This window comes from Variovorax sp. PDC80, from assembly GCF_900115375.1.
GTDB lineage: Bacteria > Pseudomonadota > Gammaproteobacteria > Burkholderiales > Burkholderiaceae_C > Variovorax.
In genome coordinates, this window is sequence record NZ_FOWG01000001.1 from 448,214 (window position 1) to 563,556 (window position 115,343).

Annotated in this window: 74 protein-coding genes and 4 tRNA genes (2 of these 78 running past the window's edge); 30 read left to right on the forward strand and 48 right to left on the reverse strand. The window is 69.2% G+C overall.

Translation table 11 applies throughout. From position 1 onward, the window contains the following. The 3 genes from BM109_RS02105 to BM109_RS02115 form a co-directional block, all read left to right on the forward strand. On the forward strand, nucleotides 1-55 hold the end of the coding sequence (locus tag BM109_RS02105; protein ID WP_093340163.1) for a cytochrome P450/oxidoreductase. The gene continues 2,303 nt to the left of window position 1, outside the view; 55 of the gene's 2,358 nt are visible here — the last part of the coding sequence; the start codon falls outside the window, past its left edge; it ends in the stop codon at nucleotides 53-55. A 129-nt stretch (nucleotides 56-184) separates the two neighbouring features. After that, nucleotides 185-1,000, forward strand: coding sequence for a tetratricopeptide repeat protein (locus BM109_RS02110; RefSeq protein ID WP_093340165.1), 816 nt, complete (start codon nucleotides 185-187; stop codon nucleotides 998-1,000). Continuing rightward, nucleotides 997-1,590, forward strand: a complete 594-nt coding sequence (locus BM109_RS02115) for an esterase/lipase family protein (protein ID WP_093340166.1) — start codon at nucleotides 997-999, stop codon at nucleotides 1,588-1,590. Before BM109_RS02110 ends, BM109_RS02115 begins: the two co-directional genes overlap by 4 nt. 10 nt (nucleotides 1,591-1,600) lie before the next feature. Here the strand turns inward: BM109_RS02115 and BM109_RS02120 are convergent, their stop codons facing one another. From BM109_RS02120 to BM109_RS02145, 6 genes are all read right to left on the reverse strand, one after another. Next, nucleotides 1,601-4,084, reverse strand: a complete 2,484-nt coding sequence (locus BM109_RS02120; RefSeq protein WP_256222274.1) for a penicillin acylase family protein — start codon at nucleotides 4,082-4,084, stop codon at nucleotides 1,601-1,603. Nucleotides 4,085-4,183: 99 nt separating this feature from the next. Continuing rightward, nucleotides 4,184-5,662: an efflux transporter outer membrane subunit gene (locus BM109_RS02125; RefSeq protein ID WP_093340168.1), complete on the reverse strand. Its 1,479-nt coding sequence runs from the start codon at nucleotides 5,660-5,662 to the stop codon at nucleotides 4,184-4,186. Between the two features lie 38 nt (nucleotides 5,663-5,700). Beyond that, nucleotides 5,701-7,686, reverse strand: a complete 1,986-nt coding sequence (locus tag BM109_RS02130; protein ID WP_093340170.1) for a MacB family efflux pump subunit — start codon at nucleotides 7,684-7,686, stop codon at nucleotides 5,701-5,703. Nucleotides 7,687-7,747: 61 nt separating this feature from the next. Continuing rightward, nucleotides 7,748-8,905: an efflux RND transporter periplasmic adaptor subunit gene (locus BM109_RS02135; protein ID WP_093340172.1), complete on the reverse strand. Its 1,158-nt coding sequence runs from the start codon at nucleotides 8,903-8,905 to the stop codon at nucleotides 7,748-7,750. 165 nt (nucleotides 8,906-9,070) lie between these two features. Then, nucleotides 9,071-10,750, reverse strand: a complete 1,680-nt coding sequence (locus BM109_RS02140) for a cyclic peptide export ABC transporter (RefSeq protein ID WP_093340173.1) — start codon at nucleotides 10,748-10,750, stop codon at nucleotides 9,071-9,073. Between the two features lie 37 nt (nucleotides 10,751-10,787). Further along, the gene (locus tag BM109_RS02145) at nucleotides 10,788-11,027 is read right to left on the reverse strand and encodes a hypothetical protein (protein WP_093340174.1); all 240 of its coding nucleotides are present in this window, start codon (nucleotides 11,025-11,027) and stop codon (nucleotides 10,788-10,790) included. 178 nt (nucleotides 11,028-11,205) lie between these two features. Between BM109_RS02145 and fhuF the strand changes: the two genes are divergently transcribed. From fhuF to BM109_RS02175, 6 genes are all read left to right on the forward strand, one after another. After that, nucleotides 11,206-11,958: a siderophore-iron reductase FhuF gene (fhuF, locus tag BM109_RS02150; RefSeq protein ID WP_093340176.1), complete on the forward strand. Its 753-nt coding sequence runs from the start codon at nucleotides 11,206-11,208 to the stop codon at nucleotides 11,956-11,958. A gap of 80 nt (nucleotides 11,959-12,038) precedes the next feature. Next, nucleotides 12,039-14,123: a GNAT family N-acetyltransferase gene (locus BM109_RS41555; protein ID WP_256222275.1), complete on the forward strand. Its 2,085-nt coding sequence runs from the start codon at nucleotides 12,039-12,041 to the stop codon at nucleotides 14,121-14,123. After that, a complete protein-coding gene (locus BM109_RS02160; RefSeq protein WP_093340178.1) occupies nucleotides 14,105-15,415 on the forward strand; it encodes a lysine N(6)-hydroxylase/L-ornithine N(5)-oxygenase family protein in 1,311 nt (436 codons plus the stop codon). Before BM109_RS41555 ends, BM109_RS02160 begins: the two co-directional genes overlap by 19 nt. A 184-nt stretch (nucleotides 15,416-15,599) precedes the next feature. Beyond that, entirely contained in the window at nucleotides 15,600-16,196 is a 597-nt protein-coding gene (locus BM109_RS02165) for an RNA polymerase sigma factor (protein ID WP_093340179.1), read from the forward strand. Nucleotides 16,197-16,201: 5 nt separating this feature from the next. After that, complete coding sequence (locus BM109_RS02170) at nucleotides 16,202-17,239, forward strand: FecR family protein (protein WP_093341218.1); 1,038 nt, start codon at nucleotides 16,202-16,204, stop codon at nucleotides 17,237-17,239. 167 nt (nucleotides 17,240-17,406) lie between these two features. After that, nucleotides 17,407-19,794 carry a TonB-dependent receptor gene (locus BM109_RS02175; RefSeq protein ID WP_093340181.1) on the forward strand — a complete coding sequence of 796 codons (2,388 nt, stop codon included), beginning with the start codon at nucleotides 17,407-17,409 and terminating at the stop codon, nucleotides 19,792-19,794. A gap of 111 nt (nucleotides 19,795-19,905) precedes the next feature. On the opposite strand, the gene BM109_RS02180 is transcribed toward BM109_RS02175, so the two are convergent. From BM109_RS02180 to BM109_RS02230, 11 genes are all read right to left on the reverse strand, one after another. Next, entirely contained in the window at nucleotides 19,906-38,412 is an 18,507-nt protein-coding gene (locus BM109_RS02180) for a non-ribosomal peptide synthetase (RefSeq protein WP_093340182.1), read from the reverse strand. After that, nucleotides 38,412-41,732 (reverse strand): non-ribosomal peptide synthetase, encoded by a 3,321-nt coding sequence (locus BM109_RS02185; protein ID WP_093340183.1) that lies wholly within the window; start codon nucleotides 41,730-41,732, stop codon nucleotides 38,412-38,414. The genes BM109_RS02180 and BM109_RS02185 overlap by 1 nt, the downstream gene beginning before the upstream one ends. An 84-nt stretch (nucleotides 41,733-41,816) precedes the next feature. Further along, nucleotides 41,817-46,430 carry a type I polyketide synthase gene (locus BM109_RS02190; protein ID WP_093340185.1) on the reverse strand — a complete coding sequence of 1,538 codons (4,614 nt, stop codon included), beginning with the start codon at nucleotides 46,428-46,430 and terminating at the stop codon, nucleotides 41,817-41,819. Then, nucleotides 46,430-49,684: a non-ribosomal peptide synthetase gene (locus BM109_RS02195; protein ID WP_093340187.1), complete on the reverse strand. Its 3,255-nt coding sequence runs from the start codon at nucleotides 49,682-49,684 to the stop codon at nucleotides 46,430-46,432. The genes BM109_RS02190 and BM109_RS02195 overlap by 1 nt, the downstream gene beginning before the upstream one ends. Further along, nucleotides 49,681-52,785, reverse strand: coding sequence for a non-ribosomal peptide synthetase (locus BM109_RS02200; RefSeq protein ID WP_093340190.1), 3,105 nt, complete (start codon nucleotides 52,783-52,785; stop codon nucleotides 49,681-49,683). Before BM109_RS02200 ends, BM109_RS02195 begins: the two co-directional genes overlap by 4 nt. Then, nucleotides 52,782-59,867 carry a type I polyketide synthase gene (locus tag BM109_RS41560; RefSeq protein ID WP_093340191.1) on the reverse strand — a complete coding sequence of 2,362 codons (7,086 nt, stop codon included), beginning with the start codon at nucleotides 59,865-59,867 and terminating at the stop codon, nucleotides 52,782-52,784. Before BM109_RS41560 ends, BM109_RS02200 begins: the two co-directional genes overlap by 4 nt. Continuing rightward, a complete protein-coding gene (locus tag BM109_RS02210) occupies nucleotides 59,867-65,149 on the reverse strand; it encodes a non-ribosomal peptide synthetase (RefSeq protein ID WP_256222277.1) in 5,283 nt (1,760 codons plus the stop codon). The genes BM109_RS41560 and BM109_RS02210 overlap by 1 nt, the downstream gene beginning before the upstream one ends. A 54-nt stretch (nucleotides 65,150-65,203) precedes the next feature. Continuing rightward, nucleotides 65,204-65,944, reverse strand: a complete 741-nt coding sequence (locus BM109_RS02215) for a thioesterase II family protein (protein ID WP_093340195.1) — start codon at nucleotides 65,942-65,944, stop codon at nucleotides 65,204-65,206. 4 nt (nucleotides 65,945-65,948) lie between these two features. After that, on the reverse strand, nucleotides 65,949-66,188 hold the full coding sequence (locus tag BM109_RS02220) for an MbtH family protein (protein ID WP_093340196.1): 240 nt from the start codon (nucleotides 66,186-66,188) through the stop codon (nucleotides 65,949-65,951). Nucleotides 66,189-66,376: 188 nt separating this feature from the next. Further along, nucleotides 66,377-66,610, reverse strand: a complete 234-nt coding sequence (locus tag BM109_RS02225; protein WP_093340198.1) for a FecR/PupR family sigma factor regulator — start codon at nucleotides 66,608-66,610, stop codon at nucleotides 66,377-66,379. A gap of 34 nt (nucleotides 66,611-66,644) precedes the next feature. Then, entirely contained in the window at nucleotides 66,645-67,169 is a 525-nt protein-coding gene (locus BM109_RS02230; protein WP_093340199.1) for a sigma-70 family RNA polymerase sigma factor, read from the reverse strand. 218 nt (nucleotides 67,170-67,387) lie between these two features. Between BM109_RS02230 and BM109_RS02235 the strand changes: the two genes are divergently transcribed. Continuing rightward, a complete protein-coding gene (locus tag BM109_RS02235) occupies nucleotides 67,388-68,224 on the forward strand; it encodes a plasmid replication/partition related protein (RefSeq protein WP_093340201.1) in 837 nt (278 codons plus the stop codon). A 22-nt stretch (nucleotides 68,225-68,246) separates the two neighbouring features. Here the strand turns inward: BM109_RS02235 and BM109_RS02240 are convergent, their stop codons facing one another. After that, nucleotides 68,247-68,831: a BPSL1445 family SYLF domain-containing lipoprotein gene (locus BM109_RS02240; protein WP_093340203.1), complete on the reverse strand. Its 585-nt coding sequence runs from the start codon at nucleotides 68,829-68,831 to the stop codon at nucleotides 68,247-68,249. Between the two features lie 116 nt (nucleotides 68,832-68,947). Next, nucleotides 68,948-69,709: an SDR family oxidoreductase gene (locus BM109_RS02245; protein ID WP_093340204.1), complete on the reverse strand. Its 762-nt coding sequence runs from the start codon at nucleotides 69,707-69,709 to the stop codon at nucleotides 68,948-68,950. 99 nt (nucleotides 69,710-69,808) lie between these two features. On the opposite strand from BM109_RS02245, the gene BM109_RS02250 reads away from it, so the two are divergent. Beyond that, the gene (locus tag BM109_RS02250) at nucleotides 69,809-70,705 is read left to right on the forward strand and encodes an AraC family transcriptional regulator (RefSeq protein WP_177239220.1); all 897 of its coding nucleotides are present in this window, start codon (nucleotides 69,809-69,811) and stop codon (nucleotides 70,703-70,705) included. Between the two features lie 904 nt (nucleotides 70,706-71,609). Here BM109_RS02250 and BM109_RS02255 read toward each other — a convergent pair. The 9 genes from BM109_RS02255 to folC form a co-directional block, all read right to left on the reverse strand. Beyond that, nucleotides 71,610-71,686 (reverse strand) — tRNA-Asp (locus tag BM109_RS02255). Nucleotides 71,687-71,755: 69 nt separating this feature from the next. Beyond that, nucleotides 71,756-71,831, reverse strand: a tRNA-Glu gene (locus BM109_RS02260). 55 nt (nucleotides 71,832-71,886) lie between these two features. After that, nucleotides 71,887-71,962, reverse strand: a tRNA-Ala gene (locus BM109_RS02265). Between the two features lie 72 nt (nucleotides 71,963-72,034). Continuing rightward, the gene (gene gltX, locus BM109_RS02270) at nucleotides 72,035-73,426 is read right to left on the reverse strand and encodes a glutamate--tRNA ligase (RefSeq protein WP_093340208.1); all 1,392 of its coding nucleotides are present in this window, start codon (nucleotides 73,424-73,426) and stop codon (nucleotides 72,035-72,037) included. A gap of 11 nt (nucleotides 73,427-73,437) precedes the next feature. After that, the gene (locus BM109_RS02275; protein ID WP_093340209.1) at nucleotides 73,438-74,655 is read right to left on the reverse strand and encodes an O-succinylhomoserine sulfhydrylase; all 1,218 of its coding nucleotides are present in this window, start codon (nucleotides 74,653-74,655) and stop codon (nucleotides 73,438-73,440) included. Between the two features lie 44 nt (nucleotides 74,656-74,699). Continuing rightward, nucleotides 74,700-76,199 carry an amidophosphoribosyltransferase gene (gene purF / locus BM109_RS02280; RefSeq protein ID WP_093340211.1) on the reverse strand — a complete coding sequence of 500 codons (1,500 nt, stop codon included), beginning with the start codon at nucleotides 76,197-76,199 and terminating at the stop codon, nucleotides 74,700-74,702. A 12-nt stretch (nucleotides 76,200-76,211) separates the two neighbouring features. Next, nucleotides 76,212-76,697, reverse strand: a complete 486-nt coding sequence (locus BM109_RS02285; protein ID WP_093340212.1) for a CvpA family protein — start codon at nucleotides 76,695-76,697, stop codon at nucleotides 76,212-76,214. 22 nt (nucleotides 76,698-76,719) lie between these two features. Further along, entirely contained in the window at nucleotides 76,720-77,622 is a 903-nt protein-coding gene (locus tag BM109_RS02290) for an SPOR domain-containing protein (protein ID WP_093340214.1), read from the reverse strand. 93 nt (nucleotides 77,623-77,715) lie between these two features. After that, the gene (gene folC / locus BM109_RS02295; RefSeq protein WP_093340215.1) at nucleotides 77,716-79,014 is read right to left on the reverse strand and encodes a bifunctional tetrahydrofolate synthase/dihydrofolate synthase; all 1,299 of its coding nucleotides are present in this window, start codon (nucleotides 79,012-79,014) and stop codon (nucleotides 77,716-77,718) included. Nucleotides 79,015-79,049: 35 nt separating this feature from the next. Here folC and BM109_RS02300 point away from each other — a divergent pair, with 35 nt between their 5' ends. The 4 genes from BM109_RS02300 to argG all read left to right on the forward strand — a co-directional run bounded on the left by BM109_RS02300 (nucleotide 79,050) and on the right by argG (nucleotide 82,022). Next, complete coding sequence (locus BM109_RS02300) at nucleotides 79,050-79,421, forward strand: ArsC family reductase (RefSeq protein WP_177239221.1); 372 nt, start codon at nucleotides 79,050-79,052, stop codon at nucleotides 79,419-79,421. A gap of 133 nt (nucleotides 79,422-79,554) precedes the next feature. Further along, nucleotides 79,555-80,202 carry a hypothetical protein gene (locus tag BM109_RS02305; protein ID WP_093340217.1) on the forward strand — a complete coding sequence of 216 codons (648 nt, stop codon included), beginning with the start codon at nucleotides 79,555-79,557 and terminating at the stop codon, nucleotides 80,200-80,202. Between the two features lie 129 nt (nucleotides 80,203-80,331). Next, nucleotides 80,332-80,655: a pyrimidine/purine nucleoside phosphorylase gene (locus tag BM109_RS02310; RefSeq protein ID WP_093340218.1), complete on the forward strand. Its 324-nt coding sequence runs from the start codon at nucleotides 80,332-80,334 to the stop codon at nucleotides 80,653-80,655. A gap of 20 nt (nucleotides 80,656-80,675) precedes the next feature. Then, nucleotides 80,676-82,022: an argininosuccinate synthase gene (gene argG / locus BM109_RS02315; protein ID WP_093340219.1), complete on the forward strand. Its 1,347-nt coding sequence runs from the start codon at nucleotides 80,676-80,678 to the stop codon at nucleotides 82,020-82,022. Between the two features lie 73 nt (nucleotides 82,023-82,095). Here the strand turns inward: argG and BM109_RS41120 are convergent, their stop codons facing one another. Beyond that, nucleotides 82,096-82,929, reverse strand: coding sequence for a glycine-rich domain-containing protein (locus BM109_RS41120; protein WP_093340221.1), 834 nt, complete (start codon nucleotides 82,927-82,929; stop codon nucleotides 82,096-82,098). 19 nt (nucleotides 82,930-82,948) lie between these two features. Next, nucleotides 82,949-84,007 (reverse strand): UDP-N-acetylmuramate dehydrogenase, encoded by a 1,059-nt coding sequence (murB, locus tag BM109_RS02325; RefSeq protein ID WP_093340223.1) that lies wholly within the window; start codon nucleotides 84,005-84,007, stop codon nucleotides 82,949-82,951. Nucleotides 84,008-84,052: 45 nt separating this feature from the next. Between murB and BM109_RS02330 the strand changes: the two genes are divergently transcribed. Both BM109_RS02330 and BM109_RS02335 read left to right on the forward strand, forming a co-directional pair. Next, the gene (locus BM109_RS02330) at nucleotides 84,053-84,538 is read left to right on the forward strand and encodes a YajQ family cyclic di-GMP-binding protein (RefSeq protein ID WP_093340224.1); all 486 of its coding nucleotides are present in this window, start codon (nucleotides 84,053-84,055) and stop codon (nucleotides 84,536-84,538) included. A gap of 10 nt (nucleotides 84,539-84,548) precedes the next feature. Further along, nucleotides 84,549-85,199 (forward strand): retropepsin-like aspartic protease family protein, encoded by a 651-nt coding sequence (locus BM109_RS02335; RefSeq protein ID WP_093340226.1) that lies wholly within the window; start codon nucleotides 84,549-84,551, stop codon nucleotides 85,197-85,199. Between the two features lie 13 nt (nucleotides 85,200-85,212). Here the strand turns inward: BM109_RS02335 and BM109_RS02340 are convergent, their stop codons facing one another. The 3 genes from BM109_RS02340 to BM109_RS02350 form a co-directional block, all read right to left on the reverse strand. After that, complete coding sequence (locus tag BM109_RS02340) at nucleotides 85,213-85,566, reverse strand: RidA family protein (protein ID WP_093340227.1); 354 nt, start codon at nucleotides 85,564-85,566, stop codon at nucleotides 85,213-85,215. Between the two features lie 9 nt (nucleotides 85,567-85,575). Next, nucleotides 85,576-86,214: a glycerol-3-phosphate 1-O-acyltransferase PlsY gene (gene plsY, locus BM109_RS02345; protein ID WP_093340229.1), complete on the reverse strand. Its 639-nt coding sequence runs from the start codon at nucleotides 86,212-86,214 to the stop codon at nucleotides 85,576-85,578. Between the two features lie 103 nt (nucleotides 86,215-86,317). Further along, nucleotides 86,318-86,812 carry an aminoacyl-tRNA deacylase gene (locus tag BM109_RS02350; protein ID WP_093340231.1) on the reverse strand — a complete coding sequence of 165 codons (495 nt, stop codon included), beginning with the start codon at nucleotides 86,810-86,812 and terminating at the stop codon, nucleotides 86,318-86,320. A gap of 98 nt (nucleotides 86,813-86,910) precedes the next feature. Here BM109_RS02350 and BM109_RS02355 point away from each other — a divergent pair, with 98 nt between their 5' ends. The 3 genes from BM109_RS02355 to BM109_RS02365 are packed head-to-tail and all read left to right on the forward strand — an operon-like array spanning nucleotide 86,911 to nucleotide 88,253. Continuing rightward, nucleotides 86,911-87,465 (forward strand): DUF2975 domain-containing protein, encoded by a 555-nt coding sequence (locus BM109_RS02355; RefSeq protein ID WP_093340232.1) that lies wholly within the window; start codon nucleotides 86,911-86,913, stop codon nucleotides 87,463-87,465. A gap of 3 nt (nucleotides 87,466-87,468) precedes the next feature. Beyond that, the gene (locus BM109_RS02360) at nucleotides 87,469-87,684 is read left to right on the forward strand and encodes a helix-turn-helix domain-containing protein (protein ID WP_093340234.1); all 216 of its coding nucleotides are present in this window, start codon (nucleotides 87,469-87,471) and stop codon (nucleotides 87,682-87,684) included. After that, complete coding sequence (locus tag BM109_RS02365) at nucleotides 87,684-88,253, forward strand: hypothetical protein (RefSeq protein WP_093340235.1); 570 nt, start codon at nucleotides 87,684-87,686, stop codon at nucleotides 88,251-88,253. The genes BM109_RS02360 and BM109_RS02365 overlap by 1 nt, the downstream gene beginning before the upstream one ends. Nucleotides 88,254-88,262: 9 nt before the next feature. Here the strand turns inward: BM109_RS02365 and BM109_RS02370 are convergent, their stop codons facing one another. Next, nucleotides 88,263-89,324 carry an aldo/keto reductase gene (locus BM109_RS02370; RefSeq protein WP_093340237.1) on the reverse strand — a complete coding sequence of 354 codons (1,062 nt, stop codon included), beginning with the start codon at nucleotides 89,322-89,324 and terminating at the stop codon, nucleotides 88,263-88,265. A gap of 126 nt (nucleotides 89,325-89,450) precedes the next feature. Between BM109_RS02370 and BM109_RS02375 the strand changes: the two genes are divergently transcribed. After that, a complete protein-coding gene (locus BM109_RS02375) occupies nucleotides 89,451-90,377 on the forward strand; it encodes an alpha/beta fold hydrolase (protein WP_093340238.1) in 927 nt (308 codons plus the stop codon). A gap of 16 nt (nucleotides 90,378-90,393) precedes the next feature. Here BM109_RS02375 and BM109_RS02380 read toward each other — a convergent pair whose 3' ends face one another. Continuing rightward, nucleotides 90,394-91,092, reverse strand: coding sequence for an aspartate/glutamate racemase family protein (locus BM109_RS02380; protein ID WP_093340240.1), 699 nt, complete (start codon nucleotides 91,090-91,092; stop codon nucleotides 90,394-90,396). Between the two features lie 117 nt (nucleotides 91,093-91,209). Between BM109_RS02380 and BM109_RS02385 the strand changes: the two genes are divergently transcribed. Both BM109_RS02385 and BM109_RS02390 read left to right on the forward strand, forming a co-directional pair. After that, nucleotides 91,210-92,028 carry a MetQ/NlpA family ABC transporter substrate-binding protein gene (locus BM109_RS02385; protein WP_093340241.1) on the forward strand — a complete coding sequence of 273 codons (819 nt, stop codon included), beginning with the start codon at nucleotides 91,210-91,212 and terminating at the stop codon, nucleotides 92,026-92,028. A 7-nt stretch (nucleotides 92,029-92,035) separates the two neighbouring features. Continuing rightward, a complete protein-coding gene (locus tag BM109_RS02390) occupies nucleotides 92,036-93,394 on the forward strand; it encodes an LLM class flavin-dependent oxidoreductase (protein WP_093340243.1) in 1,359 nt (452 codons plus the stop codon). A gap of 46 nt (nucleotides 93,395-93,440) precedes the next feature. Here the strand turns inward: BM109_RS02390 and BM109_RS02395 are convergent, their stop codons facing one another. From BM109_RS02395 to BM109_RS02410, 4 genes are read right to left on the reverse strand one after another with little or no spacing between them, the layout of a single operon-like run. Continuing rightward, the gene (locus tag BM109_RS02395) at nucleotides 93,441-93,812 is read right to left on the reverse strand and encodes a hypothetical protein (RefSeq protein WP_093340244.1); all 372 of its coding nucleotides are present in this window, start codon (nucleotides 93,810-93,812) and stop codon (nucleotides 93,441-93,443) included. Nucleotides 93,813-93,842: 30 nt separating this feature from the next. Further along, nucleotides 93,843-94,667 carry a MetQ/NlpA family ABC transporter substrate-binding protein gene (locus BM109_RS02400; RefSeq protein ID WP_093340246.1) on the reverse strand — a complete coding sequence of 275 codons (825 nt, stop codon included), beginning with the start codon at nucleotides 94,665-94,667 and terminating at the stop codon, nucleotides 93,843-93,845. A 53-nt stretch (nucleotides 94,668-94,720) separates the two neighbouring features. Next, on the reverse strand, nucleotides 94,721-95,383 hold the full coding sequence (locus BM109_RS02405) for a methionine ABC transporter permease (protein ID WP_093340247.1): 663 nt from the start codon (nucleotides 95,381-95,383) through the stop codon (nucleotides 94,721-94,723). Continuing rightward, nucleotides 95,376-96,269 carry a methionine ABC transporter ATP-binding protein gene (locus BM109_RS02410; RefSeq protein ID WP_093340249.1) on the reverse strand — a complete coding sequence of 298 codons (894 nt, stop codon included), beginning with the start codon at nucleotides 96,267-96,269 and terminating at the stop codon, nucleotides 95,376-95,378. The genes BM109_RS02405 and BM109_RS02410 overlap by 8 nt, the downstream gene beginning before the upstream one ends. Before the next feature lie 286 nt (nucleotides 96,270-96,555). Between BM109_RS02410 and BM109_RS02415 the strand changes: the two genes are divergently transcribed. The 6 genes from BM109_RS02415 (at nucleotide 96,556) to BM109_RS02440 (ending at nucleotide 103,256) form a co-directional block, all read left to right on the forward strand. After that, complete coding sequence (locus tag BM109_RS02415; protein ID WP_093340251.1) at nucleotides 96,556-97,377, forward strand: MetQ/NlpA family ABC transporter substrate-binding protein; 822 nt, start codon at nucleotides 96,556-96,558, stop codon at nucleotides 97,375-97,377. A gap of 179 nt (nucleotides 97,378-97,556) precedes the next feature. Next, a protein-coding gene (prfB, locus tag BM109_RS02420) for a peptide chain release factor 2 (protein WP_143129059.1) occupies nucleotides 97,557-98,661 on the forward strand; the annotation gives its coding sequence in 2 pieces (ribosomal slippage) (nucleotides 97,557-97,637 and nucleotides 97,639-98,661; 1,104 coding nt in all). Between the two features lie 49 nt (nucleotides 98,662-98,710). Then, nucleotides 98,711-99,397 (forward strand): HAD family hydrolase, encoded by a 687-nt coding sequence (locus BM109_RS02425; protein ID WP_093340252.1) that lies wholly within the window; start codon nucleotides 98,711-98,713, stop codon nucleotides 99,395-99,397. Next, nucleotides 99,381-102,098 (forward strand): aminopeptidase N, encoded by a 2,718-nt coding sequence (gene pepN / locus BM109_RS02430; protein ID WP_093340254.1) that lies wholly within the window; start codon nucleotides 99,381-99,383, stop codon nucleotides 102,096-102,098. Before BM109_RS02425 ends, pepN begins: the two co-directional genes overlap by 17 nt. A gap of 43 nt (nucleotides 102,099-102,141) precedes the next feature. Further along, entirely contained in the window at nucleotides 102,142-103,155 is a 1,014-nt protein-coding gene (locus BM109_RS02435; protein ID WP_093340257.1) for a class 1 fructose-bisphosphatase, read from the forward strand. A 25-nt stretch (nucleotides 103,156-103,180) separates the two neighbouring features. Beyond that, nucleotides 103,181-103,256 (forward strand) — tRNA-Thr (locus BM109_RS02440). Nucleotides 103,257-103,328: 72 nt separating this feature from the next. Here BM109_RS02440 and BM109_RS40605 read toward each other — a convergent pair. After that, a complete protein-coding gene (locus BM109_RS40605; protein ID WP_143129061.1) occupies nucleotides 103,329-103,982 on the reverse strand; it encodes an MAE_28990/MAE_18760 family HEPN-like nuclease in 654 nt (217 codons plus the stop codon). Then, the gene (locus BM109_RS02445; protein ID WP_093340259.1) at nucleotides 103,979-105,091 is read right to left on the reverse strand and encodes a DUF262 domain-containing protein; all 1,113 of its coding nucleotides are present in this window, start codon (nucleotides 105,089-105,091) and stop codon (nucleotides 103,979-103,981) included. Before BM109_RS02445 ends, BM109_RS40605 begins: the two co-directional genes overlap by 4 nt. A 397-nt stretch (nucleotides 105,092-105,488) precedes the next feature. Here BM109_RS02445 and BM109_RS41125 point away from each other — a divergent pair, with 397 nt between their 5' ends. After that, nucleotides 105,489-105,821, forward strand: a complete 333-nt coding sequence (locus tag BM109_RS41125; RefSeq protein WP_177239222.1) for a hypothetical protein — start codon at nucleotides 105,489-105,491, stop codon at nucleotides 105,819-105,821. On the opposite strand, the gene BM109_RS02455 is transcribed toward BM109_RS41125, so the two are convergent. The 7 genes from BM109_RS02455 to BM109_RS02480 form a co-directional block, all read right to left on the reverse strand. Further along, nucleotides 105,799-106,086: a hypothetical protein gene (locus BM109_RS02455; protein WP_256222279.1), complete on the reverse strand. Its 288-nt coding sequence runs from the start codon at nucleotides 106,084-106,086 to the stop codon at nucleotides 105,799-105,801. The two genes, BM109_RS41125 and BM109_RS02455, sit on opposite strands and share 23 nt — an antisense overlap. A gap of 229 nt (nucleotides 106,087-106,315) precedes the next feature. Then, a complete protein-coding gene (locus BM109_RS02460) occupies nucleotides 106,316-106,684 on the reverse strand; it encodes a hypothetical protein (protein ID WP_093340262.1) in 369 nt (122 codons plus the stop codon). A gap of 26 nt (nucleotides 106,685-106,710) precedes the next feature. Next, on the reverse strand, nucleotides 106,711-107,205 hold the full coding sequence (locus BM109_RS02465) for a hypothetical protein (protein WP_143129062.1): 495 nt from the start codon (nucleotides 107,203-107,205) through the stop codon (nucleotides 106,711-106,713). A 26-nt stretch (nucleotides 107,206-107,231) separates the two neighbouring features. Then, a complete protein-coding gene (locus tag BM109_RS02470) occupies nucleotides 107,232-111,770 on the reverse strand; it encodes an RHS repeat-associated core domain-containing protein (RefSeq protein WP_093340265.1) in 4,539 nt (1,512 codons plus the stop codon). A gap of 34 nt (nucleotides 111,771-111,804) precedes the next feature. Beyond that, entirely contained in the window at nucleotides 111,805-112,239 is a 435-nt protein-coding gene (locus BM109_RS41130; protein ID WP_177239223.1) for a DcrB-related protein, read from the reverse strand. A 16-nt stretch (nucleotides 112,240-112,255) separates the two neighbouring features. Further along, nucleotides 112,256-112,582, reverse strand: coding sequence for a hypothetical protein (locus BM109_RS41135; RefSeq protein ID WP_177239224.1), 327 nt, complete (start codon nucleotides 112,580-112,582; stop codon nucleotides 112,256-112,258). A 29-nt stretch (nucleotides 112,583-112,611) separates the two neighbouring features. Next, nucleotides 112,612-115,343, reverse strand: the 3' portion of a protein-coding gene (locus BM109_RS02480; protein ID WP_256222281.1) for a type VI secretion system Vgr family protein. Its footprint extends 496 nt past the window's final position; the window shows 2,732 of its 3,228 coding nt (coding positions 497-3,228); its start codon lies off the right edge, out of view; it ends in the stop codon at nucleotides 112,612-112,614.

A 115,343-nucleotide genomic window follows, 5' to 3' on the forward strand; every position in this document is an offset into this window, starting at 1 on the left:
GATGACTTGCTGCTCGCGGGCTTGCGCGGGGGAACGGTTGGTGTTGGAGCTCTGAGCCCGAACCGAACGCGAAGCATCCGCCGCGAACGCCCGAACTTCTGTCATCGAACTGTCGTTGCAGTTCGGCCCGCCTTCCGCTACCGTGCCCGGCACGCGAATATGCAGGGAACGAGGAATGGGAGACATGACAAGGTTCGAGGCCCGCGGCAAGGCTTGCGCGGCACTGCTTCTGTCGCTGCTGCTGGCCGCCTGCGCGACACAGCCCGAAGGAAAGATCGAGCCGGCCGCGCAGGCCACGGCTTCGGCCAAGCCTGCGCCCGCCACATCCGATGAAGACAACGACGCCAACGCGCAACGGGTGCTGCGCGCACTGTCGTTGATCCAGGCGAAGAAGCCGGCCGAGGCCCTGCCGCTGGCGCAACAGGCCGTCGTCGAGTACGAGAAGCGCTATCGCGAGATCGGCGTCGTCTCGTTCTCGTCGCGGTCCCTGGTCGAAACCCTCGCCTACCTGGGCCAGGCCGCCAACGCGAACACGCCGGCCAAGGTTCATGGCCCCTGGTTCGGCCTCGCCTACTTCACGCAGGGCTTCGCGCTGGTCGACCTGCACCGGATTCCGGAGGCCAAACAGGCCTTCGATGCCGCCATCCTGCTGTCGCCGCAGAACTCCAAGTACCTGTCGGAGCGCGGCAACATCGATGCGCTCGAGAAGAACTGGCGCGCATCCTTCGACCGGTTCAAGCAGGCACTGGACGCGGCCCAGCTCAGCCCGGAACAGGTGAAGACCTCGGAGACCACGCGCGCACTGCGCGGCATGGCCTTTGCCGAGGTCGAGCTCGGCGATCTTGATGCCGCCAAGGCCTTGCACGAACGCGTGCTCGCGCTCGACCCCACCAACGCGATGTCGCGCAGCGAACTGCGCTACATCGAGCGCCTGAAGCAGCGCGTACCCAAGGTGCGCGCCCCCGACGAAGAAGCGAGGCCGAAGGAACGCACGGCATGAACGTGGTGCTGGTGCACGGCATCTTCGACGACGGCGCGATCTTCCGGCGCCTCGAGCGCAGCCTGCGCGACGCCGGCCATCGCTGCTGGGTGCCCGCGCTCAAGCCCGCGGATGGACGCCGCGGCATCCATGACCTTGCCTGCAAGCTGAAGGCGCATGTCGACGAGCAGCTCGGCCCGACCGAGCCGATCGCCATCGTGGGCTTCAGCATGGGCTGCATCGTCTCGCGCCACTACCTGCAGCTGCTCGACGGGCATGCGCGCTGCGAGGCCCTGTTCGCGGTCTCGGCGCCGCACCAGGGAACGCTGCTGGCCTACCTCTATCCGGGAAAGGGTGCCCGCGACATGCGGCCCGGCAGCCCGGTGCTCGAGGAGCTCCGGCGCACCGAGCATCGGCTGGCGCGGATGGCGGTGTTCGGCTACTGGACGTCTTTCGACGTGACGGTGTTCCCGGCCCAAAGCTCCCACTGGCCGCGTGCATCGAGCAGCCTCGATGCGCGGGCCCTGCTGCATCGGTTCATGCCGGGCAATGCACGCGTGTGCGCGGACATCGTCGAGCGGATGAATACGCTGGACGCGTCGCGCGCCTGAAGCGCGCCGCTCAGGGCCGCAGCGTCTCGCGCACCAGCTTCGGATCGCGCGCGATCTCTTCCTCGCGGAACGGGAAGCGCAGCCAGTCCTTGCGCGCATAACGCAACACGGGTGCGGCGCCCGCGCCGTTCGTCACCGCGGTCTCGCGCTCGCCGTGCGCGAGCAGCGTGCGGGCCTGTACGCCGCGTGCGTCGAAGTGGACGATCTGCAGGTAGGTGTTGCCGTGCGAGTCGGGTCCCATGCGGTAGCTGCCTTCGGCATCGGCGCAGGCGACCGTGAAGTAGCCCTCCGCATCGCAGCCGCCGAACAAGGGCACGCTGTTCCCGCCGCTGCGCACGAAGCGTTGGACGCCCAGCGGTGCGTCCAGCGGCAAGCCCTTCTTCCTCATGTCCTCGACGGCGCCGGCAAGGGCTTGCGCGATGCGCGGATCGCCTGCACGGATGCCGGACGGCGTGGAAAGCGGGGCCTGCGCCGAAAACGGCGTAGCATGGAGTTCGTCCACCGGTATCGCGCTCAGCCGCGTCCAGAAGAAGTCCCACAGCAACGCGCCGCGCGCATCCGCATCCGCGCGGTTCGACCAGCGGCGCAGCACCTGGCAGGCAGGGCCGGTCGCCACCGAACGCGCCGCGCCGCCGGCATCGGCCGGGATCTCGACCGATGCGGATCCGCAAGCGCTCCGCAGCAACGGCACCTTGAACAGATCGGCGCTGTAGGCGCGCGATTCGAGCACCTTGCGCGACAACCGGTCGGCCAGGCGGCTCGCGGAAGTCTCGCGGGCCTGCAGCAGTTCTCCGGCGATCCGGTGGCCCTCGCGGCCGCGCAGCGACAAGGGCTCGGGCTCCGCACCGAGCACGCTGGCGAAGCCCACGAGCGGCTGCGCCGGATTGCCGAGCCAATGGCTGTCGTTCATGTTGGCCACGTAGTCCTCGCGCAGCAGCGCGGGCATGCGAGCGGCCGGCATCGCCGAAGCCTGCACGGCGGCCGGATCGCGCCGCCAGTCGCAGGCCGATCGGCTGCCGTCGAGCATGGGCGTCTCGGCATCGAGGGCCGCGAAGGCTTTCGACAGCGGTGTGGCACAGGCGGCGCGCAGGTCGTCGGGCACATCGGGCACCGCGCCGATCTCCGAATACCAGGCGCGGTTGTCGCCGCGCCCGATCGCCACCGTATTGACCCAGGGCATGGCGGCCTCTTCGCGCTGGGTCGCGATGAACTCGTCGAGCGAGCGCGCGCGGTTCCAGCGCAGGAAGTTGCGGAAGATGCGCGGGTTGTCGGCATTGATGTCGCGGATCGCGAGGGCCTTGCCCGCACGCCAGCCGAGCGCCGGATTGCGCGCGCCGAGATCGATGACGGGACCGAAGCGCGTGCGCCAGAGCGTGCGCCGCACGGTCTCGACGCTGCCGTCGGCACGGCGCACCTCGACCGCGAGCGGCTGCGCCTGCATCGGCTGCGAGACACCGTCGACCATGTAGCGCGCGGCGTCCGCGGGATCGAGCGTGAGGTCGAACAGGCCGAAGCGCCGGGCCGCCGACACGGTGTGGCTCCAGGCGATGTCGTTGTTGAAGCCGATCATGACGACCGGAATGCCGAGGAAGGCGATGCCCGCCACGTCGATGGCGCCCGGCAGCGTGAGATGCGCCTGATAGAAGCGGTCGGGCCCACCCCAGTACCAGTGCGGATTGCCGAACAGCACGCCGCCCTGCCCGCCCGTGGCGGCGCCGCCGAAGCCGAGCACGTTGCTGCCGATGCCGCGCGCGTCGCCCACCGGGATGCGCAGCCGCGACGAGAGCGAGAGCCGGTCCGCCGAGGCCGGCGGCGCCGCGGCCGCGGGCTGCGCCTGCGCGATCTCGGCGACGAAGCGCGTATACCCGCCCGCGAGAGCGGCCGCGATCATGCGGCGGTGCACGTCGTCGGGACCGATGGGCTGGACCCATGCCGCATCCGCGCAGGCGGGCCGGGCGTCGACGGCGGCCTTTCGTGGTGCTGGCTGGTGGAGCGTGCCCACATAGCGGTTGTACCCCTCGGCATAGCCCTCGATGAGCTGTTCGAGCTCGGGGGGATTCGCCTGCCGCAGGCTTTTGATGGCCGGTGCGCCGGCGAATGCCTTGAAGAAGAAGTCGAGGTCGAGGTTGGCCGGCGTGCCGAACGTGGAGCGCGTGGCCGGTTTCGCGTCCGGTCCGAAGTGCAAGGAGCGCTCGCCGCGGTAGGTGACGAAGGCATCGGCGAGCGTGCACAGGGCGTCCTGCGCCTGCGCATAGCCCTGGCCGAAGCCCAGGCCGCGCCAGTCGGCGGCGCGGATGTGGGGAATGCCGTCGGTGGTGCGGCGGATGTCGATGGCCGCTTGGGCCTCGGCCTGCGGTGTTGGGCGCCGAGCCTGCACGCCCGAGCCGAAACCGAGTCCCAGCATCAGCGCCGCCACGGCCAGCGCCAGGCTGCTCGATCGGCGCGCGCGCCGGCTTGCGGGCCGCGAGGCTGCCGCTGTCGAAGAATGAGTCACGCGAATTCCAGGAAGGTACGGCCAGAACGATCCGGAAGAAATTCCTGCGCGACCGCTGCTCCGCTGCAAGAAGTACAGACGCGCGAGCGCCTGCTTTGTTTAGCGCAGCGGGCTGCTGCGCTCCTGCGCCAAGGCCGAGTCTTCGGCGTCCGCGCGCCATCCGCCGCCGAGCGCCCGGTACAGCGCGACGCGCGCCTCCAGCCTTGCCTGCATCAACTGCACCTCGCGATCGCGCGCCTCGTGCAGCGTGCGTTGTGCGTCGAGCAGCACCAGCAGGGTTTCGGCACCGGCCCGGTAGCGCGACTCGGCCAGCGCCTCGGCACGCCGCGCCTGGTTCAGTTCCTCGGCCTGGGCGATGGCCTGGGCATCGAGGCCGGCGACGCCGGTCAGCGCCGTCTGCGCATCGGCCAGGGCGGCGGCGATGGCCGCGCGGTACGACTGCAGGAGCTCCTCCCGGCGCGCCTCGGCAAGGCTGCGCTCGCCCGCGAGCCGCCCGCCGTCGAGCAGCGGCGCGGCCACGCCGGCCGCGAGCCGGTAGACCGGATCGCCGAACAACCCGCCGGACCCCGACCCGCCGAGCGAAGCGTTCAGCGAGACGCTCGGCAGCAGCGCGGCGCGCGCGGCGTACACGTTCTGGTCGGCCGCGGCCAGCCTGGCCTCGGCGCGCGCGATGTCGGGCCGGCGCACGAGCAGTTGCGATGGCAGGCCGGGGTCGATCGGCGGCACGCGCAGTTGCGCGAGCGGTGCCGCAGTGCCGCCGGCATCGCCCGGCCGCGCCATCGCGTCGAGTCCGCGCAGCAACGCCAGCGCCGTGAGCGCTTCGTCCGCACGCTGGCGCATCGCCGCGAGTTCACGCTCGCGCGCGGCCACCAGACCGCGCTGCTGGGCGAGTTCGAGCGCGGTCGCGGCGCCCGCCGCCTGGCGCGACGACACCAGCCGCAGCAGCCGCCGCGCGTTGTCGAGGCTGTCGTTCGCGATCGCGGCGCGCTCGCGCAGGCCGCGCAGCCGCAGCCACGCCGACGCCGCCTCGGCGCTCAGGCCCACGCGCACCGCATCGCGGTCGAAGACGCTGGCGCGCCAGCCTTGCAGACCTTCCCGCCGCAGCGCGGCCTGGCGGCCCCAGAGGTCGAGTTCGTAGCGGGCCGCGAAGCCCGCGAGATGTTCGCTGCCCGCGACCGAGGCCTGGCCACCGAGGCGCCCCTCGCGGCTGGCATCGATGTTGGCGCTCAGCGTGGGCCAGCTCGACGCGCCGGCCACGCGCGCCTGCGCGCGGGCCGCCTGCACGCGCGCCACCGCCATCGCGAGATCGTGGCTGCCGGCCTGGGTCTCCACGATCAGCGCATCGAGTTCGGCGCTGCCGAAGGCGCGCCACCACTGCGCGTCGGGCGCATCGGCTTCCACCGACGGCACGGTGGGCGCCGCGGACAGCGATGCCGGTGCACGCCATGCGGCGGGCACGGGCACCGCGCGCTCGGAAACTTCGGGCGGCAGGGCGCAGCCGGCCGCGAACAGCGCGCCGAGCAGCGCGCCGATCCTCCACGGGAGGCTGGCTGGGCTGGAGGTCGATGGGTCGGGCATGCGAAACAGAAAAAAGGACGTCGTGCGATCGGGCGTCGCTACTGCGAGGCCAGCGCCACCACCGGATCGAGCCGCGCCGCGTGGCGCGCGGGCATGAAGCCGAACACCAGGCCGGTCAGCACCGCACAGCCGAAAGCGCCGAGCACCGCCAGCGGCGAGAACAGCACCGGCACGCTGGCCAGCATCAGCGCCGCCACAACGAGCAGGCCGACCGCGACACCGACCGAACCGCCGACGGCGGTCACCAGCACGGCCTCGGTCATGAACTGGCGCTGGATGTCGGTCTGGCGCGCGCCGGTGGCCATGCGGATGCCGACCTCGCGCGTGCGCTCGCGCACGGTCATGAGCATCACGTTCATCACGCCGATGCCGCCGACCACCAGCGAGATCGCCGCGATCAGGCCCAGCATCAGGGTCATCGCGCGCGCGGTCTCGGACTGCGCCCGGATCGCCTCGACGCGGTTCCAGACCTGCACGTCGTTGACACGGCGGCGCGCGGCCAGGCTGGACTCGATCGCGCTGGCCGTCGCGATGGCACGTTCCATGTCGCGGACCTGGACGCCGACCCAGGTCGGATTCGCATGGCCGGCCAGCCGCGCGGCGGCGGCGGAGAACGGCACGATGATGCGGTTGTCCTGGTCCTCGCCGTCGGTGGTGCCCTTGGCGGCCAGCACGCCAATCACCTCGAACGGCACCTTCTCGATCAGCACGTTCTGGCCGATCGGGTTGCTGCCGTCGGCGAACAGCGCCTTGCGCACCGTCTGGCCGATCACCGCGACCTTGGCGACGCTGCGCTCGTCCTGCGCATCGAACATCTGACCCTCGCTCACGGCCCAGCCGAGCACGCGCGAGAAGTCGACGGTGGTGCCGCCGCTCTCGGTGGCGAGATCAACATTGCCGCGGCGCGCGACCACCCGGTCCTCGATGTACGGCGCGACGGCCTCGACGTTGGGCAGCTCGCGCACGATGTCGACGTCGGCCAGCGTGAGCGGGGTGGTGGGCGAACGGCTGCTGCCCTCGCGCGCCGCCATGTACATGGTGCGCACGCCGAAGGTCTCGAACTGCGCGAGCACCTTCTTCTGCGAACCGCCGCCGACTGCGAGCATCGCGATCACCGAGGCGACGCCGATCACGATGCCCAGCAGCGTGAGGCCGGTGCGGAAGCGGTTGATCCACATCACGCGCCAGGCGGCGCGCGCGGCTTCCCGCAGGTCGGCGGCCATCGAGGCCTGGCCGGCGCGCGGCCCGCGCGACGCATCCCACGCCGGGCGTGGCCCGTCGGCGGGACGCGCGTCGCCGGAGTCGGCCACGATCTCGCCGTCGCGGATCTCCACGATGCGGCGGGCCTGCGCGGCGACCTGCCGGTCGTGCGTGATCAGGATCACCGTGTGCCCCGCGTCGGCGAGTTCGTGCAACAGCTTCATCACCTCCGCGCCGCTCTGGCTGTCGAGCGCGCCGGTGGGCTCGTCGGCCAGGATGACGCGGCCGCCGTTCATCAGCGCGCGCGCGATGGCCACGCGCTGCTGCTGGCCGCCCGACAGCTGGCCCGGCCGATGGTCGAGGCGGGCGCCCATCGCCAGCCGCTCGAGCAGCGCGGTGGCGCGCACGCGGCGCTCGTGCTCGGGCATGCCGGCATAGAGCGCGGGAATCTCGACGTTCTCGCGCGCCGACTCGGTCTGCACCAGGTGATAGCCCTGGAACACGAAGCCGAAGGTCTCGCGGCGCATCCGCGCGAGCGCGTCGGCATCGAGGTCGGAGACGTCGCGCCCCTCGAACAGGTAGCGCCCGTCGTTCGGCCGGTCGAGGCAGCCGAGGATGTTCATGAGCGTGGACTTGCCGGAACCGGACGCGCCCATGATGGCGACGAACTCGCCCGCGTGGATCTTCACCGAGATGCCGCGCAGCACCGGCGTGGGCGCGGGATCGTCGGGCGTGCGCTGCGGCAGGCCATAGGACCTGCGGATGTCCTGCAGCTCGACCAGCGGCGGGGCGTTCGCCGCCTCCGGGCCCGGCGTCGCGCTCATTGGAATACCTTCGTGCTTCGCACTGCGGTGCGAGCTTGCTGGGGGCGGCCCGGCGCTGCGCTCATGGCTTCGCGGTCTTGCCGAAGCCCGCGTCGGCCACGATGCGCTCGCCCGCCTCGACACCATCGAGGGCCTGTGCGAAGACGCGATTGCGCACCCCGATGCGCAAGGGCCGCGTCTCGACGCTGCCATCGGGCCGCAGCACGCGCACGGTGTAGCGATCCGCGGCATCCGCCACCGGCACGAGCGCCGTGGCCGGCACGATCAGCGCATCGGCGGCGGCGGCTTCGACGAAAGTGACCTGCGCGGTCATCTGCGGCATGAGCTCGCCGTCGGCGTTGTCGATGTCGAACAGCGCCGTGTAGACAACGACCTTGTTCGGCGTCGCGGGGGCCGCGGCGGTGCTGTCGTTGCCGCCGGTCTTGGCCGTCGGCGACGGCGGGGCCGGCAGCACCTGGCGCACCTTGCCCTGCCAGCGGCGCTGGTTGTTGCCCAGGGTCGTGAAATAGACCGGCATGCCGGCCTTGACGCGACTCACGTCGGCCTCCGACACCTCGGACCACACGGTCATCGCCGACAGGTCGGCGATGCGCAGCACGTCGGGCGTCTGGTAGGTGGCGTTGAGGGTCTGGCCCTCGCGCGCGGTCACCGACACCACGGTGCCTGCCATCGGCGCGAAGATGCGCGTGTAGCCGAGCCGCGCCTCGTCGGCCTGCAGCGTGGCCTGGGTCTGCGCGATCTGGGCCTCGAGGTGCTCGATGCGTGCAGCCGCCGAGGCGAACGCGGCCTCGGCGCTCTGCACGTCCTCTTCGCGGGTGGCGCCGTCGGCGGCCATCTGGCGCTGGCGCGCATGCTGCTGGCCGGCCAACCGGTGCTGCGCGCGCTGGTCGGCCAACTGGGCACGCAACCCGGCCAGCGACGCCCGGCCCGCATCGACCGTGGCGCGCTGCACGCTGGGATCGATCTCGACCAGCAACCGCCCCTTGTCGACCACGTCGCCGGGCTGGACGTGCAGCCGCAGGATCTGACCCGAGACCTGGGCGCCGACATCCACGTAGCGCCGCGGCTGCAGCGTGCCGAAAGCAGTGACGCTCGATTCGATGGCACCGCGCCGCACGACCGACGACTCCATCGCGCCCGCGGGCCGGCGCGCCCAGAGATAGCCCGCGGTCGCCAGGGTCAGGAAGAGAACGAGGAGGATGGAAACGATTCTGCGCATGTCGAGGAAAGGGAGCGTGCGGACCATTCGCGCTTGCGCGGACGCCGCGTGCGGAGCTGTCTTCTTGGAGTTCGCGCGTATTCTGTACGGTCCGAAATCGGCCACACGCGGCGCAAGGTCGATGCCTTCACGGGCCGGAGACGGCCGGGTGGCGGCTCTCTCTTTCTACGCGGCCGCCTTCTGCGGCGCACGCACGCGCTCTTCCGCGATGCGGCCGGCCTTCATGGTGATCACGCGGTCGGCGATGTGGAAATAGCGGTCGTCGTGCGAGATGACCACCAGCAGGTGGCCCTTGGCGCGCAGCTCGGGCAGCAGCTCGGTGTAGAAGAGATGGCGGAAGGTCGGGTCCTGGTCGGCGGCCCATTCGTCGAACACCAGCACCGGACGGCCCTCGAGGTAGGCATGCACCAGCGCGAGCCGCTTGCGCTGGCCGGTGGACAGGTCGGTGGTGGTGAAGGCGCCGTCCTTGACCGAGACCTTGTGCGCGATCTCGAGGCGCTGCAGGTAGGGCAGCGCGGTCTCGGGCAGCGTCTGCCGGCCTCCTTCGCCGCCGGCCACCAGGTCCTCGAACAGGTAGAAGTCGGAGAACACGGTGGTGAAGAGCTGCCGGTAGTCGTCGCGGGTCTCGGGCGTGACGGCCTTGCCGTCGAGCACCACCTCGCCCTGCTGCGGCGCATAGAGGCCGAGCAGCAGCTTGATGAGGGTGGTCTTGCCCGAGCCGTTGTCGCCGACGATGAAGACGATCTCGCCGCGCTCGATGCGCAGGTCCACCGGACCGAGCACGAAGGCCTCGCTGCCCTCGGGCGTGTCGAATGCGTAGCGCACGCCGCGCATCTCGATGGCCTCGCGCATCGGCGGCGAGGTCGGTGGCGAATCGAGATGCAGGTGCGGCTCCGGCGTGGCGAAGCGGGCCGACAGGTCGGCGATGCGGCCGAAGGCCACCTTGGCGCGGCCCACGTGCGGCAGCGCACCGACGATCTGGTCGATCGGCCCCTTGATGAACAGCAGCACGAGCACGAAGCCGCTGAGCACCGCGGGCTCGGTGGTGCGCCACGCGGCCCAGCCGAGGATCATCGCGATCAGCAGGAAGAACAGCGCGGAGCCGAAGGAAGTGGCCAGCACGAAGATGTTGATCGCCCGGTGGTTGATGTCGCGAATGGCGTCGACGGTGCGCGCGATCTGCCCTTCGTACACGCGGGAGCGCCGCGCGCGGTGCATGCGCAGTTCCTTGGCACCCTCGCTGATGCCGCGGTAGGCCTTGTGCAGCAGTTCCTCCTGCTCGCGCGACTCGAAGAAGCCCGCGATGCCGCGTGCATGGGCCCAGGTCTGGACGGCCACGCCGATCAGCATCGCCACCACCAGCAGGCCGAACAGCGGCAGCGACAGCCAGGCCAGATAGCTCAGGCAGCCGAGCGCGATGGCCGTCGAGATCATGGTGGCGGCCAGCATGAAGGCCACGTCGCTGATCATGTCCACGTCCTGCGTCAGCACGGGCATCAGGCGGTGCATGCGATAACGCTCCAGCGCATCGATCGGGGCCGCGAGGATCTTCAGCGCCAGATCCTTGCGCACCTGCGCGACCAGTCGCTGGCCCACGACGTTGTTCGAGATGTCGGAAGCCGCGCGCCCGATCAGCGCGATGACGCACAGCACGACGAAGGTCAGCAGCAGCCCTCCCGCCATGCCGCCGGGCCGGCTCAGCACCTCGTTGATGGTCGCCAGCAGCGCCACGGTGGCCACGCCGGCCCCGATGCCGGTCACGGCGGAAAGCACGATCCAGGGAACGAAGGGTTTCAACAGCCGAAGCAGATCGGACGCCTTGGCGCTGGAGGAAGGTACTTGCATGCCGGTATGACGGATCGGCGGCCCGGATGTTTAGTGCCTACTGCAGCGTCGACGGGGTTCGCGGATCGTCGTCGGGCACCGAACCGACCAGGGCCGCGCCCGCCAGTGCCCACAGCGTCAGGGCTTCGTCGAATGCGCGCACATGCCTGGCATCGCGCCCGAGCCACAGCACCAGCCTCTGTGCGCGCTCGAGCGACGGGGCGTCGTGCAGTTCGCGAAAGAGCTGCCAGGCCTCCTTGCAGGCCGGATCGGAAATAGCGTGGTGACTGGAGCTCATCGTGTCAGGGCGCCTCGGTGGGTGTGGATGGGCAGTTAGACGCGGTTCGCCCGCGGATGTTTAGCCGCTGTCATCTTCGTGCCTCGATTCCTCGGGCTGTTTCGTGGCGCTAAACCTTTGGGCACGCCAACCGTCTCCCATCGATGAGCCATTGCGCGACGGCCCGCGGCCCCTTTCCATGATTTCGCTTCTGGCGCCGATATTCCAGGGCGAATGGGCGGCCTACGGCGAAACGCTGGCCTGCTCGCCACATGCGCCCGCGGACGCCGTGCGAGTAGCCGACCTGATCGCCGACGCGGCCCTGCTGGCCGGGCTGCTGCGCCAGCACGCCCGCCATCTGCGCGCGTACGGCGCTGACCTGCGTCCGGTGGCCTCCGCCTGGAGCCTGCACTATCTGAACGCCCTGCTGCCCCCGGTCGCGGCGGCGGCCAGCCTGCTGCAGCACGGATTTCCGATGGCACCCGCGCGGGTGTGGCTCACGTTCGCGGAAGGCGCGGTGCCGCAGTGCTTTCACATCACCGACGAGGGGCAGCCCCGGCACGGCGCCAGCACGGCCGAACGCTATGCAGCGCTGCTCCAGGAGCATCTGGCGCCGCTGTTCCTGCAGCTGACCCGCTTGACGCGGATCGCGCCCAAGATCCTCTGGGGCAATGCCGCGCGCTACCTCGAACCGGTGCTCGAGCAGGGCCTGGCAGCGAGCGGCCAGGCTCCCGCCGTCGCGCAGGACCTGGATTACCTGCTGCACCAGCCACTCTGGGGCTGCGACGACAACCCGATGTTCACGCCACCGCGCCGGACCATGCGCCTGGAGGGCGGCGCGCCCGCACCCATCACATTGCACCGGCAGTGCTGCCTCTACTACTTGCTGCCCGAGGAAGGCTATTGCGCCGCCTGCCCGCTGGCGCCGGAGTTCCGCAAGACGCGGGCCTGAGCGATCGCGCTAAACAAACCGGCCGGCCGCGCGTCTTTTGCGGATATGCATCCATTCATAGATGCGACTGCGACGCCCCCATGCCACTGCATCCCGATCTCGAAGCCTTCCTCGAACTGGCCGCCCTCGCCGAAGAGGATGGACGCGCACCGATGTGCGAGCTGGAGCCCGCGCAGGCGCGAGCCAGCTACGACCAGTCGACCCTCGCGCTGGACGGCGTCGGGCCCGAGCTTCCGGTCGAGGACATCGGCTTTCGCGCCCGCGACGGCGCGACGCTGCGCGCCCGGCTGTACCGGGGCGGCGATGCGGGCACGCCGCTGCCGACCCTGCTGTACTTCCATGGCGGCGGCTACGTCGTCGGCGGGCTCGATTCGCACGACGCGCTGTGCCGCGCGCTGGCGCAGCGCACGCCCTGCGCGGTGCTGGCCGTGGACTACCGGCTCGCGCCGGAACACAAGTTCCCGACCGCCTTCCACGACGCCGAGGATGCCGCCCTGTGGCTCGCAGCGCAGGGCGTCGCGCACGGCCTGGACCCCACGCGCGTGGCCTTCGCCGGCGACAGCGTCGGCGGCACGCTCGCCACGGCCCTGACGCTGGCCGCGCGCGATGCCGGACGCCCGCAGCCGCTGCTGCAGGTGTTGCTCTATCCCTGCACCAGCATCCGCCAGGACAGCGACTCGCACCGGCGCTACGCGAGCGGCCACCTGCTCGAGCAGCGCACGCTGCAATGGATGTTCGGCCACTACCTGCGCAGCGAGGACGACCGCGCGGACTGGCGCTTCGCCCCGCTCGCCGCGCAGGACCTGTCGGGTCTCGCGCCCGCGCACCTCGTGCTGGCCGAGTACGACCCGCTGGTCGACGAAGGCCGGGCCTATGCCGAGCGGCTGCAGGCGGCCGGCGTGCGCACGCAATGGCAGGTGTACGAAGGCATGGTCCACGACTTCGCCCGCCTGAGCCAGGTGGTGGAGGAAGCCGACACCTTGCGCTCGTCGATCGCGCGAACGCTGGCCGAGGCATTCGGACGCGCACGTGTCGCCGCAGCCGTGCCGGCATCGGCGATCGGCGCCTGGGTGTTCCATGCGCACCCCGACGGCGATCCGCTCGAGGTGCGTCTCGACACCTCGAAGCTCACGGTCGGCCCGCAGGCCGGCCAGGGACCGACCAGCCATTGGCTGCTGCACGAGCAGGCCGGTACGCTGCGCCTGGACGGGTCGAACAGCCACGACGCCGAGCCCGCGCAGACCCATCTGCTGGCCGCCATCGAAGCTGCCTTCGTGCGCCATCCGCAACGCACCACGCTGTCCCTGCGGCTCGCGCCATCGAACCCGGCAGGCCTCGCGCGCCTGGTCGATGCCGGCGCGGCGAGCCTGCCGCCGGGCCCCGATGCGATCGTGGCGCGCGAAGCCTTCTGGCAACTGCCGCGCGTGTGGCAGCGCGGGCCGCGCGAGCCCTTCGCGCAGCGCTACACGCTGAGCCAGGGCCGCCGCCATCCGCTGCGGCCGGTCAAGCCGGCCGGCACCGTCTATCAACGCCACATCCCCTGGCTGTCGCAGACGCTGTCGCTGGACACGGTCGACATCGAGCGCGACCTGCCGGCCTTCCATCGCTGGATGAACGATCCGGTGGTGGCGCACTTCTGGGAAGAACAGGGCGAACTCGCCAGGCATCACGCCTACCTCGAGACGATCGCGGCCGACCCGCGCGTGACGGGGCTGATCGGGCGCCTCGACGGCGAGGCCTTCGGCTACTTCGAGGTGTACTGGGCCAAGGAGGACCGCATCGCGCCCTTCTACGACGCGGGCGACCACGATCGCGGCTGGCACGCGCTGATCGGCGAGGCGCGTTTTCGCGGCAAGCCCTTTCTCACGGCCTGGATGCCTTCGGTGTCGCACTACCTGTTCCTCGACGACTGCCGCACGCAGCGCATCGTGATCGAGCCGCGCGCGGACAACCACAAGATGATCAAGAGCCTGGGCCGCTGCGGCTACGCCCACGTGAAGGAATTCGACTTTCCGCACAAGCGCGCGATGCTCGGCATGCTGCTGCGCGAACGCTTCTTCGGCGAAGCCCTCTGGATTCCCCAGGGGGACGCCACCGTCTCGCCACCTTCGGCCGATCGCGCCGAACCTCCCCTCAAGGACATTCCATGCAAATCCACGACCTGATCGGCATCGGCTTCGGCCCGTCCAATATCGCGCTGGCGATCGCGCTCGACGAGAAGCGCCACCACGGCCAGTTCGTGGATGCCCTGTTCATCGAGAAGCAGCAGGGCTTCGTCTGGCACAAGAACATGCTGCTCGACAACGCGCACATGCAGATCTCGTTCATCAAGGACCTGGCGACGCTGCGCAATCCCTCGAGCCGCTTCACCTTCCTGAACTACCTGCACGAGAAGCAGCGCTTGCAGGACTTCGTCAATCTCAAGACCTTCTTCCCGAGCCGGCACGAGTTCAACGACTACCTGGGCTGGGCCGCGGCGCAGTTCGAGGACCGCTGCGCCTACGGCGAGAGCGTGTTCGAGGTGGTGCCGGAAATGCGCGGCAGCGAGGTGCAGCTGGTGCGCGTGCGCTCGCGCCAGGCCGACGGCAGCGTGCGCGAGCGGCTGGCGCGCAACCTGGTGGTGAGCGTGGGCGGCGTGCCGAAAATCCCGGCGCGCTTCCAGCCCTTCAGGGACGACCAGCGCGTGTTCCATTCGAGCAGCTACCTCGAGGCGATCGCGCGGCATCCGAAGGCCGAGCGCATCGCCATCGTGGGCGCGGGCCAGAGCGCGGCCGAGATCTTCATGGACCTGCAGAGCCATCCGAACAAGCCCGCGGTCGACCTGATCATGCGCGCCCGCTCGATCAAGCCTTCGGACGACAGCCCCTTCGTGAACGAGATCTTCAACGCCGACTTCACCGACTTCGTGTTCAACCGCTCGCAGCCCGAGCGCGCCGAGCTGCTGGAGGAGTTCTGGCACACCAACTACGCGGCGCCGGACCTGGAGCTGATCCAGCAGATCTTCAACGTGTTCTACCGCCAGCGCGTCGCGGGCGTGGCGCGCCACGGCTTCCTGCGCCGCCACGAGGTGTCGGCGGTGCGCGCGGCGGCGGACGGCATCCACCTGTGGCTGCACGACCTCAACACCGACCAGCGCGCCGAGCATGGCTACGACGTCGTGGTCCTCGCCACCGGGTACGAGCGCGACGGCCACAGGACGCTGCTGGATCCGCTCGCGCCGTACCTGGGCGACTTCACGGTCGATCGCCACTACCGGCTGCAGGGCACGCCGGAGCTGAAGCCGGGCATCTTCCTGCAGGGCGCCTGCGAAACCAGCCACGGGCTCAGCGACACGCTGCTGTCGGTCACGGCCATCCGCTCCGACGAGATCGGGCAGGCGCTGCTGGAAGCGAATCCACGGCCGGCGCAGCAGGCGCATGCCTCAGGGCGTACGCCGCTGCCGGCCGCCGTGATTTAACGCTTTGGACATCGCGCGGTGATACACTTAATAAGAATCGTTCTTATTACAGATCCCCGGGATCGACCCAGCGCGCTGCCGTATCGCCGGCTCGTCATTCCTAGCCGGAGCTGACGAGCCCGAAGGCAAGACCAGCGACCGGGCTCCCGGGGCCCATCGTCGATGCTTGCGAGAAGGCGGCCGGATGCGCGACCTCGTCCAGGAACTTGTAGCTCACTATGCGGACTTGCGCCGACAGCTCACTCGCGACCTGAGGGATCCCCACTACGCGGCGGACATCGCGCAGTCGAGCTTCGAGCGGGTGTTCGTCCAGGCCACGAAATCGTCGGGTAGCGACGACGCTAAGGACGGCTCCAGCATCGAATCGCCGCGTGCCCTGCTGTTCCGCGTGGCCCGCAACCTGTGCATCGACGAGGCGCGCCGACGCAAGGTGGCGCAGGAATGGGTCGGCACGCAGGCAGCGGTCGGCGCGCACCTCGCGGCACCTTCCAGCGAGTACCTGCTGGCGCAGCAGCGCGTGCTCGCACGCGTGGTTGCGACGCTGGAGAAGCTCACGCCCCGGCGGCGCGAAGTCTTCCTGCTCTTCCGGGCCTACGGCCACACGCGCGCGGAAATCGCGCAGCAGCTCGACATCACCGAGATGGCCGTGGCCAAGCACCTGCTGCGCGCCACCATCGACTGCTCGCGCGTGTTCGCCGAACTGCGCGAAGAGCTGATCGCGCCGCCGCACGTGCAGAACCACGCGAGCTTCGACGGCACGCTGGCCGAAGACTTCTCGTGAACGGCATGGCGATCGGAGCGCCGCGCGAACGGCTGGTCGAGCGCGCCCTCGCGCTGATCGTGGAGAGCGAGATCGCGCCGGGCGAGATCTCGCAGCACAGCCGCGTGGCGCTGAACCAGTGGCGCAGCAAGTCGCCCGAGCATGCGGCGGCGCTGCTGGAGGCACGCCATCGCTGGAATGTGCTCGGCGGCATGGCCGACGACCTGCGCGCGCACTTCGACGCCCCCGAAACCAACATGGCGGCCAACGCCGCCGCATCGGGCCGCGGGCCGCAACGGCGCAAGCTGCTGCTGTCGATCGCGGGCCTGCTGGGCAGCGGCGTTCTCGCCGGCCGCGGGGTGCAGTGGTATTGGCAACAGCCGGTCTTTCAGGCCTCCTACGACACCCGCACCTCGCAGATGCTGAAGCTGGCGCTGCCGGATGGCGTCGACGGAATGCCGGGCAGCCAGCTCGACATGGCGCCGCGCAGCAGGATCGACGTCGCGCTGTATCGCCAGCGCCGCGTCGTCGAGATGGCGCAGGGCGAGGTGCGATTCGAAGTGGTGCACGACGACAAGCGGCCCTTCCAGGTGCGCACGCGCGGCGCTGTGATCAAGGTGGTCGGCACGGTCTTCACCGTGCGCGACCGCGGCGGGCCGATCACCGTCGGGGTGGAGCAGGGCCATGTCCGCGTGCAGATCCGTACCGACCGGCAGGACGGCAACGCATCCTCGGTGCAGGTCATCGACCTGCGCGCGGGAGAACTCGTGGAAGTGAAGGACGGCCACGCCAACGCGGTCAGGCAGTCCGATACCCGCGCGCTCTCGGCGTGGCGCGACGGCTGGCTGGTGTTCGACAACACGCCGTTGGGCGATGCACTGGCGTCGGTCAACAACTACCGCACCCGGCCGATCGTCAGTTCCAGCACGCGCATCGACGCCCTGCGCCTCTCGGGCCGCTTCCGCACCACGGATTCGGCGGGACTGGTGGCGCTGCTGCCGACGATCCTGCCCGTCACGACCGCCACCCTGCCCGATGGCAGCGTGGAATTGCGGGCGCGCTGAGAAAAAGAGCGTCGTACAGGCCTCGCGGTGGGCCACGGCCGAAACAGGCTGTCTCTGTTTGGCGAGTTCGAACGTCTTACTTTGAGAAGCGGCGGATCTCCAATTTTCTGGAGTCCTGTCGCCAAAAGTACGAATACGTCGCATTTACTTAACTGGAGCCCTGACCCATGCGTTCTTCGCCTCGACACCGTATCCTGAGTGCCGCCATCGCCACAGCCTTCGGGACCACCTTCGTCAGCTGGAGCGACCCGGCTTCGGCCCAGGCGGCCGCACAGGCGACCGCGCCAACCTTCGACATCAGCGTGCCGGCGCAGCCCCTGGCAGCGGCATTGAACGAGCTGTCGCGTCAGACCGGCACCCAGGTGCTGGCATCGGGGGACACGGTCTCCCGGATCAACGCGCCGGCCGTATCGGGTCGCCTGACGCTTCAGGAAGCGCTGGACAGGCTGCTGGCAGGCAGTGGCCTGAGCGCCGTGCGCGAAGGCCGCGCCGTTGTGATCCGTACCGCGACGGCCGCCGACGCCGGCAAGACCTTGCCGCAGGTGATCGTCACGGCCGCGCTGGAATCCGACTCATCGGCGGCGCTCCAGAAGGACGGCACCGCAGCGGACGGCTATCGCGCCAAGACCGTGTCCTCGGTCGGCGCCCTGGGCAGCATGAGCCTGCAGGACACGCCTTACTCGATCAGCGTGGTCCCGCGCGAACTGATCCAGAACATCCAGGCGCAATCGCCCGACGACATCTACAAGCTCAATCCATCGACCCGCACTGCCACCCCGCAGATCACGAGCTGGAGTCCGCTGGTGAGCATCCGCGGTTTCGACGGCTCCAACGTCGCGGAAGACGGCATGCGCCGCAACTACAACCATGCCGCGGTGATCGAGGACAAAGAGCGGGTCGAAATCCTCAACGGGCTGTCGGGCTTCCTCTACGGCTCCGCCACGCCGGGCGGGATGATCAACTACGTCTACAAGCGCCCGACCATCGAACGCCTCAACAGCATCACCGTCGGCAACTACGGCGGGAACCAGGCGTATGTCCACGGCGACTTCGGCGGCCGTTTCGATGAGGCCGGCCGTGCGGGCTACCGCTTGAACGTCGTGAAGCAGGACGGCAACACGCCCATCGACGACCAGCGGATCAACCGCGAACTGATCAGCGCCGCCGTCGACTGGCAGGTCACCGACAAGCTGCTGCTCGAATTCAACGCGGTCTACAACAAGTACAAGACCTCCGGCACTTCAGCCTATTGGTCCTACGACATACCGCATGGCCGCGCGCCGGATGCCAGGAAGAACTGGAGCCAGCCGTGGATTCGCGACGAGTTCGAGAACACCAAGCTCATGGGCAAGGCCACGTACCGCATCAACGACAACATCACTTTGCGCGGCACCTACATGCGCGACGGCATCGACCGCCCCACGCAGGATCACTCGCTGAACAGCGTCAGTTCGCCCGGCGAGTTCACGCAGATCCGGCTGCGCTCGGGCCGTACGAAAGACACCTTCGATGCTGCCTCGGCCCTGGCCGACATCAGCTTCGACACCGGCCCGATCTCCCACAAGATGACCCTGGGCTACTACATGTTCTCCGACAAGTCCTGGGGTACGCGCAGCAACCCGAACACGGGTTACGAGGGTCCGTACCCGATCTTGCAGCCGACCTACGTGCCCGAGCCGTATTTCCCGCCCAGCCTCTATTCGCCTTACTACTCGGGCCGGGTCCGGAACAACAACCTCGTCATCGGCGACAACATCAAGTTCAACGACCAGTGGTCGATGCTCGTCGGCATCAACCGCAGCAACATCCGCACCGAGGCCCGGACCTCGGACGGCGACCGCGCGCAGCCTGACTACAACAAGAGCCGCAACTCGCCATCCGTCTCGCTCATGTTCAAGCCCGTGCCGTGGCTGACCACCTATGCCAGCTACATCGAGGGCCTGGAACCGGGTGGCATCGCCCCCGATACCGCCGTCAACTTCGGTGCCGTGCAGGCCCCCATGGTCAGCAAGCAGAAGGAGATCGGCGTCAAGGCCTCCGTCGGCAACATGCTGCTGACTGCGGCGCTGTTCGACATCGAGAAGGCCTACGAATTCATCGACAGCGACAACGTGTACACGCAGAGCGGGCGCCAGAACCACAAGGGCTTCGAGTTCAATGCCTCCGGCAAGCTCACCGACAAGCTCACCATCGTGAGCGGCATCACGGCGCTGAGCGCGAAGGTGAAGGGCTCCGAATTCAACGGGAAGAGTCCGCTGAACGTGGCGAAGGTCCTGGCCAAGATCTACTCAGAGTACGAGCTCCCGGTCCCCGGCCTGAGCCTGACCGGCGGCATCTACTACACCGGCCGCCAATGGGCCGATGCGGCCAACACGGACCGGTTGCCGTCCGTGACCACCGCCGATGTCGGCCTGCGCTATGCCACCAAGGTGTCTGGGAAGCCGCTGACGCTGCGCCTGAACGTGAGCAACGTCGCCAACAAGAGCTACTGGCTGAACGCCTACTATGTCGGTGCGCCGCGCACCGTCGCCTTCTCGGCGCAGATGCAGTTCTGACGCACGCGCACCCGGTAAAAAAACCCGTCCATCGCTGGACGGGTTTTTTTTCGGCTCCTGGCCGGGCACCGGGAGGGCTGCGAGGCCCCTGCGGCATCCGGTCGATCGCCGTCAGGCCGACACTTCGTTCGCCGCAGGCCGCCGAGCCGCCTGCAACGCCACGTCGACACCCTCCAGCAACGCCTCGCTGCGAACGATCTCGAAATGGCCCAGCGCCAACTCGTGACACTCGAGCGGCACGCGACCCAGTTGCCGCGTCAATGCCGCGCGCTCCGATGGCGCACGCCCGGTGATCCACCAGCAGTGCGACGCGCACCGCAGTGCCGAAAGTTCGTCGGCCCGCAGCGCGAGGCTCTTCAGGTGCCGGGCCACGGTGAAGATGCGCGCGAGTTCCTGGCTGCCAAGGGCCGCGTAGCCGACCTCGCCGGTCCTGGCAGCGCGCTCCTCCTTCACCAGCGCGAGCACGCGCTCGAGCGCCGCGGCCACGGCTTCCTCGCCCATCGCGCCGAGCCCGTTCGCTTCGACCACCGGCTCGACGGGGCGAAACTCGGGCAGGACCGTCGCGACGAAATCGGCGAAATCCCGCTGGCCATCCCGCTCGCCATCGGCCTCCTTCGCGCGGTCGACCTGCACGTGCGGATCGACCAGCCCCAGGAAGCCGACCTCCTGCCCCTGCGCCTCGAACTCCGCGGCCATCGCGGCGGCCAGCGTACCGCCCAATGACCAGCCGAGCAGGTGAACCGGCCCTTCGGGCTGCACCTGCCTGACCATCCGGCAGTAGTCCTGCGCCATCTGTGCGATCGACACATCGTGGTGCGCCGCGTCGGTGAGGGAGCGACACGGCAGCCCGTAGACCGTGCGGCGGCCCTGGAGATGACTCGCGAGCGGGCGGTAATCGAAGATCGTGCCCATGCCCGCATGGATGCAGAACAACGGCGCCGTTCCCGCCGCTTCTCCATTCAGCGCCACCAGGCCGGTCTCGGGACGTGCCGGCTCGGTCACGACCGAGCGCAGCAGGCCGGCGATGGTCGGCCAGCGCATCAGGTCGCGCAGCTTGAAGTCGAGCTTCGGATCGCGCAGGCGCCGTGTCTGCGCAATGACCTTCAAGCTCAGCAGCGAGTCGCCTCCCAGCTCGAAGAAGTTGTCGGTTTCGCCGACCTGAGCCACGCCCAGAACCTGCTGCCAGATCTCGGCAAGCTGCCGCGCCTGCGGAGTGGACGGCGGTACATGGACACGGTTCGCGGCACCTGCCTCGGGCGCCGGCAGCGCGCGCCGATCGAGCTTGCCGCTCACGAGCCGCGGCAGGCTGGCGAGCACGACCACATGCCCCGGCACCATGTACTCGGGAAGACTCTCGCCGAGCAGTTGCCGGATCCGCGCTGCCCATTGCGGCGGAATGTCGCCCTCCTGCGCCACCACGTAGCCAACGAGCTGCCGCCCCGCAGCCCCGTCGTGGGTGACCACCGCCGCTTCGCGAACGCCGGGAATGGAGAGCAGCCTCGCTTCGATCTCGCCCAGCTCGATGCGGAAGCCGCGCACCTTGACCTGGTTGTCGACCCGGCCGATGTACTCGACGTTGCCGTCGCCCATCCAGCGCACCAGGTCTCCGGTGCGGTACAGGCGGCTGCCGGCCGGGCCGAAGGGATCGGCCACGAAGCGTTCCGCCGTCAGTGCGCTGCGGCCGAGATAACCCCGCGCGAGGCCATAGCCACCGATGTAGAGCTCACCGGCCACGCCCTCCGGAACCGGCTGCATGTCCGCGTCCAGCACATAGGCCGTGCGCTCGCCCACGGGCCGGCCGATCGGTGCGTAGGCGCACTCGAAGGTCCGGCTGGCTTCGGTTCGCCAGATCAGTGGCGTCACCACCGTCTCCGTCGGCCCATAGCCGTTGATGAGCATCTGCGGCTTCAGGTGCAGGCGCACCTTGTCGTACGCGGCCTTCGGCATGGCCTCGCCACCGAATACGTAGAGCTCCACGGGAGGCGCATCGTCGCGCGGCGCGGCCCAATCGGCGATCTGATTCAGGTAGGCCGGCGGGAAGGCGGCGGTCGTGACGCCGTAGCGGTGCAAGGCCTCGTAGGTCTGCTCCGCCGTCCACAGTTCGTTGTCCCGCAACGCCAGGCCGGCCCCCACGCACAGCGGCGTCAGCCAGCGCTCATGCGCTCCGTCGAACGAGAAGGACATGAAGTGCAGTTCGCACGAATGCGAGGTGAGGCCGTATATCTGCGCCGTCGCCAGGCAATGCATCGCCAGCGGCCCGTGCGTCACGGCCACCCCCTTGGGCATGCCGGTCGAGCCCGAGGTGTAGATCACATAGGCAAGGTTGTCGACGTCCACGGTGGTCGCAGGATCGGCGGCGCTCAGCGCCTCGATGGCCAGGCCCTCGAGCAGGAGCTGCGGCACGGCGGTCTGCGGCAGGCGCGGCTGCACGCTGTTCTGCGTGATCAGCAACGTGGCACCGCTGTCCTGCAGCATGAACACCAGCCGGTCGGCGGGATAGGCCGGGTCCAGCGGCACATAGGCGCCGCCGGCTTTCAGCACCGCCAGCAGGGCAACGATCGTGTCGAGCGATCGCTCCAACGCCACGGCCACCAGCCGGTCCGGCCCCACGCCGAGGCCGACCAGGTGGTGCGCGAGTCGGTTGGCTCGTGCATTGAGCTGGGCGTAGCTCATCTCGTCGTCGCCCAGCAGCAAGGCGATCGCCTCGGGACGCTCGCGTGCCTGCCGTTCGATCAGGCGATGCACCATGCCGCGCTCGGCCGGCGCATCGAGCGCTTCGGTACGTCCGAGCGCCAGCACCGCCGTCTCCAGCGAGGAGTCCAGCCAGCCCAGTTCACCCACCGGGCGCGAGGCACCGGTCGCCATGCGGCGCAGCAGATGCTCCATCTGCTGACGCTGTGCCTGCACGGTGGCGTCGTCGAAGGACTGCCGTGCGTAGCAATACTCGATCTCCAGCGCATCGCCCACCGTGACCTGCAAGTCCATCGCATAACCAGTCAGACCGCCGCTGGACGCGCTGCCGAATTCCAGGCCGAAGCGATCGAGTTGCTTCATGGCCGCGTCGATGGGGAAGTTCTCGAACACGATGATGCTGTCGAACAGCGGCCGGCCGGCCGAGCCGGTCCAGCGCTGGACATCGGCCAGCGCCGAATGCTCATAGTCCCGCGCGCGCAGATTCTTTTCCTGCACCGCGCGCAGGTAATCACCCACGCTCTGCTTCGCAAGCGGCGTGACCCCGATCGGTATGGTGTTGATGAACAGGCCCATCATGTCTTCGGCACCGTGCAAGCTGGCCGGGCGTCCGGCCACGGTGGCGCCGAAGATCACATCCTCGCGCTCGGTATGGCGCTGCAGAAGCAACGCCCAGGCCGCTTGCACGAGCGTGTTCATGGTCACGCGCTCGCGCTGCGCGAAGCGCTGCAGGCTCGCCGTCTCCTCCGCGCCGATGCGCGTGTAGATCTTCTCGTAGCCCTCGCGCCCACCGGCATCGCGGTTCGGGTCCGCCAGCAGCGTCGGGCCGTCATGACGCGCGAGTTCCGATTTCCAGAAGTCCTCCGCCAGGCTGGCGTCCTGACGCTGCAACCAGCGCACATAGTCGCCATAGAGCGGCAACGCCGCCGACGGCGTCTCCCCCGCGTAGTGCTGCAGCCACTCGCCCATCAGGCGAGAGTCGGTCCATCCGTCGGAAAGGATGTGATGGTGGGTCCACACCAGTTGATGACGCTGGTCGTCCAGCCGGATGAGGCTGACGCGCGCCAGCGGAGGCCGCAGCCAGTCGATGGGCTGTACCAGCTCCTGCTCCTCGTGCGCCGCCAGTCGCTCCCGGACATCGGCCGCGCCGCGCCAATCTAGGCGCGTGAGCCGTGCCGTGGCCTGTCGCAACACGAGCTGCAGCGGCCGCTTCATGCCCGCCTGCCAGAGGAAGCAGGTGCGCAGCATGGCATGGCGCTCGACCATGGCCTGCCAGGCCTGCTCGAAGCGTTCGGCGTCGATATGGCCGACCTCCACGCTGAGCTGGTTCACGTAGAGGCCCGAGCCCTGTGCCTCCATCGAATGGAAGAACATTCCTTCCTGTGTCGGCGCCAGCGGGTAGACATCCTCGACCGTGTCGGCATCGAACGGCAGGTCCCTCAGCATTCGCGGGTCCAGGAAATCCTGGAGCCTGCCGCGCGCGACCGGAGCCTCGTCGCCGGCGGCCGTCGTCTCCGGCATCGCCACGGCCACTTCGGCAAGGCGGGCGACCGTTTGGCACTCGAACAACTGTCGCGGCGTAAGCCCCAGGCCGACACGTTGCGCCCGCGTGACGATCTGCAGGCTCAAGATGGAATCGCCGCCGAGCTCGAAGAAGTTGTCCCCGCGCCCCACGCGCTCCACGCCCAGCACCTGCGCCCACACCGCCGCCAGCGCCTCCTCCGTCTCCCCCCGCGGCGCCTCGTACGCCTGCGTGCCCGCGCGCTCGGGCTCCGGCAGCGCCTTGCGGTCCACCTTCCCGTTCGCATTCAGCGGCAGCCCCTGCGCCATCACCACCCACGCCGCCGGCACCATGTACTCCGGCAGCACCGCCCCCAGGCCCGCCTTCAGCTCGTCCGCATCCAGCTCCTGCCCCGCCTGCGGCGACACATACGCCACCAGCCGCGCACCCCCCACCCCCTCCCTGGCCAGCACGATCGCCTCGCGCACCCCCGCCTGGCCCAGCAACTGCCCCTCGATCTCCCCCAGCTCGATGCGGAAGCCCCGGATCTTCACCTGGTGGTCGATGCGCCCCAGGTACTCCAGCTGGCCGTCGTTGCGCCAGCGCACCAGGTCTCCCGTGCGGTACAGCCGCTCGCCCTGCCGCCCGAACGGGTCCGCGATGAAGCGCTCCGCGCTCAGCCCCGCCCGGTTACCGTAGCCGCGCGCCAGCCCCCCGCCCGCCACGTACAGCTCGCCAGCCACGCCCACGGGCAGCCGGTTGAGCTCGCCGTCCAGCACATGCATGCCCAGATCGGGAATGGCGATGCCCACGGGACTGCGCTGCCCCTCCCGAAGGTCCGCCCGCGTGATCGGCCGGTAGGTCACGTGCACCGTGGTCTCGGTGATGCCGTACATGTTGATCAGCCGCGGGCTCGCGTCGCCGTAGCGCTCCATCCAGGGCCGCAGGCTCTCGGGCTCCAGTGCCTCGCCGCCGAAGATCACGCAGCGCAGCGCCAGGCGCTCGCCCGCGCCCAGCGACGGTGCGTGAACGAGCTGGCCGAAGGCCGAGGGCGTCTGGTTGAGCACCGTGACCTTCTGGCTGCGCAACAGCGCCAGGAAGTCGTCCGGCGAACGGCTCACCCAGTACGGCACCACCACCAGCCGCCCGCCCGTGCACAGCGCACCGAAGATCTCCCACACCGAGAAGTCGAAGGCGTAGGAGTGGAACAGCGTCCACACGTCCTCGGGGCCGAAGCCGAACCACGGCTCTGTCGCGCCCAGCAGGCGCGCGACGTTGCGGTGGCACAGCTGCGCGCCCTTGGGCCGCCCCGTCGAGCCGGAGGTGTAGATCACGTAGGCCAGGTTGTCGGCGTGCACCGCCACCCCGGGATTGGTCGCCGGCTCGCCGGACACGTCCAGCGTGTCGAGTTCGAGCACGCGCAGGCCCTCGCGAGCCTCGATGCAATCGCGCACGCCGCTGTGGGTCAGCAGCAGCGAGATCGCGCTGTCCTCGACCATGTACGCCAGGCGCTCGGGCGGGTACTTCGGGTCCAGCGGCACGTACGCTCCACCGGCCTTCAGGATCGCCAGCAGCCCCACCACCATCTCCAGCGAACGCTCCACCGCCAGGCCCACCCGGCTCTCGGGCTTCACCCCCAGCGCGATCAGCCGGTGCGCAAGGCGGTTCGCCCTCGCGTTCAGCTCGCCGTAGCTCAGCGACTCATCCTCATACACCACCGCCTGCGCACCCGGGCGCAGCAACGACTGCGCCTCGATCATCCGATGCACCGCGACCGTGTCGGCGATGCGCAGCGGCGCCTGGCCCTGCAGCTGCGCATGCTCCCGCGCGCTCAGCACATCGAGTGCCAGCACGCGTTGCTCCGGCTGGTGAAGCAATGCCTCGACGAGTCCTTGCAGAGCGGCATGCATGTAGTCGCACAGGCGCTGCGCGCCAAGCGGCCGTACGGCCTGGCCGACCAGCTCGAAGCCGCTGCCCAGATCGTCCACGTTCATCGCGAACGGATAGTTGGTCCGTTCCTCGGCGCCGAGCACCTCGACGCCGTCCCATCCCTTCACCTCGCCGGTGTCCGGCTCCGCGCGTGGCGTGTGGCGATAGTTCAGCAGCGCCGAGAACAGAGGCGCACCGCCCGACAGCGCACTGCAGCGCTGTGCCAGCGAGAGGCTCGCATGCTCGTGGTGCATCAGGCCGGTCAGGGCCTCGTGCGTTTCCTTCAGGCTGCCGAGCACGCTCCGCGAGCGCATGCGCACGCGCACGGGCAGGGTGTTGATGAACATGCCGAGCGCGCGCTCGGCGCCCTCGCCGCCGTGCATGCGGCCGAACAGCACGGTGCCGAACACCACGTCGTCCCTGCCCGTGGTCCGGGCCAGCACCAACGCCCAGGCCAGATGGAAGAGCGCGGCGGCACCGACTCCGTGCCGCTGCGCCTGGCGCCGGATCTGCGCCGACAGCTCCGCCACCAACGGCACGCGCAGTTCCTCCACCGAGGTGCCGTCCCCCTGCACGTCGAGGATGTTGAAGGGGGCCGTCGGCTCCTCGACGTCGGCCAGCATCTTCGAGAAGAAGGCCTCGTGCTCGGCACGTCCCAGGCCCAGGCGGGCCTGCGCCACGTAGCGGCGGAACGGTACCGGCCTGGCCAGCTCGTCTTGCCGGCCCTGCTGGATCAACGCGATCTCCTCGATGATCAGTTCCACCGTCGTGTGGTCCAGCACCAGGTGATGGCACGGCAGCTGCAGCACCCAGCGATCGCCCTCGGGGTCATGCGCGGCAATGGCGCGGACCATGGGCGCCTGGCGCACGTCGATCCGGTAGCGGCGTGGATCGACGCAGGCCTGGAGGCGCTCGACCACGCTGCCTTGCGCCAGCGCGGCGTCCTCGACCTCATGCAGCCACTGCAATTGCAGGCGGGCTTCCCGGCAGACCACCTGCACCGGTTCGTCGAGCTGCTCCCACAGCACCGCCGTGCGCAGGATGTCGTGCCGCGCGATGACCTGGTTGAAGCTCTCGATGAACTGCGTGAGCCGCGTCTCGCTGTCGAAGGCCAGCAGGCACAGCGTGACGTAGGCATCGCCCTCGGACTGCAGAAGGTGGTGAAACAGAATCCCCTCCTGCAGGGGCGCCAGCGGGTAGATGTCCTGGATGTTCGCCGCGCCGCCCGCCACGGTCGCCTCGATGCGCCGGATCCGCTCGGCGTCGAGCGTCACCAGCGGGAGCATGTCGGAGCGGATGGCCGTACAGCCCGCGGGAATGCCATTCGGAGGCACCGCGATCTCGCTCGGCGCCGCCGCCTGTGCCTCGGCCACGGCCGCTGCGAAGTCCGCCAGCCTCGGGTTCTGGAACAGGGTCCGCACATCCACGCGCCAGCCTTGCCGGCGCATGCGTTCCAGCACCTGGATGGCCAGCAGCGAATGCCCCCCGAGTTCGAAGAAGCTGTCTCCACGGCCAACACGTGCCACGCCCAGCACATCGCGCCAGATATCGGCGAACGCCTCCTCCATGGCGCTCTGCGGCGGCTCATGGACGTCCTCGCCCACCGTTGTTTCCAGCGGCGGCAGCGCCTTGCGCTCCACCTTGCCGTTGGGGTTCAGCGGCAGGGCGGCGAGCACCACGATCGCGCCGGGCACCATGTAGTCCGGCAATGCGCTCGCCAGCGCGGACCGAATTTGCTGCGGGTCGAGGGCACCCGCACCCGACGTTTCGCCGGCCACGTAGCCGACGAGCCGCGCGCCCGCCGGCCCCTCGAGCGCCACCACCACCGCCTCGCGCACACCGGGCTGCGCCAGCAGGCCCGCCTCGATCTCACCGAGCTCGATGCGGAAGCCCCGCACCTTCACCTGGTGGTCCACGCGTCCCAGGTATTCGAGGTCGCCGCGCACATTCCAGCGCGCGATGTCGCCGGTGCGGTACAGGCGCCCGCCCGCCGCGGCCGTGCCGTCCGGTCCGCCGAACGGATCGGCCACGAAACGTTCGGCAGTCAATGCCGGGCGGCCGTGGTAGCCGCGGGCCAGCAGCTCTCCGCCGATATAGAGCTCCCCCGCCACGCCAGGCGGCACGCACCGAAGTTCCGCGTCCAGCACATGGAGCTGGCGCCCGCCCAACGGCTGGCCGATGGGCATCTGCGCCGGCAGGGCCTCGTCGCCCGCGAGATACGCGCTGCAGTCATGGCCCGTGGCGCTGACCACCGCCTCGGTGGGACCGTAGGTATTCAACAGCCTGATATGGCCCATGCCGGCCTCGCGCCACGCCTTGACGCCTTCGGTCGGCATCGCTTCGCCGCCGGCTTGTACCTGACGCAGGTCGCCGTAGTCGCGCAGGCCGTGCCGCGCAAAGTCCTGCACCAGCAGGCTCCAGTAGGCCGTGGGCAGATCCGCGATGCTGATGCGGCGCGCGATGAGCTCCCGGTAGAAGGTTTCGCTGTCCCACAGCACCGAACCGCGCAGCACGATGGCCGCGCCAGCCATCAGCGGCGGAAAGACCTGCTCGACGAAACCGTCGAAATTGATGGTCGAGAACTGCAGCATCCGGTCGCGCGGGCCGAGTCCGAACAGCCCCATGGCCACGCGGCCGTGCTCGGCCAGCGCGGCGTGCGCGATGCCGATGCCCTTGGGCCGGCCCGTGGAGCCGGAGGTGTAGATGACGTAGGCCAGATGATGCCCATGCAGGGCGACCTGGGGGTCGTGCGCGGGCTGGCCTTCCAGGCCGAGCGTGTCGATCTCGAGAACGTCGAGCGCCTGGCCGCCCGTGGCGGCCCTCGCCATGCGCTGCACGAGACGGCGCTGGGTGAGCAGTAGCGAGATGGCACTGTCCTTGACCATGTAGGCCAGCCGGTCCGCCGGGTACTCCGGGTCCAGCGGGACGTAGGCTCCACCGGCCTTGAGGATGGCCAGCAGCCCGACGATCATGTCCGCGGAACGCTCCACGGCAAGGCCGACCCGGACATCGGGCCCCACGCCGAGGCTTCGCAGATGATGCGCGAGGCGGTTGGCCTTGCCGTTCAGTTCGCCATAGGTCCATTGGGCTTCGCCATGGACCAGCGCCAGCGCATCGGGTTGCCGCGCCGCCCACTGCTCGAACTGCCTGTGCGCGCTCTCCCCCAGGCCGTGGTGCTCGGGGTTCGTGCCCCACTGCGCGAGCTGGCGCTGCTGCGCGGGCTCCAGCATCTCGAGGGCGTGCAACGCGCGGCCGGCGTCCAGCGTCAAGTCCTCGAGCAGTCGCGCCAGATGCCGCGCGATGTCCGCCACGGCCTCGTCGCCGATCAGCGCACGGTGGTAGTCGAACTGCAGCATCAACGTCTGCGCCACCTCGACCATCACGGTCAACGGATAGTGGGTCTCGTCGCGCTGCGCGACCACGGTGGCCGCGACGCCGTCCGGCAGCGCCTCCCGCATGGCCTGGTCGACAGGGTAGTTCTCGAACACCAGGATCGTGTCGAACAGGCCGGGTCCGCTCTGATCCACCCAGCGCTGGATTTCGTAGAGCGGCGTGTGCTCGTGCTCCCGCGCCTCCAGGTTCCGGGCCTGCAGCGCGCGCAGCCAGTCGCCCACGCTCTGCGCCACGCGCGGCGTGCAGATCACCGGCAGCGTGTTGATGAACAGGCCCAGCATCCGCTCCGAGCCGGCCAGCTCGCCGGGACGCCCCGCCACCGTGGAGCCGAAGGTCACGGTCCGCTGGCCGGTGTAGCGCTGCAGCAGCAAGGCCCAGGCCGCCTGCACCAGCGTGTTCATCGTGACCCGCTCGCGCTTGGCGAACTCGGCGAGCCGCCGCGTCGCCTCGGCATCGAAGCCGTGGTGGACGCTGCCGTGGCCGGCCGCCGTCGTGCTCCGGGGCAGCGCATCGGCCAGGCGCGTGGGACCTTCGACATGCCGCAGTTCGCCGCGCCAGTAGCTCTCGCTGGCCCCGGCGCTCTGCGCCTGCAGCCAGCCGATGTAATCGCGATAGCGGCCGGCGATCGCGGGCAATGGCTGCCGGCCATAGTGGCGCAGCACCTCGCCCATGAGCTGGGACGTGCTCCAGCCGTCGAGCAGCAGGTGATGCACCGTCCAGATGAAATGATGTTGCGACGGGCCGGTGCGCACCAGCAACAGCCGCATCAACGGCGGTCGGGCCAGGTCGAAACGCTGCGACATCTCGGCCTCGGCCAGCGCGCCGAGCGCCTCGCCCGGCGCTCGACGGTCGCTCCAATCGTGCTCGCGCCAAGGCAACGCCGCATGGCGGCTCACCCATTGCAGCGGACGGCGTTCCTGCGGCAGGAAGCCGGTGCGCAGCACCTCATGGCGCGGAAACACCGCTTCCCACGCGGCCCGAAAGCGCTGCGCGTCGAGACCGTCGAGGTCCACGCGCAGCTGCGTCAGGTAGGCCGTGCCCTCGGGTTCGTAGAAGCTCTGGAACAGCATGCCCGCCTGCATCGGAGACAGGGGATAGAGGTCCGCGAGGTCTTCGCGCGGCATCGGCAACCGGTCGAGTTCCGCCTGGCCGATTCCCGCCAACGGAAAGTCCGAAGGCGTGACGCCGGAAACCCCGCTGGTGCAATGCGCAATCAGGTCCTCCAGCTCCGACTGGAACCGTTGCACCCATGCCTGCACCGCCTCGCGCGCGTGCCGCGCGCGGCTGAAGCTCACGCTCAGCGCCAGCTCGCCGTCGTAGACCTGCCCGTTCACCGAGAACTCATGTTCGCGCGGCACGGCTTCGTCGACCGAGGCACCGGCCGACTCCGCGGCCGGCACCCACGGTGCCTGCTCATCGAAGCTGCCGTCGAACTGCCCCAGGTAGTTGAAGACGACCTGCGCGCGCGGCACCGCCTGCAGGGCCTGCCGCTGCGCATCGCTGCCCATGTGCCTGAAGATGCCGTAGCCCAATCCCTTGTTCGGGACCTGGCGCAGGCTCTCCTTGACGCGGCGGATCGCCTCGCCGGGCTCGCCCAGCGGCTCGATCGCCACCGGGAACAGGCTGGTGAACCAGCCCACCGTGCGCGACAGGTCGACCGGATCGAAGAGGTCTTCGCGGCCATGTCCTTCGAGGTCGATCAGCACCGAGGCGTGACCGCTCCATGCGCACAGTGCACGGCCGAGCGCCGTCAACAACAGGTCGTTGACCTGCGTGCGATAGGCCGCCGGCGCATCCTTCAACAGCGCCTGAGTCCGGGCGCGGTCGAGCCGCAATTCGATGCTCTCCATGTCGGCCGTGCGATTGCCCGCCTCGGGGTCGGCACAGGGCAACGCGACCGGTGTCCCGGCCAGCGAGCGCCAGAACGCAAGCTCCTCGTCATGCGCTGCCGCATAGGCCTGCAGCGCGAGCGCCATCTCCTTGTAGCTGCTGGTCTTCGCCGGCAGCACCACGGGTTCGTCGCCGCGGCACTGCGCGTAGGCCGTCTGCAGGTCTTCCAGCAGGATGCGCCACGACACGCCGTCGACCGCCAGGTGATGGATCGCCAGCAACAGGCGCCAGCCATCATCCGGGGTTTCGATGGCCAGCGCGCGCATCAACGGGCCCTGCCCGATGTCCAGGCTGCGCTGCGCCTCGTCGCACAGACGTTCGATCTCCGCCGCATCGCGGGCTTTCCGCACCCACAGCACGGTCTGCGTTTCGCATTCGGACAAGGGCGCATAGGCCTGGCGCCATGCACCGCCGGCCTCCTGCGTGAAGCGCAGGCGCAAGCTGTCGTGGTGGCGCACCAGCGCGGCCAGGGCTTGCTCGAGCGAAGCCGGATCCAGCGGCTCGCGGCTTTGCAGCAGCACGGCCTGGTTCCAGTGGCGCGAAGGCATCGCCTGCGCGAAGAACGCCGCCTGGATCGGCAGCAGCGGCACGGCCCCTTCGGCCGGCGCGCGGCCGTGCGGGCCCGATGCCGCCACGGGTTCGGCCACCGTCGCGAGTTGCGCCACGGTCTGCCGCTCGAACAGCTGGCGCGGCGTGAGCTTCCACCCCGCCTGCCGCGCGCGCGCGACGATCTGCAGGCTCAGGATCGAATCGCCACCCAGCTCGAAGAAGTTGTCGCCGCGCCCCACCCGAGGCACGCCGAGCACGGCCGCCCAGATCCCGGCCAGCATCTGCTCGACATCACCTTGCGCATCCTCGTGCTGGTCCGCACCCGAGAAAGTCGGCTCCGGCAACGCCGCGCGGTCGACCTTGCCCGCGCCGTTGAGCGGCAGCGCATCCATGACGACGATCGCGACCGGCACCATGTAGTCGGGCAACACCTGTCCCAGCCGTTCGCGCAGAATCCGCGCGTCGATCACCTCGCCCGGCAGTGGGGCCACGTAACCCACCAGCCGTGCGCCGCTCGCACCCTTGCGCGCCACGACCACGGCCTCCTGAACTTCGGGCTGCGCGAGAAGCTGCGCCTCGACCTCGCCCAGCTCGATGCGGAAGCCTCGGATCTTCACCTGGTGGTCGATGCGGCCCAGATACTCCATCTGTCCATCCACCCCCCAGCGCACGAGGTCGCCAGTGCGGTAGAGCCGCCCGCCCTTGTCGGCGAACGGGTCCGCCACGAAACGCTCCGCACTCAGGCCGGCACGGTTGAGGTAGCCGCGTGCGAGGCCCTCGCCACCCAGGTAGAGTTCGCCGGCCACGCCCGGCGGCACCAGGGACAGGCCCGCGTCCAGCACGTACGCGGTGCGGTCGCCGACCAGCCGCCCGATGGGCATGTAGGCGCTGTCGAAACCGGTGCCGTCCTCGGCCTTCGCGATCATCGGCGTGATGACGGTCTCGGTCGGGCCGTAGCCGTTGATGACGCGACGCGGTTTCAGCACCTTCTGCACGAGCTCGAGGCTGGTGCGCGGCATCGCCTCGCCACCCACCGTGTACGAACGGATGGGCAGCGCGCTCGCCGACTCCCCCATCAGCTCGGCGATCTGGTGCAGGTAGCTCGGCGTGAAGCAGGCGATGGTGATGCCGTGCCGCTCGATCTCGACGCAGGTGCGCTCGACCGACCACACCTCCTCGTCGCGCGGCATCAGCGCGCTGCCGAAGACCAGCGGAACCCAGGTGCGCTCGTGCGCGCCGTCGAAGCTGATGGAGGCGAACTGCAGCTCGCGGTCGTCCGGCGTCATGCCGTAGGCCTCGCCGATGGACTGCACGTGCATCGACAGCGGCCCGTGCGCCACGGCCACGCCCTTGGGCTTGCCGGTGGAGCCGGAGGTGTAGATCACGTAGGCCAGGTGTTCGCCGTGCACCGGCACGCCCGGGTCGTGCGACGGCTCCGCGGCCAGGTCGAGCGCGTCGAGTGCCAGCTTGCGTGGCGCCGGAATCTTCCGGCCCGCCTCGCTGTTGGTCAGCAGCAGTCCGATGCCGCTGTCCTCCACCATGTAGGCCAGGCGGTCCAATGGGTAGGTCGGATCCAGCGGCACGTAGGCGCCACCGGCCTTCAGGATGGCCAGCAGCGCGACGACCATGTCGGGCGAGCGCCGCACGGCAAGGCCGACCTTCGTCTCGGGCTCGACCCCCAGCGCGACCAGCCGGTGCGCCAGCCGGTTGGCCTGTGCGTTCAGCGCGGCGTAGCTCAGTTGCAGCTCGCCGAAGATGAGCGCCGTCGCGTCCGGCCGCAGCGCGGCTTGCCGCTCGACCAGCCGGTGCACGGGCTCGGCATCGGGCCAGGCCGGGATGTTCGCGCCCCAGGCGCCGAGGCATTCGCGCTCCGATGCGGTGAGCAGGTCGAATCCCGCCGCGGGCCGCGCCGAACCGGACACCAGTCCCTCGATCACGCGGCGCACCGCGGCCTGCATGTAGTCGCACACGCGCTGCGCGCCGACCGAGGCGTCGACCTGCGCGATCAGCTCGAAGCCATCCGCGCGATCGTTCACCGACATCGCGAACGGGTAGTTCGAGGACTCCTTGAAGCCCAGGTTGTCGATGCCGCTCCAGGCGGCCTCATGGCTCGCGTCGATTTCGCGGTGCGCGATGTGGCGGTAGTTGAGCAGCGTCGAGAACAGCGGCGTGCCCTTGGGCAGGCCGGTGCATCGCTGCGCCAGCGACAGGTGCGCATGCTCGTGGTGCAGCAGGCCGGTCAGCGCGGCATGGGTTTCGCGCACGCAGGCGGCCACGCCCCGCGTGCCCAGGCGTACGCGCAGCGGCAGCGTGTTGATGAACATGCCCAGCGCGCGCTCGGCACCCTCGCCGCCCTGCATGCGGCCGAACAGCACGGTGCCGAACACAACGTCGTCCCTGCCCGTGGTCTTGGCCAGCACCAGCGCCCATGCCAGATGGAACAGCGTGGCGGCGCTCACGCCCGTCCTGCGAGCCTGCCGCCGCAATTCCTCCGTCAGGTCGGCGTCGAGCAGCAGGCGGGCCTCGGCCAGCTCGCTGCCGTTGCCACGCACGTCGAGCAGGTCGAACGGTGCCGTGGGCTCGGTCACGTCGCCGAGCATGGCGCCGAAGAATTTCTCCGCCTCGGCCGGGCTCGCGCCGAAGCGCGCCTGGGCCACGAAGCGGCGGAACGGAACGGACGGCGACAGCGCGTCGCGCCGCCCCTGGAGGATCAACGCGATCTCCTCCACCAGCACCTCTTCCGAAGCATGGTCCAGCGCCAGATGGTGGCTGGGCACCTGGAGCAGCCAGCGGTCGTTGGCCGGGTCGTGCGCGGCAATGGCGCGCAGCATCGGCGCGCGGCGCACGTCGATGCGATAGTGCGCGGGATCGACATGGGCCTCGAGGCGCGCCGCGACGTCGCCCGCACCCTCGCCACCGCCCTCGAGCCACTGCACCTGCAACCCGGCCCGCCGGTACACCACCTGCACCGGTTCCGGCAGGCCCTCCCACAGCACCGCGGTACGCAGGATGTCGTGGCGTGCAACGACTTCGTCGAGGCTCGCGACAAAGCCCGCGAGCCTTGCCTCGCTGTCGAAGCTCAGCAGGAAGGAATTGACGTAGACGTCGCCCTCGGTCTGCATCAGGTGGTGGAACAGGATGCCTTCCTGCAGCGGCGCGAGCGGATAGATGTCCTGGATGTTGGCCGCACCGCCCGGCACGCTGGCCTCGATGCTGCGCAGGTGTTCGGGCAGGAGCTCGATCAACGCGAGCATGCCGGGCTCGATGGCGCGGCAGCCCTCGGGAATGCGGCTCTCGGAAGCGATGACCCGCGGCGCGGCCTCGGCACCGCCGCTGCCGGCAGGAGCGAGCGCCTGCGCGAATTCGGCCAGCCTGGGCTTCTGGAACAGGGTGCGTACCTCGACGCTCCAGCCCTGGCGCCGGATGCGCTCGAGCAACTGGATCGCCAGCAGCGAATGCCCGCCGAGCTCGAAGAAGTTGTCCCCGCGCCCCACGCGCTCCACGCCCAGCACCTGCGCCCACACCGCCGCCAGCGCCTCCTCCGTCTCCCCCCGCGGCGCCTCGTACGCCTGCGTGCCCGCGCGCTCGGGCTCCGGCAGCGCCTTGCGATCCACCTTCCCGTTCGCATTCAGCGGCAGCCCCTGCGCCATCACCACCCACGCCGCCGGCACCATGTACTCCGGCAGCACCGCCCCCAGGCCCGCCTTCAGCTCGTCCGCATCCAGCTCCTGCCCCGCCTGCGGCGACACATACGCCACCAGCCGCGCACCCCCCACCCCCTCCCTGGCCAGCACGATCGCCTCGCGCACCCCCGCCTGGCCCAGCAACTGCCCCTCGATCTCCCCCAGCTCGATGCGGAAGCCCCGGATCTTCACCTGGTAGTCGATGCGCCCCAGGTACTCCAGCTGGCCGTCGTTGCGCCAGCGCACCAGGTCTCCCGTGCGGTACAGCCGCTCGCCCTGCCGCCCGAACGGGTCCGCGATGAAGCGCTCCGCGCTCAGCCCCGCCCGGTTACCGTAGCCGCGCGCCAGCCCCCCGCCCGCCACGTACAGCTCGCCAGCCACGCCCACGGGCAGCCGGTTGAGCTCGCCGTCCAGCACATGCATGCCCAGATCGGGAATGGCGATGCCCACGGGACTGCGCTGCCCCTCCCGAAGGTCCGCCCGCGTGATCGGCCGGTAGGTCACGTGCACCGTGGTCTCGGTGATGCCGTACATGTTGATCAGCCGCGGGCTCGCGTCGCCGTAGCGCTCCATCCAGGGCCGCAGGCTCTCGGGCTCCAGTGCCTCGCCGCCGAAGATCACGCAGCGCAGCGCCAGGCGCTCGCCCGCGCCCAGCGACGGTGCGTGAACGAGCTGGCCGAAGGCCGAGGGCGTCTGGTTGAGCACCGTGACCTTCTGGCTGCGCAACAGCGCCAGGAAGTCGTCCGGCGAACGGCTCACCCAGTACGGCACCACCACCAGCCGCCCGCCCGTGCACAGCGCACCGAAGATCTCCCACACCGAGAAGTCGAAGGCGTAGGAGTGGAACAGCGTCCACACGTCCTCGGGGCCGAAGCCGAACCACGGCTCTGTCGCGCCCAGCAGGCGCGCGACGTTGCGGTGGCACAGCTGCGCGCCCTTGGGCCGCCCCGTCGAGCCGGAGGTGTAGATCACGTAGGCCAGGTTGTCGGCGTGCACCGCCACCCCGGGATTGGTCGCCGGCTCGCCGGACACGTCCAGCGTGTCGAGTTCGAGCACGCGCAGGCCCTCGCGAGCCTCGATGCAATCACGCACGCCGCTGTGGGTCAGCAGCAGCGAGATCGCGCTGTCCTCGACCATGTACGCCAGGCGCTCGGGCGGGTACTTCGGGTCCAGCGGCACGTACGCTCCACCGGCCTTCAGGATCGCCAGCAGCCCCACCACCATCTCCAGCGAACGCTCCACCGCCAGGCCCACCCGGCTCTCGGGCCTCACCCCCAGTGCGATCAGCCGGTGCGCAAGGCGGTTCGCCCTCGCGTTCAGCTCGCCGTAGCTCAGCGACTCATCCTCATACACCACCGCCTGCGCACCCGGGCGCAGCAGCGACTGCGCCTCGATCATCGTGTGCAGCGGCCGCGCGCGAGCCCCCTCGCCCGGTTGTCGCACGCCGCTCCAGCGCTCCAGCTCCGAAGTCTCGGCGTCGGACAGCAGGCGCACGTCGCCCACGGCGCGCGCCAGATCGTCCGCCAGCGCCTCGAGCAGCGCGAGGTAGTGCGCGCCCATGCGCGCGATGGTCTCCCGATCGAACAGTTCGCTCGCATAGACGAACTTCAGCCGCAGCTCGCCGGCCTCGTCCTGCACGGCATCGAGCGTCAGCTCGAACTGCGCGGCCTGCCCGCCCAGTGCATACGCCTGCGCCGAAAGCCCGGGCAGCGGTTGCGCCGCCTGCAGCCCGCCACCCTTGGCGTCGCGCTGGAAGTTCAGCATCACCTGGAACAGCGGGCCATGGCTCATGCTGCGTTCGGGCTGCAGTGCTTCGACCAGTTGCTCGAAGGGCAGATCCTGGTGCGCTTGCGCGCCGAGCGCGGCCTGCACCGCCTGCTTGAGCACCTGGCGCAGCGGCATGCGCGCGTCGATACGGTTGCGCAGCACCTGCGTGTTGACGAAAAAGCCGACCACGCCTTCGGTTTCCACGCGGTGGCGGTTGGCCACGGGCACGCCCACGCGAATGTCGTCCTGCGCCGCATGGCGATGCAGCAGGGCCTGAAAGCCCGCGAGCAGCGCCATGAAGAGCGATGCGCCTTGCGCCTGCGCGCGCTGCTGCAGGCGCAGCGCCAGCGCCGCCGGCACCACCAGGCCATGGTGCGCGGCCCGGTAGCTGCCCTCGGCCTTGCGCGGATGGTCGGTGGGCAGTTGAAGCACCGGGTGCTCGGTGCCGAGCTGCTCACGCCAGTAGTCGAGCTGCCTGTCGCGCTCGCCGGCCTCCATCCAGTGGCGTTGCCAGGTCGCGTAGTCGGCATATCCCACGGGCAGCACCGGCAGGGCGGACTCCCGCCCCTGCACGCCGGCGGCGTACAGCGCCATGAACTCATCGACGAGGATCTGCATCGACCAGCCGTCCGAGACGATGTGATGCATCACCACCACCAGCACGTGCTCCTTCGCGTCCAGGCGGATCACGCTCACCCGCAGCAGCGGGCCGCGCGTGAGGTCGAAGGGCTGGTCGTTCACACGGCCGGCTTCTTCCGCCGCCAGCGCTTCGCGACGCTCGGCGCCTTCGATGGCGCTCAGGTCGACCCGCGGAATATCCAGTACCGACGCCGGCATGACCACCTGCTCGGCCAGGCCGTCGTCCGTGGGCGCGAAGACCGTGCGCAACGACGCATGGCGTGCCACCAGGGCCTGGAATGCGGCATCCAGCGCGTCGATGTCGAGCGCGCCGCGCAGCCGCAGGCCGCCGCAGATGTGATAGGCCGTGCTCGCCGCATCGAGCTTCCAAAGAAACCACTGGCGGCGTTGTGCGTACGACAACGTTCGCGCCTCGTCCGGCATGGCACTGCCGGCCACGATGGGGAACTGCCCGATGCCCAGGCCTTCAGCCCGGATCTTCTGGAACACCGCGCGGCGTTGCTGCGCGGACAACTGCGCAAAGCGCTCGGCGATGCGTTGCGTCGTCGTGTTGCTGTTGTTGCTACTGCTGCTCATCAAACCTCTCCCAAACTGTCGATGAAGGAGTCGACGGCCGAAAGCGCGTCGTCGGCGCCTCCCTGGAGGGCCGAAGCTCCGGTGCGCGACGCCATGTCCTTGAGGACCGGGTGGCGGAACACGTCCTGGATGGCGATATCGGCCCGCATCGCGGACTGGACGCGCGCCACCATCTGGACCGCCAGCAACGAATGGCCGCCGAGGTCGAAGAAACTGTCGTGCCGCCCCACCCTGTCGAGGCCCAGCACCTGCGCCCAGATGGCCGCGAGCGCCTGTTCCACATCGCCTTGCGGTGCTTCGTAGACCTGTTGCGTGCCCTGCGCCAGCTCGGGCAGCTGCTTGCGGTCGACCTTGCCATTCACATTCAACGGCAGCGCCGGCAGCACGGCGATGGCCGCGGGCACCATGTATTCGGGCAGCACCTGCGCCAGTCGCATTCGCAGGCCGGCGGCGTCCACGTCCTGGCCGGACCCTGGCGACACGTAGGCCAGCAGCCGTGCGCCGCCCGCCCCCTCCTTCGCCACCGCCACGGCCTCGCGCACTTCCGGCTGCGCCAGCAGTTGGGCCTCGACCTCGCCGAGCTCGATGCGGAAGCCGCGGATCTTGATCTGATGATCGACCCGGCTCAGGTATTGCAGCCGGCCGTCGACGCTCCAACGCACGAGGTCGCCGGTGCGGTAGAGCCTGCCACCCGCCTCGTCGAACGGATCCGCGAGAAAGCGCTCGGCGCTCAGGCCCGCGCGATGCAGGTAACCGCGCGCCAGCCCCACGCCGCCGATGTAGAGCTCGCCCGCCACGCCACGTGGCACCGGCCGCAGCCCGGCGTCGAGCACGCGCAGCTGCGTCGCGGCGATGGCTTCGCCGATGCCGGGATGGCCATCCGCCACGCGCTGCGCGCTGGACCAGATGGTGGTCTCGGTCGGGCCGTACATGTTCCAGAGTTCGACCCCCAGGCCGTGCAGGTCGTCGGCCAGGTCGGGTTGCAGCGCCTCGCCGCCGCACAGGCCCTTGAACCCGCGCAAGGGTGCCGACGGCCAGCCCGCCGCGCGCAGCAGCCGCCAGCCTGCGGGCGTCGACTGCACGACGGTCGCGCCGCTGTCTTCCACCAGTCGCGCCAGCGCGCGGCCGTCGCGCACCGTTTCCTGCGAAGCCAGCACGATGCGCGCACCGCAGCTCAGTGGCAGGTACAGCTCCAGCGCCGCGATGTCGAAGGACAGCGAGGTCACGGCCACCAGCACATCCTTCTGCGTCATGCCCGGCGCGGCCTGCATGCTGCGGATGAAGTGGGACAGCGCCTCGTGGCGCACCATCACGCCCTTGGGCTTGCCCGTGGAACCGGAGGTGTAGATGACGTAGGCGAGGTGCTCGGCATGCAGCGGCACATCGGGATCGTGCACCGGCTCGTTCGACAGATCGAGCGCGTCGACGGACAGCACGCGGAAGGCCGCGTCGGCCGCGATGCGCGCCCTCAGGCTGTCCTGCGTCAACAGCAGCGACAGGCCGCTGTCGCTCGCCATGTAGGCCAGCCTGTCCTGCGGATGCTCCGGGTCCAGCGGCACGTACGCCGCGCCCGACTTGAGCACGGCCAGGACGCTCGCCACCATGCCGGCATTGCGCTCCATCACGATGCCGACCTGGGTCTCGGGCCCCACGCCCGAGGCGATCAGCCGGTGCGCGAGCCGGTTGGCGCGCTCGTTCAGTTGCGCGTAGGTCAGCGACTCCGCGCCGCACATCAATGCCACGGCCTCGGGATTCGCGCGGCCCTGTTGCTCGATCAGCCGGTGCACGGGCTGCGCGTTCGCGAAGCGCAGCACGTTGAGGCCGCGCTGCGGCGCCCCGGGGCGCACCGGCTCGTCGTGCAGCGGCACGTCGCCCACCGCCTGCCCGGGCGCATCGGCCAGTGCCTGCAGCAGTGCCAGATAGTGCCCGGCCATGCGCGCGACGGTGCCGGGTTCGAACAGCTCGCGCGCGTAGCCGAAGACGGCCTTGGTCCCTCCCTTCGAATCCTCGATGGCCGTGAGCGTCAGTTCGAACTGCGCGGCCTTCTCGCCGAGCGGGCAGCCCTCCATCCGCAGGCCCGGCAGCGTGCGCAACGCTTCGTAGCCGCCGCGCAGGTAGTTGAACATCACCTGGAACAGCGGCGAATGGCCCATGCTGCGCTCGGGCTGCAGGGCTTCGACCAACTGCTCGAAAGGCAAATCCTGGTGCGCCTGCGCGCCGAGCGCCGCCTCGCGGACACCCGCGAGCAATTGGGCGAACGGCATGCGGCCATGGACCCGCGCGCGCAGCACCTGCGTGTTGACGAAGAAGCCGATGACGCCCTCGGTCTCGGCCCGGTTGCGGTTGGCCACCGGCACGCCCACGCGGATGTCCTCCTGCCCGGTGTAGCGGTGCAGCAGCGCCTGGAAGGCGGCGAGCAGCAGCATGAACGGCGTGGCGCCGCGCTCCTGCGTCTGGCGCCGCAGCGCCTGCGCCAGCGCGGCCGGCAGTTCGACGACATGGCTGGCCGCGACATAGCCGCCCTCGGACTTTCTCGGATGGTCGACCGGAAGCTGCAGCACCGGTTGCTCGGCGCCCAGTTGCTCGCGCCAATAGGCGAGCTGCCGCTCGCGCTCGCCCGCCTCCAGCCAGCGCCGCTGCCACGCGGCGTAGTCGGCGTACTGCACCGGCAGCGGCGGCAGCCCGGGCGCGACGTCGCCCTCGGCGATGGCGCGGTACTGCGCCACGAACTCGTCGACCAGGATCTGCATCGACCAGCCGTCCGACACGATGTGGTGCATCACCACCACCAGCACGTGCGCCTGTTCGCTCTCTCGGATCACGCTCAGGCGCAGCAGGGGGCCGCGCAGCAGATCGAAAGGCTCCCGGCTCACGCCGCGCGCGGCCTCACCGGCCAGCCCGGCGCGCAGCGCCTCGGGGGCGCCGCTCAGGTCGACGAGCGGAATCTCCAGCACGAGACTGGGCAGCACCACCTGCTCGGCCAGCCCGTCATCGCCGGCCCTGAACACCGTGCGCAGCGACTCGTGGCGCGCCACCAGCACCTGGAACGCCGTCCTGAGCGCATCGACATCGAGCGCACCCTCGAGGCGCAATCCTTCCGCGATGTGATACGCGGTGCTGGCGGGGTCCAGCTTCCAGAGGAACCACTGGCGGCGCTGCGCGAAGGACAGCATCGCGCGGTCCGCGGCGTCGGTGCTCGGGACCAGCGCCGGCTCTCGCGCTTCGGATGCCGGCAGCCCCTTCAGGCGGCTCGCCAGCAGGGCTTGCTGCGCCGGCGTGAGGCCGGCGCGTCGATCGGACAGTTTTCGGGATGTGGACATGGGGTGAGGAAGATTCGGTCTGCGCGATACGCGCGACCCGCGTGGCGGGCCTCACCCCTGATGACGTATACGGTGCCGCTTTGTTCAGGCCACCCCTTCCGCCTGCCCTTGTGCCCGTCCCTCGTCCTGCTCGATCTGCTCGATCACGTGCAGCTCCACCAGCGCGGCCAGCGCCGCCACCGTCGGCTCGTTGAAAAGCGCCGCCGGATGCAGCACCACGCCGAACTGCTTGCGCACCCGGCCCAGCAACTGGATGGCCGTGAGCGAATCGCCGCCCAGCTCGAAGAGGCTGTCGTCGACGCCGATGGACGAGAAACCCAGCGCCTCGGCCCACATCCGCGCGATGTCGGCCTCGAGCTCGCTCCCGGGCGGCGCGAAGGGCGTCGCCAGCGCGGGCCGCTCATGGGCCGAACCCATGGGACGTGCCGGGGCCCGCGCGTCGGGTTCCACGTCGAAGTCGAGCGAAACCAGGCGCGCGCGCTTCTCCTCCACGCTCAGCGGCGAAACGAAGAGCTGGGGCAGCACCGCGCCGGCGAGCACGCGCTCGAAGGCCAACACCCCTATCGCCGGCGGGATGCCGACGCCTTCCGGATGATCGCGGTGCGCGGCCATGCCGACCTCGCGCCAGGTGTCCCAGTTGAGCGACCAGACCGGAAAGCGCGACTCGCGCAGCGCGAGCCGCGCCGTGGCGTCCAGGTAGCAGTTGGCCGCGCAATAGTCGGCATCGCCGAAGGCGCCCAGCGCGGCGGCCGTGGACGAGCACAGCAGCACGAAGTCGGGCGCATGGCCTTCGAGCGCCGCCATCAGGGCCCGCGTGCCCTGCACCTTGGGCGCGCACACGGCCTCCACGGCCGCGCGCTCGCGCTGCGCCATGACACCGCCGCCCGGCAGGCCGGCCGCATGCACCACGCCGTGCAGCGCGCCAAACTTCGCCACGGCCTCGCCCACGACCGCGCGCATGCGCGCCGCATCGGCCACGTCGGCCTGCAGCACCAGCAACTCGGCCCCGGCCTGCGACAGCTGCGTCAGCTTCTGCAGGCGCTCGCGCAGCACCGGCGCGGTGGAGGGATCGGCGATGAGCTCACCCCACAGATGGCGCGCCGGCAGCGCCGAGCGCCCCACGAGCACCAGCCGGGCCTGCCATTCGCGCGCGAGGCGCTCGGCCAGCGCGAGGCCGATGCCGCCCAGGCCACCGGTGATCAGGTAGACGCCTTGCTTCCTCAGTCGCTGGACCGAAGCGCCCTCGTCGCCCGCCGCGGGCTCGAAGGCCAGCTGCCAGCGGTGGGGCCCGCGGTAGGCCACCAGCGCCGGCGGTTCGGCTGCGCGCGACTCGGCCAGCACCTGGCCCGCCAGGCGGTCCAGCGCGGCACCGTCGCCCTCGGGCAGCACCACGTCGATCAACTGGCAGTCGATGTCCGGAAACTCCTGCGGCAGCACCTTGCAGGGACCATGCAGCATCGACTTGGCCGGATTCAGGCTCTCCAGGCCCGTGACGTCCTCAGCCTGGCTCACGACCGCGGTCACGCGCAGGCGGCCTCCCTGGCCGGAGACGCCTTCGCCGTAGAGCGCCTGCACCAGCGCCAGCATGCTGTGGAAACCGCGCGCCAGCACCGGTTCCAGCGGGCCGCGCGCGTCGTGCTCCTCCAGGCTCCAGAGATGGAACACCTGCCGCAACGGCCCATGCGCCGCGCCGGCTTCACCGAGCAGGCGGGCCAGGTCCTCGCGCGCGTCGGTGCGCAGGCGATAGTGCCGTGCGTCCACGGCGTCGAAGGCCTGCGCGCTTTCCGCCACGACGATCGGCAAGGACAACGCAGCCAGCGCCGCCACCAGCACCGTGCGGAAGCCACCCGCGTCGCCGAGCACGAGGCAATAGCCGGCTTCGATCTCGGCGGCCTGCGGCGCAAGCCGCGAAGGCAGCGGCGCCGCGCGGCGCCATGCCGGTGCCTGGAACCAGTCGGCGAGCTCCCTGCGCGCGGGCCCGCCCTGCGGCGGCGCGCCGGCCACGGGCGCCTTGCCCGGTTCGATCCAGTAGGAACGGCTCTCGAACGGATAGGTGGGCAGCGGCACGCGCCGACGATCCGTGCCGGCATGGCAGGCCTGCCAGTCGACCGGAACGCCGGCCACCCACAATTGCGCCAGCGCGCGAGCACATTGCGCGTCGCCCTCGCGCCATTGCTGCGGGCGCGGCTGCGAAGCCACGATGCAGGCGGTCGATGCCGCGCGGGCATGGCGCCGCGCCAGCGAAGCCAGCACCTCCCCCGGCCCCGCCTCCAGCAGCGCGACACGGCCTGGCATGTCCAGCACCTCGCTCAGGCCCTGGGCGAAGCGCACCGTGCCGCGCAGGTGGCGCACCCAGTACTGCGCGCTCATGGCCTCGGCATCGGTGATCGGACGGCCCGTGACGTTGGACACGAAGGGAATCGAAGGTGCGTTCCTGCGCACGCGCTCGACCAGCGCCTGAAAGGCCGGCAACGCCGGCTCCACCATCGACGAATGGAAGGCATGGGACACGTGCAGCCGGCGCGCCACCGTGCCTTGTGCGGCCAGTGCCTGTTCCACGGCGGCGATGGCCGCGGGCGTCCCGGACAGCACGCAGAGCTTCTCGTCGTTGACGGCCGCAAGGCTGCAGTCCTGCGAGAGCCACGGCTGAAGCTCGGACTCCGGCATCGCGACGGCGATCATCTCGCCGCGCGGCAGCTCCTGCATCAGGCGCCCGCGCGCGGCGATGAGCGCCAGCGCGTCATCGAGGGCGAACACGCCAGCGATGCACGCGGCCACGTACTCGCCGACGCTGTGCCCGAGCATGAGGGCAGGCTGCACGCCCCGGTGCATCCACAGCCGCGCCACCGCGTACTCGACGACGAAGAGCGCGGGCTGCGTGATGGCCGTCTGCGACAGCCTGTCCTGAGCAGCCGCTTCGTCGGCCTCCGCCGGGAACAGGGATTGCCGCAGGTCCATTCCGAGCAGGGGCTGCAGGATGCCGCAGCATTGATCGACCACCTCGCGGAACAGCGGCTCGCTCTCGTAGAGCCTGCGGCCCATGTGCGGATGCTGTGCACCCTGCCCAGGAAAGAGGAAGGCGACCTGGGGTGCTTCGGCGGGGCACGCATCGGCCCAGCCATGCGCCGCATCGGGCGTCTCGAGCTGGCGCACGGCCTGCGCCGCGCTCGATGCCAGCACGGCGCGACGATGCGCGAAATGCCTGCGGCCGGTCTGCAGCGTGTAGGCGACGTCCGCGAGCGGCTGTTCGCCGTTGTCCGCGATGTGCCGTGCCAGCCTCGCCTGCGCTGCCTGCGCCGCGTCGGCGCTGCGCGCCGACACCGGCAGCACCTGCCAGGCGCGCGCCGCGCCGGACGAGGCCGCGACGGGCGCCTCCTCCAGCACCACGTGCGCATTGGTCCCTCCCATGCCGAAGGAGCTCACGCCCGCGCGGCGCGGCGTGGCGCCGGCGGGCCAATCGCGGGCCTCGGTGTTGACGTAGAACGGACTGCCCGCGAAATCGATCTGCGGATTCGGCCGCTCGTAGTGCAGGCTGGGCGGCAGCGTCCGGTGGTGCAGCGCGAGCACCGCCTTGATGAGGCCGGTCACGCCGGCCGCCGCGTCGAGGTGGCCGATGTTGGTCTTCACCGAGCCGATGGCGCAGTAGCCGGTGCGCGCGGTGCCGCCGCGAAATGCCTGCGTGAGCGCGGCGATCTCGATCGGATCGCCCATCGGCGTCGCGGTGCCGTGTGCCTCCACGTAGCCGATGCTGTCGGGATCGACGTCCGCGATCATCTGCGCGGCCAGGATGGCCTGTGCCTGCCCTTCCACGCTGGGCGCGGTGTAGCCCACCTTGCCCGAACCATCGTTGTTGATGGCCGAGCCCTTGATGACGGCGTGGATGGTGTCGCCGTCGGCCACCGCGTCGGCCAGCCGCTTCATCGCCACGATGCCCACGCCGCTGCCGCTGATGGTGCCGGCCGCGCGCGCGTCGAAGGCACGGCAGTGGCCATCGGGCGACGCGATGGACCCGGCCTGGTATCGATAGCCCAGCCCCTGCCCCAGGTTCAGCGACACGCCGCCGGCCAGCGCCATGTCCGCCTCGTGGTTCAGCAGCGCCTGGCAGGCCATGTGCACCGCCACCAGCGAGGTCGAGCAGGCGGTCTGTACCGTGACGGCGGGGCCCTGCAGGTCGAGCTCGTAGGCCACGCGGGTGCACAGCGCGTCCTTCTCGTTGCCGTTGAGCAGCGTCTGCAGCGAGGCCTCTTCGCCCTTGCCGCCCAGCACCCCGGCCGACAGCAGGTTGCGCCAGGCGTACTGGTTGGTGCTCGCGCCGCCGTAGATGCCGATGCGCCTGGGCTGCCGCTCGCCGTAGTACCCGGCATGTTCCAGCGCCTCCACCGCGGTCTCGAGGAAGAAGCGCTGCTGCGGATCGAGGTACTCGGCCTCGCGCGCCGAGTAGCCGAAAAAGCCCGCGTCGAAACGGTCCATGCCGTCGAGCACGACGCCGGCCTTCACGTAGTCGGGATCGGACAGCGCTTCGGGCGGCACGCCGAGCGCGCGCAGTTCATCGTCGGAGAAGAAGCTCACCGACTCGACCCCCTCGCGAATGTTGCGCCAGAAGGCGTCGATGTTCGGCGCGCCCGGATAGCGCCCGGCCAGGCCGACGATGGCGATATCGATCTCGCCGATCGCGCCGGTTTCGATGGCATCGCTCATCAGTGCATTCCTCCCGCGGCTCTTCTTCGCCGCAACATGGCCTCGCGCTGCCTGCGCGCACCGTCGCGCGCGAGCTGCATGGCGGGTTCTTCCGAATGGGCCGGGCTCAGGCGCTGCGCCTGCGACGCGACGGTGGAATGCCGGAACAGATCGACCAGCGGCACCGCGAAACCCAGCCGCGACTGGATCTGCGACTGCACCTGCACCAGCAGCAGCGAATGACCGCCGATGTCGAAGAAGTTGTCGTGGATGCCGAAGCCGTCCTGGCCCAGCACCTCGCTCCAGATGGCGCAGATCGCGCGCTCGATCTCGCGCGCGGGGGCCACGCGGGTGGCGGCGCCGGGAGCCTCGGGCAAGGGCAGGGCCTTGCGGTCGACCTTGCCGTTGGCATTCAGCGGCAGCGTCTCCAGCACCACGATCGCCCCCGGCACCATGTACTCGGGCAGCACCTGCTGCAGTCGCTGCTTCAGCGGCGCCGTCTCCAGCACCTGCGAAGGCGCGGGCGAGACATAGGCCACGAGCCGTGCCCCGCCGGTCGCCGGCTGCGCGATCACCACGGCCTCGCGCACGCCGGGCTGCGCCAGCAGTTGCGCCTCGATCTCCCCGAGCTCGATGCGCAGGCCCCGGATCTTCACCTGGTGGTCGATGCGCCCCAGGTACTCCAGCTCGCCGTCGTCGCGCCAGCGCACCAGGTCGCCGGTGCGATAGAGCCGCTCGCCCGCGTCGCCGAACGGATCGGCGACGAAGCGCTCCGATGAGAGCGCACTCCTGCCCAGATAGCCGCGCGCCAGCCCGATGCCGCCCAGGTACAGCTCGCCCGGCATTCCCGCCGCCGCGAGATTCAGTCCGTCGTCTAGAACGTAGGTCTTCGTGCCCGCGATCGGGCGGCCGATGGCCACGTGATTGCGGCCGTCCGCCCTGCAGCGCCAGTGCGTGACGTCGATGGCCGCCTCGGTCGGGCCGTACAGGTTGTACAGCTGCGCGCCGGGCAGGCGTTCGAACACCCTCGCCTGCACTTCCGCCGGCAGCGCCTCTCCGCTGCACACGATGCGCCGGAGGCTGGCGCACGCCTGCACGCCGTCGTGGGCCAGGAAGGCCTGCAGCATCGAGGGCACGAAATGGAGGGTGGTGACACCGTGCCGGCGGATCAGATCGACCAGCTTGGCCGGCTCGCGGTGATCACCCGGCCGGGCCACCACGAGGCGCGCGCCCTGCATCAGCGGCCAGAAGAACTCCCAGACCGAGACATCGAAGCTGAAGGGGGTCTTCTGCAGCACCGTGTCGGCCTCGCCGAGCGCGTACGCATCCTGCATCCACGCGAGGCGGTTGTACAGCGAGCGGTGACGATTGGCTGCGCCCTTGGGACGACCGGTGGAGCCGGAGGTATAGATGACGTAGGCCAGGTGCTCGCCGTGCAGGTCCACGACGGGGTCGGTGTCCGGCCCGGCCTCCAGGTCCAGCAGGTCCAGCTCGATCGTCCGCACGCCCTCGCGCTCGGGCAGCGTCGCGCGGACCTGGCTCTGGGTCAGCAGCAGCGCGACGCCGCTGTCCTCGAGCATGTAGGCGATGCGGTCCCTCGGGTATTCGGGGTCGATGGGCACGTAGGCGCCGCCGGCCTTGAGGATGGCCAGCAGCCCCACCACCATCTCGAAGCCGCGCTCCAGCGCGATGCCGACCGGGGTGTCGGGACGAACGCCCAGGCCGATCAGGCGATGGGCCAGGCGGTTCGCCCGCGCGTCGAGCTGGGCATAGCTCCACGCGCTGTCGCCGAACACCACGGCCACCGCATCGGGTGCACGGCGCGCCTGGCGAGCGATGAGGCGGTGCACCGGTTCGGCGTCGCCGCGGTGCGGCAGGTTCTCGCTCCAGCGCATGAGCCGCGCGCGCTCCTCGCCGCCCGTCAGCACCAGGTTCGCCAGCAGGCAGTCGGCATCGGATGCCAGTGCCTGCAGCACGCGCAGGTAGCTGTCGACCAGCCGCTGCGCGGTGCGCGCCTCGAACAGGTCCGTGTTGTATTCGAGCCGGCCGCGCACGCCCTGCGCGCCAATGTAGAAGTCCAGCGAGAGGTCGAACTTGGCGCCCGCGTCGTCGAACTCCTCCATCTCCGCGCGCACGCCTTCGAGATCGAGCCCCACGGCCTCGCCCGACATCTGCACGCCGAACATCACCTGGAACAACGGGCTGCGCGCCGGATCGCGTCGTTCCTTGCGGCTCGCGAGCAGCACCTCGAACGGAAGGTCGGCGTTGTCGAGCGCGGCCAACGCATCGGAGCGGACCTGCCGGCAGACCGCGCGCAGGCTCTGCCGCGGCGAGAGCCGCGCGCGAAACACCTGCGTGGTCACGAAGAAGCCGAGCAGCTCGCTCACTTCCTCGCGATGCCGCCCGGCATTGGGCACGCCGATCGCGAAATCGCCCTGACCGCTGTGCCGCGACAACAGGACCTGCCATGCCGCCAGCAGCGCGACGAAAGGCGTGCACTTCTCGGCGCGGCAGAACTTCTGCACCGCGAGCGCCAGCGCCGGCGGCAGTTCGAAGCCCAGCGCCGTGCCCGCGAAGGTCTTCTGCGCGGCGCGCGTGCGGTCGGTCGGCAGGTCGAGCGCGGGAACTTCCGGGCCCAGGTGCCGGTTCCAGTGGTCGAGCTGCCCTGCCAGTGCCCCGCCCTGCACGCTCGCGCGCTGCCACACCGCATAGTCGGCGTACTGCACGGGCAGCGGCGGCAGCGCGACCGCGCCGCCGGCGCGCAATGCCAGCCTGTAGGCCTGGGCCAGGTCGCCGGCGAGGATCGGATTCGACCAGGCATCGGACACGACGTGATGCAGGCACACGGCCAGCACGTGCCGATCGTCGCCCAGCCTCACGAGCCGGGCGACCAGCGCGGGCGCGGTGCCCAGATCGAACACATGCGCGGCGGTGCGGCGCACGGCCTCGGCCAGCGCCTGCTTTCGCGCGTCGGCCGGCAGCGCCGTGAGGTCGAGGCGCTCCAGCGAGAACGGCGCACAGGCGTGCACCCTCTGCATCGGCACGCCGTCCTGCTCGAAAAAGCTGGTGCGCAGAATGGCGTGGCGCGCGATCACCGCGTGGAACGCGCGCTCCAGCGCATCGGCGTCGAGCGCCCCCTCGAGGCGGAAGACCCGCGGCAGGTTGTAGGCCGTCAGGCCAGGTTCGAGCTTCTGCAGGAAGCAGAGTTGCTCCTGCGCGTAAGAGAGCGCGACGGCGTCGCCGTCGCGCACCGCGGGGACGATGCCGATGCTCATGCGGCCTCGCCCACTTCGCTCGGCGCGAGTCGCCGCGCCGCTTGCGCCAGCCGCTCGAGCGCCTGCGCATCGCCGCTCGCTTCGCGCAGCGCCGCTGCCAGCGCCGCCGGCGTCGGATGGTCGAATACCAGGCCCGCCGCCACCTCCACCTGCAGCAGCTTGCGGATGCGCGCGACCAGCTTGATGACCTGCAGCGAATGGCCGCCGAGTTCGAAGAAGTCGTCCTCCACGCCGATCGGGTCGCTGCCGAGCAAGGTGGCCATGCCCTCGGCCAACACGGCCTCGAGCGCATCGCGCGGCGCGACGTGGACCTTGCGTTCGGCCGCGGCCGGTGCGAGCACACTCAGCGCGAGACGGTCGATCTTTCCGTTCGGCAGGCGCGCGAAGGCCTCCACCGCGGTGAAGCTGGCCGGCACCATGTGCGCGGGCAGCAGCGCGGCCAGCCGCTGGCGCAGCGCATGGCCGTCGGCCGAGGCGCCATCGGCGACGAAGAATGCCGACAGCGCCGTCGCGCCCGCCGCATCGGGCGCGGCGAGCACCACGGCCTGCCGCACACCGGGCTGCGCCAGCAGCACCGCCTCGATCTCGGCCGGCTCCACGCGAAAGCCATGCACCTTGACCTGGTGGTCCGCGCGCCCCGCGAGGCACAGGCCGCCGTCGGCCAGCACATGGGCCAGGTCGCCCGTGCGGTAGAGGCGCTCGCCGGGCGCGAACGGATCGGCCACGAAGGCATCGCCGGGCTCACGGTTCAGGTAGCCACGGCACAGCTGCGCGCCGCCGACATAGACCTCGCCGAGTCCACCCGCCGGCACCGGGCCCAGCGAGGCGTCGAGCACGCGCACGCGGTTGTTCGCGAGCACGTGGGTCAGCGGCAACTGCGCGGGCAGGGGCGCGCCCGCCGCCACGGCATGGACCATCACGCCGACCGTGGTCTCGGTCGGCCCGTAGTGGTTGTAGATCGCGCACTGCGGCGCGAGCGCCACGATGCGCTCGACCAGCGCACGCGGCGCGGCCTCGCCGCCCAGCACCAGGGTGCGCGGCAGCCGCGGCGCTTCGCATTCGAGCAGCGCCTCGAGGTGCGAAGGCACGATCTTGAGCGCGTCGATCGCCTGCCGTTCCATGAAGTCGGCGAAGGCCCGCGCGTTCTTCGCCTCCTCCTCGGACGCCACCACCAGGCAGGCGCCGTTGAAGAAGGCGCCGAACAGCGCGGTGTTGCCCAGGTCGGCCACGACCGAGCTCGTGAGCGCCCAGCGGCGGCAGCCGTCGAGCTTCATCGCGGCCGAGGCGGCCGCCACGTAGTTCAGCAATTGGCCGTGCTCGATGGCCACGCCCTTGGGCGTGCCGGTGGAGCCCGAGGTGTAGAGCACATAGGCCAGGTCGCCCGGCGCGATGCGGTGCGCGGGTGCATGCGCGGGCAGGCCGTCGAGCGCGGGCAGCGCGCCCTCGAGCACCAGCGCGGGCCGGGCATCGGCGAGCACTGCCGCGCGCCGCGCCTCGGGCCAGCCCGGCTCCAGCGGCAGGTAGGCGGCGCCCGCGCGCCAGGCGGCGAACATGGCCAGCGGAAGGTCGACCGAACGCGGCAGGTTGAGCGCGACGATCGCGCCCGGCGTCACGCCCTGCGCCACGAGCCAGTGCGCAAGGCGGTTGATCCGTTCGTCGAACTCGCGATAGTTCAGGCGTTGCGCCCCGGCCTCGAGCGCCGCGGCGTCGGGCGTCGTCCGGACCCAGTGCGCGACGCGCTCGGCCACGGTCTGCGTGCCGACATCGAGCGGCGGCGTGTCGTGCGCGAGCAGCAGCGCGCGTTCGCGCGGCCCGACCAGCGGCAGCGTGCCGACCGGTGCATCGGGCTGCGCGACGGCAGCCTCGAGCAGCGTGGCGAACTGCATCAGCAGGCGCTCGACCGCGGCACGGCCGTGGCGCGCGGCATCGGCGTGCAGCGACAGCTGCGCGCCCTCGGTGCCCCATGCGGCCTGCAGCGCGAGTTCGAAGCCCGGCATCGGGCCCGGCAATCGGGTCAGGCGCCAGCGCACGGAGGAACCATGCTGCCGCGGTGCCTCGTGCGAGGCGAAGCCGACCGACGCCTGGGCCACGATCGGCGGTGCATCGACCGGCCAGTACTCCTGCGCCTCGACGTGCGCAGCCAGGGCGGCGTCGAGTCGGCCGGCCCAGCCCGCAAAGGACTCGTCCTCGGCCACGTCGACCAGCACCGGCAGCACCTTGTCGAACAGGCCGACCGCCCCCTGCATCGGTGCGTAGTCGCGCCGGCAGTCGTGCTGCCAACCGCCGACGAAGCGGCCCGCCCCGTGCAGGCGCGCCAGCAGCAGCCACCAGGCGGCCTGCAGCAGGGTCTCGGGCTGCGTGCCGAAGGCCTCGGCAAGTGCCGTCACGCGCGTCGCCAACGCGGCGTCGATGGCGGCCTCGGCCACGATGCGGCGTGCGGCATCGGCCGGGGCACCACCGCGTCCAGTCTGCAGGCGCGGCGGCGCGAGCGCGGCGGCTTCGGTCGCCAGCCGCTGCCAGTAGGCGCGGCCCTCGGCCGCGTCCTCGCCCTCGAGCAGGTCCTCGCGCCACTCGACGAAGCGCGCGTGCTGGAAGATGTCCTCGGGGTCGAGCGCGCCCTCGCCGAGGCTCGCGGTGGCGATCTGGTCGAACAGGTTCTGCAGGCTCTCGCGGTCCGCCACCAGCGGGCTCAGCGACAGCGCCAGCGTGTGGCTCGCCGCGCCCGTGCGCAGCAGCGCGGCGCCGACGAGTTCGCCGCGCTCGATCGCCAGCGGCTCGGCATTGACGGCCTCGAGCCATGCGTCGAGCGCGCCATCGGCCGCGCCGCCGAGGTCGGCCGAGCGCCATGTCAGCGGCGGCATCTCGTCGAAGTACTGCTGCCGCGGGCCGCGGTAGCCGGGCACCTGCCGGATCGCCGCGCACAGCGCGCCATGGGCGCGCAGCACGCTCTCGACGGCGATGCGCAGGGCCGCGGCATCGATCGTGCCGTCGATGCCCACCGACAGCAGCAGGCGCGCCGCGCCCGCCGGCACGGCCCGTTGCTCGGCGCTCAGCGGGAAGGTGGTGTCGGAGGTGGGGGCGATGGTGCTCGTCACGCTCATGCTCCCTGCTCGTCGGCCAGGCGGGTGTCGGCCGTCGCCGGCGGTGCGCCCTCGAGCGCGGCGCGGTCGACCATCGCGCCCATCGCCACCACGATCTTGCGCGGTCCCTCGTAGGGGTCGCGCGCATGGGCCGCGAGCATGTTGTCGAGCATCACGATGTCGCCCTGCCGCCAGTCGAAGCGCACCGCGCACTCCTCGTAGACGCGGCCCACCACGGCCATGGTCTGGTCCGCGATCGGCGAGCCGTCGCCGTACATCACGTGGCGCGGCAGGCGGTCGATGCCACCCATGGCGAGCAGGTCCTCGCGCACCTGCGGCTCGAGGCAGGCCACGTGGTGCAGCTGGATCTGGTTGAAGAACACCTTCTCGCCGGTGATCGGATGGCGGATCACCGCGGGGCAGCGCGTGTGCGTCTGCAGCGTGTCCTCGTCGAGCCAGCGCCAGGCGATGCCGGCGGCGGCCAGGCGGGCCTCGACCTCCTCGCGGCGATCGGTCTTGTAGAAGTCGCGCCAGCTCACGTCCAGGCCGGGCGTGAAGGTGCGCACGTACAGCAGTTCCTTGCGCTCGAACTCGGCCACCATCTCGGCCGGCAGGCGGCGCAGCATCTCGCGGCAGTCGACGATCGGCGTGGCGCCGCCCACCGGCGAGGGCAGCTCGCAGAAGAACCACTGCTTGCGCGGCCAGCGGTCGAGGTGCGAACTCTCGTTGTGATAGAGGATCATCTGCCGCTCGGGGTACGGCGTGGAGCGGTAGGTCTTCTTGCCGCCCTCCTTCTTCGGCAGGTCGCCATAGCTGCCGTAGAGCTCGGGCTCGATGGCCTCGGCGAAGGCCTCGAAGTCCTGCGGCGTCTTCAGGCCGAAGTCGCGGAACAGCACGCCGCCATGCCTGGCGACCAGCATCTCGATGTAGTCGGCCTGGCTCCGGGCCCAGGCCACGGTGTCGAGGTCGCCGGTGGTGGCCTGCAGCACGATCGGGAATTCCGCGCCGGGCCGCAGGAAGGAGGTCTGGACCACGGGGCGCGCGACGGCGCGCGGCGCCTCGCGGCCGGTGGCGCCACGGCCGAGCTTGTCCAGCTTGCCGAGCTTGTCCATCTTGCCGGCGGTGCCGGTGGTGCCGGTGGTGCCGAGGGGTTTGGCGGTGTTCATGGTGAATCGCTCCTGCATTTGCTTGGGGGCCAGCGCGTCGATGGCCTGGCCCGGTGTTGCGACGATCCGCTCCAGCAGCGCATGCCACGAAGCGGTGAACTGCTCGACGGTCTCGCGCCGGTACAGGTCCGTGGCGTACACCCACTCGACGGCGAGCGCACCGGCCTGTTCCCTGGCGAAGACCGCCAGGTCGAACTTGGATTCGTTCATCTGCTGGGGCAGCACCTCGACCTCGGCGCCTTCGATGGCGAACCGGATCTCGGGTGTGTTCTGGAGGACGAAGAGCACCTGCACCAGCGGATTGCGGTCGCGCGCGCGGCGGGCGCCGGCGAGCTCCACGATCTGGTCGAAGGGCAGGTCCTGGTGGTCCATGGCGGCAAGCGTCTGCTGCTTGGTCCGCGCGAGCCATTGCCGGAAATCGGCCTTCGGGTCGGTCATGCGCGAACGCAGCGGCACGACGTTGACGAAGAAGCCCAGCAGTTGCTCGAGATCGGGATGGCCGCGTCCCGCCACGTCGGTGCCGATGACGAGGTCGCCGGCACCCGCGGCCTGGTGGAAGAACAGGAAGAAGGAGGCGAGCAGCAGCGTGAACAGCGAGGCGTCGGATTCGCGCGCCAGCGCACCCAGCGCCTGCGACAGCGCCGGCGACAGTTCGAGCAGCACCGAGTTGCCCGCGTGCGAGGCGGTGGCCGGGCGCTCGTGGTCCGGCTTCAGGCCCGAAACCTGTGGCGCGTCGCGCAGGTACGCCCGCCAGAACTCGGCCTTGGGAGCGAAGGCGGGCGAGGCCAGCGCGCGGCCGTACCACGCGGCGTAGTCCACGTACTGCACGGGCAGCGGCGCGAGCGCGAGCGGCTGGCCGCGCAGCGCGCGCTGGTAGAACTCGCCGAGCTCGCGCGCGAACACGGCAATCGACCAGCCGTCGAACACGATGTGGTGCACCACGAGCACCAGCACATGCTCGCGTTCGCCCAGGCGCACCACGGTGGCCTTGAGCAGCGGCCCCTCGGCCAGCACGAAGGGCTGGCGCACGAGCGCGTCGAACAGCGCGGCATAGCGCCGCGCGCGCACGGCCAGGTCGGCTTCGGCGATCTCGACGAGCGGAATGTCGAGCCGCTGCCCGGCGCGGATCAGCGCGGCGGGCTCGCCCTCCTCGTCCTCGGCGAACACCGTGCGCAGCACCTCGTGCCGCGCGGCGATGGCGTCGATGGCCGCGCGCAGCCGCTCGACATCGAGCGCGCCATGCAGCGCCAGCCCGGCCGACATGTTGTAGGCCGCGCGGCCCGTCAGGTTGCCGGCGTCGGTGAGCCGGTCGACCAGCCAGAGGCGGCGCTGCATCGGCGACAGCGGCAGCGCGCCGCCGCGCGGCACGGGCGCGATCTCCATCGCGGCGGCCGGTTGCGGCGGGACCGCGGCGTCGTGCGCCGGCAGCTTCGCGATCAGGCCGGCGAGGGTCGGCGCCTTGAAGAACTCGCTGGGATGCAGCTCGACCGCGTAGGCCTTGCGGATGCGCGACAGCAGCTGGATCGCCACCAGCGAATCGCCGCCGAGCTCGAACAGGTTGTCGTCCATGCCGATCGGCGCGATGCCCAGGCGCTCGGTCCACAGCGCGGCCAGCGCGTTCGCGCGTTCGCCCTCGGGCGCGACGAACGGGGTCGACAGCGCGGGACGCGGATGGCTGCCGCCGGCCGCCGCGGGCGGCGCGCCGCTGTCGTCGAGCAGATCGAGCATGCCTGCGTCGAGCGGGCCGAGGCGCTGCGCGAGGTCGGTGGTCGAGATCACGGTCTGCGGGCGCAGCGGACCGTTGACGATGCGCTCGAAGGTGCGCGCGCCCTCGGGACCGTCCATGCCGATGCCTTCGGGCACGACCATGTGCTCGGCCATGCCGAGGCCGCGCCAGGCATCCCAGTTGACCGAGAAGACGGGCCAGCCGCCCACGCGCGCCTGGGCGATCGCCACGGCGTCGAGGTAGGCGTTGGCCGCGGCGTAGTCGCTCATGCCGAGGCCGCCGGCCACGCTCGAGATCGAGGAGCAGAACTGCACGAAGTCGAGCGGCTGCCCGCGCAACGCGTCGAGCAACGCGCGGGTGCCGCGCACCTTGGTCGAGAACACGGTGTCGACCTGCGCACGCGTGCGCTGCGCCATGAGGCCGCCGCCCGCGTCGCCCGCCGCATGCACGATGCCGTGCAGCGCGCCGAAGCGCGCGTTCGCCTGCGCGAGCGCCGCCTGCAGTTGCGCGGGATCGGACACGTCGGCCGACAGGGTCAGCACCTGCGCGCCCAGCGCCTCGAGCGCCAGCAGTTGGCGCAGCCGGTTGCGTTGTGCCTCGGGCTGGTCGGCGTCGGCCGCCAGCGCGGCCCACGCGTCGCGCGCCGGCATCGCGGTGCGGCCCAGCAGCACCAGCCTGGCCTGCCAGTGCTGCGCCAGATGCCTCGCGATGGCGAGGCCGACGCCGCCGAGGCCGCCGGTGATCAGGTAGACACCCTCGCGGCGCAGGCGCGGCTGTGCAGCGGCCGGCAGCGGCGCGGGCTCGTAGGCCTTCACCCAGCGGTGCGCGCCGCGGTAGGCCGAGAGCGGCTCGCCGGGCTCGGCGCGCAGCGCAGCGGCCTCGGCGGCGATCTGCTCGACCAGCAGGGTCTCGGCCTCGCTCTCGGGCGCGGCCAGCATGACGTCGATCACGCGGCAATGAATGCGCGGGCACTCCTGCCCGATCACCTTGGCGATGCCCAGCAGCGTGGCCTTCTCGGGGCACAGCGCCTCGGCGCCGGTGATGTCCTCGATCTGGTTGGCAACGATCGCGATCGGCAGCGTGGCAGTGGCCGCGCCGGCGCCGTCGAGCGCCTGCACCAGCGCCAGCAGGCTGAAGAAGCCGCGCTCGAGCAGCTCGGGCTGCGGTTGCGCGACCGGCACTTCGTCGAGGCACCAGAGGTGATGGATGGCGCCGACAGTGCCGAGCTCGGCCTCGACCTCGCGCAGCAATCGCGAATGGTCGTCGCGCTCGCCGGGACGCAAGCTCCAGCCTTCGCGGCCGGTGCGCGCGAACGAGAGGCCGCGCTGCGCCAGCGCCACCGCATGCCCCTGCGCGCGCAGGTGGCGCGCGAGATGGCCCGTGAGGCTGCGCTCGTCGCCGTACAGCAGCACGCAGCCCGCGCCGGCCGCGGCGGTGGTCGCCAAAGGCTCGCCGCGCTTCCACACGGGCACGTAGAAGGCATCGGGTGCTGGCGTGCGCGCGGACGGCGCCGACGCGGACGCCTCGACCCAGTAGCGGCGGCGCTGGAACGGATAGGCTGGCAGCGGCACGCGGCGCAAGGCCTGGCCCGCATGGCAGGCCGCCCAGTCGATCGCCACGCCCGCGAGCCACAGGCCGGCCAGGGTCTGCGCGAGCTGCTGCGCATTGCGCGCCTGCTGCTGCGGATGGGCCTGGCTCGCGTACACGCCGACGGCCGATGCCGCCATCGGGTGCTGACGCGCGAGGCCGGCGAGCGTTTCGCCGGGGCCGACCTCGAGCACCACGCGGCCGGGCCGCTCGAACAGCGTGCGCAGGCCGGCTTCGAACTGCACCGTGCCGCGCAGATGCTGCGCCCAGTAGTTCGGGCTGGTCGCCTGCTCGGCCGTGATCAGCCGGCCGGTGACGTTGGAGACGAAGGGAATCTTCGGTGCCTGCCTCGGCACCGAAGCGACGAGCCGTTCGAGCTCGGCGAGCAACGGCTGCGTCATCGCCGAGTGCGAGGCGATCGACACGTGCAGGCGGCGCGGCAGATGGCCCTGCGCGCGCAGCCGTTGCTCGGTGGCCTCGACCGCCTCGATCGGGCCCGACAGCACGCACAGCTGCTCGCCATTGGCGGCCGCGAGGTCGCAGCCGTCCTGCAGGAAAGGCGCGAGCTCGGCCTGCGACAGCGGCACCGCGGTCATCGCGCCGGGCTGCATCGATTGCAGCAGGCGGCCGCGCAGGGCCGCCACGCGCAAGGCGTCCTCGAGCCGGAACACGCCAGCCAGGCAGGCCGCGACGTACTCGCCGAGGCTGTGGCCCATCATCGCGGCGGGCCACACGCCGCGGCGCATCCACCACTGCGCCAGCGCGTACTCGACGACGAACAGCGCCGGCTGGGCCATGGCGATGTCGAACAGCCGCGCATCCGCCTCGGTCTCAGCGCCCGGCGCGGGGAACAGCAGCTCGCGCAGGTCGAAGCCGAGCTCGGGGCGCAGCAGCTCGCAGCAGCGGTCGACGTCGGCGCGGAACGCATCGTCGTCGCGATAGAGCGCGAGGCCCATGTTGGCGTGCTGCGTGCCGCCGCCCGGGAACAGGAACACCACCTCGGGCGCTTGGTCGGGCACGGGAGCCGATGCCACGACGAGGCCCTCGCCCGTGGCGAGCATGCGCGCGGCGGCGGCCGGTCCGTCGGCCACCACGGCGCAGCGATGCGCGAAGGCACGGCGGCCGGTCTGCAACGTGTGGGCGACATCGGCCAGCGCGAGCTCGGGATGGCTCTCGAGGTGCGCGCCGAGCCGCTGCGCGGCCTGTCGCGCGGCGGTGGCGCTCAGGGCCGACAGCGGCAGCACCTGCCAGTCGGGTTCGCGCCGTGTCGGCCCGCGCGCGGCGACGGCTGGCGCCTCCTCGAGCACCACGTGCACGTTGGTGCCGCCGATGCCGAAGGAGCTGACACCCGCGCGGCGTGGCGCGGCGCCCCGCGGCCAGGGCCGGGCCTCGGTGTTGACGTAGAACGGACCGCTCGCGAAATCGATCTGCGGATTGGGCTGCTCGAAATGCAGGCTCGGCGGCAGCGTCGCATGCCGCAGCGCGAGTGCCGCCTTGATCAAGCCGGCCACGCCGGCGGCCGCGTCGAGGTGGCCGATGTTGGTCTTGACCGAGCCGATCGCGCAACTTTGCGGCGTGGTCGCGCCGCCGTTCGCGAAGGCCTGCGTCAGCGCGGCCATCTCGATCGGGTCGCCGAGCGTGGTGCCGGTGCCGTGCGCCTCGACGTAGCCGATGCTGGCCGCGGGAACGTCCGCCACCATCTGCGCCGCGCGGATCGCGCTGGCCTGGCCCTGCACGCTGGGCGCGGTGAAGCCGATCTTGTCCGCACCGTCGTTGTTGGCGGCCGTGCCCTTGATGACGGCATGGATGGTGTCGCCGTCGCGCAGTGCCTCGGCCAGCCGCTTGAGCACGACGATGCCCGCGCCGCTGCCGATGACCGTGCCCGCGGCCTTCGCATCGAAGGCGCGGCAGTGGCCGTCGGGCGAGAGGATGGCGCCGTTCTGGAAGCGGTAGCCGCCCTCCTGCAGCAGGTTGAGCCAGACACCGCCGGCCAGCGCCATGTCGCAGTCGTGGCTCAGCAGCGCCTGGCAGGCCATGTGCACCGCCACCAGCGAGGTCGAGCATTCGGTCTGCACGCTGACGGCCGGGCCGCGCAGGTCGAGCTTGTAGGCCACGCGCGTGCACAGCGAGCCCGCGGAGTTGCCGCTCATCAGGCCCAGCATGTCGGCGATGCCGGTGCCCGCGTCGACGCCGAAGGCCGGCAGCAGGTGCCGCATCAGGTAGAGGTTGGGACCGTCGCCGGCATAGACGCCGACCGAGGCGCCGCCCCTGCCGGCCTGCCAGCCGGCGTGCTCGAGCGCCTCCCAGGCGCATTCGAGGAAGATGCGCTGCTGCGGATCGAGGTGCTCGGCCTCGCGCGGCGAGTAGCCGAAGAAGCCGGCATCGAACTGGTCGAAGCCTTCGAACAGCACGCCGGCCTTCACGTAGTCGGGGTCGGCCAGGGTGCGCTCGGGCACGCCGCGCGCGCGCAGTTCCTCGTCGCTGAAGACGGTGACCGACTCGACGCCGTCGCGGATGTTGCGCCAGAAGGCGTCCACGTCCGGCGCGCCCGGAAAGCGACCGGCCATGCCGACGATGGCGATCTCGAGGCCCGTGAGTTCGGGCGGCGACACGGAGTCTTGCATCAGAAGCTTCTTTCGATGGGACGGCGGCGTTGCAGCAGGGCCGTGCGCTGGCGCTGCGCGCGCGCCTGTTCGCTGTCGTCGCTGCCGCCGGCATCGGATGGGGTCGTGCCGCCGCCCTGTTCGATGCGGCGCGCGAGCGCGCCGACGGTCGGGTACTTGAAGAGGTCGACCACCTTCAGGCCCGGGTTCAGCCGGTCTTCCATCAGCCGGTGCATGCGGATCACCAGCAGCGAATTACCGCCGAGGTCGAAGAAGTTGTCGTTCATGCCGACCTTCTCGACCTTGAGCAGCGCGGCCCAGATCGAGGCCAGGGTCTGGGCCACGTCGCCCTGCGGCGCCTCGTAGCCCTGCGAGGCAGCGGCGAGGGTCGGGGCGGGCAGCGCGCGGCGGTCGACCTTGCCGCCGCTGGTGAGCGGGAAGCTGTCGAGCGCCACGATGGCGGGCGGCACCATGTAGTCGGGCAGCGCGCGGCCCAGGTGCTCGCGCAGCGCGGCGGCATCGATGCGCGCGGACGGCGCGGGCGAGACGTAGGCGGCCAGCGACGGGCCGGCCGCGCCGTCGTGCACGAGCACCAGCGCCTCGCGCACCGCCGGGTGCTCGCGCAGCCGCGCCTCGATCTCGCCGAGCTCGATGCGGAAGCCGCGGATCTTCACCTGGTGGTCGAGCCGGCCGAGGTATTCGAGCTGGCCATCGAGCCCCCAGCGCACCAGGTCGCCGGTGCGGTAGAGCCGGCCGCCCTCGGCATCGAAGGGATCGGCGACGAAGCGTTCGGCCGTGAGCGCCGCGCGGCCGAGGTAGCCGCGCGCGAGCCCCACGCCGCCGAGGTACAGCTCGCCGGCCACGCCCTGGGGAACGGGCTGCAGGTCGGCATCGAGCACATGGGCCGTGCGATGGCCCACGGGACGGCCGATGGGTGCATAGCCCTGCACGGGATCGTGCGCCGTGCCGCTCCATGCGGTGGGCGTGATGACGGCTTCGGTCGGGCCGTAGGCATTGACGATGCGCGCGGGACGCAGCACGCGGCGGATCAGCGCCAGGTCCTCGCCGGTCCAGGCCTCGCCGCCGAACAGCGCGAGGCGCACGGCATGCGCGAACGGCGGCTGGCCCTGCATCAACTGGCGCGCATAGGCCGGCGGCAGGTCCACCACGCTGACGCGGTGGCGCTGCAGCAGGGCGTCGAGTTCGCTCGCGAGCGAGCACCATTGCGGCTGCACCACCAGGGCCGCGCCCGACACCAGTGGCAGCAGGCATTGCTCGAGCGCCGCGTCGACGTGCGGCAATGCGAACTGCAGCGAGCGGTCCTCGGCGCGCATGTCGCAGGTCCGCGCCATCGCCTGCAGGTGCATCAAGAGGGCGGCGTGCGGCACGGCCACGCCCTTGGGAACGCCGGTGGTGCCGGAGGTGTAGACGAGGTAGGCGAGATGGCCGTCGTGCAGGTCGATGGCGGGGTCGGTGGCGGCTTCGGCCTGGAGCTGCACGGGGTCGAGTGGGACCCTGGCGATGCCCGGCGGCAAGGTCGACGCCTGCGCGCCGTCCGCGAGCAGCACGCTGGCGCCACTGTCCTCGAGCAGTTGCGCGATCCGCTGCGCGGGATGCGATGGATCGAGCGGCAGATAGGTGCCGCCGGCCTTCAGCACGCCGAGCAGGCCCGCCACGCGCTCGCCCGCGGCCTCGATGGCCACGGCGACGACGCTGCCGGGCCGCACGCCCTCGCGCAGGAGCCGGTGTGCCACGCGGTTGGCGCGCTCGTTCAAGGCGGCATAGCTCGAGGGCGTGTCGCCATCGATCAGCGCGACGGCCTCCGGGTTCGCGCGTACCCGCGCCTCGAACAGGCGGTGCACGGGTTGCGTCTGCAGCACCTGCCGCTCGCCGACCGACCAGGCGCGCAGTCGCTGCCGCTCTTCCGCGTCGAGCAAGAGGACATCGCCCAGCGGCTGCGCGGGATCGGTCGCCAGCGCCTCCAGCAGCGCCCGGTAGTGCGCGGCCATGCGCTCGATGGTGGCGGGCTCGAACAGCTCGGCCGCATAGGTGAACACCGCGCCGGTGCTGCCATCCGCGCGCTCGCGGATGTCGAGCGCGAGTTCGAACTGCGCGGCGCCCTCGGCCATGCGCTGCTCGCGCGCTTCGAGGCCCGGCAGCAACTGCAGCGCATCCACGTCTTCGCGCAGATGGTTGAGCATCACCTGGAACAGCGGGCTGTGGCTCAGGCTGCGCTGCAGTTGCAGCGCCTCGACCAGTTGCTCGAACGGCAGGTCCTGGTGGGCCTGCGCGCCGAGCGCGGCCTCGCGCACCTGCGCCAGCAATTGCGCGAGGCTCGTGCGGCCCTGCAGCGTGGCGCGCAGCACCTGGGTGTTGACGAAGAAGCCGATCAGGCCCGCGGTCTCGGGGCGGTGGCGGTTGGCCACCGGAACGCCGACGCGCACGTCCTGCTGGCCGGTGTAGCGGTGCAGCAGCGCCTGGAAGCCGGCCAGCAGCGCCATGAAGAAGGTCGCGCCATGCGACTGCGCGGTGGCACGCAGCCGCGCGACGAGCGCGCCGTCGAATTCGAAGGCATGGCTGGCGGCACGGTAGCTCGCCACTGCCTGCCGCGCATGGTCCGTGGGCAGCGCGAGCACGGGATGCTCGTCGCCGAGCTGTACGCGCCAGTAGGCGAGCTGACGCTCGGCCTCGCCGGCGGCGAGCCAGTCGCGCTGCCACAGCGCGTAGTCGGCGTACTGGATCGGCAATGCCGCGAACTGCGGCGCCTTGCCGGTCGCATGCGCCGCATAGGCGGCACCGAGTTCGCCGACCAGCAGCTGCAGCGACGCACCATCGGACACGATGTGGTGCGTGACCACGACGAGCAGGTGCCGCGCGTCGTCGACCTGGATCAGCGCCGCGCGCAGCAGCGGGCCTTCGCCGAGGTCGAACAGTTCCTCCTGGCACTGCCGTGCGTGCGCGGTCGCGGCGGCTTCGCGCGCCGACGCGGGCAGCTCGCGCAGGTCGATCTGCCGCAACGCGAAGCGCGAAGCGGACTGGACCCATTGGCCGACCGCCCCATCCGTGGCCGTGCGGAACACGGTACGCAGGCTCTCGTGGCGAGCGACCAGTCCGTCGAAGGCCGCGTTCAAGGCAGCAGCATCGAGCGGGCCCGAGAGGTCCAGCGCGATGCCGATGTGATAGGCCGTGCTCTTCGGATCGAGCTGCCACAGGAACCACTGGCGCTCCTGGGCATGCGACAGCGCGAGCGCTTTGCTCCTGCGCTCGGCCGGCAGCACGCGGATCGGGTTGCGCGGCCTGCGCGGGCCGGTGGCGCGCACGCGGCGCACTGCCGCGGCGAGATCCTGCAGCCGCGGCTGCTCGAACAGCAGGCGCACGGGGAACTCGATGTCCCACGCGTCGGCCACCCGGGCCGCCACCTGCGTGGCGGCGAGCGAGTTGCCGCCGCTGAGAAAGAAATGGGCATCGCGTGCCAGCGCGGGCTGCTGCGCGCCGCGGCGCAGCACCTCGCTCCAGATGGCGGCCATGGCCTGCTCGAGCTCGTCCATCGGCAGCGCTGCCGCGGACGCCTTCGCGGCGGTGCCGCCGAGCACGAAGGCGCCATGCGCATGCATCGCATAGGCATCGGCCGTGCGATCGATCCAGCCCTGGCGGCAGGCGCCGCGCTGCAGCTTGCCGCTGGTGGTCTTGGGCATGCCGCCTGGATTGAGCAGCATGACGACGGACAACGGCTCGCCGAACTGTTCGCTCACGGCGGCGCTGAGCGTGTCGACCAGCGCCTCGGGACCGACCAGCTTCTGCACGCTGCGCGACACCTCGGCGGCCAGGCCGATGCCCTCGCCGGCGGGGCCATCGACCGCGAACGCCGCCACGCGGCCCTTGCGCACCACGTCGACCTCGAGCTCGATCATCCGTTCGATGTCCTGCGGGTACAGGTTGTGGCCGCGCACGATGATCATGTCCTTGATGCGGCCGGCCACGTAGAGCTGGCCGTCGTGCACGAAGCCGAGATCGCCGGTGCGCAGCCAGGTGGCGCCGTCGCGATCGACGAAGGTCTGCCGCGAGACCTCGGGCTTGTTCCAGTAGCCGCTTCCGATGCTCGGGCCGGTGGCCCAGATCTCGCCGACGCGGCCGGCATCGCACACCGACAGCGAGGCTGGGTCGACGATGCGCACGGCATGGCCGGTGACGGTGCGGCCGCAGCCGACCAGGACCGCGCCGTCGGCCTGCGCCAGGACCTCGCCGCGCGCCAGGCCCTGGCTCGAGAAGCCTTGGGCGACCATGCCGGCGCCGCGCCAGCCGCCCGTCACGAACAGCGTGGATTCGGCCAGGCCATAGCAGGGGTAGACCGCGCCGGCGGCGAATCCCGCGGGCGCGAACTGGCGCTTGAATTCATGCAGCGTGTCGGCGCGCACCGGCTCGGCGCCGGAGAACGCGAGCGCCCAGCTCGACAGGTCGAGCTTCTGCAACTGCGCCTCGGACACCCTTTCGAGGCACAGGCGATAGGCGAAGTCGGGGCCGCCGCTGATCGTCGCGCGGTGGCGCGAGATGGCTTCGAGCCAGCGCACCGGCCGCTCGAGGAAGTAGCGCGGCGACATCAGCACGACAGGGATGCCGCGGTGCAGCGGCTGCAGCAGGCCGCCGATCAGGCCCATGTCGTGGTTGAGCGGCAGCCAGGTCGCGAAGATGTCGTCCGGACCGACCGACAGGCCCTCTTCGATCGCGCGCATGTTCGCCATGAGGTTGGCGTGCGTGACCATGACGCCCTTGGGCGCCGAGGTCGAGCCGGAGGTGTACTGCAGGAAGGCGATGTCGGCGGCCGAGGGCTGGTGCGGCACCCAGCGGTCGGCGTCGTCGGTACCTATCGCGTCCACCGCGATCAACGGCACGTCGGCGAAGGCCTCGGCCGCGGCGATCGAGGCCTTGATGTCGGCATGGGTCAGCACGCAGCAGGCGCCGGCATCGGCCGCGATGCCCTCGAGCTTGCCGAGGTGCCGCTTGCGCGTGGACTCGGGCGGGAACACGGGCACGGCGACCAGGCCCGCGTACAGGCAGGCGAAGAAGCTCACGACGTAGTCGTCGCCGTTGTCCAGCATGATCAGCGCGCGTTCGCCGCGGCCGAAGGATTGCTGCAGGCGCGCCGCCAGGCCGCGCACGCGCGCATCGAGCTGGCGATAGCAGAGGGGCATGTCGAGCGCCGCGCCGTCGCGGTCGGTCACGCCGACCAGCGCGGTGTCATCGGGCCGGCGCGCGGCCAGGTCGCGCAGGTGGCTCACGAAGTCCACGGGGTGCGTCGGGGTCACATCGATTCCTTGAATGGCGAAGCCGGCTCGGCCACGAGACCCGGCGATGACGGCTCAGGCGATGGCGGGCAGCACATCGGCCTCCCCCGCCACGGATTGGGGCAGGCGCCGCACCAGGGCGGCGAGCACCTGGGCCTCGTGCTGCCGGATGAAGAAGTGGCCGCCCTCGAACCAGTCGAGCGAGAAGCCGGCATCCAGGGTCTCCGCGGACCAGGCCTCCACGCGCCAGGGCTGGATGTCGTCGTCGCGGCCCGCGAACACATGCAGCGGAAGAGGCAGCGGCGCGGCGCGGCGATGCACGAAGCCCTCGCAGACGCGGTAATCGGCCGCCAGCGTGTCGAGCGTCATGCGCAGCAGTTCGGGACTGGCGAACAGCTCCTCGGGCGTTCCGCCCTGCTTGCGCATGTCGGCGATCAGCGCCTCGTCGTCATCCATGTCGACGAAGCGATCGGGATCGCGCTGCGAAGGCGCGGCGCTGCCCGAGACGAGCAGGGCCCGCGGCAGGGGCCGACCCGTCGCGCGAAGACGCTGCGCGATGCCCCACGCCAGCAAGGCACCCATGCTGTGGCCGAAGAGCGCGAAGTTGCCGCGCAGCGCGACCTCGTGCTCGCCGCACAGCAGCGAGACCAGTGCATCGAAGTCCTCGACGAAGTCCTCGCCCAGGCGGCTGCCCCGGCCCGGCAATTCCAGCGGCACGACCTCGATCCAGCGCGGCAGCAAGCGCCGCCAGCGCAGGTACATGGTGGCACTGGCACCCGCGCAGGGCAGGCACAGCAGGGAGAGAGGCGCCGGCATGCGTTCAGGCGGAGGCCGGGGCGCCTTCCTGCTGCGCCATCCAGTCGCGCAGCGACTTGGGACGCATGTCGGTCCAGGTCTTCTCGACGTACGCGAGCACCGTCTTCTTGTCGCCCTGGACGCCGTCGACGGCCTTCCAGCCGCCGGGCACGGCCTTCCATTGGGGCCAGATCGAGAATTGCTCTTCGTGGTTGACGAGCACGATGAAGGTCTCGTCCTCACGGTCGAAGCAGCTGGTAGACATGTGCGGTCCTCTTGGGATGGTGGAGTTCGACGAACGGCAGGCGTCAGGCGCCCGTCCTTGCGATACATGACGGCGCGGGCGGGCGGCTGTTTAGTCGCCGAGGCATTAGCGATCGGCGGGAGGCGGGCATGGCTGCGCCGCCGCGCAATGCGGCACGAGTCGGGAGATGCGGGGGTCAGTGGCCGCGGCTAGCGGCCTGCGATGTCGCCCGGCGACGGGACATCGTTGGCGGGCGGAACGAGGCCCACGAGCAGCCAGAGGCGGGCCGCTTCGCCATGGGTCTTGCGATGCACGGGATCCGCGGCCAGCCAGCGCGCGAATTCGTCGCGCGCCGCATCGTCGAGGCCGCCACGCTCGTGCTGGCGGCGCACCCAGGTCCAGGCCGCCTGCCAGACCGGGTCGTGCTCCTTGTCCTTTGCCATCGGCCGATCGTAATCGCCGACGCGCCAGCCGGCATCAGTTGCCCTGCACCAGGTAGCGGCAGCTTTCGAGGGCGGCGTCGGCGTCCTTGATCATGAAATTGACCAGCGTGGCGGAACAGCCGAGCCGCGCGGCGATCTCGCGCTGGGTCATGCCGCTCAGGCGGTTGAGCTCGAACGCCAGCCGCGTGCGCGCGGGCAGCGCACCGAGCACGCGATCGATCACCGCGAGCGCCTGGCGCCCATCGAGCACGCGTTCGGGCGCATCGTTGCTCGGCGGGCTGACGAGCTCGACGTCCTCGCAGTAGGTGCGATAGCTGGCCTCGACCGACTGGTGGCGGTGATAGTCGAAAGCCACGTTGCGCACCACCTGGCAGCAATAGCCCAGCGGCTTGCGCACATCGCGCACGGCGGCGCCGTCGGCGAGCTTGAGATAAGCGTCCTGCAACACTTCGTCGGCAAGATCCGCGGTGCGCACGATCTTCTGTGCGACGCGCTGGAGCTGGGCACGGTTTGCGATGAAAACCTCCCCCAGCGTGGGTTCGGATGAGTGCATCAACATGTCCACGGAGACTCCTGGTGTACGGATGTATTCAGTTCGGCTGAATGCAAATGAGAACTATTACTACCTTTGGATAAAGGAAAGCCGCCCGCGCGGTCGATCCTTTCCTGTTTCTTACCCCTTAGACGTTTGAACGGCCAAAACCGAGACAGGCCGACGCCATCCAGGACGAGCCGGCCGCACCACTAGAATTTCGCCCCTGCCCTCACCCCGTCTCCATGAACATCGTCGTCAACGAAGAACTCAAAGCCTATATCGATCCCCTCACGCCCGAGGAGCACGAAGCCCTCGAGCGCAGCATCCTGACCGAAGGCTGCCGCGATGCGCTGGTGCTGTGGGGCGACGTTCTCGTCGACGGCCACAACCGCTATGCGATCTGCCAGAGGCACGGCCTGCCGTTCCAGACCGTGCAGAACACGCGCTTCCAGTCGATCGAGGACGTGCACCTGTGGATGATCGACCAGCACCTGGGCCGGCGCAGCATCTCGGACTTCGTGCGCGGCGTGCTCGCGCTGCGCAAGAAGGACATCGTGACGGAGCGGCGCGCGCGCACGGCGAGCGTATCGTCCGCCACCACGGATGCCGACACGCCCACGAGCTCGGCCGCGAGCAGCGACGATGCGAGCGTGCCGCCGCCCGCGCCGCTCAACAGCCGCGAGGCCATCGCCAAGGCCGCGCGCATCAGCAGCACCCAGGTCCAGATGATCGAGAAGATCCAGAAGCAGGCCGCGCCCGAAGTGGTGGCCGCGGTGAAGTCCGGCACCATCTCGATCAACGCCGCCGCTGCCGTGGCGAGCCTGCCCGCCGAGGAGCAGGTGGCGGCCGCGAATGCGGGCAAGGACGAACTGAAGCTCGCGGCCAAGCGTGCGCGCGAAGCGAAGCGCAAGCCGCGCGAGGACGAAGCCGAAGCCTCGTCCGACAGTGAATCGCCTTTCGAGGCGCCCGATTCCGAGCAGGTTCAGGCGCTGAAGCAGCGCGTGGCGACGCTCGAAACCGAGAACAAGGCGCTGCGCGAGCAGATCGCCACGCTGCAGCTGCAATTGGCCGCCGCCTGAGCGCGCGGCGGCCGGCTTCGCGTCAGAGCGCGATCTCGGTCACCTTCGCGCCCTGCACCGAGACGCCGGCCTCGAGCCCCACGTTCGTCAGCACGAAGCCCACCACGGGCTGACGGATCGTGTTGGTGTCGATGCTGCCGTTGGCACCGATGGTCGCGACGGCCACCGTGGCATCGGCGCCGGCCGTCCATCCCTTGCTGCTGCGGAACTTGTCGAGCGCGGCCTGCGTGGTGAACAGGTAGATCACGGCTTTCGACTGCGCGCCCGCCTGGAAGCCGATCGACCCCGAGGTGGTGCTGTAGTAGGACTGAGTGCGGCCGTTCACGCGCAATGCGCCGCGGCCGTATTCCGCACCCACGCCCATGCTCGCGCCGACCACCGCCGGGAACACCAGCACGCCGCTCGACTTGGCAACGAGTTCGCGCGAACCGCGCACCGAGTCGTAGAGCTTGGACAGCGAGGCATCGACCTGCGCATCGATCGACGCACGCGAGGACGAACTGCTGGCCTGGTTGTCGGGACGCGTGGTCGTGCAACCGACGAAGGCGATGCTGCTCGCAGCCACTGCACAGACGACAGCCACCGTACGAAGCGAAGAGATGGGCATGGCGAACTCCTTTGCTGAAAACATGACGCAAACCGCGCCCGCGACGATGCGGGCCTGGCCATGCTACGGCGCGCACATCGCCCCATCGCGCGCTGTGGAAGACCGCCTACGCCAACTCAAGCCGATGCAGAAGGCGCGCTCGAACGGGCCAGCGCCACCGCGTCGGCACCTGCCGGAAAGCGCAGTTGCCCCGACTCGTCGTGCGCGGCACGCCACACGGTCTCGGCCACGTCGGATGCCGTGGTCACTGCCGAGATGCCCGCGAAGGACGCGAAGACCTGCTGCGCATAAGCCCCGTAGACGGGCGGGATCAAGCCTGCCATGCGCGACTGGCCGTTGCTCGTGAAGTTCGTGCTCGGTGCATAGCCGGGCTGGACCAGCTTCACGCGCACGTCGAAGGCCGCGAGCTCGTGCGCGAGCGAGCCCGTGAATCCTTCGATGGCCGTCTTGCTGGCCGTGTAGACCGCGACCAGCGGCATCGGCGCCAACGTGGCGCTCGAGGTCACATTCACCACCACGCCGGCGCGGCGCGCGCGGAACTGCGGCAGCACCGCCTGCGTCATCGCCATCACGCCGAAGGTATTGGTCTCGAAGACTTCGCGCGTGGTGCTCATCGGCGTCGCCTCGAAGGCACCGAGCAGTCCGATGCCTGCGTTGTTGACGAGCACGTCGATGGGTCCGCTCGCCTCGAGCGCGGCGGCGATGCTGTGCGGATTCGTGACGTCGAGGGCCACGATGCGCAGCCGCTCGTCGCGCGGCAGCAGGTCTTCGCGCGGCGTGCGCATGGTGGCGATCACGCGCCAGCCCTGCGACAGGAAATGGCGTGCGGTCTCGAGGCCGTAGCCGGACGAACAGCCGGTGATGAGGACGGTTGTCATGGGTGCTTGCTGAGTGGTTGACATGGGAGCGAACGATATCCAGAGAAAACCGGACCATCTACAATGAAAAGTCCACGATTCATTTGTGAGCGTCCAGCCATGAACGATCCGCTCTCCGAGGTCATCGCGTTGCTCAATCCGCGCGCCGTGTTCTCGAAGGGCATCAGCGGCGCCGGCCGGTGGGCCGTCCGCTATTCCGATTTCGGCCAGCCCAGCTTCTGCGCGGTGATCAGCGGAAGTTGCCGCCTCGCGGTCGAGGGCGAGGAAGCCATCGCTCTCGAAGCGGGCGACTTCGTGCTCATGCCGGCAACGCCGGGCTTCACGCTGTCGAGCTTCGAAGCGGCCGCGCCCGTTCACATCGATCCCAAGCTCGCGCCCGCACCCGAAGGCGAGGTGCGCCACGGCACGCGCGACGGCCCGCCCGACGTGCGCCTGCTCGGCGGCTACTTCGTGTTCGATTCGCCCGATGCGGCCTTGCTGGTCTCGCTGCTGCCGACGCTGGTACACGTGCGCGGCGTCGATCGGCTTTCGGTGCTGGTGCGGCTGGTCGGCGAGGAATCGAGCGAGGAACGCTCCGGGCGCGAGCTCGTGCTCACGCGCCTGGTGGAAGTGCTGCTCGTCGAGGCACTGCGTTCGTCGTCCGGCGAGGATGCGCCCCCCGGCCTGCTGCGCGGACTGGCCGACGCGCGCCTCGCGCTCGCGATGCGCCAACTGCACGCGGATCCCGCGCGGCCCTGGACCGTGACCCAGCTCGCACAGAAGGCCGCGCTATCGCGCTCGGCTTTTTTCGATCGCTTCACGCGCGCGGTCGGCCTGCCGCCGATGGAATATCTGCTGGCCTGGCGCATGGCGCTCGCGAAGAACCTGCTCAAGCAGCACGACGTCGCGATCGCCGAGGTTGCCGAACGCGTGGGCTACAGCTCGGCGAGCACCTTCAGCACTGCATTCAGCAGGCATGTGGGACTGCCTCCGGGACGCTACGCACGACGTGCGTGACCCTTGCTCGCGGACCGCATGCACGGGCCTGCTACAATGCGCCTTCGCTCGGAACGTCCGAGCGTTGCCTGGCCAGGCAAGCTGAATCTCACACCAGCGCGTCGAAGTCACTACGACGAGAAAAACAACAATGACTTCCGCAAGGGAATCTTTGCCGTAGCGTGGACCGCGTAAGAGTTCACGACCATATTTTCAAAGCCCGCCTTGTGCGGGCTTTGTTCGTTTGGGGGCGTCGCGCAGTCGTGGCGAGAGCAACTGAGCCCTGGGCGTTGCGAGAACGTGGCGCCGCTGCTGCAGCCCGGAGCAACGGAGCCCGCCAATTGGCCCGCGTGTTCCTGGAGCCCGCACGAACCTTGAACTAGCTGTGGGTCACCTCACAACTCCCCACGGAAAACGGTGAAATTTGTCACGATTACAAGCAAATAATGAGTGCAACTTTCGCACTAATTGTTTGGCTATGTCCGTTTTTCAGGCCTGTGATTGCACCGTCGACCATCTCTACCGCGTAGAGCGCCGACCATGGATGCGACTTCTCCCTTGGCTGCGGCTGTACCAATGCGCGAACTGCAAGAAGCTGCAGTTGCACGCCGAGGACGACGTCACTCGAGCCAAAGTCGAGTTCGCGTCCCGATCGCTCAAGAACTCCCACCGCCGTCCCAAGCCAGGGTGAGGACGAGTCGCGATCGAAGACAGCGACTACCGCACCGTCAGCGCGTCACCGGCTCGCTCGCAGGTGGTACCGGCAATGCGGGCGGCGTCAGCGACGCGCCCCAGCTCGACAAGAGCCGCTCCACTCCCGCCGGTGCCAAGTCGACGATGCCAACCAAATCCATGGAGGGTTCGGCTCGGATCTCCAAAAAGACAAACGGGCTACGCGATTGCTCGCGTAGCCCGTTGCTTTATGTGGCGGAGTGGACGGGACTCGAACCCGCGACCCCCGGCGTGACAGGCCGGTATTCTAACCAACTGAACTACCACTCCTGGTAGACAACGTTCACTCCTTGCGGAGCCGAGTGTTGACGACTCGTGCCTGCTTCACTTGCATGAAACTGGCGACCCTACGGGGATTCGAACCCCGGTAGCCACCGTGAAAGGGTGGTGTCCTAGGCCTCTAGACGATAGGGTCAAAACCTTAGGAACCGTGCTGCGATCAGCACTTCTTCTCTTCTCGACACTTTTGATGGTGGAGGTAAACGGGATCGAACCGATGACCTCTTGCATGCCATGCAAGCGCTCTCCCAGCTGAGCTATACCCCCTCTTTGACATTCCAGTGCTTCTTTTCAGAATCACCTTGTGTCGGTGTCGAGCCTCAAATTATAGACCGGTTTTTAGGCCACTTTCAAACGCTCGATGATTTTTTCTTTAGAAAAAATCGCGAGGACCGCATCGAGCGATGGCGTCTGCGGCGTTCCCATCACGAGAACACGCACCGGCATCGCCAGAGCAGGCATCTTGAGCGAATGCGCAGCCAGGGTTTCCTTGATGGCCGCGGCGATCGTCGCCTTGTCCCACGTCGGAAGGGTGGAGAGTTTATCCGCAAGCGTGGCCACCGCTGGCTTCACGGCATCGGTGATGTGCTGCGCACGATCCGCGTCGCTCGCGTGGACGTCTGCATAGAAGGCCGCGGCCCAATCGGCCAGCGCGACCGTGGTCTCGCAGCGGTCCTTGAACAGCGCGCAGATCGCGGCGAGCCGATCGTCGGCCTCGATGCCGCGCTTCTTCAGTTGCGCGGCCACCAGCGGCGCGAGCGCGTCATCGGGCTTGGCCTTGATGTACTGCGCGTTGACCCACGCGAGCTTGGCCGCGTCCCATTGCGCGGGGCTCTTCGACAGGTGCGAACCATCGAACCAGCTCACCATCTGCTCGCGCGTGAACAGCTCGTCGTCGCCGTGGCTCCAGCCGAGACGCGCGAGGTAATTGAGCATCGCCTCGGGCAGGTAGCCGTTGTCTTCGTAGGCGGTCACGCTCACGGCGCCGCGGCGCTTCGAGAGCTTCTGGCCGTCGTCGCCGAGGATCACGGGCACATGGCCGAACTGCGGCAGCGGCGCGCCGAGCGCGTGGAAGATGTTGATCTGCCACGGCGTGTTGTTGATGTGCTCGTCGCCGCGGAACACGTGCGTGATGTTCATGTCCCAGTCGTCGACCACCACGGCGAAGTTGTAGGTGGGCACACCATCGGGCCGCAGGATGATCAGGTCGTCGATCTCGCGGTTGTTGATGGTGATCTCGCCCTTGACGAGGTCGTTCCAGGTCACGTCGCCTTCGGGCGGATTGCAGAAGCGCACCACCGGCGGCACGCCCTCGGGCACGGGCGGCAGCACCTTGCCGGGCTCGGGGCGCCAGCGACGGTCGTACAGGGTCTTCTCGCCGCGCGCCTTCTGCGCTTCGCGCATCTCGTCGAGCTCGGCGGGCGTGGCGTAGCAGTGGTAGGCCGTGCCGGCTTCGAGCATCTGCGCGATCACGGCGCGATAGCGCTCGAGGCGCTGCATCTGGTAGATCGGACCTTCGTCGTAGTCGAGGCCGAGCCAGTGCATCGACGCCAGGATCTGGTCGGTCGAATCCTGCGTGGAGCGCGCGACATCGGTGTCCTCGATGCGCAGCACGAACTCGCCGCCATGGTGGCGCGCATAGGCCCACGAATAGAGCGCGGTGCGCGCGGTGCCCAGGTGCAGGAAGCCGGTGGGAGACGGAGCGATGCGGGTGCGGACTTTGCCGGTCATGGAGGCGGGATTCAGAAATTCAGGGTGGAAAGGCCGCGCGACAGGTCGGCCTTGATGTCGTCGACGTGCTCGAGGCCGACCGCGAGGCGGATCAGGCCCTGGCCGATGCCGGCCGCCTGGCGCTGGTCCTCGGACAGGCGTCCGTGCGAAGTGGTGGCCGGGTGCGAGATGATGGTCTTCACGTCGCCGAGGTTGGTGGCGATGCTCACGACCTCGGTGCTGTTGATGACGTGGAAGGCGTTGGCGCGCGCGGTCTCGGGATCTCCGCCCTTCACGATAAAGGACACGACCGCCCCGCCCTGCCCCGCCTGCTGGCGCATCGCCAGCTCATGCTGCGGATGCGAGGCGAGCCCCGGGTAGTACACGCGCTCGATGCCCGGCTGGGCCTCGAGCCATTGCGCAACGGCCAGCGCGTTCGCGCAGTGCGCCTGCATGCGCACGTTGAGCGTCTCGAGACCCTTGAGCACGACCCAGGCGTTGAACGGCGACAGCACCATGCCCGCGGTGCGCACCACCGGGCCGAACACGTCGACGATCAGCTTCGAGGGACCGCAGATCGCGCCCGCCATCACGCGGCCCTGGCCGTCGAGATGCTTGGTGCCCGAATGGATGATCAGGTCGGCGCCGAGCTCGGCGGGCCGCTGCAGCGCGGGCGAGCAGAAGCAGTTGTCGACCGCGAGCAGCGCGCCCGCCTCGTGCGCCACGTCGGCCAGCGCGCGGATGTCGCAGACCTCGGTCAGCGGATTGGTCGGCGTCTCGGCGAACAGCAGCCTGGTGGTGGGACGCACCGCGGCGCGCCACTCGGCCACGTCGGTCTGCGAGACGAAGGTGGTCTCGACACCGAACTTGCCGAACTCGCGCCCGATCAGGTTGATGGTCGAGCCGAACATCGAGCGCGAGCACACGACATGGTCGCCGGCCTTGAGCAGGCCCATGCACATCATGAGGATCGCACCCATGCCGCTGGAGGCGGCGATCGCGGCCTCGGTGCCTTCCATCGCGGCGAGCCGGCGCTCGAAGCTGCTGACGGTGGGGTTCGAGGTGCGCGCGTAGGTGAAGCCTTCCTCGGTGCCGGCGAAGCGGCGGGCCGAGGTCTCGGCGTCGGGCTGCACGAAGCCGCTGGTGAGGTAGAGCGCTTCGGAGTGCTCGCCATGCACGCTGCGTTCGAGCGCGGTGCGCAGGGCCAGCGTGTCGCGGTGCAGGCCGGGAGGCAGGGGTCGATCGGTCACGGAAACTTTCGGGCGCGAGGCCAACGAGGAATGTCGGAAGAAGATCAGCTCAGGTTGGGCAGCGCGAGGCGCGAGGAATCCTCTTCGGTCTCCTCGATGCGCGGGCGGTTGCCGTTCATGCGCGAGATGGCTTCGGTGTCGATGTCGCCGGTGACATAGACGCCGTCGAAGCACGAGGCATCGAAGCCGTCGAGCTTGCCGTTGAGCGAGCCGATGGCGCGCTTCATCGCGTCGACGTCCTGGTAGATCAGCGCATCGCAGCCGATCAGCTCGCGGATCTCTTCCACGGTGCGGTCGTGCGCCACCAGCTCGTCCTTGGTCGGCATGTCGATGCCGTAGACGTTGGGATAGCGCACCGGCGGCGCGGCGCTCGCGAGGTAGACCTTGCGCGCGCCGGCGTCGCGCGCCATCTGCACGATCTCGCGGCTGGTGGTGCCGCGCACGATCGAGTCGTCGACCAGCAGCACGTTGCGGCCCTTGAACTCGCTCGCGATCACGTTGAGCTTCTGGCGCACCGACTTCTTGCGCACGCCCTGGCCCGGCATGATGAAGGTACGGCCCACGTAGCGGTTCTTGACGAAGCCCTCGCGGTACGGAATGCCCAGCAGGTGCGCGAGTTGCGTCGCGCTCGGGCGGCTCGATTCGGGGATCGGGATGATCACGTCGATCTGGTTCGGCGGCACGGTCGAGACCACGCGCTTGGCCAGCGTCTCGCCGAGGTTCAGGCGTGCCTGGTAGACCGAGATGCCGTCGAGCACCGAGTCGGGACGCGCGAGATACACGAACTCGAAGATGCAGGGATTGAGCGTGGGCGCATCGGCGCACTGCATCGAATGGAGCTGGCCCTGCATGTCGACGAACACCGCCTCGCCGGGCAGCACGTTGCGTTCGAAGGTGTGGCCCGAGCCCTCGAGCGCCACCGATTCGCTGGCCACCATCACGGTGCCGTCGGCGCTGCGGCCGATGCACAACGGGCGGATGCCGTAGGGATCGCGGAAGGCCAGCAGGCCGTGGCCCGCGATCAGCGACACCACGGCGTACGAGCCGCGCAGGCGCTTGTGCATGCTGCGCACCGCGGCGAAGACCTCGGCCGGGTTCAGCGGCACGCCGTGCGAGGACTGCTCGAGCTCGTTGGCAAGCACGTTGAGCAGCACCTCGGAGTCGCTGTCGGTGTTGGTGTGGCGGTGGTCGGTCGAGAACAGCTCGGCGCGCAGCGCATGGGCGTTCGTCAGGTTGCCGTTGTGCACCAGCACGATGCCGAAGGGCGCGTTGACATAGAAGGGCTGCGCCTCTTCCTCGCTGTAGGCGTTGCCGGCGGTCGGATAGCGCACCTGGCCCAGGCCCACGCTGCCGGGCAACGCGCGCATGTTGCGGGTGCGGAACACGTCGCGCACCATGCCCTTGGCCTTGTGCATGAAGAACTTGCGTTCCTGCAGCGTGACGATGCCGGCGGCATCCTGGCCGCGGTGCTGCAGCAGCAGCAGCGCGTCATAGAGCAGCTGGTTGACGGGTGCGTTGCTGACAACGCCGACGATTCCACACATGAAGCGATCCTCTCAGGGCAGGTAGCTTGCCAATTTTTCGGGCAATGCAGGCTTCAGGCTCTGCAATGCCGCGTCGAGAACAACGGCGCTGCGCGATTCGTGCCACCAGGCACTGTCGCTCAACGCCAGCAAATGAACAACCACTGCCAACACCAGCAGCGCCACCGCGCCCCGGGCCGCGCCGAAGGCACCGCCCAGGATCCGGTCGACCGGACGCAATCCCACGGCGGCGATCAGCTTGCGCGTCAACGAGGCCATCAGGCCCACGCCGAACGCGACCGCCACGAACAGCAGCACGAAGGCCAGCGGATAGCGCCAGGACGCCTGCGGATCGCCGGCCGGCAACCAGGCCGCCACATCGGACGCGAACCACTGCGCCACCACGAACGCCACCACCCAGCCGATCAGCGAAATCACTTCGAACACCAGCCCGCGCACGAGGCCGAACAGCATCGACACCACGATGAGTGCGACGGCGATCCAGTCGAGCAAGGCCACGGCGACTACAGGCGGTGGCGACTTACAAGGTGAGGATCGCGGCCGACAAAGACAAGGCCTTCACCCGCTCGGCGGCCTTGTCGGCCTCGGCGCGCGAGCCGAAGGGACCGACACGCACACGCGTGCGTTCGCCGTCGGCCGTCTTCGCCACGTTCACATAGGTCTTGAGGCCGGCCTTCTCGAGCTTCTGCCGCACCTCGCGGGCCTTGTCGGCATCGGCGAAGGCGCCGACCTGCACCACGAAGCGGCCGTTGTCGTCGGACGCGGCGGCGGGCTTGGGCGTGGCCGGCGCGGCGGCGATCGGCTTGCCTTCGAGCAGCGCGCGGGCACGCGCGCCGTCGTCGACCGCGGCGGGCTTGGGCGCGGGCTTCGGTTCCGGCTTCGCCTCGGGCTTGGGTTCGGGCTTCGGCTTGGGCTCGGGTTTGGCTTCGGGCTTGTGTTCCGGCTTGGGCTCCGGTTTCGGCTCGGGCTTGGGTTCGGCCGGCTTGGCCGGCGCGGGAGCCGGCGCCTGCGCGCTGTTGACCGGCCGGCCCGAGGCATCGATCTCGGTGCCGTCGGCGGTCTCGGTGATGATGCCGCCGCTCGATGCGGCCGGGGGACGCGACGGCGTCGCGGCGGCCACGCGGGTGTCGCCGTTGTCGCTGCCGCTGGTGGCGGCCGGCGCGGGTGCCTGCGGCACCGGCAGCGGCTTGACCTTGTTGCGGTCGGGAATCTCGATCGGGATGTCGACCGACACCGGGCGCGGCTGGGTGTCGAACAGCAGCGGGAAACCGATCACGCCCAGCAGCACCAGCACCGCGGCGCCCAGCAGGCGGTGGCGGGCGCGACGGCGCATGGATTCGACACTTTCCGCCGGCACCGCAGCCGGTGCGCTGCGTCCTTCGTTGCCTTGTGGGCCGCGCGCGCGGAACTTGAAAAACGCCATGAAGTTCGGTCCCTGAAGGAGTGCTGCGAGTGATGCGGGAAGCTGCGGAATCCGGCGAGATCGACCTGCGAATCAGCCGCCGGGCGACAAGGTTTAGGACAGGTGTTTGGCTTGCAGCCGGGGGGTGCCATGCTCGAGCACGCCGCCCACGGTGAAGAACGATCCGAAGACCACGATTCTATCAGCGGGGTCCGCGCGCTCGATGGTCGCCTGGAGCGCCTGCATGGGGTCGGCGAAGACCTCGCCGGCGGCGTCCTTGCGCGTGTTCTGCGCTTGCCATGTCGCCAGCAGGTCGGCCGCCTTGGCGGCGCGCGCAGTCGGCAGGTCGGTGAAGTACCAGCGGTCGATCAGCGGCCCGATGCGCGCGAGGATCGGCGCCAGATCCTTGTCCGCCATCACGCCGAACACGGCATGGGTGGTCGGGTAGAAGCCCATCGCGTCGAGGTTCTCGGCCAGCGCGGCCACCGCGTGCGCGTTGTGCGCCACGTCGAGCACCAGCACCGGCTGGCCCGGCACGATCTGGAAGCGTCCCGGCAGCTCGACCATCGCGAGGCCGCTGCGGATCGCCTGTGCCGTCACCGGCAGCTGCTGGCGCAGCGATTCGAGCGCTGCCAGCACGCCGGCCGCATTCACCAACTGGTTGGCGCCGCGCAGCGCCGGATAGGCCAGCCCGCTGTAGCGTCGGCCGCGGCCGCTCCAGCCCCATTGCTGCTTGTCGCCCGACACGTTGAAGTCGCGCCCGAAGCGCCAGAGGTCGGCGCCGATGGCCTCGGCATGGTCGATCACGCTCTGCGGCGGCATCGGGTCGCTCACGATGGCCGGCTTGCCGGCGCGCAGGATGCCGGCCTTCTCGAAGCCGATGCTCTCGCGGTCGGGGCCGAGGAATTCCATGTGGTCGAGGTCAATGCTGGTGATCACCGAGCAGTCGGCGTCGATGATGTTGACCGCGTCGAGCCGGCCGCCCAGGCCGACCTCGAGGATCGCCACGTCGGGCGTCTCCTCGATCATGCAGCGCAGGATGCCGAGCGTCGTGAACTCGAAATAGGTCAGCGGCATGTCGCCCCGGGCCTTTTCCACGGCTTCGAAGTTTGCTATCAGTTTGGAAGCATCGACCGATTGGCCCGACAGGCGCAGCCGCTCCTCGAAGTGCACCAGGTGGGGCGAGGTGAAGACCGCCGTGCGATAGCCGGCGTGCATCAGGATCGACTCCAGCATGGCGCAGGTCGAACCCTTGCCGTTGGTGCCGGCCACCGTGATCACGGGGCAGCCGAAGCGCAGCGCCATGCGCTGGGCCATCTCGCGCGCGCGCTCGAGTCCGAGCTCGATGTTCTTGGGATGCAGTCGCTCGGCGCGCTCGAGCCAGTCGTTCAGGGTTTCCATGGAGGCCGGGATTGTCGCCCACCCGCCGCTCGCGCATCATCGGCGCCATGACAACCCCTTCGACCACTCTGTACGGCATTCCGAACTGCGACACCGTCAAGCGCGCCCGCGCCTGGCTAGCCGACCACGACATCGCCTACGGCTTCCACGATTTCAAGAAACAGGGCGTGCCCGAGGCCGAGCTCGACCGCTGGCTGGCCGCGCTGGGTTGGGAAACGCTGGTCAACCGCCGCGGCACCACCTGGCGCAAGCTCGACGACGCCACGCGCGAATCGGTGGTCGACGCCGCCTCGGCGCGCGCCGTGCTGCTCGCCAATCCCAGCCTGATCAAGCGGCCGGTGGTGGACTGGCACCAAAAGGCGCGCCAGGCCGACATCACGGCCGGTTTCGACGCCGAACAATGGGCCAGGACGCTGTAAGCGACTGTGAAAACCGTGCTGTGAACGCCGTGTAAATGCCGGAACCCGCCTGGCGGGCCGGCGTCGAACCCAGACCGGGCGCAGCCGCGCTCCCCTCGCAGCGCACCGCGTCCGATCCGCAGGAGTCTCCAACATGAATACCCAGACCATCCGTACCGTCCTCGGCCTCTCGCTGGCCGGCGTCCTCGCCGCCAGCGCGGGCATGGTCCATGCCCAGTCGGGCCAGACCGTGCAGGCGCGCGTGCTCTCGGCCACGCCGGTGCGCGACGGCGCCGGCACCAGCTACAACGTCACCTACGAGTACAACGGCCGCCGCTACACCACGCGCACCGACTACCAGCCGGGCGCCACCATCCCCGTCGAGGCCAACGCCTATGGCGTGACCACCGCGCCGGTGACGCCGCAGAACCAGCTCACGCCCTACCCGGTCGAAACCGACAACCGCGGCTATGCGCAGCAACCGCCGCCGCAGCAGCAAGGCCAGCAGTACGCCACGGGCTCGCCCTGGGACGACGTCGTGCCCGAGCCGGGCGTGGTGGTGTCGGGCACGCAGCCGGCCCCGGTCTATGCCCAGCCCGCCTACCCGGCCGCGGTCTATCCGGCGCCGGTCTACGTGCAGCCGGCCTATGCCTATCCGCAGCCCTACGTCTACCCGCCGGTCGGCATCTCGCTGAACCTCGGCTACTCGCGCGGCTGGGGCGGCGGCTACCGGGGCTACGGCGGTTACCGCGGCGGCTACGGCGGCTGGCGCGGCGGCGGCTACCACGGCTGGCACCGCTGAGGCGGCCGGCCGGCCAGGCGCCGCCGGCCAAGCCCCTAAAATCGAGGACTTCTCCAACCCCTGAGGGGTGCGCCGCCTGCGCGGTGCCGTCCTCGACCAGCCGAACGCCCCCGGCGCCGGCGCCATTCCATGACGATTACCGACACCCTGAACAGCGCCGCTGTGGCCACCAAGGCCAATGTCTACTTCGACGGCAAGTGCGTGAGCCACAGCCTCACGCTGGCCGACGGCACGAAGAAATCGGTCGGCGTGATCCTGCCGTCCACCCTGACCTTCAACACCGGCGCCCCCGAGATCATGGAAGGCACCGCCGGCAGTTGCGAATACCAGCTCGCGGGCACCACCGAGTGGATCGCCTCCGGCCCCGGCCAGAAGTTCGACGTTCCGGGCAACTCCAGCTTCCAGATCCGCGTGAGCGGCGAGCCCTACAGCTACATCTGCCACTTCGGCTGAACCGCACGGAGCCTCCCAGCATGTCGACCATCCTCCAAAACGTTCCCGCCGGCCAGAAGGTCGGCATCGCCTTCTCGGGCGGCCTCGATACCAGCGCGGCGCTGCACTGGATGCGCAACAAGGGCGCGATCCCCTACGCCTACACCGCCAACCTCGGCCAGCCCGACGAGCCCGACTACGACGAGATCCCGCGCAAGGCGATGCTCTACGGCGCCGAGAACGCCCGCCTGATCGACTGCCGCGCGCAGCTCGCCAACGAAGGCCTGGCCGCGCTGCAGGCCGGCGCCTTCCACGTCACGACGGCCGGCGTCACCTACTTCAACACCACGCCGCTGGGCCGCGCGGTCACCGGCACGATGCTGGTGTCGGCCATGAAGGAAGACGACGTCCACATCTGGGGCGACGGCAGCACCTACAAGGGCAACGACATCGAGCGCTTCTACCGCTACGGCCTGCTGACCAACCCGAGCCTGAAGATCTACAAGCCCTGGCTCGACCAGGTCTTCATCGACGAGCTCGGCGGCCGCGCCGAAATGTCGGCCTTCATGCAGCAGGCCGGCTTCGCCTACAAGATGTCGGCCGAGAAGGCCTACTCGACCGACTCCAACATGCTCGGCGCCACGCACGAAGCAAAGGACCTCGAGCACCTGAACAGCGGCATCCAGATCGTGCAGCCGATCATGGGCGTGGCCTTCTGGAAGGACGAGGTCGAGGTCAAGCGCGAAACCGTCTCGGTGCGCTTCGAGGAAGGCGTGCCGGTCGCGCTCAACGGCGTGAGCTACCCCAACCTGGTCGAGCTGATCCTCGAGGCCAACCGCATCGGCGGCCGCCACGGCCTGGGCATGAGCGACCAGATCGAGAACCGCATCATCGAGGCCAAGAGCCGCGGCATCTACGAGGCCCCCGGCCTCGCGCTGCTGTTCATCGCCTACGAGCGCCTGGTGACCGGCATCCACAACGAGGACACCATCGAGCAGTACCGCGACCACGGCCGCCGCCTGGGCCGCCTGCTCTACCAGGGCCGCTGGTTCGACCCGCAGGCCATCATGCTGCGCGAAACCGCCCAGCGCTGGGTGGCGCGCGCGATCACCGGCGAGGTCACGGTCGAGCTGCGCCGCGGCAACGACTACTCGATCCTCAACACCGAGTCGCCGAATCTCACCTACAAGCCCGAGCGCCTGAGCATGGAAAAGGTCGAGGGCGCGTTCACGCCGCTGGACCGCATCGGCCAGCTGACGATGCGCAACCTCGACATCGTCGACACGCGCGAGAAGCTCGGCATCTACACCAAGACCGGCCTGCTGGCCTCGAGCCAGGGCGCGGCGCTGCCGAAGCTCACGAACGACGACAGCGGCAAGGGCGAGTAAGCCTTTCCAAGCCCCAACGAAAAAGCAGGCCTCGCGCCTGCTTTTTTTCTTTGGTGCCACCGTTACGGGGCGCTCAGTCCCCACCGCCTCCGCCCCCGCAACCCCCACCGCAGCCGCCGCCATCGCCACCGCCCGAATCCCCGCCGCCGCCATCGCCGCCGCTCGATTCGCTGCCGCCGAAGCCGCCCGCATCGCCGCCACAGCCACCGCTCGACGAGCCGCCTTCGCCAAAGCTGGTTCCGCAGTGAGCATCGGAGCCGGCCTGCCGATCGATGTCGCGGCAGTCGGGCACGTAGTTGAAGCCGCCCTCGATGCCGAACTTGACGTCGAGCGCGAACAGCAGCGGCAGCCGCGCCGGCTTGCGCGGATCGATGCTCTCCTCCTTGCAGGCCCAGTACCAGCTGCGGCGCAGCCCGTCGTTGCGCTTGGGATCGCGCCCCAGCACCTCGGCCGGCGTGTGGTGCAAAAGGCCACCGAAGGCCGCCTGGCACCAGTGCTGGTAGCCCTGGGTGTGGAGGATGAACTCGTGCCAGGCGGTGTCGGCCACCTTCGAGGGCATGCCGACGAACTTGCGCCCGCTGCGCAGGTGCGCCATGAAGAACTGCCGCAGGCCGCGCAGCACCAGCTCGGCGTCGCGCCGGCTCAGTTGCGGATGGGCCGCGATCAGCTTGTGGACCAGGAAGGGCGGCAGCCGCGCCTCGCGGATGAACTGGCGGCGCAGGCTGGTCTCGAACCAGCCCATCACCGCCACCAGCAGGCCCGTGCCGATGAATCCCAGCGCCACGCTCCACCAGCGCCCGCGCGAGAACACCAGCGCGGCGATCGCCGCCACGATCACGAGCCGCCGCAGCCACACCAGCGCAGCGATGCGCCGGCGGTAGTTCAGGTGCAGGAAGTCGAGATCCATGCGGCCAGGCGGCGCCGGGTCAGACCACCACCGGCTCCGGCTCCAGCCGGATGCCGAAGCGCTCGTACACGCTGGTCTGGATCGCCTTGGCCAGCGTCATCACCTCGCCGCCGGTCACCGGGTTCTCGTTGCCGCCACGGTTGACCAGCACCAGCGCCTGCTTCTCGTAGACGCCGGCATTTCCCACCGACTTGCCCTTCCAGCCGCAGGCGTCGATCAGCCAGCCGGCCGCGAGCTTGATGCTGCCGTCGTCCATCGGGTAGTGCACGATCTTCGGCTCGCGCGCGATGATGTCGGCGCACTGCTCGGGCGTGACGGTCGGGTTCTTGAAGAAGCTGCCCGCGTTGCCCAGCACCCGCCAGTCGGGCAGCTTGGCGCGGCGTATGGCGCAGATCCAGTCGAAGATGTCGTTCGCATCGGGCGTGAAGTTGCCGGTTTCCTCCATCCTGCGTTCCAGGTCGAGGTAGCCCGCCACCGCCTTCCAGGGCTTGGGCAGCCGGAAGCGCACGCGCGTGATCAGCGCGCGGCCCGCCAGGCCGAAGTCGTTGGCGCCGCCCGCGCCGCGCACGTGCTTGAACACCGAATCGCGGTAGCCGAAGGCGCATTGCGCCGCATCGAGCGTGAAGCTGCGGCCGGTTTCCAGATCGAAGGCATCGAGCGAATCGAAGCGGTCCTGCAGCTCGACGCCATAGGCACCGATGTTCTGCACCGGCGAGCCGCCCACCGTGCCCGGGATCATCGCGAGGTTCTCGAGCCCCGGATAGCCCTGCGCCAGCGTCCACTGCACGGTGTCGTGCCAGACCTCGCCGGCACCGGCCTCCACGATCCAGGCGCGCGAGGTCTCCTCGACCAGCCGGCGGCCCTGGATCTCCACCTTCAGCACCAGCGGCTTCACGTCGCCGGTCAACACGATATTGCTGCCGCCGCCCAGCACGAAACGCGGCGCGGCGCGCCATTCGGTGTCGGCATGCAGCGCGGCCAGGTCGGCCTCGCTCGCGATGCGCACCAGGTGCTGCGCGCGCGCGACGATGCCGAAGCTGTTGTACGGCTGCAGCGGGACGTTGTGCTCCACGATCATGGGAGAATTGTCGCATCCAGCTACCGTGACATCTGAGGAGAGCCCATGCCGTCTTTCGACACCGTCTGCGAACCCAATCTGCCCGAGGTCAAGAACGCCGTCGAGAACACCGCCAAGGAAATCGCCACCCGTTTCGACTTCAAGGGCACCGCGGCTGCCGTCGAGCTCAAGGACAAGGAAATCACCATGACCGGCGATGCCGAGTTCCAGCTCGTGCAGGTCGAGGACATCCTGCGCAGCAAGCTCACCAAGCGCAGCGTCGACGTGCGTTTCCTCGACAAGGGCGACGTGCAGAAGATCGGCGGCGACAAGGTCAAGCAGGTCATCAAGATCAAGAACGGCATCGAGGGCGACATCGCCAAGAAGATCCAGCGCCTGATCAAGGACAGCAAGATCAAGGTGCAGGCCGCGATCCAGGGCGACGCGGTGCGCGTCACCGGCGCCAAGCGCGACGACCTGCAGGCCGCCATGGCGCTGATCAAGAAGGACGTACCGGATACGCCGCTGTCCTTCAACAACTTCCGCGACTGAGCCCCGGCCCATGAAGGCATTCGCCGTCGCCGCGTTCGTTCTGGCCGCGGTGGCGGCGCCGTCGGCCCAGGCGGCCGACTCGGTCATGCTGACCGGCACCATCGGCAGCCGCGCGATCCTGATCGTCAACGGCAGCGCGCCCAAGACGGTGGCGGTGGGCGAAAGCTTCCAGGGCGTGAAGCTGGTCTCGCTGCAGTCCGAGCAGGCGGTGGTCGAGTCCGAGGGCAAGCGCGTCACGCTGCGCATGGACACGCCCGTGAGCATCGGCGGCGGCGGCTCTTCGGGCGGCAGCGGCAACCGCATCGTGCTGCCGGCCGACAGCCGCGGCCATTTCATGACCCAGGGCCTGATCAACGATCGCCCGGTCACCTTCATGCTCGACACCGGCGCGACCACGGTCGCCATGTCGGTGGCCGACGCGCAGCGCATCGGCCTCGACTACAGCAAGGGCCGGCCGGTGCAGGTCAACACCGCCAACGGCGTGGCGCCCGGCTATCTGCTGCGGCTGCGCTCGGTGCGCGTGGGCGACGTCGAGGTCTACGACCTCGAGGCCATCGTCTCGCCGCAGTCCATGCCCTTCGTGCTGCTGGGCAACAGCTTCATCAACCGCTTCTCGATGCGACGCGACGCCGACCAGATGGTGCTCGAGAAGCGCTACTGAAGCGAAGCGCGAATCAGGCCTGCGCGGCCGTCACCACGATCTCGATCTTGTAGCCGGCGTTGGCCATCTTGGCCTGCACCGTCGCGCGCGGCGGCGTGTTGCCGGCCGGAATCCAGGCGTCCCAGACCTCGTTCATCGCCGTGATGTCGGCGATGTCGGCCAGGAAGATCTGCGTCATGAGGATGCGCGACTTGTCGCTGCCGGCCTCGGCCAGCAGCCGGTCGACCATGGCCAGCACCTGCTGGGTCTGGCCGCGGATGTCCTGCGTGGTGTCGTCGGGCACCTGGCCCGCGAGGTAGATGGTGCCGTTGTGCACCGCGGTCTCGGAAAGACGCGGTCCGACGTGGAAGCGGGTGATGGTGCCCATGGTGATCCTTCAGTCCTTTTTCTTTTTGGAGCCCAGTTTGGACTCGGTGCCGGCGGCGAGCCGGCGGATGTTCTCGCGATGCCGCCAGATCAGCAGCAGGCTCATGACGATGATGGCGACCAGCGCCGTGCGGCTCAGCGGCCACGCGATGCCGCCGCCGATCAGGTAGTAGGCCGGCGCGAAGAAGGCGGCGACCAGCGAGGAGAGCGACGAGTAGCGGAAGAACACCGCGATGATCAGCCAGGTGGCGCCGGTCGCGAGCCCGAGCCAGGGCGCGATGCCGACCAGCACGCCGGCCGCCGTCGCCACGCCCTTGCCGCCCTGGAAGCCGAAGAACACCGGGTACAGGTGGCCGAGGAAGGCGGCCACGCCGGCCACCGCGGCCACGCCGTCGTCCAGGCCCCATTGCGCGCCCCAGTGGCGGATCACGAACACCGGCACCCAGCCCTTGATCGCGTCGAGCAGCAGCGTGGCCAGCGCCGCGCCCTTGTTGCCCGAGCGCAGCACGTTGGTCGCGCCGGGGTTCTTGCTGCCGTAGCTGCGCGGGTCGGCCATGCCGAGCGCCCTGCTCACGATGACGGCGAAGGACAGCGAGCCGAGCAGGTACGACGCCACGATGGCGATCAGGGTAGGCAGGTGAAAGGTCAAGGCGGGTCTCCGCGGATCGGTGTTGTTCTTCGGGGGACGCATCGCCGCGCCGATGCGCCCCGGGCGGGACGCGCAGCGCCGACGATCGAATCGCAGGAGCCGGCTATTCTGCCAGCGCGCACTCCACCGGCGTCGCGCCCAGCAGCTGCACGCACACCTGCGGATCGATGCCGATCAGGTAGCCGCGCCGCCCGCCGTTGAGCACGATGCGCGGCAGCGCGAGCACCGTCGCCTCCACGTACACCGGCATCTCGCGCTTGGTGCCGAAGGGCGAGGTGCCGCCCACCATGTAGCCGCTGTGGCGCTGCGCCACCTCGGGCTTGCAGGGCTCGACCGACTTGGCGCCGATCTGGCGCGCGAGGTTCTTGGTCGACACCGTGCGGTTGCCATGCATCAGCACCACCAGCGGCTTGGCGTCCTGGTCCTGCATCACCAGCGTCTTGATCACCATGAACGGATCGAGCCCCAGCATCTCGGCGCCGCGCTGGGCGCCGCCGTGCTCCATGTATTCGTAGGGGTGCTCGGTGAACGCGACCTTGTGGGCGCGCAGCAATTGGGTGGCGGGCGTCTCGGAGACGTGGACGTTCTTCTTGGCCATGGCAACGGTGAGGACGGCACCCCTTCAGGAGCGCTTCAGCAAAAAACTTATTGTTTTACGATAAACTTTTATCGATTAACAACCAACATGGGTGCGCCATGCAGCATACGCCAGCCTCGCCCTCGCTTCATCTCGCGCGGCACGCCCGCGTCGTCCAGGCGCTGGCCCTCGCGGGCGCGGCGCTGCTCGTCGTGCAGCCCTTGCTCCTGCTGCTGGCCCACCGCTGGGAATGGACCGGCTTCCTCGGCGCCGCGAGCTTCCTCGGCCTGCCCGGCCCGCCGCCCGACGAGGCCGCGCGCTGGCGCACCGCACTGGTCAGCCTGCTGCCCGTGGGCGGCGGCCTGTATGCGCTGCGGCAGATCTGGCGGCTGTTCGGCGAGTACCGCCACGGCCGCGTGTTCGGCGCCGCCGCGCAAGACGCGCTCATGCGCTTCGCCTGGGCCGTGCTGCTGCTGTCGCTGCTGCTGCCGCTCGCGCGCGGCCTCATGACCGTGGCGCAGAGCCTGGGCAATCCGCCGGGCCAGCGCTTCCTGGCGCTGAGCTTCTCGTGGTTCGACGGCCTGCACATCCTGTTCGGCGCGGTGCTGGTGGCGATCGCGCGCGTCATGGTCGAGGCGCGGCGCCTGGCCGACGACAACGCGGGCTTCGTCTGAACGATGCCCATCGTCGTCAACCTCGACGTGATGCTGGCGCGGCGCAAGATGCGCTCGCGCGAACTGGCCGAGCACGTGGGCATCACCGAGCAGAACCTCTCGCTGCTCAAGAGCGGCAAGGTGCGCGGCGTGCGCTTCGACACGCTGGAGCGCATCTGCGAGGCGCTGCAGTGCCAGCCGGGCGACCTGCTCGAATGGCGGAGCGACGCGGGCGACTGATGCGGCGGCTGTTCCTGCCGGCGCTCGTGCTGGCCGTGGCCGCCGCGCACGTGGCGGTGCTGTGGCTGCTGCTCGTGGCGACGCGGCCGCACGCGCGGCCGGTCTTTCCGGTGCAGGGCGTCGTCGAGATCGCATGGGTCGATGTGCCGAAGCCGCGCGCTGCGCCGGTGCGGACCGAGCTCAGGGCATCGGCCCCGGCAGCGGCACGCGTGCGGGCTGCGCCCCCACGCAGCGCGACAAGGCCCGAGCCGGCACCGCGCGATGCCATCGTCGCCCCGGCCGAAGCGCCCGCTGCAGTGGCAACACCGCCCGCCCCGCTGATCCTGAATTCCGAAGCCACCCGCCGCGCCCTTCGCGACAGCGATCGCGCGCCCTCGTTCGCCGAGCGCGCCAACCAGGACTTGAACCCGGCCGGCACGCGCGCAGCGCTCGACAGCCGCCTGAGCGCGGGCCTGTCGGGCGCCGCGCACGGCGACTGCATGAAGGGCCAGTTCAAGGGCGGCGACATGGGCCTGCTGAGCCTGCCCGCGCTCGCGCTGGCGGCCGCGCGCGGCGAATGCGCGCGCTGAACGAGAAGATCAGGCCGCGGGGTCGCGGATCTCCCAGCGGATCGCGTCGATCTGCGCCAGCAGCTCGGGCGACAGCGTCGTGCCCCAGGCATCGATGTCCTCGTCGAGCTGCTCGACCGTGCGCACGCCGATGATGGTGCTCGCCACCTGCCACTTGGTGTAGCAGAAGGCCAGCGCGAGCTTCACCGGCGTGAGGCCGTTGTCGCGCGCGAGCTGGTTGTAGCGGCGCGCGGCCTTGAGCGCGTCGGGCCGGCCCCAGCGCAGCTTGCGCACCGATTCGTAGCGCGTGATGCGCGCTTCCTGCGGCGCGTCCGGGCCGGTGATGCCGCTCTGGTCGTACTTGCCGGTCAGCAGGCCATAGGCCAGCGGCGAATAGGCCAGCAGCGACACGCCGAGCCGGTGCATGGTTTCGTCGAGGCCGTTCTCGGCGCCGCGGCTCGCGAGGTTGTAGACGTTCTGCACCGTCGCCACGCGCGGCAGCCCGTGCTCCTCGGCCAGCCGCACGAACTCGTGCACGCCATAGGGCGTCTCGTTCGACAGGCCGATGGCGCGGATCTTCCCGGCCTCCACCAGCCCGGCCAGCGCCTCGAGCTGTTCGCGGATCGGGGTCTGCGAGACCTCCTTGGCCGGGTCGTAATAGATGTTGCCGAAGGCCGGCACGTGGCGCTCGGGCCAGTGAATCTGGTAGAGGTCGATCACGTCCGTCTGCAGCCGCTTGAGGCTCGCCTCGCACGAGGCCACGATGTCCGCGCCCGTCATGCCCACGCCTTCGCGCACCCAGGGCGTGTTGCGCAGCGGGCCCGCGACCTTGCTGGCCAGCGTCAGCTTCCGGCGCGCGCCGGGGTTGGCCGCGAACCAGTTGCCGATGATGGTTTCGGTCGCGCCGTAGGTCTCCTGGCGCGTGGGCACCGAGTACATCTCGGCCGTGTCGATGAAGTCGACGCCGCGCTCGAGCGAGCGCGCCAGGATGGCATGGGCCGTGGGCTCGTCGACCTGCTCGCCGAAGGTCATGGTGCCGAGGCAGATGGGCGTGACGTGAAGGTCGCTCTGACCGAGTCTGATTTTTTGCATGCGCGGAAATGTACCGCCGGGCTCCGCGGCGCGCTGGCGGTGGTGCCAAACCCGAGCGGCGCGGCCGTCACGCCACTGTCGTCTGGCGGACTGTCCGCTTCGACCCGGCTCCTTATCATCGGAGCCATGTACCACGCCCTCCGTCCCTCGCGCAGCGAATTCGTGCCCGTGCGCAACCTCCGCTACCACGTGCGCCTCTGGGGCCAGCCCTCGGCAGAGCGGCCGCCGCTGGTGCTGGTGCACGGCTGGATGGACGTGGCCGCCTCCTGGCAGTTCGTGGTCGACGCGCTGGCCGAGGAACGCTTCATCGTCGCGCCCGACTGGCGCGGCTTCGGCCTCACCGACGGCGGCGGGGTCGACAACTACTGGCTGCCCGACTACCTGGCCGACCTCGAATGGCTGCTCGACCACTACGCGGGCGAAGGCGAGGCCGCGCGCCCGGTCGACCTCGTGGGCCACAGCATGGGCGGCAACGTCGTCATGCACTACGCGGGCGTGCGGCCCGAGCGCATCCGCCGGCTGGTCAACCTCGAGGGCTTCGGCATGCCCGCGCGCCAGCCCGAGGAAGCGCCCGCGCGCTACGGCCAGTGGATCGACGAACTCAAGCGGCTGCACCGCGGCGAACTCGAGCTCGCCAGCTACTCGGCCGTCGACGGCGTGGCGCGCCGGCTCATGAAGACCAACCCGCGGCTGTCGCAGGACAAGGCCGACTGGCTCGCGAGCCACTGGTCGGCCAGCCGCGTTCAGCCCGACGGCAGCGCGCGCTGGCAGATCCTCGGCGAGGCCGCGCACAAGGTCATCAACGCCAACATCTTCCGCGTCGACGAGGTGCGCGCGCTTTATGCGCGCATTGCCGCGCCCACGCTGATGATCGAAGCGGCCGACGACAGCCTCCAGGGCTGGTGGAAGAACCGCTACACGCTCGAGGAGTTCCACCAGCGCCTGGCCTCGGTGCCCTCGGTGCGCATCGAGCAGTTGGCCGATGCCGGCCACATGCTGCACCACGACCAGCCGCAGCGGGTGGCGAAGCTGATCGAGGATTTCCTCGCCTAGGGCCTGTTCACACTATTCAAGCCGGCTGCACGGCGCGCCGCAGCGCCGCGCGCGCCAGCAGCCGCGTCGAATCGAGCGTCGGCAGCGCCGAGTTCGCATCGCTGATGATCAGCGGGATCTCGGTGCAGCCCAGCACCACGGCGTCGCAGCCCTCCTGCGCCTTCATGCGCTCGATCACGCGCTGGAAGCTCGCCACGCCCTCGGGGCTGAAGATGCCGTTGACCAGCTCGTCCATGATCACGCGCCCGGTCTCGTCGCGCTCGCGCGCGTTCGGCCGGCGGTACTCGAGGCCACGCGCCGCGAACCTGGACGGATAGACCTCGCTGTCGACCAGCCAGCGCGTGCCCGTGATGCCGATGCGCCGGAAGCCGCGCCGCACGGCCTCGTCGGCTGCCACCTCGGCGATGTGCAGCCAGGGCAGCGGCGAACGCGGCGCAACATAGTCGAAGGCCTGGTGGATCGTGTTGTCGGGGCAGATCAGGAAGTCGGCACCCGCGGCCTGCAGCTTGCGCGCCGAAGCGAGCATCAGCTCGCCCACGCCGGCCACGTCGCCCGCATCGAGGCAGCGCACGTAGTCCGCGAGCGAGGGCGTGTGCATCGACACCTCGGGGTGCGCATGGGGCCCGAGCAGCGCGGCGCCCTCCACGCAGATGGTCTTGTAGCAAAGGGCCGCGCCTTCGGCGGAGCAGCCCACGATTCCGATGTGTTGGCTCATGCCACTCATCCTATGGCCATTGCCCGCATATCTCGCATATGCAAGCTTACGAATATTCGTTCGCGCGCGCGGCAGCGGCTCCTAGAGTGCCCGGTTCAGTTCTGGAGCCCCTCTCTCATGCGCCCTCTCGCCCTTTCCCGCCGCTTGGCCCTGGCCGGCGGCATCGCCCTTGCGCTGGGCCTCGCCAGCGCGGCCCAGGCCGCCGACCTGCGCGTCGGCTTCATGCCGGGCCCGTACCGCGACGCCTTCACCAAGGGCATCGAGCCCCAGCTCGCCAAGCTCGGCTACACCGTCAAGTACGTCGAGTTCAGCCAGGGCGTGCAGCCCAACGATGCGGTCGAGCGCGGCCAGATCGACGCCAACATCTTCCAGCACACGCTCTACCTCAACGCCACCAACCAGCAGCAGAACTTCGACCTGGTGCCGATCGTCCACGTGCCGACGCCGCCGATGGGCCTCTATTCGCAGCGCCACAAGTCGCTGGCCAGCGTGCCCGACGGCGCCACCGTCACGCTGCCGGCCGACCCGGTGAACGCGGCGCGCGCGCTCAACATCCTCGCGGCCATCGGCTGGGTGCAGCTCAAGACCGGCGTGAATCCGCTGAGCGTGTCCGAGCGCGACATCGCGAGCAATCCCAAGCGCCTGAAGCTGGTGCCGCTCGATGCCGCCCAGGCACCGCGCTCGCTGGCCGACGCCGACCTCGCGGCCGTGCAGGGCAACTTCGCCGTCGCCTCGGGCCTCGAGCTCACCGAGGCGCTCAAGCTCGAGGACATGACCCTGCCCTACGTCAACGTGGTGGCGGTCAAGCGCGGCAACGAGAACGCGAAGTTCGCGAAGGACATCGTCGCCGCCTACCAGTCGGCCGAGTTCCAGCGCGTCTTCCTCGCCAATCCCGTGTGGGCCGGCTACCGGCTGCCCGACTACTTCTCGAAGTGATCGCCCGATGAGCGGCTCCGCCACCCGCAGCGCGCCCCCCCGGCGCCTGCACCTGAACGTCAACATCCTGCACTCGGGCTTCGTGCCCTCGGCCTGGCGCCTGCCCGAGGCCGACCCCTGGGCCTTCGCCGACATCCGGCACTACATCCGCACCGCACGGATCGCGGAAGCGGGCAAGCTCGACGCGATCTTCCTGGCCGACAACGCGGCCATCGTCGACCAGATCCACTTCCGCCCGATCACCGCGCTCGAGCCCACCATCCTGCTGGCCTGCGTGGCCGCGGCCACCACCCACATCGGGCTGATCGCCACCGCCTCGACCAGCTACAACGAGCCCTACAACATCGCGCGCCGCTTCTCCACGCTCGACCACGTGAGCAACGGCCGCGCGGGCTGGAACATGGTGACCACGGCCGACCTGCCCTCGGCGCGCAACTTCGGCCTCGAGGCCACGCCCGACCATGCGAAGCGCTACGCGCGCGCCTCGGAGTTCGCCGACATCGTGAAGGCGCTGTGGGACAGCTGGGAAGACGGCGCCTTCGTCGGCGACAAGGCCTCGGGCAGCTTCGTCGACGCCACCAAGGTGCACGCCATCGCGCACCGCGGCGAGCACTTCGCGGTGCAGGGCCCGCTGAACCTGCCGCGCGCGCCGCAGGGCCATCCGGTACTGGTGCAGGCCGGCGCCTCGGCCGACGGGCGCGAGCTCGCCTCGCGCCACGCCGAGGCCGTGTTCTCGGCCTCGCAGTCCTTCGAGGAATCGCTGGCCTATGCGCGCGCCCTCAAGACCCGCGCGGCCGAACTGGGCCGCGGCCCCGACGCGGTGAAGGTGCTCGCGGGCCTCACCACCATCGTCGGCGGCACCGAGGCCGAGGCGCTGCGCCGCCGCGACGAGCTGGTCGACCTGATCCCCTGGGACTACAGCCTCACGCGCATCGCGGGCACGCTGGGCATCACGCCCGATCGCCTGAAGCTCGACGAGCGCCTGCCCGAGAACCTGCCGCTGCCCGGCAATGGCAACGGCAACCACACCTTCTTCAACGCGATGGTGGCGGCGGGCCGCACCCATGGCTACACGGTGCGCCAGCTGATCCGCGAACTCGCGGGCGGCGGCGGCCACCGCGTGATCGTGGGCACGCCCGAGCAGATCGCCGACGACATCGAGCACTGGTTCAAGGGCGGCGCGGCCGACGGCTTCAACCTGATGCCCGATGCGCTGCCGCACGGGCTCGAACATTTCGTCGACGGGGTGGTGCCGATCCTGCAGAAGCGCGGGCTGTTTCGCACCGAGTACGAGGGGCGCACCCTGCGCGATCACCTCGGGCTGGCGCGGCCCGAAGGTCGGACGGCGCAGCGCCTGGCGGCTTAGAAAGAAGAAGGAAAAACGCCGCCCGGTGGAGCGGCGGCGGTGGGCCTCAGCCCTCGTCGGCGTCGTTCCCCGTCAGCGACAGCACCTCTTCGACGAAGGCCTCGAAGCCCGGCAGCGCCGCATGCGGCAGTGCATCGTCCGCGCCCTCGCCGTCGTCGAAGAACACCCGGGCCCACCCCACCGGCAGCGCGACCCATTCGCCGGCCTCGAGCAGCAGGCCCAGATAGCCCTCGCCCTCGGGCACGTAGAACAAGCCGGCCTGCCCGAGCACGCGAACCTCCTCGCCCGCGAGCGGCGCGGGGGCGTCCTCGCGCCCCCATCGCACGCCCTGCGCGGCCAGCCGGTCGGTGATCCAGCCGTCGCACACATGGGTGTCGCTCCAGCTCGCTTGCGCATCGAACACGGCCAGCACGGGCATGGGAAGGTCCCTCTCAGGAAAGTAGTTGGTTTATTGCAGGAAGCTGGGCTTCGCGTAGCCCTGGAACTTCGTGTCGACCACCGCCTTGAACTCCTTCGAGTGGTAGGCCTCCACGAGGTCCTTGGCCCAGGCGGTGTTCTTGTCCGCGGTCTTCACGGCCACGACATTCAGGTAGTAGTCGGGCGTCTTCTCGAGCACCACCGCTTCGGTGAGCTTCAGGCCCGAGGAGATCGCGAAGTTGCCGTTGATGATCGCGTACTCGGTGTCGCCGAGCGAGCGCGGCAATTGTGCGGCCTCGAGCGGAATGAACTTCAGCTTCTTGGGGTTGTCGGCCACGTCCTTCTCGGAAGCGCGCAGCGGATCGACGCCCTGCTTGATCGTGATCAGCTTGTTCTGCTCCAGCAGCACCAGCGCGCGCGCCAGGTTGCTCGGGTCGTTTGGCAGCGTCACGCGATCGCCTTCCTTCAGGTCGGCCAGCGTCTTGCGCTTGGTCGAGTACACGCCCAACGGCGCGATCGGGCCCTGCACCAGTTCGGCCAGGTCCAGCTTCTGGTCGGCCGCGAATTTCTTCAGGTAGACCTGGTGCTGGAAGAAGTTGGCGTCGAGCGAACCCTGGGCCAGCGCCAGGTTGGGCTGCACGTAATCGTTGAATTCGACCAGCTTCACCTTGTAGCCCTTCTTCTCGAGGATCGGCACGATGCCTTGCTTGAGCTGGTCGATGTTCGAGCCGGCGGTGCCGCCGATCGTGAGGTTCTTCTTGGCGTCCTGAGCCTGCGCCGGCAGCGAGAGGCCGCCGAGCGACAGCGCGGCGAGGGACAGGGCGAGGACGGAACGGCGCAGCAGTGCGGTGGTCATGACGGAAGGCTTTGCAGGAAAGAAAGAGAAAAGGGAACGGGAGAAAAAACGAATCAACGCTTGTCGAGCCTGCGCGCCGCGGTGTTGCCGACGAATTGCAGGATCTGTACCAGCACCACGAGCAGCGCCACGGTGAGCACCATCACGTCGGTCTGGAAGCGGTAGTAGCCGTAGCGGATGGCCAGGTCGCCGATGCCGCCGCCGCCCACCACGCCGGCGATCGCCGAGTAGGAGAGGAAGCTCACCGCGAGCACCGTGAGCGCCAGCACCAGACCCGAGCGGGCCTCGACCACCAGCACGCGCCAGACGATCTGCAGCTCCGAAGCGCCCATCGCATGGGCCGCCTCGATCACGCCGCGCGGCACCTCGCGCAGGCACTGGTCGACCAGCCGCGCGAAATAGGGAATGGCCGCGAAGGACAGCGGCACCGCCGCGGCCAGCGGCCCGATCGAGGTGCCCGCGATGATGCGCGTGAACGGCACCAGCGCCACCAGCAGGATGATGAAGGGGAAGGAGCGCACCGTGTTCACGAGCCAGTTCAGGATCAGGAACGCGGGCCGGTTGGCGAGCGACTGGCCCGGGCCGAGCAGGAACAGCAGGATGCCCAGCGGCCCGCCGATCAGCACCGCGGCCGACAGGCCGATGGCCAGCATCATGAAGGTCTGGCCGGTCGCGACCCAGAGCTCGGGAAGGATGGGGGCGATGTTCTCAAACATAGGCCACCTCCAGCGCGCTGCGTTGCGTGGCGACCGGGGCGCTGGCCGAGGCGGCTTCGCCAGCCTCGCGCGCTTCGCGTGCATCGCGTTCGCGGCGCCGCACCAGCTCGTCGATCTCGCGGCCCAGCGCGGTCTTGCGCGCCTCGCTCGGCGCGGCGTCGACCTCGAACTGCTCGACCAGCCGGCCCTTCTCGAGGATCGCCACGTTGCGGCACAGCACCTCGACCACCGACAGCTCGTGCGTCACGATCACGATGGTCACGCCGATCTTCTGGTTGATGTCGCGCAAGGTCTCGAGCAGCGAGCGCGTGGTCTCGCTGTCGAGTGCCGAGGTCGGTTCGTCGCACAGCAGCACCTGCGGGCGCGGCGCCAGCGCACGGGCGATCGCCACGCGCTGCTTCTGGCCGCCCGAGAGCTGGGCCGGGTAGGTGTCGATCTTTTCCGACAGGCCCACCAGTTCCAGGCATTCGCGCACGCGGGCATCGATCTCGGCGCGCGAATGGCGGCCGTGGATCTTCAGCGGGAAGGCCACGTTGTCGAACACCGTGGCGTTCTGCAGCAGGTTGAACTGCTGGAAGATCATGCCGATGTTCTGGCGCGTGTCGCGCAGCTCGCGGCGCGACAGCGTCGTCAGGTCGCGCCCGCCGACCAGCACGCGGCCCGCGTCGGGCCGCTCGAGCAGGTTGATCAGGCGCAGAAGGGTCGACTTGCCGGCGCCGCTCTTGCCGATCAGGCCGAACACGTCGCCCTGCTGGATGTCGAGCGACAGCGATTGCACGGCGTCGAAGACCTCGCCGCTGGGCAGCGCGAAGGACTTCTGCACCGACTGGAGGCGGATGACCGGTTCCGCGCTGCCGCGGGCCGGGTCGGACGATGGGTTGCTCATGTCTGGGGGAACCAAGGAACGGATGCGTGCGGCCGCCAAGAAAAAACCATCGGCCACGGATTCGCAAAAAGGTGCCGAGTATGAAAAGAAAGGCATCGAAAGGGAACGAACAAATCGGGCGATGCTTATTCCCAAAACCACATAAAGAAGCGCCGACGTTCAACCACATACACCATAAAGCGACCAGGGGCTCCCATATGGATATGCGCATTGGTTCGTTCCCATCGCGCCCGCCTGCTGCCACATTCGCGCCTTTCTTTTTCGAGCGCGCAGCGCCACCCCAACCATGCACAGCATCCTTCGCCGCCGCGGCCTCCTTGCCGCCACCCTGGCGGCTTCCCTCCTCGGCGGCATCGCCGGCGGCGCCCAGGCCCAGGACAACAAGAACACCGTCAAGGTCGGCATCTCGGTCGGCAACGCCGAGCAGATCTTCGAGGTGGTGAAGAAGGTCGCCGCCAAGGACGGCCTCACGGTCCAGGTCGTGGTCTTCAACGACTACCAGCTGCCCAATGCAGCGCTCGCGGCCGGCGACCTCGACGCCAATGCCTTCCAGCACCAACCCTTCCTCGACAACCAGATCAAGGCGCGCGGCTTCGACCTCGTGCCCGTGGGCCTGACCATCACCGCGCCGCTGGGCTTCTATTCGAAGAAGCTCAAGAGCATCGACCAGTTGCCCGAGGGCGCCGCGGTCGGCATCCAGAACGACCCGTCGAACGGCAACCGCGCGCTGCTGCTGCTGCAGCAGGCCGGCCTGATCACGCTCAAGCCCGAGGCCGTGAAGAACAACACCGCAACCCCGCTCGACGTGGTGACCAACCCCAAGAAGCTCAAGCTGGTGCCGCTGGACGCCGCGCAGCTGCCGCGCTCGCTCGACGACCTCGTGATCGCCGCGATCAACAACGACTACGCCGAGAAGGCCGGCCTCTCGTTCAACAAGGACGCCGTCATCAAGGAATCGCCCAAGGGCCCCTACGCCAACCTGATCGCCGTGCGCCGCGCCGACAAGGACAAGCCCTGGGCCAAGCGCCTGGTGGCGGCCTACCAGTCGCCCGAGGTCAAGAGCTTCATCGAGACCCAGTTCAAGGGCGCGCTGGTCCCCGCGTTCTGACGCCGCCGCTCCACGCCCTCCCGGCCCCCTGCGCGCGCCGCGCCCAGGGGGCTTTTCGCCTTGGGCGGCACCGGAATGGCACTCCCCATGGGGTCATCCGCCACCCGTGAGAAAATGGCGGGTTCCCTGGAGGGCACGCCCCTCCTCCCCTCGCCAACCCACACAGTCAGGACCACCCCATGGACGCAGAACAAATCAACCAGATCGGCGCAACGCTTGCGGACCTGAGCGTGCGGACGGTGGATCTCCGGAGGTATCTTTGACTACGATGCCAAAGCCGAACGTCTGAGGACGGTCAACGCATCGCTCGAAGATCCCAACGTCTGGAACGACCCCAAGAAGGCCCAGGAACTGGGCAAGGAAAAGAAGTCGCTCGACGACGTCGTCGTCACGCTCGACCGCCTCACCAGCGGCCTGTCGGACAACACCGAGCTCTACGAGATGTCGAAGGAAGAAGGCGACGTCGACGGCCTGCAGGCCATCGCCGATGACGCCGCCACGCTCGAAGCCGACATCAAGCAGCTCGAGTTCCGCCGGATGTTCAACAACCCGGCCGACCCGCTGAACGCCTTCGTCGACATCCAGGCCGGCGCCGGCGGCACCGAGGCCTGCGACTGGGCCAGCATGCTGCTGCGCCAGTACACCAAGTACGCCGAGCGCAAGGGCTTCAAGATCCAGCTCGAGGACGAGACCCCGGGCGACACCGCCGGCATCAAGAGCGCGACCATCAAGGTCGAGGGCGACTACGCCTTCGGCCTGCTGCGCACCGAGACCGGCGTGCACCGCCTCGTGCGCAAGTCGCCGTTCGACTCCTCGGGCGGGCGCCACACCAGCTTCGCGAGCATCTTCGTCTACCCGGAGATCGACGACTCCATCGAGATCGAGATCAACCCGGCGGACGTGCGCACCGACACCTTCCGTGCCAGCGGCGCGGGCGGCCAGCACATCAACAAGACCGACTCGGCCGTGCGCCTCACGCACATCCCGACCGGCATCGTGGTGCAGTGCCAGGACGGCCGCAGCCAGCACAGCAACCGCGACGTGGCGTGGAAGCGCCTGCGTTCGCGCCTGTACGACCACGAGATGCGCAAGCGCCAGGAAGAACAGCAGAAGCTCGAGGACAGCAAGACCGACGTGGGCTGGGGCCACCAGATCCGCAGCTACGTGCTGGACAACAGCCGCATCAAGGACCTGCGCACCAACGTCGAGATCTCGGCCACCCAGAAGGTGCTCGACGGCGACCTCGACGTGTTCATCGAAGCCTCGCTCAAGCAGGGCGTCTGATCCTGCCTCTTCCTTTTCGTCACCACCGCAACCACCCGCGCAGCCCCGCATGAACCTCAACGGCAAGGTCGAAGCCCTGATCTTCGACATGGACGGCACCATGATCGACTCCATGCCCTGGCATGCGCGCTCGTGGGTCGAGTTCGTGGCGCGCCACGGCCTGGTGCTCGACGTGAGCGACATCCTCGCGCGCACCACGGGCCGCACCGGCGCCGAGTGCATGCGCGAGCTGTTCGAGCGCGAGCTGTCCGATGCCGAGTGCCTGGCGCTGGTGCACGAGAAGGAAGAGATCTACCGCGCCCTGTTCACCGACAACTTCACCGAAGTCGCCGGCTTCACCGCCTTCGCCAGGGCCGCCGTCGCGCGCGGCCTGAAGGTGGCCGTGGGCACCGCGGGCGACCGCCACAACATCGAGTTCGCCATGTCGCGCCTGAAGATGGACCCGCTGCCGCTGGCCATCGTCGGCGGCGACGAAGGCTTCAGCGGCAAGCCCACGCCCGCCATCTTTCTCGAGGCCGCGCGCCGCATCGGCGTGGCGCCCGAACGCTGCATCGTGTTCGAGGACGCCCCCTTCGGCATCGAGGCCGCGCGCCGTGGCGGCATGCGCGCCGTGGCCGTGTGCAGCACCCACAGCGCCACCGAACTCGCCGGCCCCCACGTGATCGCCGCCGTGCGCGACTACAACGAACTCGCCCATTCGAATTTTCTGGAGACCCTCGATGCCGTTGCTGCCTGATTTCAGCGGTGCCCAAGCCGCACCGAACGCCATCCGCCGCGAAGACTACGCACCGCCGGCCTTCTGGATCGACACCGTCGACCTCACCTTCGACCTCGACCCGGCCAAGACCCGCGTGCTCAACCGCATGCGCCTGCGCCGCAACCCCGACGTGCCGGCGCAGCCGCTGCGCCTGGACGGCGACGAGCTCAACCTCGCGCGCGTGCTGGTCAACGGCCAGGGCGCCTCGTTCCGCATGGAAGGCGACCAGCTCGTGCTCGACGGCCTGCCCGCGGCGGAAGAAGGCTCGTTCGAGCTCGAGCTCTTCACCACCTGCTGCCCCATCAAGAACACCAAGCTGATGGGCCTGTTCGTGAGCGAGGACACCTTCTTCACGCAGTGCGAAGCCGAGGGCTTCCGCCGCATCACCTACTTCCTCGACCGGCCCGACGTGATGGCGATGTACACCGTCACCCTGCGCGCCGCCAAGGCCGCCTACCCGGTGTTGCTGTCGAACGGCAACCTGGTCGAGCACGGCGACCTGCCCGAGGGCCGCCACTTCGCCAAGTGGGTCGACCCCTTCAAGAAGCCCAGCTACCTGTTCGCGCTGGTCGCGGGCAAGCTGGTGGCGCGCGAGCAGCGCATCAAGGCGCGCAGCGGCAAGGAACACCTGCTGCAGGTGTACGTGCGCGCCGGCGACCTCGACAAGACCGAGCACGCGATGAACTCGCTGATCAACTCGGTGCTGTGGGACGAGGCCCGCTTCGGCCTGCCGCTGGACCTCGACCGCTTCATGATCGTGGCCACCAGCGACTTCAACATGGGCGCCATGGAGAACAAGGGCCTGAACATCTTCAACACGAAGTACGTTCTGGCCAACCAGGCCACCGCCACCGACGCCGACTACAGCAACATCGAGAGCGTGGTCGGCCACGAGTACTTCCACAACTGGTCGGGCGACCGCGTGACCTGCCGCGACTGGTTCCAGCTCTCGCTGAAGGAAGGCCTCACCGTCTTCCGCGACCAGGAGTTCAGCCAGGACCTGTGCGCCGATGCCTCGGCGCGCGCCGTCAAGCGCATCGAAGATGTTCGCGTGCTGCGCACCGCCCAGTTCCCCGAGGATGCCGGCCCCATGGCTCATCCGGTGCGGCCCGACAGCTACATCGAGATCAGCAACTTCTACACCGTCACCATCTACGAGAAGGGTGCCGAGGTCGTGCGCATGATGCAGACCCTGGTGGGCCGCAAGGGCTTCGAGAAGGGCATCACCCTCTACTTCGAGCGCCACGACGGCCAGGCCGTGACCTGCGACGACTTCGCCCAGGCCATCGCCGACGCCAATCCCGACTCCGAACTCGCGCGCCTGCTGCCCCAGTTCAAGCGCTGGTACAGCCAGGCCGGCACCCCGCGCCTGAAGGCCAGCGGCGTGTACGACAGCGCCAACCGCAGCTACACCCTGAGCGTGCTGCAGAGCTGCCCGCCCACCCCGGGCCAGCCGAACAAAGACCCGTTCGTCATTCCGCTCAACCTCGGCCTGCTCGACGCCAGCGGCCGCGAGCTGCCCGTGCAGCTCGAGGGCGAGGCCGAAGGCAGCGCCGGCACCCGCACCCTGGTGCTGTCGCGCGCCGGCGAGCAGTTCACCTTCACCAACCTCGACGCCGAACCCGTGCCCTCGATCCTGCGCGGCTTCAGCGCGCCGGTGATCCTCGACTTCGAGTACAGCGACGCCCAGCTGCTGACCCTGCTGGCCAACGACCCCGATCCCTTCAACCGCTGGGAAGCCGGCCAGCGCCTCGGCCTGCGCGCCGCGCTGCAGGGCATCGCCGCCCTGGCCACCGACACCACCCCGGTGCTCGGCGAGGCCTACCTCGAGGCCATGCGCAGCGTGCTGCGCCATCCGCAGCTCGACCCGGCCTTCAAGGAGCTGGTGCTCACCCTGCCGTCGGAAACCTACATCGCCGAGCAGCTCGACGTGGTCGATCCGCAGCGCGTGCACCTCGTGCGCGAAGCCATGCGCGCCCAGCTCGCCACCGCCCTGTTCAGCGACTGGCAGCAGGCCTACGAAGCGCACCACGACACCGGCGCCTACAGCCCCGATCCGCTGAGCTCGGGCCGCCGCGCCCTGGCCGGCATGGCGCTCAACTTCCTGTGCCTGGCCGCGCGCTCCTCGGGCGACACCGTCTGGCCCGGCAAGACCCTGCAGCGCTTCAAGGACGCGGGCAACATGACCGACCGCTTCAACGCGCTCAACGCCCTCGTCTCCTCGGGCCACACCCTGGCCGCGCAGGCGCTCGCGCGCTTCCATGCCCTGTTCAAGAACGAGGCCCTGGTCATCGACAAGTGGTTCTCGCTGCAGGCCGGCGCCAGCGACCGCGGCGGCGACATCCTGCCGCTGGTGAAGCAGCTCATGAAGCACCCCGACTTCTCGCTGAAGAACCCCAACCGCGCGCGCAGCGTCATCTTCAGCTACTGCAGCGCCAACCCCGGCGCCTTCCACCGCCCCGACGCCGCCGGCTACGTGTTCTGGAGCGAGCGCGTCATCGAGCTCGACGCCCTCAACCCCCAGGTGGCCGCCCGCCTCGCGCGCGCCCTCGACCGCTGGAGCAAGCTCGCCGAGCCCTACCGCAGCGCCGCGCGCGAAGCCATCGCGCGCGTGGCCGCCAAGCCCGACCTGAGCAAGGACACCCACGAGGTCGTGACCCGCGCCCTGGCCGGCAGCTGATCCGCACCCAAGCAACGCATCGAAGAGAAACAGAAGAACCCTCATGGCTCAACAGAAGATTTCCCTCACCCGCTACCTCGTCGAACAGCAGCGCGCCGACGGCCTCATTCCCGGCCAGCTGCGGCTGCTGCTCGAAGTGGTTGCCCGTGCCTGCAAGAGCATCAGCCAGGCCGTCAACAAGGGCGCCCTGGGCGGCGTGCTCGGCACCGCCGAGAGCGAGAACGTGCAGGGCGAGATCCAGAAGAAGCTGGACATCATCGCCAACGAGGTGCTGATCGAGGCCAACGAATGGGGCGGCCATCTCGCCGCCATGGCCAGCGAGGAGATGGACAGCATCTACGTCGTGCCCAACCGCTACCCGCAGGGCGAGTACCTGCTCATGTTCGACCCGCTCGACGGCAGCAGCAACATCGACGTCAACGTCAGCATCGGCACCATCTTCAGCGTGCTCAAGAAGCCCGACGAGCACCCTGGCGTGCAGGAGGGCGACTTCCTCCAGGCCGGCACCCAGCAGGTGGCCGCCGGCTACTGCATCTACGGCCCGCAGACCACCCTCGTGCTGACCGTGGGCAACGGCGTCGCCATGTTCACCCTCGACCGCGAGCAGGGCAGCTTCGTGCTGACGCAGGAAGACATCCAGATTCCGCCCGACACCAAGGAATTCGCGATCAACATGAGCAACATGCGCCACTGGGACGAGCCCGTGAAGCGCTACATCGACGAATGCCTGGCCGGCAAGGAAGGCCCGCGCGGCAAGGACTTCAACATGCGCTGGATCGCCAGCATGGTGGCCGACGTGCACCGCATCCTGATGCGCGGCGGCGTGTTCCTGTACCCCTGGGACAAGCGCGAGCCCGAGAAGGCCGGCAAGCTGCGCCTGATGTACGAGGCCAACCCCATGAGCTGGCTGGTGGAACAAGCTGGCGGCGCCGCCACCAACGGCAAGCAGCGCATCCTGGACCTGCAGCCCACCAAGCTGCACGAGCGCGTCAGCGTGATGTTGGGTTCGCGAAACGAAGTCGAGCGTCTGACGCAGTACCACGCTCAAAAGCCCTGAAAACCTGGCTATAATCGCAGGCTTCGCCGGTGTAGCTCAGTCGGTAGAGCAGCTCATTCGTAATGAGAAGGTCGGGTGTTCGATTCATCTCTCCGGCACCAAACAAGAAAGCCCCTGATTCGCAAGAGTCAGGGGCTTTTTTTATTTCTCCGACGCTCGATTACCCCAATAACTCAAATCAAGTTCGCCAAATACTTTTTTTCATAGACTTTATTTTCCAAGCTATTTTTAAAAGTACGCATTAGTTTTATTGTTCCATCAACAAGGTGATCGATTTCTTCAAATGCAACAACCGAATCATCACCGTGTGCAATTGCATTTCTGCGTTTTAACAAAATCTCATCGATGAAGGCAACCTCTCCATCGAACTGCAAGTAATCTATACCGCATATCTTGCAAATATTGACCAAAACCTCATGCTTTAAATTCGATCCAGTATGAATTAAATCAGGATGAATCTTTGAAAATCTTTTATCCTGAGACTCCAAAATCTCGTTAACCAAATTAATTCTATCACCCAGTGCGGGCTTTTGATTGGAAAAAGCCGCCAATCGAACCAAAAAAGAGTTTACATACATTTGCCGCTCAAGCATAGAATAATTAAGCCGACGGTTTGTAATGTAGTCAAAATAGCGTTGAGCAGAGGATTTCACCAACCCCTCCCAGTGCGCATAAGATAGCGCAACTAAAGCCTTTAGAAGAACCTTTCTATTCGTACTGGGCGCATCTCTGATTGCCTGTTTAAGATCGGAAAGCTCTTTGAGGCGCCAAGTCAAATCAGCATCGAGCTCATCCGATAGCTCCGCTTCACTACGCGCTTTACTCACGGCTTAAACCATTTAATCCCGAAAGGAATAGTTCGATCGATTCGAATTGTTCCCCTCAATCCAGGAGTGAAAAATTTCTCAATCTGAGAACTTTTCCAAAATTGAGATATCTTTTTTTCAATGTAATCGTTCGGGTTTTTTAATTTTATGATCGCATCGTAGTTTCGACCGATTCCCACTGCGATTGCCTCGAAAGCCGCCAAGCCGATTCTCCCAGTATGCTGACCGTTAGCTTGCCTACGTCGTAAAGAATTCCCTCCAAAAGTTTCATGAAGCAGCTTAAACGTTCCATTGAATACTCTTTTAGCCTTTCTTTGCTCTCCTGCAGCGGCCAACTCTTTCATTCCTTCGTCGATAAACTCCTCCACGTCCAATTTGCCGTCGTAGTCAACAAAAGTATGAGTCAAGAATCGAGATGCATATTCGAGATTTTTTTGCCTTTCTCGATGCTCATCCGTCACTCCAGCAACCTCTAAGAACGCTACCGAATCGGCCATAGCTCTTACAAATTTAAAATACTCTCCGTTTATCATTATGATGATGCAATTTCTTATTTCTTGTGGATTCGCAGGAGTTCCCGCTGAATTCAATCGTTGAAACAAGTCATATTTTGTATTGTCATCACTCGGTCTTTTCAAAATTTCGACCCCCAAGCGAGATCGTCTTATTGCCAATTGCTGACTCATTGACAGGGGTTGCTGATCCGCAACTTCTACCCCTAAGATTTGATCACTGACCTCCCACACAGAATTTCTAAGCGAAGGCAAATATTTCGTGGCCTCCATAATCGATGGGGGCTGGATTTTTTTATCATTCTTCAACAACCCCATGAACTCCAAAAGAGTAGATACTCTCTGCAACCCATCAATCAACTCCCACTTGGAAGTTTGCGTCTCGAAAACAAATATTGGAGGCAGCGGAATACCCAATAAAACCGACTCAATTAATTTGGATTTCTGACTTTGCTCCCACCGAAAAAGCCTTTGAAAGTCAGGATTAATTAGAAGCTCGCCATCCTTGTACATATTGACAATCTCGCCGATTGACATTTGATAGGCATCGGTTCTTACCAGCCGCTTGGATTTTTCGATTTCCGCTTCGAGTTGCATATTAAATATATCCTTTTATTTCCACCAAAAATAATCGACAGAAGTTACTACTAGATTGTATCGCGAGAGCACAACGAATCAACCAATCCGACTACCAGTTTTAGCCAGCCATTTTTACAGCAACCTCGGACGATGTGCTTTTTGCGATTGGCTCGCTGGAAAATATATTGTTTTAAGAAGAAAATCGACCTGTCGGCGCTGAATTTCTCCATATCTTTCTACAAAAAATCAGCAATTACCTCATAGATTTGAGGTAGCCCTTCCCGATCGCAGCTTGGCTACACAAGAAAGTCTCATACGATTGCCGGTCACAAATGTCAATCACCCGGAGTGACGTTCACCTCCCACCCTCTCCCTCCTACGATCCTCCCCAAGCAAAGGGGCCAAGAGGATCGAAATGCCACAGTACTGCGTCAACAAGACCGCACAACTCAATGGCGACCATGAGGTACACGCACAGGGGTGCATTTTTTGGCCGCATCCGGTGAACACGCTGTCGCTCGACTGGCACGAGGACTGCCGTTCGGCGATGCAGACGGCGCGGGCGTTCTACCGGCAGGTCAACGGCTGCCGCTACTGCTCGCCGGCCTGCAACACGGGGCCGCGCGCGTCGAACGACGACATCGGGCCGATCAGCTTTCGCGGCGCATCCAAGGAAGATGCGGGGCCGGAATTTCTCTCGGCCCACTCGCTGCGCTTGCGCGAGATCAAGCAGCGCCTGGGCTGCTGAACGCGCCCGGGCCGCGCAGGACCTGAGGCGCCACCTCCTGCAGCAGGTCTTCGGCGTCGCGCGTGAGATCCGAGGCGATCCACATCATCATGTCGCGCCGCCTCGGGCCTATCTCCTCGAACCAGTCGCTGCCCATGCCGTAGCAACTGCTCAGCAGCGCATGCAGCTGGGACAACTTGTTCTCGAGTAGATCGAATGCATCCGGCGTGGTGGGCGGGATGAACGCGGAGGGCGCGGGGGCGCCGGCCATAATCTCTTCAGCCATTTGGTGTGCTCTCTTTCCAAAGTTCTGCACGTCACTTGGTTAGACGGCCGGGGTGTTAGCGCACCTCGGCCGTCGCCTTTTGTGCCTCGCCTTCGCGCTTGCCAAGGGATGCTTGCGCGGGGCGTGACCCCTTGGAATGTAGGGAGAGAACGAGGGCCAGGCTAGGCCCTTGGGGTGAACAATTGTGGACCCGGCGATTTGGTTGGCGCGGTCGTGACAAGCGCGCAGCTCAGCGCGACATCAACGCCCGAAACCGCTCGAAGTAGTCCCCACTCCACCGCCCATAAACCTCCGCATCGAGGTTCTCGATCTTGTAGAGATCGTTCGCATCGAAGTGCGAGAACAGGCAGCGCAGCGTGCCCATCATCACCCAGTGCGCGAGCCTGCGGTCCTCGGGGCTCACCGCGTCCTGGCCCAGCACGCATTCGATGTCGGCGATGAGCGGCACGAGCAGCGCCTCGTCGAACACGCGGTCCTCGAACAGCGCATGGCAGAAGGTGCCTTCGATCTCGTCGTTCTTGTTGTTGCGCAGGTTCTCGCGCGCGGCCTCGACGGTTCGGCCCGATCCACTCGGCGGCTTGCCTGCTTCGCAGCTCACTTCGCTTCAGCCAGGGTACGCGGCGGTCATTCGGCCGCCTGCCATTCGACGATCCACGGATGCGCGTGCAGTTCAGGCGCCAGCCGCGCCAAGGCCTGCAGGAAGGCGTCGCGCACGCCGAGCAGCATGGTCTCGATGGCCTGCCCATCGAACACCTCGACCTCGGGCACGGGCTGCCAATCGGTGCGACTGACGCAGCGCACGGCATAGCCCGAGGCTTGCGGCTGCAGCTCGAGCGTTCGCTCGATGCCTTGTTCGTAGAGGTCGATCTCGGCCTCCTCACCGCTTCGCACGGCCCTCAGCGCGTCGGGCAGCTGTTCGAGAAACACGGCCAGATCGGTGCGCACATCCACGGGCCAGCGATCCTGGCCAAAGCCTGCAATCAGAAACTCCGCATGGCCCTCGAGCGCCTCGCAGGCATCCGCGAGGATCGAGCGCACGTCGTCGTCGTTCGGGTCGTAGGTGCGAGCCGCCAGCGCGCCTGGCGGCAGGTCGGGTCCCACTCTGAGTTCGATATGCATCGGGCGAATCTCTTTGCTTCCAGCGTTCATTCGACGGGAAAGGCGGTGCGTATCGCATCGCCCCAGGGCACGACCATAGCCCATTGGGCCGGCACGACGGAACCGTCAGGCCGGATCACCTGCCCCATGCCTTCGGGGATGGCGATGCGCGTGGGTTCGGTGGCCTTCACGCCGGACAGCAGCTCGGCAGCCGCGGCGTTGTCGCGCCACTGGCCCTGCGACTGCCCGGTGCCGCGCGCGCGGTCGGTGAGCTGCTTAGCGATCTTCGCGCCGGCACCGTGGCGCGAGAAGGCATGGCCGAACTGCTTGACGCTCTTCCAGTTGATCTTCTGGTCGCCGCAGCTCCACCCCCACGGATCGATCCACGACACCGGATTCGGCGCATACAGATGCAGGTTCGCCCCACCCGCCAGCCCGATCGGATCGGGGCTGATGAAGCGGCCGATGTCGGGATCGTAGAAGCGGAAGGTGTTGTAGTGCAGGCCGGTGTCGCGGTCGAGGTACTGGCCCGGAAAGCGCAGGTTCTGCTCGGCGAGCGATGCGTGTCCCTCGTCGCCATGCGCCGCCGCCCGCAGCACGGGCCGGCCGTCGAGGGTGCTGGCCTCCCAGTGCTCCGACACGGTGGCGCCCCAGGTGCGGTAGCTGGCGCGCCAGCGCAGGGTGCCGTCGGGGCCGCTCAGTTCCTCGGGCAGGCCGGCCTGGGTGGTGTGGAAATGGCAGATCTCGCAGCGGCTCGCGCGGTCCGTATCGCCGCCCTCCCCGTTCGATGCAGGCGAGCGCTCCTCGACCCGGGCCATGGGCGCGTGGCTGCCGGGCTCGTAGACGTAGCTCAACACCTGGGCGCCGCGCCGCTCCTCGATGAGCTGCATGCCCTCCCAGATGAAGCGCGTGCTGCCGAAGGCGTCGTGGCGCGCGACGCGGCGGCCCAGGGCGTCGTAGTCGAAGCGGGTGGTCTGGGTGGTGGCGTGCTCGGTGCCGGGGCGGCGCGTGGTGCGCACGGCGACGAGGCGGCTCTCGTCGTCCCACTCGAAGTGCTGCTCGGTGTGGCGGCCCGCACGCTTGCGCACGAGCCGGCCATGGCCGTCGTAGCTGTAGCGCTTGTCCTCGAACACGCGCACGAGGTTGTCGTGCACTCGGCCGCCGACGGCGCCCTGCGCGGCCTCGTTCGCGAGCGAGGCATCGAGCAGGTTGCCGGCGGGGTCGTAGGCAAAGCGCTCGTGGCTGGCGGCACCGCGCGGCGCCTGCGCGCTCGTGCCCAGGGGCACGCGCACGCTCTCCTCGATGCGGCTGGTGGTGTCGTAGCGATGGGCGAAGGCGCCCTGCAGCGAATGGCGGCCGCGGCGCAGCTCGCCGACGGGGTCGTAGCCGTAGTCCTTCGCAAGGCCGTCGAGCGCGCCGGCCTCGGGCGTGCCGGCGCGCTCGAGGGCCTGGCGCCAGGCCGGGTCGTTGGGCGTGAAGGCTGCGGCCAGCGACGAGGGGCGGCACCATGCGGCGGCGCGACGCCCGAGCGGATCGAGCGCGAAGCGGGTCGACAGCGCACCCTGGCTGCGTGCGATCTCGCGGTGCAGGTCGTCGCGCTCGATGTCGCTCACGAGCTGGTGCAGCGCCGGCGCATCGCCGTGCTGGCGCGAGACGTTGACCTGGTGCAGGTGGCCCGAGCCGTAGTGCAGGTAGTTGAAGGCGCGCACGGTGTCGCGGTCGCCCGCGAGCGCGGGCAGCTCGGTGCGCGTGCGGTTGCCGAGCGCGTCGTGCTCGTGCCGCAGTTCGTGTTGCTCGCCGGTGCGCTCGTCGATGGCGGTCTCGCTCGTCAGTTGGCCGAGCAGGTCGTAGGCGAAGCGCGTGCGGTGCAGCGGCTGCAGTTCGATGGCGTCGCCGGTGCCCGTCACCTCGAGCTTCAGCGCCTCGACGAGGCGGTCGCGCAGGTCGTAGCGATAGCGGTAATGGTGGCTCGCGGTGCGCTTCTCGATCAGGCGGCCGACGGCATCGCGAACGAACTCGGTGCGCAGCGGTTGCGCGCCCTGCGGCGGGGCCTCGCCCCGTGCACCGGCATCGCGCGGCTTCAGGTCGTCGTCGCCGATGCCCGGAAAGTGCGTGATGGTCACGGGCCGGCCATTGGCGTCGTAGGCGATGCGCACGCGCGTGCCGCCCACGCGGCGTTCCTCCACGATGCGGTCGGCGCGGTCGCGCACGAACTCGAAGCGCAGGCCGTTCTCGTTGACCAGAGCCTGCAGCCGCCCCGCGCTGTCGCGCTGCCAGGCGACGCGCCGGCCCTCGGCGTCCTGGCGCCACAGCGGCTCGCCGCGCGCATCGAGCGCGAACCGGGTGGCGCGGCTCAGCGCATCGGTGGCGCCGACCAGGCGGCCGGCGGCGTCGCGCTCGAAGCCCTGGTGGCTGCCGTCGGGCAGCGACACCGCGAGCAGCCGGCCCATGGCATCGTGCGTGAGCCGGGTCTGCTGGCCGGCGGCATCGGTCACGGTCTTCAGGTGGCCCCAGCCGTCGTAGTCGTAGCGCGTGGTCTTGCCCGAGCAGTCGGTGAAGGCCACGAGCAGCGCGCGCTCGTTCCAGCGCAGGCGGTTGTGGCCGCCGTGCGCATCGGTCACGAGGATCGGCAGGCCGCGCCGGTCGTGGCTGTAGCTGCGGGTCCGGCCCAGCGGATCGGTCTCGCGCACGAGGTTGCCCTCGTCGCTGTAGGCGTAGACGTGGGCACTGCCGTCGGCCTCGGTTTCGCGCCAGGGCAGGCCGAAGTCGGTCCAGCCGGTGCCGCGGGTGCGGCCCAGTGCGTCGGTGCGGCTGCTGGGAAAGCCCTGCGCGTCGTAGTCGCAGCGCGTGGTGGCGCCGTCGGGCTCGGTGATGGCGACGAGCTGACGCAGCGCGTTGTAGCGGGCGCGCCAGTACTGGCCCTCGGCATTGGTGTAGCCGAGGATCTGGTGCTCGTCGTTCCACTGCCAGGTGAAGCCGCGGCCGAGCTGGTCGGCCACATGGGTCTCGCCGACGGCCACGCCGGGGTCGTCGAGCGGCGGCGCATCGTCGGGCCGCAGCCGCAGGTAGCGGACCTCGTGGCGCTCGCCGTCGCTGGTCCAGTGGCGCGCCACGCGGGCCTCGGCGCCCGTGCCGGTCCATTCGTAGCGGCATTCGCGGCCGACCGCGTCGGCATGCAGGCACATGAGGCCCTGCGCGTCGTACGCGAAGCGCCGCGCCACCACGCCGTTGCGGTCGGTCACCTCGGCCAGGCGGCCGTGGTCATCGTGGCGGTAGCGCACCAGCAGGCCCGGCGATTCGCCCGGCGCGCCGACGGCGATGCGCACGGCATCGAGCCGCGGGCTCTCGCCCGTGTACTCGAGCGCGAGCAGGCGGCCGGTGCCATCGGTCATCGCGACGAGGCGGCCCAGCGCATCGTGGCGCAGGTCGATGAAGTTGCCGTTGCGGTCTTCCACGCGCGCGAGCTTCAGCAACTGACCGTTGCGCGCTGCGTCGGCGGGCGGCTCGAACAGGTAGAAGAGCCCGCTCGGCACATGGATGAAATAGTGGCCGCCCTCGCTGCGGCACAGGTCCAGCCCTTCGCGCAGGCACAGCTGGCGCGATCCGGGTTCGAGATCGGGCAGCTCGACCTCGCGCCCCTGCGTGTCGATCAGCACCACCACGGGCTCGCCCGTGGCGCCGACATCGAGCCGCAGTTGCGAGCCATAGGGCAGGTTCCAGCCCTGCCCCAGCGCGCCGTCGCGCCGCAGGTCGTGGCTGCTGTAGAAGCGCTGCCATTCGATGGGCAGCGCGCCCGGCAGGCGGAAGTCGAGCTCGGCCTCGCCGCCGAGGAACTTGCCGCCCGTGGCCGCATGCACCGGGTTGCCGAACGAGCTCACCAGGCCGTGGATGCCCATGCCCACGCCGATGGCGCCCTCGATCAGGCAGGGCAGCGCCTTGCGGCCCTGGCGCGCGAGCTTCGGCAAGCAGCGCAGGCCCTTGTAGATCATCACGAGGTTGAACACGGTCACGGCGATGCGCGAGATCAGCGGCACCTCGTCGGCCACCTCGCGCACGCGCGCGGTCGGCCCGCCGATGAAGACATTGGGCGAGCCTTCGCTGACCTTGGCGCCGCACTCGGTGTGGTCGTCCTTGCGCGAGGCCACGCCGTGGTTGATGAACACGGTCTCGGCGCCCTCGGCCAGCAGGATCTGCGGCGAGTCGCGCGAGCAGCTCACGGTGTCCATCGGAATGTCGGGCGAGGCTCGCGCCGCGCCCACGGCCTTGCTGTTGACGAACACGTCCGACGAGGCGCTGGTGATGGCGCCGGTCACGGTGAGCGTCTCGGGCACCAGCGCATCGGCGATCGATTCGCCGAGGCTCGCACCCACGTAGCCGCCGGCCATGCGCGCGCCGACCACCACCGCGCCCGCCACCAGCGGCCCCGCGAGCCCACCGGTGCCGACCACCGCCGCCACGGCCACGCCGGCCGCGAAGCCCACGGCGATGCCGCCGATCAGCCCGCCGGCGAACTTGGCCCAGAAGCGCGCATGCGCGTTGGTGTGGGCAATGGGGTCGTGCAGGCGCGCTGCGGGTTGGCCGGGCATGGTCGATGGCGAGGCACGCAGGCGCGGTGCCGCGTCAGTCCCTGGGCTGGAAGCTCGCGAGCGTGCGCTGCCACAGCGCGAGCTCGCTCTCACCGAAAGGCTCGGGGCTGCTCGCGGTGAGGATCAGCACCGCGCGGCCGTCGGGCAACTGAAAGGCGGCCTGCCGCTGGTGCAGCGCCTGGCCGTTCTGCTTGAAGCGGGTGGCGATCTCGATCGCGGCCAGGCCGCGCATCGCGGGGCCCACGCCGATGGGGTTGCGCGAGGTCTCCTGCAACTGGCTCACCTGGCGCTTGAGGTCGTTCATCTGGCGTTCGACGAACTGCGCCAGGGTCTCCTGCGCGCGCAATGCGTCGCGGCTCACGATGAAGGTGACGCCGCTGCCGTCGGGCATGGCGAGCACGTTCATCGAGCGGTCGATACGGCCGTCGTCGGGGAGGTCGAAGTGGCCTTCTTGGATGTGATAGCGCATGTGTGTGCGGGCCGCTTCAGCGCGAAGGGCCAGGAATGGGGAAGGTCGACGGAGTCGATGGCGGCCGCAGCTTCTCGCGCAGTTGCACGGTGCGCGAATGCAGCACGCCGCGCCGCACCGCGATGGCCGACGACTCGCGGCCCTGCGCGGCCTCGATGTCGGCGAGCACCAGTGTCTGGCCGCTCGAGTCGATGGCGCGCAGCGAGAGGTAGCGGTCGCCCACGCGTTGCAGCGCCCGATCGATGTGGCGACCGGCGGCGGGCCAGTCCTGCCGCGCGATCGCTTCGTCGGCGGCGCGCAGCAGGGCTTCGGCCTCGCTGGCAAGGGCTTCGTCGTTGGGCATGGGGTGGTCGCTCGCTGCATTCATGCGTGTCAGGGCCACACGCGGTTGAGCACGCCGCCGTTGCCTTGGTAGTAGGCCAGGTTCAGCTTCTCGGCCGTCTCGCGCGCGGCGATGCGCGTCGCGGTGGGATAGCTCATGGGGCTGGCCGAGGGCTGGTTCACCAGTTCGTTGATCCGCGCGTTCTGTGCCTTGTTGAGCAGGTCGCTGTTGATGTTGGCGGGCGTTTGGGCGGTGCGCATGTACATGAACTGGTCGGCGCCGCTCTGGGCCACGATCACGTTCTGCTGCGTGTTGATCAGGTAGCCCGCGTCACCGCCGCTCAGCGAGACGCCGGTGTAGACGGTGTTGTTGGCGATCTGGGGATGCGAGTGGAAGACGCCCAGCACCTCCTGGTTGCGCGACACGTCGAGGTCGGGCGCTGCGTGCGCGGACGTGCCCGACACCGGATTGGCGAGCGAGAGCTCGCCCTGCCTGTTCGCCACCAGCGTGTTGGCCTGCTCGGTCGGCACGCCGTTGGGAAAGCTCTTGTTCCAGCGGTGCGTGAAGTCGCCGTTGAGCTCGCCGAGGTTCACCTGCGCGGGCGACATGTTCGGAGAACTCGGCACCGCGAGGGTAGCGGCGGTGGCCGGCGGCTCCTCGGCCACCGCCGGCGCGAAGGCCGGCTTCGCGACCCTGGTGCCGGGTGGCGGTGCCGCCGGCGCGGCGGCGCCCGGCACGGCCGGCGCGGAGACGGTTTCTTCCTCCGATTCGGGCGGCGCCGCCCCCACCGGCGCCTCGCAGTTCAAAAAGATCTTCCCGCCCCGCTGATCCAGATCCTCCGTGAAGTTCACCAGCCCCTTCACGCCGCTGATCCGGATCGTCCCATCCTCGAGCAGCACGATCGACGACTTGCCGCAGATCAGCGAGATGCTGGTCTTGCCCATCACGAACACGTCCTGGTCCACCGCCTGCACCAGCACCGACTTGCGACCCACGAGATTGGCATTGCTTTCAGTGGAGGTCACCGAGGCATCGGTCTTGGCCACGAGATTGATCGCGCCCTCGCTCGCATGCGAGACGATGTCGCCGCCCGAGACCACGTTGACCTGCCCGCCCTTGACGATCTGCGTCAGCATGCCGCCCGCCACCAGCTGCGTGAGCTGGGCGCCGGTGGTGAGCGTCATGGCCGACTGCGAGCGCATCGACACGCTCTGGCCCGAGCTCACGACGATGGGCTTGGGGCTGATCATGGTCTGGCCCTCGGGGCTCACGATCGAGACCACGGGTTTGTCGATCCTGCGCGAGAGATCGAGCATGCGTTGCGCATCGGCCATGGCGGGGTCGGCATCGCCCGAGACGCCGGCCTCGTCGGAGGCATCGTCCCCCGTCAGCGCGCTCACCGCCTGCGCCGCGCCGGCCAGCGACTGCACGCCCTGCGCCAGCCCCATGAGCTGCTGGCCCTTGCCCTTGGCCATGGCGCCGACCAGCGCCTTGGTGGCGGCGATGGCCTGCCCGGCCGACTGCATCAGCGCGCCGCTCTGCGCGAGCGCGGCGCCCATGTGCTCGTGGCCGTCGGGGTTGTCGCGCGACACGCGCTGCGTGAAGTCCTGCGTGTAGGTGGTCAGCAGCAGGCCCTTGTCGGCGCGGATCGAACCCCACTCGTTGGTGCGCAGCTCGAAGCCGTAGCTGCGCTGCACCTCCGAGCCCTGGTTCATCAGGTAGCCCATGTGCAGGTGGGTGGCGCCGTGGTCGGTCGAGAGCTCGATGTGCTCGCTGCCGCGCTTGTCCTCGAAGCGCAGCATGTGCTTGCCGCCGCCGCCCTTGCTCCAGTGGGTCTGGATGCCCGACTGCGTCTTGTGGCGCGGCAGCTCCCAGGCCGGCATCTGCGCGGCGTTGTAGACGCAGCCCGTGACGATCGGATGGTCGGGGTCGCCGTTGAGGAAGTCGACGATCACCTCCTGGCCGATGCGCGGGATCTGCATGGTGCCGTAGCCGCCGCCGGCCCAGGTCTGCGAGACGCGGATCCAGCACGAGGCGTTCTCGTCGCGCTGGCCGTAGCGGTCCCAGTGGAACTGCACCTTGATGCGGCCGTACTCGTCGGTGTGGATCTCCTCGCCCGCCGGGCCCACCACCACGGCGGTCTGCGGACCCGTGGTGCGCGGGCGCGGCGTGAGGCGTGGCACGCGATACGGGGCGCTGTCGGGCACCACCGCGAAGGCCTGGCGGTAGCTGGTGCTGCTGGTCGATTCGCCGTAGGCGGCACCGGCGGCAGCCACGCGCAGCGCGTTCTCCTGGAAGTCGTGGCTCGCGGCCTCGATCAGGTAGCGGCGGTTGTCCTCGGCGTTCGGATGGCGCGCGAGGTCGAACAGGTAGCCGGGCGCGATGTGGCGCAGGTTGCCTTCGGCCTCGATCGATTCGCGCCGGCCGGTCTGCTGCTCGAGCCGCAGCCGCGCGTAGTTCTCGCCGTCGCCGAGTTCGGTGTAGCCGCCGGGCCAGTCGTAGATCTCGTAGTTGTCGCGGCTGTGGCCCGCGGGCTGGCGACGCAGCGTGTCGATCTCGGCGTGGGGCTTCTTGAAGTCGTAGTCATCGGTCGCGAAATGGCCCGAGGCGATGTCCTCGGCGTGGTGCCAGCTGTCGATGAAGTCCTGCTCGAGGATCTGCGCCGCGAGCACGCCCGCGTGGTAGGGCACCTTCACCGGGCCCGCGGGCAGCGGCGCATGCGAGCCCGGGCCGTCGCACAGCACGAGCTGGTGGCTGCCCCTGGCATGCGCGAAGAAATAGT

What these genes read in the sequence shown, in the direction of transcription:
- BM109_RS02370 (WP_093340237.1), bottom strand. Translation starts at nt 89,324, where the DNA reads ATGCAAAAAATCAGACTCGGTCAGAGCGACCTTCACGTCACGCCCATC.
- BM109_RS41125 (WP_177239222.1), top strand. Translation starts at nt 105,489, where the DNA reads ATGCCACAGTACTGCGTCAACAAGACCGCACAACTCAATGGCGACCAT.
- BM109_RS02335 (WP_093340226.1), top strand. Translation starts at nt 84,549, where the DNA reads ATGAAGGCATTCGCCGTCGCCGCGTTCGTTCTGGCCGCGGTGGCGGCG.
- BM109_RS02110 (WP_093340165.1), top strand. Translation starts at nt 185, where the DNA reads ATGACAAGGTTCGAGGCCCGCGGCAAGGCTTGCGCGGCACTGCTTCTG.
- BM109_RS02165 (WP_093340179.1), top strand. Translation starts at nt 15,600, where the DNA reads ATGCGCGACCTCGTCCAGGAACTTGTAGCTCACTATGCGGACTTGCGC.
- BM109_RS02390 (WP_093340243.1), top strand. Translation starts at nt 92,036, where the DNA reads ATGAGCGGCTCCGCCACCCGCAGCGCGCCCCCCCGGCGCCTGCACCTG.
- BM109_RS02200 (WP_093340190.1), bottom strand. Translation starts at nt 52,785, where the DNA reads ATGAGCGTGACGAGCACCATCGCCCCCACCTCCGACACCACCTTCCCG.
- fhuF (WP_093340176.1), top strand. Translation starts at nt 11,206, where the DNA reads ATGATTTCGCTTCTGGCGCCGATATTCCAGGGCGAATGGGCGGCCTAC.
- BM109_RS02445 (WP_093340259.1), bottom strand. Translation starts at nt 105,091, where the DNA reads ATGCAACTCGAAGCGGAAATCGAAAAATCCAAGCGGCTGGTAAGAACC.
- BM109_RS41130 (WP_177239223.1), bottom strand. Translation starts at nt 112,239, where the DNA reads ATGCGCTATCACATCCAAGAAGGCCACTTCGACCTCCCCGACGACGGC.
- BM109_RS02220 (WP_093340196.1), bottom strand. Translation starts at nt 66,188, where the DNA reads ATGTCTACCAGCTGCTTCGACCGTGAGGACGAGACCTTCATCGTGCTC.
- gltX (WP_093340208.1), bottom strand. Translation starts at nt 73,426, where the DNA reads ATGACCGGCAAAGTCCGCACCCGCATCGCTCCGTCTCCCACCGGCTTC.
- BM109_RS02140 (WP_093340173.1), bottom strand. Translation starts at nt 10,750, where the DNA reads ATGCAAGTACCTTCCTCCAGCGCCAAGGCGTCCGATCTGCTTCGGCTG.
- BM109_RS02195 (WP_093340187.1), bottom strand. Translation starts at nt 49,684, where the DNA reads ATGAGCATCGGCATCGTCCCCGCGGTGCGCGACGGCGACGCCGTCGCG.
- BM109_RS02300 (WP_177239221.1), top strand. Translation starts at nt 79,050, where the DNA reads ATGACAACCCCTTCGACCACTCTGTACGGCATTCCGAACTGCGACACC.
- BM109_RS02355 (WP_093340232.1), top strand. Translation starts at nt 86,911, where the DNA reads ATGCAGCATACGCCAGCCTCGCCCTCGCTTCATCTCGCGCGGCACGCC.
- BM109_RS02410 (WP_093340249.1), bottom strand. Translation starts at nt 96,269, where the DNA reads ATGAGCAACCCATCGTCCGACCCGGCCCGCGGCAGCGCGGAACCGGTC.
- BM109_RS02215 (WP_093340195.1), bottom strand. Translation starts at nt 65,944, where the DNA reads ATGCCGGCGCCTCTCTCCCTGCTGTGCCTGCCCTGCGCGGGTGCCAGT.
- BM109_RS02245 (WP_093340204.1), bottom strand. Translation starts at nt 69,709, where the DNA reads ATGACAACCGTCCTCATCACCGGCTGTTCGTCCGGCTACGGCCTCGAG.
- BM109_RS02175 (WP_093340181.1), top strand. Translation starts at nt 17,407, where the DNA reads ATGCGTTCTTCGCCTCGACACCGTATCCTGAGTGCCGCCATCGCCACA.
- BM109_RS02160 (WP_093340178.1), top strand. Translation starts at nt 14,105, where the DNA reads ATGCAAATCCACGACCTGATCGGCATCGGCTTCGGCCCGTCCAATATC.
- BM109_RS02455 (WP_256222279.1), bottom strand. Translation starts at nt 106,086, where the DNA reads ATGGCTGAAGAGATTATGGCCGGCGCCCCCGCGCCCTCCGCGTTCATC.
- BM109_RS41555 (WP_256222275.1), top strand. Translation starts at nt 12,039, where the DNA reads ATGCCACTGCATCCCGATCTCGAAGCCTTCCTCGAACTGGCCGCCCTC.
- BM109_RS02135 (WP_093340172.1), bottom strand. Translation starts at nt 8,905, where the DNA reads ATGCGCAGAATCGTTTCCATCCTCCTCGTTCTCTTCCTGACCCTGGCG.
- purF (WP_093340211.1), bottom strand. Translation starts at nt 76,199, where the DNA reads ATGTGTGGAATCGTCGGCGTTGTCAGCAACGCACCCGTCAACCAGCTG.
- BM109_RS02350 (WP_093340231.1), bottom strand. Translation starts at nt 86,812, where the DNA reads ATGGCCAAGAAGAACGTCCACGTCTCCGAGACGCCCGCCACCCAATTG.
- BM109_RS02395 (WP_093340244.1), bottom strand. Translation starts at nt 93,812, where the DNA reads ATGCCCGTGCTGGCCGTGTTCGATGCGCAAGCGAGCTGGAGCGACACC.
- BM109_RS02130 (WP_093340170.1), bottom strand. Translation starts at nt 7,686, where the DNA reads ATGAGCGCGACGCCGGGCCCGGAGGCGGCGAACGCCCCGCCGCTGGTC.
- BM109_RS02365 (WP_093340235.1), top strand. Translation starts at nt 87,684, where the DNA reads ATGCGGCGGCTGTTCCTGCCGGCGCTCGTGCTGGCCGTGGCCGCCGCG.
- BM109_RS02185 (WP_093340183.1), bottom strand. Translation starts at nt 41,732, where the DNA reads ATGTCCACATCCCGAAAACTGTCCGATCGACGCGCCGGCCTCACGCCG.
- argG (WP_093340219.1), top strand. Translation starts at nt 80,676, where the DNA reads ATGTCGACCATCCTCCAAAACGTTCCCGCCGGCCAGAAGGTCGGCATC.
- BM109_RS02125 (WP_093340168.1), bottom strand. Translation starts at nt 5,662, where the DNA reads ATGCCCGACCCATCGACCTCCAGCCCAGCCAGCCTCCCGTGGAGGATC.
- BM109_RS02385 (WP_093340241.1), top strand. Translation starts at nt 91,210, where the DNA reads ATGCGCCCTCTCGCCCTTTCCCGCCGCTTGGCCCTGGCCGGCGGCATC.
- BM109_RS02465 (WP_143129062.1), bottom strand. Translation starts at nt 107,205, where the DNA reads ATGCATATCGAACTCAGAGTGGGACCCGACCTGCCGCCAGGCGCGCTG.
- BM109_RS02380 (WP_093340240.1), bottom strand. Translation starts at nt 91,092, where the DNA reads ATGAGCCAACACATCGGAATCGTGGGCTGCTCCGCCGAAGGCGCGGCC.
- BM109_RS02240 (WP_093340203.1), bottom strand. Translation starts at nt 68,831, where the DNA reads ATGCCCATCTCTTCGCTTCGTACGGTGGCTGTCGTCTGTGCAGTGGCT.
- BM109_RS02170 (WP_093341218.1), top strand. Translation starts at nt 16,202, where the DNA reads ATGGCGATCGGAGCGCCGCGCGAACGGCTGGTCGAGCGCGCCCTCGCG.
- BM109_RS02400 (WP_093340246.1), bottom strand. Translation starts at nt 94,667, where the DNA reads ATGACCACCGCACTGCTGCGCCGTTCCGTCCTCGCCCTGTCCCTCGCC.
- BM109_RS02225 (WP_093340198.1), bottom strand. Translation starts at nt 66,610, where the DNA reads ATGGCAAAGGACAAGGAGCACGACCCGGTCTGGCAGGCGGCCTGGACC.
- BM109_RS02190 (WP_093340185.1), bottom strand. Translation starts at nt 46,430, where the DNA reads ATGAGCGATGCCATCGAAACCGGCGCGATCGGCGAGATCGATATCGCC.
- BM109_RS02330 (WP_093340224.1), top strand. Translation starts at nt 84,053, where the DNA reads ATGCCGTCTTTCGACACCGTCTGCGAACCCAATCTGCCCGAGGTCAAG.
- BM109_RS02305 (WP_093340217.1), top strand. Translation starts at nt 79,555, where the DNA reads ATGAATACCCAGACCATCCGTACCGTCCTCGGCCTCTCGCTGGCCGGC.
- BM109_RS02145 (WP_093340174.1), bottom strand. Translation starts at nt 11,027, where the DNA reads ATGAGCTCCAGTCACCACGCTATTTCCGATCCGGCCTGCAAGGAGGCC.
- BM109_RS02250 (WP_177239220.1), top strand. Translation starts at nt 69,809, where the DNA reads ATGAACGATCCGCTCTCCGAGGTCATCGCGTTGCTCAATCCGCGCGCC.
- BM109_RS02310 (WP_093340218.1), top strand. Translation starts at nt 80,332, where the DNA reads ATGACGATTACCGACACCCTGAACAGCGCCGCTGTGGCCACCAAGGCC.
- BM109_RS41120 (WP_093340221.1), bottom strand. Translation starts at nt 82,929, where the DNA reads ATGGATCTCGACTTCCTGCACCTGAACTACCGCCGGCGCATCGCTGCG.
- BM109_RS02230 (WP_093340199.1), bottom strand. Translation starts at nt 67,169, where the DNA reads ATGTTGATGCACTCATCCGAACCCACGCTGGGGGAGGTTTTCATCGCA.
- BM109_RS02375 (WP_093340238.1), top strand. Translation starts at nt 89,451, where the DNA reads ATGTACCACGCCCTCCGTCCCTCGCGCAGCGAATTCGTGCCCGTGCGC.
- BM109_RS02360 (WP_093340234.1), top strand. Translation starts at nt 87,469, where the DNA reads ATGCCCATCGTCGTCAACCTCGACGTGATGCTGGCGCGGCGCAAGATG.
- BM109_RS02405 (WP_093340247.1), bottom strand. Translation starts at nt 95,383, where the DNA reads ATGTTTGAGAACATCGCCCCCATCCTTCCCGAGCTCTGGGTCGCGACC.
- BM109_RS02235 (WP_093340201.1), top strand. Translation starts at nt 67,388, where the DNA reads ATGAACATCGTCGTCAACGAAGAACTCAAAGCCTATATCGATCCCCTC.
- murB (WP_093340223.1), bottom strand. Translation starts at nt 84,007, where the DNA reads ATGATCGTGGAGCACAACGTCCCGCTGCAGCCGTACAACAGCTTCGGC.
- BM109_RS41560 (WP_093340191.1), bottom strand. Translation starts at nt 59,867, where the DNA reads ATGCAAGACTCCGTGTCGCCGCCCGAACTCACGGGCCTCGAGATCGCC.
- BM109_RS02180 (WP_093340182.1), bottom strand. Translation starts at nt 38,412, where the DNA reads ATGAGCAGCAGTAGCAACAACAGCAACACGACGACGCAACGCATCGCC.
- BM109_RS02435 (WP_093340257.1), top strand. Translation starts at nt 102,142, where the DNA reads ATGGCTCAACAGAAGATTTCCCTCACCCGCTACCTCGTCGAACAGCAG.
- BM109_RS02415 (WP_093340251.1), top strand. Translation starts at nt 96,556, where the DNA reads ATGCACAGCATCCTTCGCCGCCGCGGCCTCCTTGCCGCCACCCTGGCG.
- pepN (WP_093340254.1), top strand. Translation starts at nt 99,381, where the DNA reads ATGCCGTTGCTGCCTGATTTCAGCGGTGCCCAAGCCGCACCGAACGCC.
- BM109_RS02290 (WP_093340214.1), bottom strand. Translation starts at nt 77,622, where the DNA reads ATGGCGTTTTTCAAGTTCCGCGCGCGCGGCCCACAAGGCAACGAAGGA.
- BM109_RS41135 (WP_177239224.1), bottom strand. Translation starts at nt 112,582, where the DNA reads ATGCCCAACGACGAAGCCCTTGCCAGCGAGGCCGAAGCCCTGCTGCGC.
- BM109_RS02340 (WP_093340227.1), bottom strand. Translation starts at nt 85,566, where the DNA reads ATGGGCACCATCACCCGCTTCCACGTCGGACCGCGTCTTTCCGAGACC.
- BM109_RS02425 (WP_093340252.1), top strand. Translation starts at nt 98,711, where the DNA reads ATGAACCTCAACGGCAAGGTCGAAGCCCTGATCTTCGACATGGACGGC.
- BM109_RS02115 (WP_093340166.1), top strand. Translation starts at nt 997, where the DNA reads ATGAACGTGGTGCTGGTGCACGGCATCTTCGACGACGGCGCGATCTTC.
- BM109_RS02470 (WP_093340265.1), bottom strand. Translation starts at nt 111,770, where the DNA reads ATGCCCGGCCAACCCGCAGCGCGCCTGCACGACCCCATTGCCCACACC.